The organism is Pseudogemmobacter sp. TB195 (genome assembly GCF_058313095.1).
Genome location: NZ_JBZEGG010000014.1, coordinates 1 through 112,044 on the forward strand (window position 1 = coordinate 1; position 112,044 = coordinate 112,044).

Annotated in this window: 102 protein-coding genes, 3 tRNA genes, 1 other RNA gene and 4 pseudogenes; 64 read left to right on the forward strand and 46 right to left on the reverse strand. The window is 63.7% G+C overall.

Translation table 11 applies throughout. The features are described from left to right. Window positions 1–85: 85 nt before the first annotated feature. The 7 genes and pseudogenes from AC4FS3_RS14965 to gatC form a co-directional block, all read right to left on the reverse strand. Window positions 86–217, reverse strand: a pseudogene (locus AC4FS3_RS14965) (ATPase); the annotation flags it as partial. A gap of 180 nt (window positions 218–397) precedes the next feature. Then, a pseudogene (locus tag AC4FS3_RS14970) lies at window positions 398–991 on the reverse strand (IS21 family transposase); the annotation flags it as partial. Window positions 992–1,321: 330 nt separating this feature from the next. Next, window positions 1,322–1,742, reverse strand: an RNA gene (gene rnpB / locus AC4FS3_RS14975) — RNase P RNA component class A. Between the two features lie 34 nt (window positions 1,743–1,776). Further along, window positions 1,777–2,457: an N-acetylmuramoyl-L-alanine amidase gene (locus AC4FS3_RS14980; protein ID WP_491021234.1), complete on the reverse strand. Its 681-nt coding sequence runs from the start codon at window positions 2,455–2,457 to the stop codon at window positions 1,777–1,779. After that, window positions 2,454–3,227 (reverse strand): hypothetical protein, encoded by a 774-nt coding sequence (locus tag AC4FS3_RS14985; RefSeq protein WP_491021235.1) that lies wholly within the window; start codon window positions 3,225–3,227, stop codon window positions 2,454–2,456. Before AC4FS3_RS14985 ends, AC4FS3_RS14980 begins: the two co-directional genes overlap by 4 nt. 90 nt (window positions 3,228–3,317) lie before the next feature. After that, window positions 3,318–4,802, reverse strand: coding sequence for an Asp-tRNA(Asn)/Glu-tRNA(Gln) amidotransferase subunit GatA (gene gatA, locus AC4FS3_RS14990; protein ID WP_491021350.1), 1,485 nt, complete (start codon window positions 4,800–4,802; stop codon window positions 3,318–3,320). A 2-nt stretch (window positions 4,803–4,804) separates the two neighbouring features. Next, the gene (gene gatC, locus AC4FS3_RS14995) at window positions 4,805–5,092 is read right to left on the reverse strand and encodes an Asp-tRNA(Asn)/Glu-tRNA(Gln) amidotransferase subunit GatC (protein ID WP_092897176.1); all 288 of its coding nucleotides are present in this window, start codon (window positions 5,090–5,092) and stop codon (window positions 4,805–4,807) included. A gap of 263 nt (window positions 5,093–5,355) precedes the next feature. Between gatC and AC4FS3_RS15000 the strand changes: the two genes are divergently transcribed. Further along, window positions 5,356–6,051 carry a metal-dependent hydrolase gene (locus AC4FS3_RS15000; protein ID WP_283177741.1) on the forward strand — a complete coding sequence of 232 codons (696 nt, stop codon included), beginning with the start codon at window positions 5,356–5,358 and terminating at the stop codon, window positions 6,049–6,051. 239 nt (window positions 6,052–6,290) lie between these two features. On the opposite strand, the gene AC4FS3_RS15005 is transcribed toward AC4FS3_RS15000, so the two are convergent. After that, the gene (locus AC4FS3_RS15005) at window positions 6,291–6,752 is read right to left on the reverse strand and encodes a nucleoside deaminase (protein WP_283178787.1); all 462 of its coding nucleotides are present in this window, start codon (window positions 6,750–6,752) and stop codon (window positions 6,291–6,293) included. A gap of 105 nt (window positions 6,753–6,857) precedes the next feature. Here AC4FS3_RS15005 and AC4FS3_RS15010 point away from each other — a divergent pair, with 105 nt between their 5' ends. From AC4FS3_RS15010 to AC4FS3_RS15110, 21 genes are all read left to right on the forward strand, one after another. Continuing rightward, complete coding sequence (locus AC4FS3_RS15010; RefSeq protein ID WP_491021236.1) at window positions 6,858–8,306, forward strand: pseudouridine synthase; 1,449 nt, start codon at window positions 6,858–6,860, stop codon at window positions 8,304–8,306. 525 nt (window positions 8,307–8,831) lie between these two features. Next, on the forward strand, window positions 8,832–9,746 hold the full coding sequence (locus AC4FS3_RS15015; RefSeq protein WP_491021237.1) for a 5-bromo-4-chloroindolyl phosphate hydrolysis family protein: 915 nt from the start codon (window positions 8,832–8,834) through the stop codon (window positions 9,744–9,746). 15 nt (window positions 9,747–9,761) lie between these two features. Next, window positions 9,762–10,943, forward strand: a complete 1,182-nt coding sequence (locus AC4FS3_RS15020; protein ID WP_491021238.1) for a toxic anion resistance protein — start codon at window positions 9,762–9,764, stop codon at window positions 10,941–10,943. Next, window positions 10,940–11,899 (forward strand): DUF2927 domain-containing protein, encoded by a 960-nt coding sequence (locus AC4FS3_RS15025; RefSeq protein WP_491021239.1) that lies wholly within the window; start codon window positions 10,940–10,942, stop codon window positions 11,897–11,899. The genes AC4FS3_RS15020 and AC4FS3_RS15025 overlap by 4 nt, the downstream gene beginning before the upstream one ends. Further along, window positions 11,896–12,621: a DUF4241 domain-containing protein gene (locus tag AC4FS3_RS15030; protein WP_491021240.1), complete on the forward strand. Its 726-nt coding sequence runs from the start codon at window positions 11,896–11,898 to the stop codon at window positions 12,619–12,621. The genes AC4FS3_RS15025 and AC4FS3_RS15030 overlap by 4 nt, the downstream gene beginning before the upstream one ends. Window positions 12,622–12,777: 156 nt before the next feature. Further along, entirely contained in the window at window positions 12,778–13,875 is a 1,098-nt protein-coding gene (locus tag AC4FS3_RS15035) for an SPFH domain-containing protein (protein WP_491021241.1), read from the forward strand. A gap of 3 nt (window positions 13,876–13,878) precedes the next feature. After that, complete coding sequence (locus AC4FS3_RS15040; RefSeq protein WP_283177734.1) at window positions 13,879–15,012, forward strand: TFIIB-type zinc ribbon-containing protein; 1,134 nt, start codon at window positions 13,879–13,881, stop codon at window positions 15,010–15,012. A 212-nt stretch (window positions 15,013–15,224) separates the two neighbouring features. After that, window positions 15,225–16,205: a phosphoribosylaminoimidazolesuccinocarboxamide synthase gene (locus tag AC4FS3_RS15045; RefSeq protein ID WP_491021242.1), complete on the forward strand. Its 981-nt coding sequence runs from the start codon at window positions 15,225–15,227 to the stop codon at window positions 16,203–16,205. A 51-nt stretch (window positions 16,206–16,256) separates the two neighbouring features. Then, the gene (locus AC4FS3_RS15050) at window positions 16,257–17,192 is read left to right on the forward strand and encodes a carbohydrate kinase family protein (RefSeq protein WP_491021243.1); all 936 of its coding nucleotides are present in this window, start codon (window positions 16,257–16,259) and stop codon (window positions 17,190–17,192) included. Beyond that, window positions 17,189–17,632, forward strand: a complete 444-nt coding sequence (gene dtd, locus AC4FS3_RS15055; protein ID WP_283177732.1) for a D-aminoacyl-tRNA deacylase — start codon at window positions 17,189–17,191, stop codon at window positions 17,630–17,632. The genes AC4FS3_RS15050 and dtd overlap by 4 nt, the downstream gene beginning before the upstream one ends. A 493-nt stretch (window positions 17,633–18,125) precedes the next feature. Beyond that, complete coding sequence (locus AC4FS3_RS15060; protein ID WP_491021244.1) at window positions 18,126–18,335, forward strand: hypothetical protein; 210 nt, start codon at window positions 18,126–18,128, stop codon at window positions 18,333–18,335. 172 nt (window positions 18,336–18,507) lie between these two features. Next, entirely contained in the window at window positions 18,508–18,879 is a 372-nt protein-coding gene (locus tag AC4FS3_RS15065) for a hypothetical protein (RefSeq protein WP_491021245.1), read from the forward strand. Between the two features lie 191 nt (window positions 18,880–19,070). Next, the gene (locus AC4FS3_RS15070) at window positions 19,071–19,658 is read left to right on the forward strand and encodes an aminodeoxychorismate/anthranilate synthase component II (protein ID WP_491021246.1); all 588 of its coding nucleotides are present in this window, start codon (window positions 19,071–19,073) and stop codon (window positions 19,656–19,658) included. Next, entirely contained in the window at window positions 19,655–20,668 is a 1,014-nt protein-coding gene (gene trpD, locus AC4FS3_RS15075; RefSeq protein ID WP_491021247.1) for an anthranilate phosphoribosyltransferase, read from the forward strand. The genes AC4FS3_RS15070 and trpD overlap by 4 nt, the downstream gene beginning before the upstream one ends. An 828-nt stretch (window positions 20,669–21,496) precedes the next feature. After that, window positions 21,497–22,162 (forward strand): uracil-DNA glycosylase, encoded by a 666-nt coding sequence (locus AC4FS3_RS15080; protein ID WP_491021248.1) that lies wholly within the window; start codon window positions 21,497–21,499, stop codon window positions 22,160–22,162. Between the two features lie 144 nt (window positions 22,163–22,306). Next, window positions 22,307–23,128, forward strand: a complete 822-nt coding sequence (trpC, locus tag AC4FS3_RS15085; RefSeq protein ID WP_283177726.1) for an indole-3-glycerol phosphate synthase TrpC — start codon at window positions 22,307–22,309, stop codon at window positions 23,126–23,128. Window positions 23,129–23,136: 8 nt separating this feature from the next. Then, window positions 23,137–23,655 carry a cyclic pyranopterin monophosphate synthase MoaC gene (gene moaC / locus AC4FS3_RS15090; RefSeq protein ID WP_283177725.1) on the forward strand — a complete coding sequence of 173 codons (519 nt, stop codon included), beginning with the start codon at window positions 23,137–23,139 and terminating at the stop codon, window positions 23,653–23,655. An 89-nt stretch (window positions 23,656–23,744) separates the two neighbouring features. Beyond that, on the forward strand, window positions 23,745–24,908 hold the full coding sequence (locus tag AC4FS3_RS15095) for a molybdopterin molybdotransferase MoeA (protein ID WP_491021351.1): 1,164 nt from the start codon (window positions 23,745–23,747) through the stop codon (window positions 24,906–24,908). Between the two features lie 171 nt (window positions 24,909–25,079). Next, the gene (gene lexA / locus AC4FS3_RS15100; protein ID WP_283177724.1) at window positions 25,080–25,811 is read left to right on the forward strand and encodes a transcriptional repressor LexA; all 732 of its coding nucleotides are present in this window, start codon (window positions 25,080–25,082) and stop codon (window positions 25,809–25,811) included. Between the two features lie 362 nt (window positions 25,812–26,173). Then, window positions 26,174–26,383 carry a transposase gene (locus tag AC4FS3_RS15105; protein ID WP_491021352.1) on the forward strand — a complete coding sequence of 70 codons (210 nt, stop codon included), beginning with the start codon at window positions 26,174–26,176 and terminating at the stop codon, window positions 26,381–26,383. Continuing rightward, a complete protein-coding gene (locus AC4FS3_RS15110; RefSeq protein WP_491021249.1) occupies window positions 26,332–26,919 on the forward strand; it encodes an IS5 family transposase in 588 nt (195 codons plus the stop codon). The genes AC4FS3_RS15105 and AC4FS3_RS15110 overlap by 52 nt, the downstream gene beginning before the upstream one ends. Here AC4FS3_RS15110 and AC4FS3_RS15115 read toward each other — a convergent pair. The 4 genes from AC4FS3_RS15115 to AC4FS3_RS15130 all read right to left on the reverse strand — a co-directional run bounded on the left by AC4FS3_RS15115 (window position 26,888) and on the right by AC4FS3_RS15130 (window position 30,422). Continuing rightward, window positions 26,888–27,607, reverse strand: a complete 720-nt coding sequence (locus AC4FS3_RS15115; protein ID WP_491021250.1) for a tyrosine-type recombinase/integrase — start codon at window positions 27,605–27,607, stop codon at window positions 26,888–26,890. The genes AC4FS3_RS15110 and AC4FS3_RS15115 overlap by 32 nt on opposite strands. 426 nt (window positions 27,608–28,033) lie before the next feature. Continuing rightward, window positions 28,034–28,117: transfer RNA gene (locus tag AC4FS3_RS15120), tRNA-Leu, on the reverse strand. A gap of 409 nt (window positions 28,118–28,526) precedes the next feature. Then, window positions 28,527–29,273: an RlmE family RNA methyltransferase gene (locus AC4FS3_RS15125; RefSeq protein WP_491021251.1), complete on the reverse strand. Its 747-nt coding sequence runs from the start codon at window positions 29,271–29,273 to the stop codon at window positions 28,527–28,529. Between the two features lie 15 nt (window positions 29,274–29,288). Then, window positions 29,289–30,422: a Ppx/GppA phosphatase family protein gene (locus AC4FS3_RS15130; protein WP_491021252.1), complete on the reverse strand. Its 1,134-nt coding sequence runs from the start codon at window positions 30,420–30,422 to the stop codon at window positions 29,289–29,291. A gap of 249 nt (window positions 30,423–30,671) precedes the next feature. On the opposite strand from AC4FS3_RS15130, the gene AC4FS3_RS15135 reads away from it, so the two are divergent. The 3 genes from AC4FS3_RS15135 to AC4FS3_RS15145 are packed head-to-tail and all read left to right on the forward strand — an operon-like array spanning window position 30,672 to window position 32,944. Then, entirely contained in the window at window positions 30,672–30,986 is a 315-nt protein-coding gene (locus AC4FS3_RS15135; protein WP_092897005.1) for a virulence factor, read from the forward strand. A gap of 34 nt (window positions 30,987–31,020) precedes the next feature. Beyond that, window positions 31,021–31,935: a methylenetetrahydrofolate reductase gene (locus AC4FS3_RS15140; protein ID WP_491021253.1), complete on the forward strand. Its 915-nt coding sequence runs from the start codon at window positions 31,021–31,023 to the stop codon at window positions 31,933–31,935. A 25-nt stretch (window positions 31,936–31,960) separates the two neighbouring features. Continuing rightward, the gene (locus tag AC4FS3_RS15145) at window positions 31,961–32,944 is read left to right on the forward strand and encodes a methyltetrahydrofolate cobalamin methyltransferase (protein WP_491021254.1); all 984 of its coding nucleotides are present in this window, start codon (window positions 31,961–31,963) and stop codon (window positions 32,942–32,944) included. Between the two features lie 15 nt (window positions 32,945–32,959). Here AC4FS3_RS15145 and AC4FS3_RS15150 read toward each other — a convergent pair whose 3' ends face one another. After that, complete coding sequence (locus AC4FS3_RS15150; RefSeq protein WP_491021255.1) at window positions 32,960–33,712, reverse strand: ornithine-acyl-ACP acyltransferase; 753 nt, start codon at window positions 33,710–33,712, stop codon at window positions 32,960–32,962. Between the two features lie 56 nt (window positions 33,713–33,768). On the opposite strand from AC4FS3_RS15150, the gene msrB reads away from it, so the two are divergent. Further along, the gene (gene msrB, locus AC4FS3_RS15155; RefSeq protein WP_283177719.1) at window positions 33,769–34,167 is read left to right on the forward strand and encodes a peptide-methionine (R)-S-oxide reductase MsrB; all 399 of its coding nucleotides are present in this window, start codon (window positions 33,769–33,771) and stop codon (window positions 34,165–34,167) included. 94 nt (window positions 34,168–34,261) lie between these two features. On the opposite strand, the gene AC4FS3_RS15160 is transcribed toward msrB, so the two are convergent. Further along, a complete protein-coding gene (locus AC4FS3_RS15160; protein WP_233093067.1) occupies window positions 34,262–34,720 on the reverse strand; it encodes an outer membrane protein assembly factor BamE in 459 nt (152 codons plus the stop codon). 271 nt (window positions 34,721–34,991) lie between these two features. Between AC4FS3_RS15160 and AC4FS3_RS15165 the strand changes: the two genes are divergently transcribed. The 9 genes from AC4FS3_RS15165 to guaA all read left to right on the forward strand — a co-directional run bounded on the left by AC4FS3_RS15165 (window position 34,992) and on the right by guaA (window position 42,920). Then, window positions 34,992–35,594, forward strand: coding sequence for a YceD family protein (locus tag AC4FS3_RS15165; protein WP_198838793.1), 603 nt, complete (start codon window positions 34,992–34,994; stop codon window positions 35,592–35,594). A 286-nt stretch (window positions 35,595–35,880) separates the two neighbouring features. Continuing rightward, window positions 35,881–36,087: a 50S ribosomal protein L32 gene (gene rpmF / locus AC4FS3_RS15170; protein WP_092896987.1), complete on the forward strand. Its 207-nt coding sequence runs from the start codon at window positions 35,881–35,883 to the stop codon at window positions 36,085–36,087. A gap of 27 nt (window positions 36,088–36,114) precedes the next feature. Continuing rightward, on the forward strand, window positions 36,115–37,281 hold the full coding sequence (gene plsX / locus AC4FS3_RS15175) for a phosphate acyltransferase PlsX (protein ID WP_491021256.1): 1,167 nt from the start codon (window positions 36,115–36,117) through the stop codon (window positions 37,279–37,281). After that, window positions 37,278–38,249: a beta-ketoacyl-ACP synthase III gene (locus AC4FS3_RS15180; RefSeq protein WP_491021257.1), complete on the forward strand. Its 972-nt coding sequence runs from the start codon at window positions 37,278–37,280 to the stop codon at window positions 38,247–38,249. The genes plsX and AC4FS3_RS15180 overlap by 4 nt, the downstream gene beginning before the upstream one ends. Before the next feature lie 119 nt (window positions 38,250–38,368). Then, the gene (ihfA, locus tag AC4FS3_RS15185; RefSeq protein WP_092896980.1) at window positions 38,369–38,671 is read left to right on the forward strand and encodes an integration host factor subunit alpha; all 303 of its coding nucleotides are present in this window, start codon (window positions 38,369–38,371) and stop codon (window positions 38,669–38,671) included. 137 nt (window positions 38,672–38,808) lie between these two features. Beyond that, window positions 38,809–39,918, forward strand: coding sequence for a MerR family transcriptional regulator (locus AC4FS3_RS15190; RefSeq protein WP_491021258.1), 1,110 nt, complete (start codon window positions 38,809–38,811; stop codon window positions 39,916–39,918). Between the two features lie 112 nt (window positions 39,919–40,030). Next, window positions 40,031–40,109 (forward strand) — tRNA-Pro (locus AC4FS3_RS15195). Between the two features lie 115 nt (window positions 40,110–40,224). Beyond that, window positions 40,225–41,301, forward strand: coding sequence for a 2'-deoxycytidine 5'-triphosphate deaminase (locus tag AC4FS3_RS15200; protein WP_491021259.1), 1,077 nt, complete (start codon window positions 40,225–40,227; stop codon window positions 41,299–41,301). Between the two features lie 62 nt (window positions 41,302–41,363). Beyond that, window positions 41,364–42,920 carry a glutamine-hydrolyzing GMP synthase gene (guaA, locus tag AC4FS3_RS15205; RefSeq protein ID WP_491021260.1) on the forward strand — a complete coding sequence of 519 codons (1,557 nt, stop codon included), beginning with the start codon at window positions 41,364–41,366 and terminating at the stop codon, window positions 42,918–42,920. Window positions 42,921–43,520: 600 nt separating this feature from the next. On the opposite strand, the gene AC4FS3_RS15210 is transcribed toward guaA, so the two are convergent. Continuing rightward, the gene (locus AC4FS3_RS15210) at window positions 43,521–44,132 is read right to left on the reverse strand and encodes a hypothetical protein (RefSeq protein ID WP_491021261.1); all 612 of its coding nucleotides are present in this window, start codon (window positions 44,130–44,132) and stop codon (window positions 43,521–43,523) included. A 220-nt stretch (window positions 44,133–44,352) separates the two neighbouring features. On the opposite strand from AC4FS3_RS15210, the gene rsgA reads away from it, so the two are divergent. Then, window positions 44,353–45,459 carry a ribosome small subunit-dependent GTPase A gene (rsgA, locus tag AC4FS3_RS15215; RefSeq protein ID WP_491021262.1) on the forward strand — a complete coding sequence of 369 codons (1,107 nt, stop codon included), beginning with the start codon at window positions 44,353–44,355 and terminating at the stop codon, window positions 45,457–45,459. Window positions 45,460–45,723: 264 nt separating this feature from the next. Here the strand turns inward: rsgA and AC4FS3_RS15220 are convergent. Next, window positions 45,724–46,976, reverse strand: a pseudogene (locus AC4FS3_RS15220) (IS3 family transposase). Window positions 46,977–47,938: 962 nt separating this feature from the next. On the opposite strand from AC4FS3_RS15220, the gene AC4FS3_RS15225 reads away from it, so the two are divergent. After that, window positions 47,939–48,463, forward strand: a complete 525-nt coding sequence (locus tag AC4FS3_RS15225; RefSeq protein ID WP_491021263.1) for a hypothetical protein — start codon at window positions 47,939–47,941, stop codon at window positions 48,461–48,463. 366 nt (window positions 48,464–48,829) lie between these two features. Here AC4FS3_RS15225 and AC4FS3_RS15230 read toward each other — a convergent pair. After that, window positions 48,830–48,904 (reverse strand) — tRNA-Thr (locus tag AC4FS3_RS15230). A gap of 502 nt (window positions 48,905–49,406) precedes the next feature. On the opposite strand from AC4FS3_RS15230, the gene AC4FS3_RS15235 reads away from it, so the two are divergent. From AC4FS3_RS15235 to AC4FS3_RS15245, 3 genes are all read left to right on the forward strand, one after another. After that, window positions 49,407–50,282, forward strand: coding sequence for a hypothetical protein (locus AC4FS3_RS15235; protein ID WP_491021264.1), 876 nt, complete (start codon window positions 49,407–49,409; stop codon window positions 50,280–50,282). A 402-nt stretch (window positions 50,283–50,684) separates the two neighbouring features. Further along, a complete protein-coding gene (locus AC4FS3_RS15240; protein ID WP_491021265.1) occupies window positions 50,685–50,954 on the forward strand; it encodes a hypothetical protein in 270 nt (89 codons plus the stop codon). A gap of 120 nt (window positions 50,955–51,074) precedes the next feature. Further along, entirely contained in the window at window positions 51,075–51,428 is a 354-nt protein-coding gene (locus AC4FS3_RS15245) for a RidA family protein (protein WP_283177698.1), read from the forward strand. A gap of 69 nt (window positions 51,429–51,497) precedes the next feature. Here the strand turns inward: AC4FS3_RS15245 and pgi are convergent, their stop codons facing one another. The 10 genes from pgi to AC4FS3_RS15295 form a co-directional block, all read right to left on the reverse strand. Beyond that, window positions 51,498–53,102: a glucose-6-phosphate isomerase gene (gene pgi, locus AC4FS3_RS15250; protein ID WP_491021266.1), complete on the reverse strand. Its 1,605-nt coding sequence runs from the start codon at window positions 53,100–53,102 to the stop codon at window positions 51,498–51,500. Between the two features lie 24 nt (window positions 53,103–53,126). Continuing rightward, on the reverse strand, window positions 53,127–53,798 hold the full coding sequence (gene pgl, locus AC4FS3_RS15255) for a 6-phosphogluconolactonase (protein ID WP_491021267.1): 672 nt from the start codon (window positions 53,796–53,798) through the stop codon (window positions 53,127–53,129). Further along, window positions 53,795–55,249 carry a glucose-6-phosphate dehydrogenase gene (gene zwf / locus AC4FS3_RS15260; RefSeq protein ID WP_491021268.1) on the reverse strand — a complete coding sequence of 485 codons (1,455 nt, stop codon included), beginning with the start codon at window positions 55,247–55,249 and terminating at the stop codon, window positions 53,795–53,797. Before zwf ends, pgl begins: the two co-directional genes overlap by 4 nt. A gap of 157 nt (window positions 55,250–55,406) precedes the next feature. Continuing rightward, entirely contained in the window at window positions 55,407–56,306 is a 900-nt protein-coding gene (locus AC4FS3_RS15265) for an NAD(P)-dependent oxidoreductase (RefSeq protein ID WP_283177694.1), read from the reverse strand. Window positions 56,307–56,458: 152 nt separating this feature from the next. Next, window positions 56,459–57,895: an aldehyde dehydrogenase family protein gene (locus tag AC4FS3_RS15270; RefSeq protein WP_491021269.1), complete on the reverse strand. Its 1,437-nt coding sequence runs from the start codon at window positions 57,893–57,895 to the stop codon at window positions 56,459–56,461. 12 nt (window positions 57,896–57,907) lie between these two features. Further along, on the reverse strand, window positions 57,908–58,288 hold the full coding sequence (locus tag AC4FS3_RS15275) for a hypothetical protein (protein ID WP_491021270.1): 381 nt from the start codon (window positions 58,286–58,288) through the stop codon (window positions 57,908–57,910). Window positions 58,289–58,436: 148 nt separating this feature from the next. Next, window positions 58,437–58,838 (reverse strand): trimethylamine methyltransferase family protein, encoded by a 402-nt coding sequence (locus AC4FS3_RS15280; protein ID WP_491021271.1) that lies wholly within the window; start codon window positions 58,836–58,838, stop codon window positions 58,437–58,439. A 156-nt stretch (window positions 58,839–58,994) separates the two neighbouring features. Further along, on the reverse strand, window positions 58,995–59,828 hold the full coding sequence (locus AC4FS3_RS15285) for an isocitrate lyase/PEP mutase family protein (RefSeq protein ID WP_491021272.1): 834 nt from the start codon (window positions 59,826–59,828) through the stop codon (window positions 58,995–58,997). 61 nt (window positions 59,829–59,889) lie between these two features. Further along, entirely contained in the window at window positions 59,890–62,349 is a 2,460-nt protein-coding gene (locus tag AC4FS3_RS15290) for a GcvT family protein (protein ID WP_491021273.1), read from the reverse strand. Between the two features lie 108 nt (window positions 62,350–62,457). Then, window positions 62,458–64,899, reverse strand: a complete 2,442-nt coding sequence (locus AC4FS3_RS15295; protein WP_491021274.1) for a GcvT family protein — start codon at window positions 64,897–64,899, stop codon at window positions 62,458–62,460. Between the two features lie 174 nt (window positions 64,900–65,073). Between AC4FS3_RS15295 and AC4FS3_RS15300 the strand changes: the two genes are divergently transcribed. After that, complete coding sequence (locus AC4FS3_RS15300; protein ID WP_491021275.1) at window positions 65,074–65,952, forward strand: LysR family transcriptional regulator; 879 nt, start codon at window positions 65,074–65,076, stop codon at window positions 65,950–65,952. 34 nt (window positions 65,953–65,986) lie between these two features. Here the strand turns inward: AC4FS3_RS15300 and AC4FS3_RS15305 are convergent, their stop codons facing one another. Beyond that, complete coding sequence (locus tag AC4FS3_RS15305; RefSeq protein ID WP_491021276.1) at window positions 65,987–66,925, reverse strand: CehA/McbA family metallohydrolase; 939 nt, start codon at window positions 66,923–66,925, stop codon at window positions 65,987–65,989. 1,175 nt (window positions 66,926–68,100) lie between these two features. On the opposite strand from AC4FS3_RS15305, the gene chrA reads away from it, so the two are divergent. The 4 genes from chrA (at window position 68,101) to AC4FS3_RS15325 (ending at window position 72,203) form a co-directional block, all read left to right on the forward strand. Then, window positions 68,101–69,471: a chromate efflux transporter gene (gene chrA / locus AC4FS3_RS15310; protein ID WP_491021277.1), complete on the forward strand. Its 1,371-nt coding sequence runs from the start codon at window positions 68,101–68,103 to the stop codon at window positions 69,469–69,471. 130 nt (window positions 69,472–69,601) lie between these two features. Then, on the forward strand, window positions 69,602–70,072 hold the full coding sequence (locus AC4FS3_RS15315) for an SspB family protein (protein ID WP_491021278.1): 471 nt from the start codon (window positions 69,602–69,604) through the stop codon (window positions 70,070–70,072). Window positions 70,073–70,397: 325 nt separating this feature from the next. Beyond that, complete coding sequence (locus AC4FS3_RS15320) at window positions 70,398–70,916, forward strand: class I SAM-dependent methyltransferase (RefSeq protein ID WP_491021279.1); 519 nt, start codon at window positions 70,398–70,400, stop codon at window positions 70,914–70,916. A gap of 78 nt (window positions 70,917–70,994) precedes the next feature. After that, the gene (locus tag AC4FS3_RS15325; protein ID WP_491021280.1) at window positions 70,995–72,203 is read left to right on the forward strand and encodes an MFS transporter; all 1,209 of its coding nucleotides are present in this window, start codon (window positions 70,995–70,997) and stop codon (window positions 72,201–72,203) included. Here the strand turns inward: AC4FS3_RS15325 and AC4FS3_RS15330 are convergent. Together AC4FS3_RS15330 and ctaA are read right to left on the reverse strand one after the other, a co-directional pair. Further along, window positions 72,191–73,678 carry a carboxypeptidase M32 gene (locus tag AC4FS3_RS15330; RefSeq protein WP_491021281.1) on the reverse strand — a complete coding sequence of 496 codons (1,488 nt, stop codon included), beginning with the start codon at window positions 73,676–73,678 and terminating at the stop codon, window positions 72,191–72,193. The two genes, AC4FS3_RS15325 and AC4FS3_RS15330, sit on opposite strands and share 13 nt — an antisense overlap. After that, complete coding sequence (gene ctaA, locus AC4FS3_RS15335; protein ID WP_491021282.1) at window positions 73,678–74,862, reverse strand: heme A synthase; 1,185 nt, start codon at window positions 74,860–74,862, stop codon at window positions 73,678–73,680. Before ctaA ends, AC4FS3_RS15330 begins: the two co-directional genes overlap by 1 nt. Before the next feature lie 157 nt (window positions 74,863–75,019). On the opposite strand from ctaA, the gene purD reads away from it, so the two are divergent. The 3 genes from purD (at window position 75,020) to AC4FS3_RS15350 (ending at window position 77,806) form a co-directional block, all read left to right on the forward strand. Beyond that, complete coding sequence (purD, locus tag AC4FS3_RS15340) at window positions 75,020–76,297, forward strand: phosphoribosylamine--glycine ligase (RefSeq protein ID WP_491021283.1); 1,278 nt, start codon at window positions 75,020–75,022, stop codon at window positions 76,295–76,297. Window positions 76,298–76,467: 170 nt separating this feature from the next. Further along, window positions 76,468–76,956 (forward strand): GNAT family N-acetyltransferase, encoded by a 489-nt coding sequence (locus AC4FS3_RS15345; RefSeq protein WP_491021284.1) that lies wholly within the window; start codon window positions 76,468–76,470, stop codon window positions 76,954–76,956. Window positions 76,957–77,032: 76 nt separating this feature from the next. Then, window positions 77,033–77,806: an EcsC family protein gene (locus AC4FS3_RS15350; RefSeq protein ID WP_491021285.1), complete on the forward strand. Its 774-nt coding sequence runs from the start codon at window positions 77,033–77,035 to the stop codon at window positions 77,804–77,806. A gap of 17 nt (window positions 77,807–77,823) precedes the next feature. Here the strand turns inward: AC4FS3_RS15350 and AC4FS3_RS15355 are convergent, their stop codons facing one another. Together AC4FS3_RS15355 and AC4FS3_RS15360 are read right to left on the reverse strand one after the other, a co-directional pair. Next, on the reverse strand, window positions 77,824–79,062 hold the full coding sequence (locus tag AC4FS3_RS15355; RefSeq protein WP_491021286.1) for a lytic murein transglycosylase: 1,239 nt from the start codon (window positions 79,060–79,062) through the stop codon (window positions 77,824–77,826). A gap of 111 nt (window positions 79,063–79,173) precedes the next feature. After that, window positions 79,174–79,944, reverse strand: a complete 771-nt coding sequence (locus tag AC4FS3_RS15360) for an RNA methyltransferase (protein ID WP_491021287.1) — start codon at window positions 79,942–79,944, stop codon at window positions 79,174–79,176. A 197-nt stretch (window positions 79,945–80,141) separates the two neighbouring features. Here AC4FS3_RS15360 and AC4FS3_RS15365 point away from each other — a divergent pair, with 197 nt between their 5' ends. Next, window positions 80,142–80,762: a thiamine phosphate synthase gene (locus AC4FS3_RS15365; RefSeq protein WP_491021288.1), complete on the forward strand. Its 621-nt coding sequence runs from the start codon at window positions 80,142–80,144 to the stop codon at window positions 80,760–80,762. Between the two features lie 61 nt (window positions 80,763–80,823). On the opposite strand, the gene murI is transcribed toward AC4FS3_RS15365, so the two are convergent. After that, window positions 80,824–81,636 carry a glutamate racemase gene (murI, locus tag AC4FS3_RS15370; protein ID WP_283177682.1) on the reverse strand — a complete coding sequence of 271 codons (813 nt, stop codon included), beginning with the start codon at window positions 81,634–81,636 and terminating at the stop codon, window positions 80,824–80,826. A gap of 212 nt (window positions 81,637–81,848) precedes the next feature. Here murI and AC4FS3_RS15375 point away from each other — a divergent pair, with 212 nt between their 5' ends. From AC4FS3_RS15375 to grxD, 6 genes are all read left to right on the forward strand, one after another. Further along, on the forward strand, window positions 81,849–82,742 hold the full coding sequence (locus tag AC4FS3_RS15375) for a LysR family transcriptional regulator (protein WP_092901534.1): 894 nt from the start codon (window positions 81,849–81,851) through the stop codon (window positions 82,740–82,742). A 632-nt stretch (window positions 82,743–83,374) separates the two neighbouring features. Beyond that, the gene (gene purL / locus AC4FS3_RS15380; protein WP_491021289.1) at window positions 83,375–85,549 is read left to right on the forward strand and encodes a phosphoribosylformylglycinamidine synthase subunit PurL; all 2,175 of its coding nucleotides are present in this window, start codon (window positions 83,375–83,377) and stop codon (window positions 85,547–85,549) included. A 32-nt stretch (window positions 85,550–85,581) separates the two neighbouring features. Next, a complete protein-coding gene (locus AC4FS3_RS15385) occupies window positions 85,582–86,004 on the forward strand; it encodes a GNAT family N-acetyltransferase (RefSeq protein ID WP_491021290.1) in 423 nt (140 codons plus the stop codon). 1 nt (window position 86,005) lies between these two features. Then, window positions 86,006–86,506 carry a GNAT family N-acetyltransferase gene (locus tag AC4FS3_RS15390; RefSeq protein ID WP_491021291.1) on the forward strand — a complete coding sequence of 167 codons (501 nt, stop codon included), beginning with the start codon at window positions 86,006–86,008 and terminating at the stop codon, window positions 86,504–86,506. Window positions 86,507–86,617: 111 nt separating this feature from the next. Next, window positions 86,618–86,860 (forward strand): BolA/IbaG family iron-sulfur metabolism protein, encoded by a 243-nt coding sequence (locus AC4FS3_RS15395; RefSeq protein ID WP_491021292.1) that lies wholly within the window; start codon window positions 86,618–86,620, stop codon window positions 86,858–86,860. A 159-nt stretch (window positions 86,861–87,019) separates the two neighbouring features. Beyond that, on the forward strand, window positions 87,020–87,379 hold the full coding sequence (gene grxD / locus AC4FS3_RS15400; RefSeq protein ID WP_092896892.1) for a Grx4 family monothiol glutaredoxin: 360 nt from the start codon (window positions 87,020–87,022) through the stop codon (window positions 87,377–87,379). Between the two features lie 109 nt (window positions 87,380–87,488). Here grxD and AC4FS3_RS15405 read toward each other — a convergent pair whose 3' ends face one another. The 3 genes and pseudogenes from AC4FS3_RS15405 to AC4FS3_RS15415 all read right to left on the reverse strand — a co-directional run bounded on the left by AC4FS3_RS15405 (window position 87,489) and on the right by AC4FS3_RS15415 (window position 89,126). Continuing rightward, window positions 87,489–87,839, reverse strand: coding sequence for an MliC family protein (locus tag AC4FS3_RS15405; RefSeq protein ID WP_491021293.1), 351 nt, complete (start codon window positions 87,837–87,839; stop codon window positions 87,489–87,491). 281 nt (window positions 87,840–88,120) lie between these two features. Then, window positions 88,121–88,492: pseudogene (locus AC4FS3_RS15410) on the reverse strand (cell division protein ZapA); the annotation flags it as partial. Next, window positions 88,485–89,126: a hypothetical protein gene (locus AC4FS3_RS15415; protein WP_491021294.1), complete on the reverse strand. Its 642-nt coding sequence runs from the start codon at window positions 89,124–89,126 to the stop codon at window positions 88,485–88,487. The pseudogene AC4FS3_RS15410 and the gene AC4FS3_RS15415, both read right to left, overlap by 8 nt. 223 nt (window positions 89,127–89,349) lie before the next feature. Here AC4FS3_RS15415 and tkt point away from each other — a divergent pair, with 223 nt between their 5' ends. After that, window positions 89,350–91,365 (forward strand): transketolase, encoded by a 2,016-nt coding sequence (tkt, locus tag AC4FS3_RS15420; protein ID WP_491021295.1) that lies wholly within the window; start codon window positions 89,350–89,352, stop codon window positions 91,363–91,365. A 186-nt stretch (window positions 91,366–91,551) separates the two neighbouring features. On the opposite strand, the gene topA is transcribed toward tkt, so the two are convergent. Continuing rightward, entirely contained in the window at window positions 91,552–94,296 is a 2,745-nt protein-coding gene (topA, locus tag AC4FS3_RS15425) for a type I DNA topoisomerase (RefSeq protein ID WP_491021296.1), read from the reverse strand. A 123-nt stretch (window positions 94,297–94,419) separates the two neighbouring features. Continuing rightward, window positions 94,420–95,622 carry a DNA-processing protein DprA gene (dprA, locus tag AC4FS3_RS15430; protein ID WP_491021297.1) on the reverse strand — a complete coding sequence of 401 codons (1,203 nt, stop codon included), beginning with the start codon at window positions 95,620–95,622 and terminating at the stop codon, window positions 94,420–94,422. A 300-nt stretch (window positions 95,623–95,922) separates the two neighbouring features. Between dprA and AC4FS3_RS15435 the strand changes: the two genes are divergently transcribed. The 3 genes from AC4FS3_RS15435 (at window position 95,923) to AC4FS3_RS15445 (ending at window position 98,633) form a co-directional block, all read left to right on the forward strand. Continuing rightward, window positions 95,923–97,200, forward strand: coding sequence for a 4-aminobutyrate--2-oxoglutarate transaminase (locus AC4FS3_RS15435; protein WP_491021298.1), 1,278 nt, complete (start codon window positions 95,923–95,925; stop codon window positions 97,198–97,200). A gap of 130 nt (window positions 97,201–97,330) precedes the next feature. Beyond that, the gene (locus tag AC4FS3_RS15440; protein WP_092896870.1) at window positions 97,331–97,597 is read left to right on the forward strand and encodes a YMGG-like glycine zipper-containing protein; all 267 of its coding nucleotides are present in this window, start codon (window positions 97,331–97,333) and stop codon (window positions 97,595–97,597) included. An 829-nt stretch (window positions 97,598–98,426) separates the two neighbouring features. After that, the gene (locus AC4FS3_RS15445; protein WP_491021299.1) at window positions 98,427–98,633 is read left to right on the forward strand and encodes a hypothetical protein; all 207 of its coding nucleotides are present in this window, start codon (window positions 98,427–98,429) and stop codon (window positions 98,631–98,633) included. A 75-nt stretch (window positions 98,634–98,708) separates the two neighbouring features. Here the strand turns inward: AC4FS3_RS15445 and aroQ are convergent, their stop codons facing one another. Next, window positions 98,709–99,146, reverse strand: coding sequence for a type II 3-dehydroquinate dehydratase (gene aroQ / locus AC4FS3_RS15450; protein ID WP_491021300.1), 438 nt, complete (start codon window positions 99,144–99,146; stop codon window positions 98,709–98,711). A 200-nt stretch (window positions 99,147–99,346) separates the two neighbouring features. Further along, on the reverse strand, window positions 99,347–100,216 hold the full coding sequence (gene metF / locus AC4FS3_RS15455) for a methylenetetrahydrofolate reductase [NAD(P)H] (RefSeq protein ID WP_491021301.1): 870 nt from the start codon (window positions 100,214–100,216) through the stop codon (window positions 99,347–99,349). A gap of 87 nt (window positions 100,217–100,303) precedes the next feature. Between metF and AC4FS3_RS15460 the strand changes: the two genes are divergently transcribed. Together AC4FS3_RS15460 and AC4FS3_RS15465 are read left to right on the forward strand one after the other, a co-directional pair. Beyond that, complete coding sequence (locus AC4FS3_RS15460) at window positions 100,304–101,209, forward strand: LysR family transcriptional regulator (RefSeq protein WP_491021302.1); 906 nt, start codon at window positions 100,304–100,306, stop codon at window positions 101,207–101,209. Between the two features lie 152 nt (window positions 101,210–101,361). Further along, a complete protein-coding gene (locus AC4FS3_RS15465) occupies window positions 101,362–102,210 on the forward strand; it encodes a L,D-transpeptidase (RefSeq protein ID WP_491021303.1) in 849 nt (282 codons plus the stop codon). A 59-nt stretch (window positions 102,211–102,269) separates the two neighbouring features. Here the strand turns inward: AC4FS3_RS15465 and AC4FS3_RS15470 are convergent, their stop codons facing one another. After that, window positions 102,270–102,755, reverse strand: a complete 486-nt coding sequence (locus tag AC4FS3_RS15470; RefSeq protein ID WP_491021304.1) for a DUF2867 domain-containing protein — start codon at window positions 102,753–102,755, stop codon at window positions 102,270–102,272. Between the two features lie 181 nt (window positions 102,756–102,936). On the opposite strand from AC4FS3_RS15470, the gene AC4FS3_RS15475 reads away from it, so the two are divergent. After that, window positions 102,937–103,725, forward strand: coding sequence for an inositol monophosphatase family protein (locus tag AC4FS3_RS15475; protein WP_283177667.1), 789 nt, complete (start codon window positions 102,937–102,939; stop codon window positions 103,723–103,725). An 86-nt stretch (window positions 103,726–103,811) separates the two neighbouring features. Then, entirely contained in the window at window positions 103,812–104,918 is a 1,107-nt protein-coding gene (locus AC4FS3_RS15480; protein ID WP_491021305.1) for a pyridoxal phosphate-dependent aminotransferase, read from the forward strand. Between the two features lie 9 nt (window positions 104,919–104,927). On the opposite strand, the gene AC4FS3_RS15485 is transcribed toward AC4FS3_RS15480, so the two are convergent. The 3 genes from AC4FS3_RS15485 to gatB all read right to left on the reverse strand — a co-directional run bounded on the left by AC4FS3_RS15485 (window position 104,928) and on the right by gatB (window position 107,563). After that, window positions 104,928–105,374 (reverse strand): DUF4177 domain-containing protein, encoded by a 447-nt coding sequence (locus AC4FS3_RS15485; RefSeq protein ID WP_491021306.1) that lies wholly within the window; start codon window positions 105,372–105,374, stop codon window positions 104,928–104,930. 173 nt (window positions 105,375–105,547) lie between these two features. Continuing rightward, a complete protein-coding gene (locus tag AC4FS3_RS15490) occupies window positions 105,548–105,862 on the reverse strand; it encodes a DMT family transporter (RefSeq protein ID WP_283177664.1) in 315 nt (104 codons plus the stop codon). A gap of 189 nt (window positions 105,863–106,051) precedes the next feature. After that, window positions 106,052–107,563, reverse strand: coding sequence for an Asp-tRNA(Asn)/Glu-tRNA(Gln) amidotransferase subunit GatB (gene gatB / locus AC4FS3_RS15495; protein ID WP_491021307.1), 1,512 nt, complete (start codon window positions 107,561–107,563; stop codon window positions 106,052–106,054). Window positions 107,564–107,947: 384 nt separating this feature from the next. Between gatB and AC4FS3_RS15500 the strand changes: the two genes are divergently transcribed. Beyond that, a complete protein-coding gene (locus AC4FS3_RS15500) occupies window positions 107,948–108,580 on the forward strand; it encodes a transglycosylase SLT domain-containing protein (RefSeq protein WP_283177663.1) in 633 nt (210 codons plus the stop codon). Window positions 108,581–108,658: 78 nt separating this feature from the next. On the opposite strand, the gene pepN is transcribed toward AC4FS3_RS15500, so the two are convergent. Both pepN and AC4FS3_RS15510 read right to left on the reverse strand, forming a co-directional pair. Continuing rightward, on the reverse strand, window positions 108,659–111,295 hold the full coding sequence (pepN, locus tag AC4FS3_RS15505; protein ID WP_491021308.1) for an aminopeptidase N: 2,637 nt from the start codon (window positions 111,293–111,295) through the stop codon (window positions 108,659–108,661). Window positions 111,296–111,396: 101 nt separating this feature from the next. Continuing rightward, window positions 111,397–111,888 carry an NUDIX hydrolase gene (locus tag AC4FS3_RS15510; protein ID WP_491021309.1) on the reverse strand — a complete coding sequence of 164 codons (492 nt, stop codon included), beginning with the start codon at window positions 111,886–111,888 and terminating at the stop codon, window positions 111,397–111,399. Between the last annotated feature and the right edge of the window lie 156 nt (window positions 111,889–112,044).

The following is a 112,044-nucleotide window of genomic DNA, read 5'->3' on the forward strand; positions in this document are numbered from 1 at the left end:
AGCCCTCGGCTGGAAATCACCCGTGGCCTTCGAACAATGGGCCGCCTAACATGAGCATCTCACCGGAACAGAACCGGAGCAGGTCCAGAAGATCTCCGACGATCTGGCGGGGTTCATGCTGGCGGCGCACAGCCACCGCCATGAGTTCATCATAAGCGGCGCGCATCCCGTAGAGCTTCAGCTCGCCCATTGCGGCCATGATGTCAGCACGATCCATCAGCTGGCCCTCCGCGAGCCGGGTCATAACGGACGCAATCCGCCACCGGTTCATGGGTCAGGCGCAAGGCCGGAGAGGTCAGCAGGAGAGGCGGCGGTTCCGGATCGCGCCTGCGAGACAGGAGATTGAGGATCGAAGCCATCGCGGCGCCATTGGTTCGAGCCCGATGGCTGAGGTGCCTCGCGTCTCGCGCGGATAGGACCGCACAAAGAACATCCCGCTGTGACACAGGCGAACATGGGCCACTTTGATCGTGGTCGTCGTCCCATCGATAACGACAACCTCGTGGCTCCGGTCGAACTGACAGGCTTCGCCGGGCGCAAAGCTCAGGGGCACGAAAGCAGAAGAGGCACCTGAGCTCTGATTGCGCGCCCAGTTCGAGGCGTAGCGGCTGCACCGCGTCATACCCGCCTTCATAACCAAGACCGCTCCGTCGGGGCTGCCCTCGAACCGGTGGCGGGCTGCCCCTCCACTTCGTAGATCTGTGTCAGAGACTGTCGTTCCCGGTTAGACCGCGCGGCGTTGACCCCCAGCAACCGGTTGAGCTCCCCCAGCCAGGCACCCAGCTTCGGGCGCGGCTGCACCCTCCGGGTATAGGTGAACTCGGCAATCCCGGTGCGGATCACCTTCCGCACCCCTCAGCGGATCGCTCGAGCCAATGGCGCAAGGCGCTTCGATCATCGACAGCTTCAGGTCACGGCAGATCGTCTTGATCCCCTTGCCCTCGGTAAAATGTAGCCGCCTGATTTTTGCGATTGTCTCCACGATCAGCATCCCGTGCCCGGCCTCCGATCGTCATCGAAGGCACAATGGACCCAACCCCAGGTCGGTGGGGTCCCTTTGGGACGCCGACCACCCCAGAAGCAGGGTCCTTATTGCAAGCCGGTCAACAGGACAGAGCATGAACCAAGTGGATTAGCGGTCGGCGTGCCACGTGCCGGGAGCTTCCGCAGCAACGCGCGTCGGGGGTTTTCTGTTCGGGGAGGCCGGCTGCACGCAACGGGCAGTTCCGGTTTCTCCTGGCACCCGAATCCGCTTTGGGTGGGACCGGTTTCAAAGCCTGCTCAGGCCTGCCAGGACCTGGCGGCGTTTGAAGAGGTAAGTTTGCACGGATGGCCTGTAAGCCGGATTCTGTCCAGGCAGTTGCCTGCCCTGGATGACCATTCCTCTGCCCCCGCCCTTACGGACGGGATCCAGCTGCCAACCCGGGCCTCTCGGGCTGAAGCATCCCTGCGGCGGTATCGGGCGGACCCGACCTGCCCCGCGCGAGGCCCCTATTCGGCATTGCTCCGGGCGGGGCTTGCCATGCCATTCCTGTTGCCAGGACCGCGGTGGGCTCTTACCCCACCGTTTCACCATCACCGCACCGGTCTCCGACCGAGGCCGGCGGCGCGGCTGTCTCTTCTCTGTTGCGCTTTCCCTCGGGTTACCCCGGCCGGGAGTTACCCGGCGCCCTTGCTTCATGGAGTCCGGACTTTCCTCGGCACGACGCTTGCGCGCCCCCCGCGGTCATCCGGCCATCCGTGCGAGGCGGGGCTTAGGCCCCTGCCAGGCTGTCGTCAAGCGCCATCGGCGGAAATCGCGGCCAGAACCCCTTGGGCAAGGCGGATATCCTGCGTCCCGACCGGCCCGCGGCCCCAGGGGCGGAACCGCAGGCGGAAGGCGCGCAAAAGCAGCTCCGGCTCCTGTGCCGGATCATAGCCGATCGCAGCCAGCAGTTGGCTGAAATCAGTGTCGCAATCAGCCCCTGCCCCTGCCCCTGCCCCTGCCTGAGGCCGCAGCGCGAGACCCTGACGCGCAAGGCGCTGCCAGTCGAAATGGGGGCCGGGGTCGATTTTGCGATCCGGCGCGATGTCGGAATGGGCCAGTACTCCCGCCGGGGTAATGTTCCAGCGCGCCATGATCCCGCGCAAAAGATCCTCCAGCGCCGCCATCTGCGGCTCGGGGAAAGGATGCGTGCCACGATTGGCGAGCTCGATACCGATGGAATGGCTGTTCACATCGTCAATGCCGCGCCAGGAGCTGCGCCCGGCATGCCAGGCCCGCTCGGCCTCGGAGACCAGGGCCTCGCTGCGGCCATCCTCACCGATCAGCCAATGGGCCGAGACCTCGTACTCCGGGTCACAAAGCCGCGCGCGGGCGGCCTGAGCGCTCTCCATCGCGGTGTAATGCAGGATGATCAGCGAGGGCTTCACCCCCCCCCGCCGCGCGCCGAAATTCGGCGACGGGAAGGCGGTCACTGCAATGCGGTGCGGAACGGGCGCGGATCCCAGCCACAGGCGAAGCCGTCGCCATCGGGATCAAGGCCCAGCCGATCCTTGTCCGGGCCGCCGCGGGCCAGGAAATCCTGCTGCGCCAGATCCGGCGACGGGTATTTCGCACAGGCAATCATCGGATCTTTCGAGCTGCGACCGCGACTATACATCTGCACACCCGGCGCATGGGTGGTCGCAAGCGCGAATTCAACGATATTCGGCCCGCTTTCGCCAGGGCGCACCGGCAGCGCGCCGGGCTGAACCACGACATATTCGGCGCGGTTTCGGGCGATCCGCTCGGCATCCGACGCGATGGATTCGCGGGCGGCCACGGCGGTGAAGTCATTCTCGTCCGAGATGGTCGGATTGGAATGGACCAGCTCGCCCGATTCCTCTTTGATCCCGGCCGGCGCATTGCCCCGCGGACGCGCGGCACCTGTGCTGGCGGGAGCCACGTAATTCGTATTCGGAATGATTGCGCTGACCGGCGCGGTCGGGGTGCTGCCATCAGCGCGGTCAATCGCCGCTGCCGCCGCGGTCGGATCGAAACCGGTTCTGGCCGGAGCCGCCGCAGCAGGCGCCGCAGTTTGCCCCGTGCCGCTATTGGAGCTGCGGATATAGGAGTTGTAATCCTGAAAGCCGACGCCACTGCCGGAATCGGGAACCGAAGGCGTGCAGGCCGCCAGCACCAGAACGCCCAGAACGGCAGCGCTTTTACCTGAAAACCCCGAAATGATCTGCCGGCGGGTGGTCATGGCGTCCTCATGTAAAACGGCAAAAAGTCACGCCACAGATGTGTTATCCGACCGAAAAACCGGACGGCGCGGGCGCATATCCGGCGGCAATTACCACCATTTTTGCGGCTTGGCTACAAATCCTGCTGCACGTTCCAGCACATAGGCGTGATTGAGAAGCCCGGCCTCATCCCAGGGACGCCCGATCAGTTGCAGCCCAAGCGGCAGACCTTTGGCATCCAGCCCGACCGGAACCGAGATCCCCGGCAGGCCGGCAAGGTTCACCGTCACGGTGAAGACATCGTTGAGATACATCTCGACCGGATCGGCCGAGGCCATCTCGCCCAGACCAAAGGCCGAAGAGGGTGTCGCGGGCGTCAGGATTGCATCGACGCCATCCGCGAAGACGGTCTCGAAATCCTGTTTGATCAGGGCGCGGACGCGGCGGGCGCGGTTGTAATAGGCGTCATAAAAGCCCGCCGACAGCACATAGGTGCCAATCATGATCCGGCGCTGCACCTCGGAGCCGAAGCCCTCGGCGCGGGTCTTTTCATACATCTCGGTGATGCCATCACCCGGGCCCAGTTTGGCGCGATGCCCGTACCGCACCCCGTCATAACGGGCGAGGTTCGACGAGGCCTCGGCGGGCGCGATCACATAATAGGCCGGCAGCGCATATTTCGCATGCGGCAAGGTGACCTCGCGCACTTCGGCGCCGGCATCTCTGAGCATGGCAATGCCCTGCTCCCACAGCGCGTCGATCTCGGCCGGAATGCCGTCAAGACGGTATTCCTTCGGGATGCCGATGACTTTGCCGCGAATATCACCGGTCAGGGCGGCCTCGAAATCGGGGACAGCAATCTCGGAACTGGTCGAATCCTTCGGATCATAGCCCGACATGGATTGCAGAAAGATCGCCGCGTCCCGCACCGATTTCGTCATAGGTCCGGCCTGGTCAAGGCTGGACGCGAAAGCGATCACCCCCCAGCGGGAGACGCGGCCATAGGTCGGCTTGATGCCCACAATACCGGTAAAAGCCGCCGGCTGGCGGATCGAGCCGCCGGTATCGGTGCCGGTCGCCGCCAGACAGAGATCTGCCGCGACAGCCGAGGCCGAACCGCCCGAAGATCCGCCCGGCGTCAGTTTGCGGTCATCGATCTTCCAGGGGTTCACGGCGGGGCCGTAAACCGAGGTCTCATTCGACGAGCCCATGGCGAATTCGTCCATGTTCAGCTTGCCAAGCATCACCGCGCCGTCAGCAAAAAGCTTCGTGGTGACGGTCGATTCGTATTCCGGCTTAAACCCTTCGAGGATCCCCGAAGCGGCCTGAGAATTCACGCCTTTGGTGCAGAAAAGATCCTTGATCCCCAGCGGGATGCCGCACAAAGACGGCGCGTCCCCGGCTTTGAGCCGCGCATCCGCTGCCCGCGCCTGTTCCAGCGCGATCTCGGGGGTTTTATGCACGAAAGCGCCAAGCGCATCGCCCGCGTCAATCGCGGTCAGGCAGGCCATGGTCAGATCGACGGCGGAAATCTCGCCTTTACGCAGCGCATCGCGCGCCTTTTCGATCGTCCAGCTGTTCGACTCGGAGGTCATGCTCATTCCACCACCTTCGGCACGGCAAAGAAGCCTTCACGGGCTTCGGGGGCATTTTTCAGAACCTGGGCCTGGATATTGCCATCGGTCACGACATCCTCGCGCCGGCGCAGCCGCATCGGCGTGACCGAGACCATCGGCTCGATGCCGGTCACATCGACCTCGTTCAGCTGTTCCATGAAAGTGAGAATGCCGGAGAGATCGCGTGCAAGATCGGGAAGCGCTGCTTCCTCAACCCGGATGCGGGCAAGTTTCGCCACTTTCCGTGCGGTATCAATGTCGATGGACATGGATCAGACCCTTTTAAGCTCCGGCCCCGTTTAGCGAGCGCTTGGCGGCTGCGCAAGGCACAGGCTGGGTTGGACAAAGGCCGGGCAAGGCAAAGGCAGCATCCTGTCTCCCTGGCGGGCCTGCGCCTCCGGCGGGACTATATTTGTCAGGGGAAATGACGGCAGCCTCGTCATTTCGAACCGCCCGGTTCGAAAAAGACTGGAAACCTGTCACAATGGGCGGGTAAAGTCTCTTCCGCACAATCATAACAGGAGGTGCTGCTGTGAAAATCACCTGGCTCGGACATTCGGGTTTCCGTATCGAGATCGAACAGGCGGTTCTGCTGGTGGATCCCTGGCTGACCGGCAACCCTGTCTTTCCGGCTGAGGCGCGTGCCGATGCGGTGGCGGGTGCCACGCATATTCTTTTGACCCATGCCCATGGCGATCATGCCGCCGATGCCGCCAGCCTGTCGAAGGAATTGCAGATTCCGGTGGCCTGTATCCATGAGGTCTCGGTCTGGCTGAACGGCCAGGGTGCCTCGACCATCGGCTTTGGCAAGGGCGGCACCATCGACTGCGGCGGCGCCAAAGTGACGATGGTGAATGCCACCCATTCGGCCTCGGTCGATTTCGGCGGCGGCGCGCTTTTGCCGGCCGGATCTGCGGCGGGCTTCATGATCAAAGGCGAAGGCCGCACCATCTATGTGTCGGGAGACACCGATATCATGGCCGATATGGCCTGGATGGGCGAGCTGCATCAGCCCGAGATCGGCATTCTCTCCTGCGGCGGGCATTACACGATGGATATGGCGCGCGCGGCCTGGGCTGCGCGGAAATATTTCAACTTCCGCTGTGTGATTCCCTGCCATTACAAGACCTTCCCGCTGCTGGCGCAGAATGCAGATCCGTTGCGCGCCGGCCTGCCGCCCGGCGTCGAAGTGATTGAGCCCGTGGTGCTGGAGCCGATTTCGTTCTGACCCGACTGGCGGAAGAAAGGCCGCCATGCAGAGCCGCCATCAGGGGCGATGCTCTGCGACAACTCAGCCCTGCGGCCACGATCATCGCGGCGGCCGCAAGGCGTTGTCCCGGCCCCTCTGACCGGGCGTGACGTGCTGCGCAAAGTGGTGCGTCTGGCATTTGCGGCGGGTATCGTCACGGCTGCCAGCGCCCTGCCCCGCGCTGCCCCACAAATTCCAGCTTTAAATTTGCCCAGAGTTCAGCCCTGGCTTTCGCGCCGGGCGGTAAAGAAATCGCGCAGCAGCCGCCCGGCCTCGACCTCGCCGATTCCATCCAGAACTTCGGGCACGTGATGGCATTGCGCATGACTGAAGACACGCGCGCCCACCGTCACGCCGCCGGATTTGGGATCCGCCGCGCCGTAAACCAGCCGCGCGATCCGCGCCGCCGAAATCGCGGCTGCGCACATCGGACAGGGCTCCAGCGTCACATAGAGAAGACAGCCTTCCAGCCGCTCCTGCCCAAGGCGCCGGCACGCCTCGCGGATCACCAGCATCTCTGCATGTGCGGTCGGGTCTTTCAGCTCGCGCGTCCGGTTCCCGGCCCGGGCCACAACCTCGCCCGCGCCAGAGACCAGTACCGCCCCCACCGGCACCTCGCCGCGCAAGGCCGCCGCCCGCGCCTCTTCCAGCGCGAGGCCCATATGGGATCGAAAGACCACGCCGCATTGTTCTTTCATCTGTCCTGAAATATCCTTGGGGGCCACGAGTCAAAAATCCTGGGGCGCCAGCCCCGGCTTCTGCTCTCCCTCAAAAGGTCGCCTCCCATGCCGGAAAACACAAGTCCTCCCGCCCGGGAACCGAATGGGACGCCCGAAGGCGAGCGCATTGCCAAGTTGCTGTCGCGCCGCGGCGTCGCCTCGCGGCGCGAGGCCGAGCGGCTCATCGAGGCAGGCGAAGTCACCGTTAATGGAAAGATCATCAGCAGCCCGGCGCTGAATGTGACCGGAACCGAGCGCATCACCATTTCCGGCAGGCTGCTGCCCGAAGAGGAAGAGGCGCGGCTCTGGCTTTATTATAAACCCGAAGGGCTTGTGACGAGCGCCTCCGATGAAAAGGGCCGCGACACTGTTTTCGATCACCTTCCTGAAGATATGCCGCGGGTGATGTCGGTCGGGCGGCTCGACCTCAATTCCGAGGGTCTTTTGCTGCTGACGAATGATGGCGGGCTCAAACGGCGGCTGGAACTGCCCTCGACCGGCTGGCTGCGGAAATACCGGGTGCGCGTCAATGGTCAGGCCGATGACCTGAAACTGCAGATCCTGCGCGATGGAATCACCATCGAGGGCGAGCGGTTCAAGCCGATGCAGGTCACCATCGACCGTCAGCAGGGTGCCAATGCCTGGCTGACCGTGGGCCTGCGCGAGGGCAAAAACCGCGAGATCCGCCGCGCTATGAACGCCATCGACCTTTACGTGAACCGGCTGATCCGGGTCTCTTACGGTCCCTTCCGGCTGGGAAGTCTGGAACCGGGCCAGGTCGAAGAGGTCAAGGCCCGCGTGCTGCGCGACCAGCTGGGCGAGATCGCGGCGGACGAGGCGGCAGCAGAAGCCCCACGCAAGCGCCCTGCGATGACGCGGGTGCGGGCCGGAAAACCAGTACCGGCAAGACCAGCAGCGGGCAAAACCGACCGCGCCGGGGCCGAACGCGCCTCCCCCACGGCCCGTCCCGTCAGATCCGCCAGTGCGACCAGAACCGCCAGTGCGACCAGGACCGCCAGCGCTGACAGACCGGCCAATGCGACCAGATCGGCCTTCCCGGCCACGGAAAGGGGCGCGCGCACGGCCGCCTCGGCGTCGCGTGCAACAACGGGCGCCACATCCAACGACGCGGCCGGAAAACCAGCCACCGCCAAAAAGAAGTCCGGCCTTACCGCACGCGAATATTTTACCCACCGGGCGGAAGCTGCCGGGCGCAAAGACAGCGAGGGCTCTGGCGGCAGCTCCTATCAGCCAAAACCTCCCGCACGCAGCACGGGCGACGCTGCGCGTCCCGTCCGGGCTCCTGGCATGACAAATCGCCGCCCGGCATCTGCCGGTGCCGACCCGGTCTCTGACCGGTCAGCGCCGCGCAAACCACGCGCCCCGAAACTCGTCAGCACCCGCAATGCGCCGGCGACCACCGGCGCGCGCACCTCGCGCGGTCCCGCCAAAACCGGCGGTCCCACCAGGCCCGGCGGTCCTTCCGGCCGGGGCGGCCCGGGTCGCAAGGGATAGGATCCAAAGGACGCGCGCGTCTTTCGCGCGCGCAGGTTCCCCCTGCTCTGAGCCTCGCCGCACCCCGCGCCTCGCGGGGGCACTGCCGAGGCCCGGCTTACCTGCCCTCTGGCAGGGCAAGCTCGATGCGGCCAGGCATAACAGTTGTTTGCAGGCCTGGGCATGTGGCGCGGTGATGCGAGACCGGCCCAATAAGCGCAAGACATCAAGGGATTGCGCCAATGGGGCGGCCTGATTTCCCGGCCCGGGATGCCGAAATCCCTGCCCTCCATGCCGCATCGCGGCATCAGACATCCGCTTGACCGCGCTCAAAAGAGCGCGGATCAGACAGAACCGGGAATTCGGGCGGAAGATTCCCGCGCATGCGCCCTGTCTCAGACTGGCAAGCTACAGATCCATTCGCTAGGATTGCGGCAACCGACCGTTATTTCCGGAACCCAGAATGTCCGAATCCGGCCTGCGCAACCTCTCGCTGGCGATTCTGATCGCCCTTGTTTTCTATGTCGCCGGTTCGGGAGGAATGTGATGGCCGCTCAGCGCTTTGGCGGGAAGTTCAGCCCTGACGGGGCCCGACCGTCGGGATCGGGCTCCGACCCACAACCGCCAATTACGCGTGCGGCCCCGGGGACGGAAAAGCCGGCCGGTGGCTGGCGCGCCACGTTCCTGTTCCTCTCGGCCTTTGTTTTCCTCTTCCCCGCCTTTGGCGAGGAACCCGGTGCGATGCTTTTAAGCCTGATCGCCGGCGGCGGCCTGATCCTGAGCGCCAGGCTCACCCGTGAAGGTATGCGCGCCCGCGCCGCGTTTAACGCCCGCCGGGTCGCGCGCCGCCCTGCGATCCCGCGTATCCTCTTCGGCGCCCTCGCCACCGGGGCCGCATTGTTCACCGGCGGGCTGATCGGGCATGGCGTCTCGCTTTACCCGATCCTCTTCGGCCTCGCCGGTGCGGCGCTGCATATCGGCACCTTCGGCTTTGATCCCTGGACCGATAAGGGGATGGAGGGCGTCGACCGTTTTCAGACCGACCGCGTGGCCCGTGCCCTGGCCGGGGCCGAGAAGACGCTCGCGCAGATGAAAGACGCGATCCTGCGCGCCCGCGACCGCCAGCTTGAGGCCCGGGTCGATCGTTTCATCGCCCAGACAAGAAGCCTGATGCAAAGGGTCGAGGAAGATCCCGGTGATCTGACCGCAGCGCGCCGCTATCTGACCGTCTACCTGGAAGGCGCCCGCGACGCGACGGTGAAATTCGCCGATCTCTGGGCGATCCGCCCCGACCCGCAGGCCCGCACAGATTATGAACAATTGCTGACTGATCTGGAAACCACCTTTGCCAGCCGCTCGGAACGCCTGCTTGGAAATGACCGCGACAATCTCGATATCGAGATTTCCGTGCTGCGGGACCGGCTGAAATTCGAGACGCCTTCCGGCTCCAACCCTTCCTAAGTGTGAGATTTTGCCATGACCGAGAACACCACCCGCGCCGCCGCCGAGGCCACCCTGGCCGAGGTCGAGAAGGTCACCGCTGTCATCCTGCCGGAACCGGCCGGCGAAATCGTGCCGCTGGAAGCCGCTTCGCCCGACAAGGCTGCGGCGATTGAAAAGCGCATGGGCGAGCTGGATCTGACCAATACGCAGTCGATCATCTCGTTCGGCTCTTCGGCCCAGGCCGAATTGCAGGTGATCTCTCAGGAAATGCTCCAGGATGTGAAGAACAAGGATGTCGGACCGGCCGGCGACAGCCTGCGCAAAATCGTCACCACCATTCGCGGTTTCTCGACCTCAGAGCTGGACCTGCGCCGCGAAAGCTCGTGGTGGGAGCGTCTGCTGGGCCGCGCCGCGCCTTTCGCGGATTTCGTCGCGAAATATGAGGATGTCCAAAGCCAGATCGACAAGGTCACGGGCGAATTGCTCGGCCATGAGACGAAGCTTCTGAAAGACATCAAATCGCTGGATCTTCTTTATGCAAAAACCCTGAATTTCTATGATGAGCTGGGGCTTTACATCGCGGCAGGCGAGGCCAAGCTGAATGAGACCGACAGCGCATCGATCCCCGCGAAAGAGGCCGAGGTCGCGGCCGCGCCCGAGAATGACAAGATGATCAAATCGCAGGAGCTGCGCGATCTGCGCGCCGCCCGCGACGATCTGGAACGCCGGGTGCATGATCTGAAACTGACCCGCCAGGTCACCATGCAGTCGCTGCCCTCGATCCGGCTGGTGCAGGAGAACGACAAGTCTCTGGTGACGAAGATCAACTCGACGCTGGTCAACACCGTACCGCTTTGGGAGACGCAGCTCGCCCAGGCCGTCACCATCCAGCGATCGAAAGAGGCCGCAGAGTCGATCCGCGACGCCAATGATCTGACCAACGAATTGCTGAAATCGAATGCCGAGAACCTTCAGCAGGCCAACCGCACCGTGCGCGAGGAAATGGAGCGCGGCGTCTTCGACATTGAAACGGTGAAACACGCGAATGAGACCCTGATCGCCACCATCAATGAAAGCCTGCAGATCGCCGATGAGGGCAAGGCGCGGCGCGCGGCTGCCGAGGTCGAGCTGCAGAAGATGGAAACCGATCTGCGCAAAACGCTGGCTTCGGCCCGGGCACGGAGCACCGCGCCCGCCGCACAGCCGCAATCATGACGCCAGCCCGGCGCAAGCGACTGCCCCTCTGGCCTGCCACCTTGCTGGTGGCGGGCCTTTCCGCCTGTGTGTCCTCGGGTGGCCAGGCGCCGCAACGGATCGGCCCGCCGCCACCCCGCCCCCCTGTTCCTGTCGTGGTGACGCCCGAGACACCGAAAAGTGCTGCGGCCCGTGCCTATTACGCCCAGGTGCAGAACTCGCTGCTCTCGCAGGGATTGCTGCGTACCGATGGCGGCGGTGTGGATACGCCTTTCGACGCCCGCATTCTCGCTGAAAATTTCATCCGCATTGCGCTTTACGATGAATACAGTCGCGCCGGCGGGGCGTTTGCGCGCGGTGAAACTGCGTCGATCCTGCGCCGCTGGGATGTGCCGATCCGGTTTCAGATCCAGTTCGGCGCCTCTGTGCCCCAGGAGCGCCGCGCCACCGACCGCGCGCGGATCGCCTCTTATATCAAACGCCTTGCCAGCCTGACCGGCCACCCGATCACACTTGTCGATCAGGGCGGCAATTTCACCCTGCATGTCGTCTCGGAAGACGAGCGCGAACAGCTTGGCCCCATCCTGCGCCGCGAGCTTCCCGGCCTCAGCCCCCAGGATGTGGCCGATGTGACCGGCATGGCCCAGACCACCTATTGCCTCGTCTATGCGCTCTCGGACGGGGACAGCGGCAATTACCGCCGCGCGGTGGCCGTGGTCCGGGCCGAACACCCCGATCTTCTGCGGCAATCCTGCTATCATGAGGAAATCGCGCAGGGCCTCGGGCTCGCCAATGACAGCCCACGCGCGCGGCCCTCGATCTTCAATGATGACGAGGAATTCGCGCTCCTGACCAAACAGGACGAGCTGATGCTGAAGATCCTTTATGATCCGGAGATGTGGCCGGGCATGACCGAGTCAGAAGCGGCCCCGGTGGTGAGGCGCATCGCACAACGACTGCTCGGGAGTGGCGCTTGATCCGGTTTTCCTGCCTTCTGACCGTGACCGCGCTGCTGGCCGGCGCGGGCGAAGCGCAGGAAGCAGTGCCAGACGCGCTCCTGGCCGAACAACACCCGCCAGGCGCTGAAATGTCACCGGCAGAGGTGGCGCAGACTGGCAGCCTTGGCTGGTTGCAGGCGCAATCGGATTTCGCACTTGAGTTCCGTGATGCGGGCCGGATCACCCTCGCCCCGGGCGGGGTGATTGCGGTCGATCCGCTGACCTGGTCGGACGCCTGGGATCTGCCCTGGATCGAGGTGCCCGCCGGCGAGGCACGGTTTTTACTGGCGCTTGACCAGGACGAAGGGCGCGTCTCGAAGGCGCTGCTGGTCTTTTCCGATGCCGCCCCGTCCTGTGGCGATGATGTTGCCACAATCCCTGTCGATACCGGGCTTGCGGGCTTTTTCGACAGATCCATGGCGGCGGCCGTGACCCGCTCGGCCGGGATCCTCGGCCCGGAAAAAGATCTCTATAATGGCTGGTTCGACACGATGATCGGTGAAGTCTGGGTGGTCGGCCATATCCTGCCTCTGCCCGACAAAACCTTAATTCCCATCGCATCCTCCGGCTGGGGCGATGGCGGCTATCCGGTCGCGCGATTGCGATCGGCCACTGGTGAGACTGTCGCCCTTTTTGCCGATTTCATGGGCAAAAACGCAGAGGGCGACTGGCTCCTGCCTCCGGATTGCGGCACGTCATGACCGGCGCGCGGGAAGATGCAGACCGGATCGGCGATGAACAAAGCGACATCAGGCCCCGCCGGGCGAAATTTCCCCTTCAATCCGGGCGCATGCGCGCTATTTTGACAAAGGCAGATGCGGCGCCGCCGGCCCGCGCGTGACAGAAAGGCTGAACCCATGGTCTTCGACTTCCTCAGGGGCGAGTTTATCGATGTCATCTCCTGGCTCGATGACACCCGCGACACCATGGTCTGGCGCTTTGAGCGCCGCGGCCAGGCGATCAAATACGGCGCGAAGCTCACGGTGCGCGAGGGCCAGGCGGCGGTCTTCATCCATGAGGGTCAGCTGGCGGATGTCTTCGGCCCCGGTCTCTATCAGCTTGAGACCAACAATATGCCGATCCTGACGACGCTTCAGCATTGGGATCACGGCTTCCAGTCGCCGTTCAAATCCGAGATCTATTTCGTCTCGACCACGCGGTTCAACGACCAGAAATGGGGCACGAAAAACCCGATCATGGCGCGCGATCCGGAATTCGGCCCGGTCCGGCTGCGGGCCTTCGGGACCTATTCGATGCGGGTCGCGGATCCCGGTAAATTCATGACGGAAATCGTCGGCACCGATGGCGAATTCACCGCCGACGAGATCTCGGTACAGATCCGCAATATCATCGTCCAGGCGGCGAGCCAGGTGCTGGCGGGATCGCAGATCCCGGTGCTGGATATGGCCGCGAATACCGAAGACCTTGGCAAGCTGATTGCCGGTGCCATCACCCCCAAAGTCGCGGAATACGGGTTGAGCATTCCGGAATTCTATATCGAAAATATCAGCCTGCCGGAAGAAGTCGAGAAAGCGCTCGACAAGCGCACCTCGATGGGTGTCGTGGGCGATCTGAACAAATATATGCAGTTCAACGCAGCCGAAGCGATGGGCAACCCCAGCTCGGGGGCCGGCTCTGCGATGGCGACCGGGGCAGGCATGGCGATGGGGATGGGCATGGCCCAGAATATGGGCCCCTGGGGGGCGCAGCCCGCCGCTGCCTCGCATGCACCGCCGCCCCCGCCGCCGGTTGGCAAGGAGTGGCATCTTGCCGAGAACGGCGCCACCAAAGGCCCGTTTACCGAAGCGCAGCTTTCCGGGCTTGCCGCCTCGGGCCAGCTTGCACGCGGCACAATGGTCTGGGCGCAGGGGATGGAGGGCTGGAAACCCGCCGCCGAGACCGAACTCGCCCGCCTCTTTTCGCATCTGCCGCCGCCGCCCCCGCCCGCAGGCTGACCCATGCCCGCCAACGGAGAACACCGCTGGCCCTGCAGCCAGTGCGGCGCGCAGCTGCGCTATGCCCCGGGCCAGCGCGATCTGGTCTGCGAACATTGCGGCAATCACCAGCGCCTGCCCGATATCGCCCTTGCCGATCAGGACCGGGCGCTGGTCGAACATGACCTCGCCAAAGGGCTCGCCGACGATCTGTCCTCTTCGGCGATGGAAGTGGTGCGGACCACGCGCTGCACCTCCTGCGGGGCGCTGATCGAGATGATCGGTGCCAGCCACGCCACCGAATGCCCTTTCTGTGCGACGCCTGTGGTAACCTCGACCGGCGAGACGAGGCAGATCAAACCCCAGGCGCTGATCCCCTTCGTGCTTTCCGAACGCGAGGCACGTGAAGCCCTGGTGAAATGGCTCGGCTCGCTCTGGTTCGCGCCGAACCGGTTGCTGGAATATACGAGGCGCGGGCGGGCGATGAACGGCGTCTATGTGCCCTGGTGGACTTTTGATGCCGAAACCCGCTCGCGGTATTCCGGCAGCCGGGGTGATGCCTATTACGTCTCGCGCACGGTCACGGTGAACGGCAAACGCGAGACCCGCCAGGAGCGCAAAATCCGCTGGACCCCGGTCTCTGGCCGCGTCGCCCGCGACTTCGATGATGTCGGAGTGCTGGCGTCGCTGAGCGTGCCGGCGCGCTATGCGAATGAGCTTGATCCCTGGGATCTGAGCAAGCTTGTCCCCTATGCGCCGGATTATCTCGCCGGATTTTCGGCCGAGGGCTATACAGTGCCGCTGGAACCCGCGAGCCTCCAATCAAAGCAGAAAATGGCCCGCGTGATCGAAACCGATGTGCGCCGCGACATCGGCGGCGATGAACAGCGGATCTCCGGCATTGACACCGATTACAGTGGCGAAACCTTCAAACATATAATGCTGCCGATCTGGATGGCGGCTTATAAATACAACGGCAAAAGCTATCAGTTCCTCGTCAATGGCCAGACCGGCGAAGTCCAGGGCCAGCGCCCGTGGTCGGTCTGGAAAATCGCACTCGCAGCTGTGGCGGCGGCCCTGGTTGCGGGCGCCGTGCTCTATCTGATGAAGGACGGCGATATCAGCATTGGCGGCAATGCGCTCGACTGGCTGGACTGAGTCCTGGACTGAGCCCTGGACTGAGCCGGGCTTTGCCAGCCTTCGCCTCCGGCGGGAGTATTTAAGTCAAGAGGAAGCCGGCTTTTTCCTCTTGATCAAAATACTCCGGGGGAGGCCCTGCAAGGGCCCGGGGGCTGTGCCCCTTTCCGGGCGTTGACATGGGCGCGCCCCGCGCTCATAGCAGCCGCGTCACCAGAGGAAGGCAGGCGCATATGTCGATTGATCTCTCCCGCGTGCTGAGCGAGGCGCGCATTCCTGAACTGCCCTCGCCCTATTTCGGGAAGGTGCGCGATTGCTACGATCTGGCTCCGGATGCGGATTTCCCGAACGGCAGGCGGATCCTGATTTCCTCGGACCGGATTTCGGCCTTTGACCGCATTCTGGCCGCGATCCCGTGGAAGGGCCAGGTCCTGACCCAGACCGCGCGCTGGTGGTTCGACCGCACAGCCGATATCTGTCCCAATCATGTCGTGGCCTATCCCGATCCGAATGTCGTGATCGGGCGCCATGTCAGCATTCTGCCCGTCGAAGTGGTCGTGCGCGGCTATCTCGCCGGTACCACCTCCACCTCGGTTCTGACCCAGTATAAGGCTGGCGCGCGAGAGATGTATGGCCACCGCCTTCCGGATGGATTGCGCGATAATGAGGCCCTGCCCGTGGCCATCATCACCCCCACCTCGAAAGCCTTTGACGGCGGCCATGACGAGCCGCTGACAGCAGCCGAGATCGTCGCCCAGGGGCTCCTCACCCAGGCACAATGGGACGAGGTTTCGGACAAGGCGCTGCGCCTCTTCGCCTTTGGCCAGAAAGTCGCGGCAGAGCGCGGGCTGATCCTTGTTGATACGAAATATGAATTCGGCCTGGATGATCAGGGCCGCATCCTGCTTGCCGATGAGATCCATACCCCCGATTCCAGCCGCTACTGGATCGCCGAAGGGTATCAGGAGGCGCTGACCACCGGCGCCCGCCCACCGTCTTTCGACAAGGATGTGATCCGGTCCTGGGTCGCGGCGCGCTGTGATCCCTATAAGGATCCGGTGCCGGATATCCCCTCGGAAATGATCGCTCAGACCGCTGAGGTCTATATCGCCGCCTTTGAGCGGATCACCGGTGAGACCTTCCGCCCCGACAGCTCGGGTGAAACGCCACTGGCGCGCGTGCGTGCCAATCTGGCACCGTATTTCACCGCCTGACAGCGCCGCCATGTTTGCGCTAACAAAGCACAGGGAAACCGGGAGGCTTCGATGATTCTCTGCTGTGGTGAGGCGTTGATCGATATGTTGCCGCGGGTCTCGACCGCGGGGGAGGCCTGTTTCGCGCCCTATGCCGGGGGGGCGGTGTTCAATACTGCCATCGCGCTTGGCCGGCTTGGCACGCCGGTGGGGTTCTTTTCCGGGGTCTCGACCGATATGCTCGGCGAGATCCTGGCGGATACGCTGACGGCATCAAAGGTCGATACCAGCCTGCTTGCGCGTTCAGACCGGCCGACCACCGTGGCTTTTGTCAAACTGACCAATGGCCAGGCGAGCTATGCTTTTTACGACGAGGCCACCGCCGGGCGGATGCTCACGCCCCCGGATCTTCCGGCCCTGCCCGACCGGGTCCAGGCGCTGTTTTTCGGTGGCATATCACTGGTAAATGACCCGGCGGCGACAAGCTACGAGACGCTGCTGGCGCGCGAGGCCGGGCACCGTCTGATCATGATCGACCCGAATATCCGTCCTGGGTTCATCTCAGGTCAGGAAGAGACCTATCGCGCCCGTATCAGCCGGATGATCGCGCAAAGCGATATCGTCAAGCTTTCGGATGAAGACCTCCGCTGGCTGGAAGGTGCGGGCGCCACCGAAGCGCTTGCTGCCCGCTTGCTCGCGCAGGGGCCGGCGCTGGTGCTGATCACCGAAGGCGCCGACGGTGCGCGGGCCTTTTCGGCAGGCGGCAGCCGTCATCGCCCGGCGGGTAAGGTCACGGTGATCGATACGGTCGGCGCGGGCGATACATTCAATGCAGGCTTCCTCGCAGGCCTTGCCCGTGAAGGCGCGCTGAGCCGCACGCGGCTGGCAGGGCTGACGGACGCGCAGATCGATGCCTGTCTCGACCTCGGGATCGGGGCCGCAGGCGTCACCGTCTCGCGCGCGGGTGCCAATCCGCCCTGGGCGCATGAGATCGGGATCGGCGGATGAGAGCCGTTTTGCAACGCATCACCCGCGCCGAAGTGGCGGTGGCGGGCGAGGTGGTCGGGCGCTCCGGTCCCGGGCTGATGATCCTGATCTGCGCCATGCAGGGCGATGACGAGGCGGTGGCGGCAAAACTGGCGGCGAAGATCGCGAAGATGCGGATCTTCAAAGACGACCAGGACAAGATGAACCTCTCGGTCAGGGATATCGGCGGCTCGGCGCTGGTTGTCAGCCAGTTCACCCTGGCCGCCGATCTGCGCGGCAACCGGCCGGGCTTTTCGACCGCCTCGCCGCCCGAAGAGGGCAAACGGCTCTATGAGCATTTCGCGACCAGTCTCGCCCGCGAAGGTGTGCCGAATGAGACCGGCATATTCGGCGCGGATATGGCGGTGAGCCTGACAAATGACGGGCCGGTCACAATCTGGATCGACAGCGCGGCGGGCTGAGCCCTGCCGGCCCTGCATCGAGTGCCCTGCGCTGCATAAGACGCATGACTTTCAGATTTTCGCCTGGTCAGATGGCGCCGGAGTATCGCAGTTCTACCTGCGGCGTGGTGATTTCTGTCCTGCGGGAAAACCGGCGCCGCCACGCGTGCCAGCCTCACGATGCCTTTGCGCCGGCCTGCTCTGACGCCCTCCCCCTCAGCCTTATCCCCCGAGACGCCCCTCCCTTTTCCGGTACGACGACGCGGATGATCAACAGCGGCGCGATCACCGGCGATCTGGTCAAAACGCGGCGTGGCATTTTGAGCGGCCCCCTCACCGGCAGCAACGGGAATGCAGCAACGGGAATAACGTGCGGACCGGCAGCACGGGCCCAGCGACCACAGGCCCGGCGACAGTGACATTCCGCGGAGCGGTCCGGGTGCCGATACGATCGCGGCCGGTGTCGGGACTGAAATGCTCCCTTTCTCGGTGGCGTTTTTTTGGCAGCGGGGTGGTGGCAGGCACCCTGTCTGCTTCGGCCTTCGAGGCTGGCACCACCAGTCTCACGACCATTGCCAATGTGCGGCTCATCCATCGCGGCTCCGACAACACCATCTGGTGTGATGCCGAGGGCAATGGCCTGGCCGCCGCCGTGCTGATCGCCACCATTGCGGTGCCGGTCGCGGGCCGCGCGATTTCCGCCACTGGCTTCCCTATCTTCTGAACCTGCGCCCTAGGCTTTGCGCCGCTGACCGGGGGCCAAGCCCCTGCCAGTCGCCGCCGCGAGGGTTTTCAACCCGTACAAAATGGTCTAAGCTCCGCCCATAACCAACGCCAGATCCAGGGGGATACATGCTTCCCTCAGACAGGATCTGCGATCGGGCAGGAGAAACGCCATGACCAAAATCAGCAAAGCCTTCGGGCTCGGCCTTGCGCTGAGCACCCTTATCGCCGGCGTCGCTCCCGGCACCTCCACCCCCGCGCAAGCCGGTGATGCCGGGCTTGGCATTGGCCTGAGCTGGGTGTTTGGCAGCGGCGGAAACAGTGGCCTCGCCGCTGGCGCAAAAATCTTCACCGACCGCGACAAAGACCACTCGGCCGGTTCGCTTGGGCTGGATTACCATTTCGCTTCCGAGTCTTTGCGCCCCAATCTCGGCATCTCCTATGTCGGCGATGGCGGCTATGTCGATGCGAATTTCGGCTACAATATCGGCACCCGCAATATCGACTTCGGCCTCGGCGGCGGCTTCGTGAATTCCAGAGACTGATCTGACACCAAAGCCGGGTGCGGGGGCAGTTGCTCCCCCCCGGCAGATGCGCGATAAGCGTCTCATGTTCCCCGGGGCCGATACCCGTCCGGACAGGAGACCGCAGCCCAAACCTGGGCCCACGGGCGCCTCCCGGCCGCATCCCGCCGATCCCCGCGATGGAACCGCCAGGGCCTGGAGGGTGAAGACATATGCTGCTCTTGATCGACAATTACGACAGTTTCACCTGGAATCTGGTGCATTATTTCGGCGAGCTTGGCGCCGATGTGGTGGTGAAGCGCAATGATGCGCTTGAGGTGCAGGAAGCGCTGGCGCTGCGCCCCGAGGCCATCGTGCTTTCGCCCGGACCCTGTGATCCGGCCCAGGCCGGGATCTGCCTGCCCCTGACCCGCGCCGCTTATGAGGCCGATGTGCCGCTTCTGGGAGTTTGCCTTGGCCATCAGACCATTGGCGAGGCCTTTGGCGGCAAGGTCGTGCGCTGCCATGAGATCGTGCATGGCAAGATGGGCTCCATGTATCATGCAGGCCAGGGCATGTTCCGGAACCTGCCCTCTCCGTTCGAGGCCACCCGCTACCATTCCCTGATCGTCGAGCGCGAAAGCCTGCCCGACTGCCTTGAGGTCACCGCATGGCTGGAAGACGGCACCATCATGGGGCTCCGGCATCGCGAAAAACTGATCGAGGGCGTGCAGTTCCACCCGGAATCCATCGCCTCGGAACACGGCCACCGGCTGCTCGCGAATTTCCTTGAAGAAGCAGGCGTTAAGGTCACCGCATGAGCGATATTCTCAAACCGCTGATCGGCCTTGCCGCCAGTCGCCCGCTGACCCGCACTGAGGCCGAAGCCGCCTTCAACGCGCTGTTCGAGGGCGCCGCGACACCGGCCCAGATGGGCGGCTTCCTGATGGCGCTCCGCACCCGTGGCGAGACGGTCGATGAATATGCCGCCGCCAGTGCCGTGATGCGCGCCAAAAGCCACCGCGTCCGCGCGCCCGAAGGCGCGATGGATATCGTCGGCACCGGCGGCGATGGCAAAGGGACGCTGAATATCTCGACCGCGACCGCTTTCGTCGTCGCAGGCGCGGGCGTCGCCATCGCCAAACACGGCAACCGCAATCTCAGTTCGAAATCGGGCGCGGCGGATGCGCTGACAGAGCTTGGCCTCAATGTGATGCTCTCACCGGAGCAGGTCGAGACCTGCCTGAGGGAAACTGGCATCGGCTTTATGATGGCCCCGATGCATCACCCGGCGATGCGCCATGTCGGGCCAGTGCGCACCGAGCTTGGTACCCGCACGATCTTCAACATCCTCGGGCCGCTGACCAACCCGGCAGGGGTGACCCGCCAGCTGACCGGCGCTTTTTCCGAAGCGCTGATCCGCCCGATGGCTGAAACGCTCCGCGCCCTTGGCAGCGTCAAGGCCTGGCTGGTGCATGGCGGCGACGGCACCGATGAGATATCGATTGCCGCGCCGACGAAAGTGGCGGCGCTGGAGGGGGGCGAGATCCGCGAATTCACCCTTCATCCGGAAGATGCCGGCCTGCCCTACCACCCGTTTGAGAAGATCATGGGCGGCAATCCTGCGGAAAACGCTGCAGCCTTGCGGGCCTTGCTCGAAGGCGAGGCGGGGGCCTATCGTGACGCGGTCCTCCTGAACGCTGCGGCGGCCCTTGTGGTGGCCGACAAGGCCGCGACCCTGAAAGAGGGCGCAGAGCTTGCCCGCACCGCCATCGACAGCGGCGCGGCAAAGGCAAAACTGGAGGCTCTGGTCAGGGTATCGAATGCCTGAGGGCGCTCCGGCGTGCCTCTGACCGCAGACCACAGGAAGGAGGCGGAGTGCCTCCAGCCCCCTCTTGCACGCACGTCCGGCAAAAGCAGTTGGCCGGACCAGCGCTTTTTGCGGCAGTCCGACGCAGATCATGACCGGGCCCGGCATTCTAGCCATGCGGCAGCCTTTGCGGAAACCGGATCGGGCCGCGGCCTGCCCCCTGTTCCCACGCTGACTTTTCGCGCATTGGACCTGCCCCCGCCCGAAGGACTGCGCGGCGCTTTCCCCGAACGGAGCCCCAACCCCGGGGAAGACCACTCCTGCGGCCCGGCCCGCCCCCCTGCGACTGGTGAGGATCTCCCGACTGTTCCCACCATCGTCTCCTTGCGGGAGGGGCTTCGCACCATTCCTGGCAGCGCCCCCCGCAACGGCAATCCGACAGATTCGGTGCCCGGGGAAAGCCCGCTTCTGAACCATCGGGTGCCAGGTGAGACCGGCCGACCCGGTCTGCATCTGACGTCTTTCAAAAGTGGCCCGGGCTGGCGGCGCCTGCCCGGTGAGTTCCTGATAAAGCTGCCGCCGCGAAAAATGCCGCAGGCAGCGCCTGCCCCTGCCCCCGGGCCTGCCGGGGAGGATGCGAAAGCTCACCTCCGCATCATGGCCGCCCGAAATGCATCACGCCTGACCGGAGTTTCTGACCTGGGTACATCCACCTTTCCGCCAGATAAGCCGGCCCATTCAGGTTCCCCGGCGCCCACCACTTCAGCACATTCAACGCAAGTCCTGGAAAAGAGTCAGCCCGCGCCGACCGACCGGCCGGGCGCCGCCCAGGCATCGAGGTAACCCACCATGATCCCGGCCGAAATCCCCGCCTCCCCCGAAATCCCGGAATCCTGGGCCTCGCTTCCCTTCTTCCGGACCGACTGGCCCGCGCTCTGGACCCGTCTCGCGGCCTCTCCCGGCTGGCAGCCCGAAGCACAGAACATCTTCCGCGCGCTCGCCCTGACCCCGCGCGAGAAGGTCCGTGTCATCATCCTCGGCCAGGACCCCTATCACACGCCAGGCCGCGCCCGGGGTCTCGCCTTCTCCTTCCCCCCCGGCGCGCCCCCGCGCGACTCGCTGAAAAACATCCTGACCGAACTCGCCTCTGACACGGGCCAGATCAAAGCTGACGGAGACCTCAGCGCCTGGGCCGAACAGGGCGTTCTCCTCCTCAACACCACCCTCACCGTGCCGGTGGGCCAGGCTTTTGGCCATAAGACCTGGGGCTGGAGCACCCTCACGGCCCAGATCCTCAGTGCCACCGCACAGGACGGCCCCCGCGCCTTCCTCCTCTGGGGCGGTCCCGCGCAAAAACTCTGCGCCCGCCTCCCCCGGGAAAATCACCTCTTCCTCGAATCCGCACATCCCTCCCCCCTCTCGGCCTATCGCGGCTTCTTTGGCTCACGCCCCTTCAGCCAGACCAATGCCTGGCTGGCCGCCCGGGGTGACCCCATCATCGACTGGTCCGCCTGAAGCCTTTCCTTCAGCCGGTCAGCCGGTTAGAACAGGAAACGAGCGCCTCTTCCTCTTGATGGAAATACTCCACGGGGGTCCGGGGGTGTGAAACCCCGGCGCTGCCGCCGGGGCAAACCGCACTGCCAAGACGGAGGCTGCCCCATGTCCAAGACCGTTCTCGATCGCATCAGGGCCTATAAGCTCGAAGAGATCGCGGCCCGCAAAGCGCTGCGCTCGCAGAGCGAGGTCGAGGACAGCGCCCGCCAGGCTCCGGCCCCGCGTGGCTTTGCGGCGGCGCTGCAATCGGCGGCCAGTGGCGGCTACGGGCTGATTGCCGAAATCAAGAAGGCCAGCCCGTCAAAGGGCCTGATCCGCGCCGATTTCGACCCGCCCGCCCTTGCCCGCGCCTATGAAGAGGGTGGCGCCACCTGCCTTTCCGTGCTGACCGACACGCCGTCTTTCCAGGGCGATGACGACTTCCTCACGCAGGCGCATGATGCAGTGAAACTGCCCTGCCTGCGCAAGGAGTTCATCTATGACCCCTGGCAGATTGCTGAATCCCGTGCACTCAAGGCCGATTGCATCCTGCTGATCATGGCGTCTTTGTCGAATGACCAGGCGATGGAGCTGGAAGCGGCCGCTTTTGAGTGGAAGATGGATGTGCTGATCGAGGTGCATGACGAGGAAGAGCTTGAACGCGCCCAGCATCTGAAATCACCGCTGATCGGCATCAATAACCGCAATCTCCACACGTTCGAGGTCACTCTCGACACCACCCGCCGCCTTGCGCGCCGGGTGCCCGAGGATCGGCTGATCGTTGCGGAATCCGGGCTCCACACGCCCGAAGATCTCGCCGATCTCGCCCGTTACGGTGCGCGCTGCTTCCTGATCGGCGAGAGCCTGATGCGCCAGGACGATGTTGCCGCCGCCACCCGCGAAATTCTTTCCCGCCCGCTGACCGCCCAGGGCGGAATGCCGCTCTGAGAGGCGCCATGACCCCGCGAACGCCCGCTGAAACGCCCACCGCCGCCCCCTCGCCGCTCAGTCATTTCGACGATCAGGGTCATGCCCATATGGTCGATGTCTCCGACAAGCCCGTGACCTCGCGCCTTGCTCTGGCCGAGGGCTGGGTGATGATGGAACCCGCGACGCTGGCCCTGGTGACCGAAGGCCGCGCGGCCAAGGGGGATGTGCTGGGAACGGCGCGGCTTGCCGGGATCATGGGGGCGAAACGCACCGCCGATCTGATCCCGCTCTGCCACCCGCTGCCGGTGACCAAAGTCGCGCTGGAGCTGACCCCGGATAGAGGCCAGGGCGGCGTCCATATCACCGCGACCGTCCGCACCACCGGCCAGACCGGCGTCGAGATGGAGGCACTGACCGCCGTTTCTGTCGCGGCGCTGACGGTCTATGACATGCTCAAGGCGGCGGAAAAGGGAATGCGGATCGAAGGCATCCGGCTTTTGCGCAAAGAAGGCGGCAAATCCGGCAGTTTCGAGGCCGGGTTATGAGCAGCCCCACCAATACTGGCCCCACGGATACTGGCCCCACGGATACCGGGCCCACGGATACTGGCCCCGGCCCGAAAAACCCCGGCCCCCTGATGCCGGTTGATGAGGCTATGGCGCGGCTCTTTGCCCTTGCGCCAGAACTGGAGACTGAAGAGGTGCCGCTCCGCGACGCCGCCGGCCGCTGGCTTGCCGCCCCGGTGATCGCAAGTCGCGACCAGCCACCCTTTGATGCTTCGGCAATGGATGGTTATGCGCTGGCCGGAACTCCCGCCCCCGGCGAGAGCTTTCGCGTGATCGGTGAAGCAGGCGCAGGTCATGCCTTTACCGACGTGATCGGCGAGGGCCAGGCGGTGCGGATCTTCACCGGTGCCCCGGTTCCGGATGGCGCCTCGCGCGTGGTGATCCAGGAGAATACACGCCGCGAGGGCGACCGCATCACCATCACCGATCGCGATTCCGGCGCCAATATCCGCCCGCGCGGCCAGGATTTCCGCATCGGATCCGAGATCGGCCCGCGCCGGCTGCGCGCCGCCGACCTGGCACTGATCGCTTCGATGAATGTCGCCAGCGTCTCGCTGCGCCGCCGCCCGCTCGTCGCGGTGATCTCGACCGGAGACGAGCTGGTCATGCCCGGAGACACCCCCCGCCCCGATCAGATCATCGCCTCAAATTCATTTGCGATCAAAGCGATAGCCGAAGAGGAAGGCGCAGTTGCCCGTTTCCTTCCCATCGCACGCGACACCGAAGCCGATCTGAGCGCGGTCTTCACCCTCGCGCAGGATGCAGATGTGATCGTGACTTCGGGCGGTGCGTCAGTGGGTGATCACGACCTGGTGGCCCCGGTGGCCAAAAGCCTCGGGATGGAGGCGGGGTTCTGGAAGATCGCGCTGCGTCCCGGCAAACCGCTGATGGCGGGGCGGCTGTTCGGCGCGGCGATGCTGGGGCTGCCGGGCAACCCGGTCTCGGCGCTGATCTGCGCCGAACTGTTCCTCCGCCCACTTTTGCGCCATATGCAGGGCGACCCCGCGCCGGGACCGCATTTCCTGACGGCCGAACTCGCTCAGGATCTTCCCGCCAATGGCCCGCGCGCGCATTACATGCGCGCCCGTGTCGAGGACGGCAGGATCACCGCTTTTGACCGTCAGGACAGCGCTCTGCTGACTGTGCTGAGCGCCTCGAACGCGCTTCTACTGCGCCCTGTCGGCGACGGCGCGCGTCATGCAGGCGACCCCGTCCGCTATATCCCGATCTGAGCGGCTGCGATAAAGCCGTCACAATCCACGATTGCAGTGCCGGCTCAAACCGGCACGGGGCTTGACACAAACAGAGAACATCGTCAGAACATTACATCAACGCCTCGTGATATGTGTCGTGACATACGTCGCAGTCATTCAGGGCAACCCGGATCTCTGGCGGAGAAAGATATGCTGACGCGCAAACAGCTCGAGCTTCTGAATTTCATCCGGGACCGGTTGGACCGCGATGGCGTCCCGCCCTCCTTTGACGAGATGAAGGAGGCGCTGGATCTGCGCTCGAAATCGGGGATCCACCGGCTGATCACGGCGCTTGAGGAACGCGGCTTCATCCGCCGGCTCGCGCATCGCGCACGTGCACTGGAGATCATCCGCCTCCCCGAAGCGCTGGAAAAACGTTCTGCCGCATCCGCGCCTGCAGGGGATGTCACCGCCACAGCGCCTGGCTTCTCGCCCCGCGTGATCGACGGCGACCGCGTCGCCCAGCCCGCAAATGCGCTGCCGGTTTCAGCGGTTCATGCGCTGGAACTGCCGGTCATGGGCCGGATCGCTGCCGGTGTGCCGATCGAGGCTATTGCCGAGGTCTCGCATCACATCGCGGTTCCGGGGTCGATGCTTTCGGGGCGCGGCAATCACTATGCGCTTGAAGTCAAAGGCGATTCCATGGTCGAGGCCGGGATCAACGATGGCGATATCGTGGTGATCCGCGAACAGGGAACCGCCGATAATGGCGATATCGTGGTGGCATTGGTCGAGGATCAGGAGGCGACCCTGAAACGCTATCGCCGCCGCGGCAATATGATCGCGCTGGAGGCTGCCAATCCAGCCTATGAAACCCGGGTTATCCCGGATCACCTGGTCCGGGTTCAGGGGCGGCTGGTCGGGCTGATCCGCAGCTACTGAGATCCACTCCCGCGATGCGATTCCTGTTCCCGAATTGGATGTCTTGAGCATCGGAGTAAGGCGCAGAATTTCATGTTGAGCCAGGCATCGGGTTAAATGCGCCGGGGTACGCTCGGCTGCAGTGATCCCGGCCGGAAGCCGGACAATCATGAAAGTTCCGGCCTGGCGTTTTCGTTGAGATCCGGCGGACGAGCGGATCAGTCTGCGAAACGGCAAGTCTCACATGGTGAGTTCGCAGATCTCTGTCGCGCAGAAAACCACCCGCGCTGTCTTAGGCTGTGTTAACAAAAAGGATTTCCCTGCGCGGTCGGCTGTGTTTCAAGATCATCTCTACGAGGGAGATGAGCCTGGCACGTAACCTGATGTGCGATGACGAATGGGCGTTCTTTGAGGGCTTCACCCGAGCCGTCCGGCATCCGAACGGGCGCAGGCCTGCGGACCATCGATTTGTTCTGGATGGCATTTTCTGGGTCGCGCGGACCGGTGCGCCCTGGCGGGACCTGCCAGAGGAGTTTGGCAAGTGGTCATCTGTCTGCCGGCAGTTCCGGCGCTGGACGCTCGCCGGGCTGTAGGAGGACATCCTGGATGCGCTGAACCACGCCAAGCTCGCGCCCGACAAGCTCCAGATGATCGACAGCACCGTGATCAGGGCCCACCACCATGCGGCCGGCGTAAAAGGGGGACTGCTGACAAAAGGTGGGTTCTCGACCAGGATCCATCGTCCTTCGTCAACGGTGCTGGCCTCCCGATGCGGACCGAGATCACGCCCGGGCAGGATTCAGACTACACGGGCTATGATCTGGTGATGGCCGCCAACCTGCCGCAGCCAGCCGTCCTGGTCGCAGACAGGGGCTACAACTGTGATAAAATTCGGGAAGATATCGAGAGCCGCAACGCCCTGCCAATGATCCCGATGCGAAAGAACCGAAAAGTGCGCAAGGCCGTCGAAATGACCATCTACACACTGCGCAATATGGTCGAACGGTGCTTCAATAAACTCAAGAACAGTCGCCGCCTGGCACCCCGCTACGACAAAACCGCAGACAGTTTCCTCGGCTTCATCGACATCGCCTGCATCAGGCGATGGCTTCGCCATTTGTCAACATGACCTGGTCCAGGCGCTTTGCCAACTCCTCCGCCGTTTCGTTGTAATACACTTGGAGCATGCGGAGGTCTTTGTGCCCAACCATTCGGGCCAGCGCCAGGACATCAAGCTTTTTCGAAAGCGCGGTAATTGCGGCATGCCGACTGTCGTGAAAGTTCAGCCCCACAGCCTGCGCCTTGTCGCGGACTTTTCGCCATAAAGCATCAATCTGCGCACTGGTCAGATTGAATGCCTGATCTGTCTTTGGCAACGCCTGCAACAGCCGCACCGCCTCAGAAAAGAGCGGCACCTCACGCGATCGACCGTTTTTCGTCCGATCAAGCCTTGCGACGCGCCGTTGCAGATCAACCCTATCCCAGGTCAAGCCCACAATCTCGCCCGCGCGCATCGCAGTCTGGATCGCGAACCTGAATGCATGAAAAGCTCGGGCGGTCGCAGTGGAGAGATCATCACCGGCCGCATAAGCCATCCGTTCCATCTCGTCCGGTAATGGCAAGCGGTTCCGAGGCTCAGGCTTCTTGGGCTTGCGGACATCCGAGAGCGGGTTGACAGTTAACATACTCCATTCTTTTCGCGCACAATTCAGGACGGCAGACATCAGCTGCATCTCGCGGTTGACCGTGGCTGGCTGCACCTCGGACAGTCTCTTGTCCCGCCATTTAGCAAAGACCTCTGGGGTGAGGTCTGCCATGTTATATGTCGAGATCGGATCGCTCCGAAAATTTCTGATCTTAAGAATCTCCCAACGCTCGCCGCGCCTGGATGGCGACACTTCATTCGCATAGCGCTTGAGAACCTCACCGAAGGTCCCATGATCGACCGGCGCCTCTGAGGACTCGGTGATCCTGAACTCTTGCCGAGCAGCCCATTATTTCGCAGCCTGCTTCGTCGGAAATGACTTAGATGATCGCCTGCCTTTGCAGGAGACCTCTGCCCTGATGGCGCCTGACGGAAGCGTTCGGAATGTTGCCATGAGCACCTTCTACGCACGTGCGTAATTTGTGCATATCATGAAGGAAAAATCTTGCTGGAATGGCAGCCCAAGGGAAGAAATTCACACCTTATCGGTACGAATTTCCCTTATTTCACTAAGTTCCCGGAAGCGCCGGGAAATTAGTGGTACGGATGGTCGGACTCGAACCGACACTCCTTGCGGAAACAGAGTTTGAGTCTGTCGCGTCTACCATTCCGCCACACCCGCAACGCACGGCACCCGCATGGCAGCGGCAGGATCAGGATCCGGCCGGAGGGAACCGTTTCGCGGTCTGTGCTCCGGGCCGTTACACCCGGGGCGCTTCGCCCGCTGCCGCGCTTATGGCGTCAATGCGGGGCGGGCGTCAAGGGTCCTGGAGGCGCAACCCTGGGATCCGGGCTATGTTCGTCCCTCAGGCATGGATGAAAAGCGACGGGGCGGCGTTCGGCGGGCCGCAGCTTTACCGGAGCGGCCGGACCAAAGGGGGCATCACGCGCAGTAATCAGCCGCGAGAGCCGGGGGCAGGTTCCGGCAGTCGGCCCCTGCCCCGCGCGCGCGCTGACTGTCACCTGCCCTCACGGACGCAGCAGTTCCCTACCGGTTTCTGGTCCTCGCTCTTGCACGCCGACCGGACGGGTCATTCCCCGTCAGGGCTCGCCTCGCGGTTCCGTCCGCGAAAGCCCATGGCGATCACGAATTTTTCCGAGGAATCCTTGCGGCTTGAAGGCGGTTTCACATTGGCGACTTTGGTGAAGTTGCGCTTCAGCTCGGCCTGCATCTGATTCTCGGCGCCGCCGGCCAGCACTTTGGCAACGAATGTGCCGCCATCATCCAGCACGTCATAGGCGAAGGCCAGCGCCGCCTCGATCAGCGCGATGATCCGCAGGTGGTCGGTGCCCTTATGACCCGAGGCCGCCGCCGCCATATCCGACATCACCACATCGGCGCGCCCGCCCAGCCAGGCTTTGACCTTGTCATCGGCGCCGTCTTCGAGGAAATCGAGCTGGTGGATCTCGGCCCCCGGGATCGGCTCCACCTCCTGAAGATCGACCCCCAGCACATAGCCCTGCGGTTTTTTCAGGTTCTCGCCCAGCGAATTGACGCGCGGCACTGCGATCTGGCACCAGCCGCCCGGTGCACAGCCAAGGTCAACCACCCGCGCCCCCGGCTTCAGAAACCCGTAGCGGTCATCAAGCTCCATGATCTTATAGGCCGCCCGCCCCCGAAAGCCGTCGCGTTTGGCGCGGACGACATAGGGGTCGTTCAGCTGCCGCTCCAGCCAGAGCGTTGACGAAAGCTTGCGCCCCTTGGCGGTCTTGACCTTGACGCGCAGATCGCGCGCACCACGGCCCGACGTGTTCTTGCCCTCTGGCGGTTTCGACATCCTGCGGCCCTTCTTTTACGGCGCTTCATCCAGTACGCCATCGGCGCTCATCTGGGCATATAGCAGGCCCTCGCGCAGACCGCGATCCGCAACCGACAGCCGTTCAGTGGGCCAGATCCGCATCAGGGCCTGCAAAATCGCCGCCCCCGACATGATCAGCGTATGGCGGTCACGCCCGATCCGCGGGTCAGAGCGCCGCCCCTCGGGGCCAAGCGCCAGATAGTCGCGGATCACGCCATCGATCTGGGTCGAGGTCATCTCGAGCCCGTCAACCTTGGCGCGGTCATAGCGTTTAAGCCCCAGCCAGGAGGCCGCAACCGTGGTCACCGTGCCCGAGGTGCCGATAATCTGAAAACCGTCGCGTTTCGACTGCGCGTGATAGGGGCTGAAGGAGGCGAGGTTTTCCTCGAAAAACCAGGACATCAGCGCGAAACGCGCGGCGTCATCCTCGACATCCTGGAATTGTTCTTTCAGCGTCGCCACACCAAGTTTGACCGAAATCCAGTCCACCACCCGCGCCTGGGGCAGATCGGAGGTCTGGTTGAACCCGGTCCTGAGCCGCATGATCGATTTGGCGCGGTCCTCGGGCGGAACGGCAGAGAGGTCGATCCAGACGAGTTCCGTCGATCCGCCGCCGATATCGACCACCAGCAGCTGTTCGGTCTTTGCACTGACCAAGGGCGCGCAGGAGACGACGGCCAGCCGCGCCTCTTCCTCGGCCGAGATGATCTCGAGGCTCATGCCGGTTTCGCGCCGCACCTGGCGGATGAACTCGCGGGCATTCCTCGCCCGCCTGCAGGCTTCGGTCGCGACCAGACGCATTCTGGTCACGCCATGCTTTTCGATCTTTTTCTGACAGATGCGCAGCGCCTGGATGGTGCGCGCCATCGAGGTCCGGCTGAGCCGTCCCGATGCTTCCAGCCCCGCGCCAAGCTGCACGGTCTTGGAAAAACTGTCCGTCACCGCGAACTGCGCACCCGATGGCTGGGCGATCAGCATGCGGCACGAATTCGTGCCAAGATCCAGCGCAGCGTAAAGCGCTGATCCCCGGCCTTCGCGGGGTGACGAAACACCGGGGAGGGAACCGGATTGCTCTGGCTCGACCCTGACTGGTGCCGCGTCCGCCCCTTGGGGACGCTCGGGCGTCATACCGCCCTCCATATGTGGTTGAGACGAATGTAATAGCGTGGCCCTGGTATGACAAGGTTTCATCACGGGGCACGTCATGGCAGGGTGGCGGCAGCGAGGGTGTGGCGCTGGCGGCGCGCAGAGATCGGCGCGCCGGACAGGCCTGTGCCCGCTGTCGCTGCAAGGCGTCGCCATGTCGAAAACCGACCATGGCGGCTGGTTTGCGACGTCTACACAAAGACGGAGAGGCTTGAGGGGGGAATCGCAGCAATGCCGGAAATCACCATCGTTCGCTGGCGAGACATTCCCGCCCAGGTCATCGTCGGCAAGGGCAGGCGCGGATCAAAAGTGCAGCTGCCCGAGCGGTTTGAACAGGCAATCGACCGCTGCGCGATGAAGATCGGCGCGCGGGACTCTGACGCCTATCTCGCAGAGTGGCGCAAGGCCGTCGAAGGCGAGGCCGAAGGCGATCCCGATGACATCGCCCGCGATGCCGCCGCCCGCCTTGAGGCCGAATACGACACCGACCGGATCAAAGCGCTGATTGCCAATGATGGCTGGGCCACGCCCCCCACCGCGGGCTGAGCTCTGAATGCAACTGACGTTAAAGGAGCGACTGATGGCCCTGTTTTCCTTCCGCAAACCCGCCGCTCCCGCGACATCCGGCGGCGCTCTGGAAAGCTTTCTGAAAGGCTATTCCATCGAGGTCATGCCGCGCACCGCCGAGAAGATCCCGGATTTCCGCGCGCTGCTCCCCGAGGGCACCCGGGTCTATATCGCCCATATCGAGGGCACGCCGATCGAAGAAATGGTCGCCACCGCAAAACGGATCGGCGAGGAAGGCTATACGGTGATGCCGCATTTCCCGGCCCGCATCATCAAGGATAAGGCGGTGCTGGTCGACTGGATCTCGCGCTACAAAGATGTCGGCGTGCGCCAGGGGCTGATGCTCGCGGGCGGGGTCGCAAAACCCTATGGCGATTTCCACTCCTCGATGCAGTTGCTGGAATCAGGCGCCTTTGACGGGTTCGAGCGTCTCCACGTCGCGGGCCATCCGGAGGGCAATAAGGATATCGACGCCGATGGCTCGGATCGTGCGGTGATGGAGGCGGCGCGCTGTAAATCGGCCTTTGCCGAGCGGACGGATGCGAAAATGGCGATGGCGACACAGTTCTGTTTCGACGCGGAACCGGTGATTGCCTGGGTCAACCGGCTGCAGCAGGAGGGCGTGTCCCTGCCCGTCCATATCGGCATCGCAGGGCCGGCAAAGCTGCAGACCCTGATCAAATTCGCCATTGCCTGTGGCGTTGGCCCGTCTTTGAAAGTGCTGCAAAAACGCGCGCTGGATGTGACCAAGCTGCTGCTGCCCTATGAGCCGACCGATGTGCTTGCCGCGCTTGCCGCCCATAAGGCCGCCAATCCCGGTTTCGCAATCGAGCAGGTGCATTTCTTCCCGCTCGGCGGCATCAAGACCAATGCGGAATGGGTCACCGCCAATGGCGGCCTCGCCGGAAAACCCGCACGCGCTGCCTGAACATACTTAATCAACAGGATCAGGAATGACCCGTACCATCATTGAATCTAAAACGAAAACCGTGATCATCGGTTTCGACGAGCCCTTTTGTGTCATCGGCGAGCGGATCAACCCGACGGGGCGTAAAAAGCTCGCAGCCGAGCTTGAGGCGGGGAATTTCGACACCGTCATCCGGGATGCTCTGGAACAGGTCGCCTGTGGTGCAACCGTGCTCGATATCAATTCGGGCGCCGTCTTCACCAATATGATGGCGAAAGACCCGCGCTACGCCGACAATAACTTTGTCGAGCCGCCCCTGATGAAACAGCTGATCGAGATCGTACAGCAAACCGTCGACGTGCCTTTGTGCATCGACAGCTCGGTCCCGGGCGCGCTTGAGGCCGGGCTTATGGCCTGCGAGGGCCGCCCGCTCCTGAACTCGGTCACCGGGGAAGAGGAACGGCTGGAACTCGTGCTGCCGCTGGTCAAGAAATACAATGTGCCGGTGGTGGCGATTTCGAATGACGATACCGGCATCTCGCCCGATCCCGATGTGCGTTTTGCCGTCGCGAAGAAGATCGTGGAACGTGCCGCCGATTTCGGCATTCCGGCGCATGATATCGTGGTTGACCCGCTGGTGATGCCGGTTGGCGCCATGGGTTCGGCCGGGCAGCAGGTGTTCACGCTGGTGCGCCGGTTGCGCGACGAGCTGGGCGTCAACACCACCTGCGGCGCCTCGAATATCTCCTTCGGCCTGCCGCATCGCCATGGAATCAACGGCGCCTTCCTGCCGATGGCGATCTGCGCCGGCATGACCAGCGCGATCATGAACCCGGTCCGCCAGCAGGAGATGGAGGCAATCCGCGCTGCCAATTTCCTGATGAACCATGATGCGAATGGCGGCGAATGGATCCGCTTCTCGAAGGTGATCGAGGCGGTTGAGGGCGGCCAGACCTTTTCGGAAGCCTCGGCTGCGGCTGCGACAAGTGCGGCCGGTGGCCGTCGTGGCGGGCGCCGCGCACGCGGCTGATCAGGTCAAACTTCGTTAATCCATCGCAAGGGCGCGCAGAGACTCTCTGCGCGCCTTTGGTATTCTGTCGGTCTCGACGCAGGTAAAGACATGCAGCGTGTCGAGCTGGCGGTCCACCACCGCATGATCCGACACATGGCCGCCAAGCGAGAGATAAAAGCGCAGCAGGGGCGGCATCCCCGCCAGCGCAGCCTTCTGATCGCTGACCACACCGGCCAGGGCCGGATAGGCCACCCGCTCTGGCGCGCGCGGCCCCGGGCGCAGGGCGCCGGGCGAAACAGGCTGCGCGGCCAGCAGCGCCAGCGCCTCGCGGTGATGCTGCCAGTCTGCGCCCGGAAACGAGGCGCAGCCGAAGAGCCCCCGCACCCCCGCCTCCAGCGCGATCCGCGCCAGTGCCGCCCAGCACAGCCGCAGCGCCTCCCAGCCGGCACCTGGGGCTGCGGCAAAGCGGCCCGGCTCCAGCCAGAGCCCCCCTTCCGCTGCCAGTGGCGCAAGATCATAGAACCGCGCCGAATAGCTGGCCGCCAGCGCCAGGGCCGGTACCAGCCCCACCCGCAATGTCGCAAGAAGCCGCCCGTCCCTGCCCTCGATCATCAGCTGCCCCGCGACCGCATCCAGTGGATCGGCGCCATCCGAAGGCCAGGCCTGGTGCCGCAGCGCCATCACCGCGTCGGTATCACCGGCACCGTCTGCCAGCCGCGCCCGCATCCCGCCGCGCGTGATGCCGGCCATTTGTGGCGCAATGATCGTAGCCCCGCCCCTCGACATTCCCATCCCACGCCCTAGATTCGTCCTCAGACACCCATCATCTCAGGGAGAGCGATATGAGCAAGATCGTCAAATCAGATCAGGACTGGCGCGCACAGCTCTCGGATCTCGCATATGAGGTCACCCGCCGCCATGCAACAGAGCGCGCCTTTACCCATGACGAGACACCGGAAGGCGACGGCGTCTATACTTGCATCTGTTGCGGCGCGCCGCTGTTCACCTCAGAGGAGCGCTACGAGTCGGGCTGCGGCTGGCCCGCCTTTACCGCACCGGTTGCCGATGAAAGCATCGAGGGCTCGCGCGACACCACACATGGCATGGTCCGTACCGAGGTCCATTGCGCGCGCTGCGATGCGCATCTGGGGCATGTTTTCCCCGATGGCCCGCCAGACAGGGGGGGATTGCGCTATTGCATCAATGGTGTGGCGCTGGAATTCGACCGCCAGGACGACTGACCGGACAGCTGTCTGGGCGGCGGTCTGGACGACCGACAGGCAAAAGAAAAACGGCGCCGGGAAGACCGGCGCCGTTTTTCTTTAATGCATCAGATCAGTTCCGGACGAGGTCGCCGGCCTGAATACGGCCCACATTGCCCAGAAGCTGGCCGATCAGGCTTACGCCCTTGATATTCGTTTCCGTCACACGGCGCGACAGCTCGATAACGCGGCCATCTTCAAGCCCGTAGCGGCCGATATTCTGCACCGTTCCGTTTTCCGAGAAATTGATCGCGACGACCTGGCGTTCGATCTCTGTCGGCTCTTTCGGGCCGTAATGTTCAAACCGGCTCTGGACATAGAACCAGCCCAGGTCATTCAGCAGACCCTGGGCCGAGGGGCGGCCGATTTTTGTTGCCACCGTGTCGCGGGTATCGACGCCGACCTCGACCTTTGCCAGTTCGGTATCATCGGGAACATAGCCGTGATTGCGATAGACTTTCGCACAGGCCGCGACCATGAGCAGAAGCCCCAGGGCCGCCATACGCAGCGCCATTCCAGTCCTGCCTGCCATTCCTGCCCCGTTGCTCTGCCCGAATTCTCTGCGATAAGGTCGATAACCGCCCGTCCCGGCCGGCAATACCCTCTTGCGCCCTGAGATAGCAGAAGGATCGCCCTTTGTTCAAGGCAGCACTCTCCGACCTCAGCAGGACCGGGCCCGGGACTGCCGGTTCGGGGTATCGGCCCGCGATCTGTTCCGCGACGAGGCACGGGAAGATCTGATCCGAAGACCGCGCCCTGAGGAAGGGCATAAGACCGCAGCAAATTCAGGCAAAGTGACACTCATGGCAGCCAAGACCCCCAATCCGCCCGCCCCCGCAGCCGCCGAAGGCCGCGACAGCGCCGCGCCGATTCTGCGCGCGGCCACGCTTTCGCATCGCAAGCCCACGCGCTTTCGCTGGCGCCCGGATGCGGCGGGGCGGGCCGAACTCGCCCGGAGCCTCGATCTGCCGCGAATCGACCGCTTTACCTTTGTCGGCGAGATTCTGCCGGAAGGCCGCGCTGATTTCCGTCTGGTCGCCAGGATGGAGGCCGATGTGACCCAGTCCTGTGTCGTCACCCTTGCCCCCGTCCCCGCCCGGATCGACGAAGAGGTCAGGCGCAGCTTCCTGTCGGACTGGACGCCGCCTGAGGCCGAGGAATTCGAGATCCCCGAAGGCGACAGCGAAGAGCCGCTTCCCGAAATGCTCGACATTGCCGATGTCGCCCGCGAGGCGCTGGCGCTGGCGCTGCCGCCCTGGCCGCGCGCCGAAGGCGCAGAGCTCGGCGAGACGGTCATTGCGCCCCCTGGAGAGACGCCGCTGACGCAGGAGGCGCTGAAACCTTTTGCCGGGCTTGCGGGTCTCCTGAAAAAAGGCGACAAGCCCGATGGTGCACCGGAATCGTGATCGCAGGTCGATACAGACCATCGTGACCGGCTCCAGGGCGCACATATCGGGCTAAGGTCAGGATCGCAGCGGAATAGGGGTTGAACCTCCGCCGAAAGCGAGTATTTTCCGCGCCTCATTCAAGCTGTGAAACAGCAATGGTTTTCTATTGTCCAAATGGTCCTTGTGACCCTGAGGGCATGGTCCGGCCAGCGTTGTATCACAAGGAAAAGCAGGCCCGCTGGCAACAGAAGGCCCTATAGAAATCAGGGGCTTGTCCCCGCTAGCCAAGCCCCGAGGTTGTGACATGGCCGTCCCTCAGAACCGAGTTACCAAATCCCGCCGCAACATGCGCCGCGCTCATGACGCGCTGGTTGCCGCGAATCCGAACGAATGCAACAACTGCGGCGAACTGAAGCGCCCGCACCATGTCTGCCCGTCCTGCGGCCATTACGATTCGAAAGAAGTCGTGGCTGTGGCGCGCGAAGTCGATATCGACGAAGACGCAGCATAAGCCTGCCCAGGGCAGCGGCACCCCAGCATGAAGAGCGTGAAAGACACCTCGCCTGCCGGCACTGCTGCCCGCGTCATCATATCTGCGGATGCTATGGGCGGTGACCAGGGCCCGGCGGTTTTTGTCGCCGGCCTTGCTGATTCCATCGCCCGGCATCCCGATCTCTTCGTCATCCTTCATGGCGACGAGGCGCAGCTGTCTGCCCTGGTTGCAAAGACCCCGGTCCTCACAGGCCGGGTTGAACTGCGTCACGCGACCGAAGTCGTGACGATGGAGGACAAGCCCGCCCAGGTGATGCGCCATGGCCAGAACACCTCGATGTGGGCGGCGATTGACTGTGTCAGAAATGGCGAGGCGGGCGCTGCGGTCTCCTGCGGCAATACCGGCGCGCTGATGGCGGTGTCGATGATCCGGCTGCGCAAGCTGCCGGGGATCAACCGCCCTGCGATTGCCTGCCTCTGGCCCTCGCGCAATCCCGGCGGCTTTAATGTGATGCTGGATGTCGGCGCCGATGTGAAGGCAGAGCCCTCGGATCTTTTGCAATATGCGGTGATGGGGTCGGCCTATGCCTCGCTTGGTCTCTCGATCCAGCGCCCGCGTGTCGGTCTGCTGAATGTCGGCACCGAGGACCACAAGGGCCGGGCCGAGCTGAAAGAAGCCAATGAGATCCTTGCCGCCCATGCGGCTTCGGGCGGCTTTACCCATGTCGGCTTTGTCGAAGGCAATGAGATCCCCGGCGCCCGCGCTGACGTGATCGTGACCGATGGCTTTACCGGTAATGTCGCACTGAAAACCGGCGAAGGCACCGCGAAACTGGTGGTCGAGCGCCTGCGCGAAGCCTTTACCGCCGGGTTCTTTGCCAAAATCGCGGCACTGCTGGCGATGCGCTCGCTGAAGAGGTTCCAGAAGAATATTGACCCGCGCCGCGTCAATGGCGGGGTTTTCCTCGGGCTGAAAGGCACCGTGGTCAAATCGCATGGCGGATCCGATGCGACCGGCATTTCGGCGGCCATCGGGCTGGCGCGGCGTCTCGCGCTCAGCGGGCTGACCGAACGGATCGCGGCCCGGCTTGCATCTATCGAAACGGCGCGTCAGGATGGCGCGTCTGAGGAAACGGGGCCAGAGGGGTCCATGGAGGGACCTGCCGGTACAACCGGAACCGGTCCCGCGAAAGAGGGCGGTTCATCCGTATGACTTTGCGTGCAGTCGTCAGGGGCGTAGGGCATTACCTGCCCGAGCGGGTAGTTCCGAATTCCGAATTCGAAAAACTGGTCGAGACCTCTGACGAATGGATTCGCTCGCGCTCGGGGATCGAGCGCCGCCATTTCGCAGCCGAAGGTCAGATGACCTCGGATCTGGCCTGCAAAGCGGCCGAGGCCGCTTTGGCCCAGGCCGGAATGACCGCCGATGATATTGACGCGATTATCGTCGCCACCTCGACCCCTGACCTGACCTTCCCCTCGGTTGCGACCATGGTGCAGGGCCGGCTCGGCATGACAAAGGGATTCGCCTTTGACGTGCAGGCGGTCTGCGCCGGTTTTGTTTTCGCGCTCTCGAATGCCAATGCGCTGATCGTGTCGGGCCAGGCGAAACGCGCGCTGGTGATCGGGGCCGAGACCTTCTCGCGATTGATGGACTGGACCGATCGCGGCACCTGTGTGCTGTTCGGCGACGGTGCCGGCGCGCTGGTGCTGGAGGCGGTTGAAGGCCAGGGTGACAACGCGGATCGCGGCATTCTCGCCACCGATCTGAATTCCGACGGGCGCTTCCGCGATCTGCTTTACGTCGATGGCGGCACCTCGACCGGCACCACCGGGCATCTGCGGATGGAAGGCAAGGAAGTCTTCCGCCATGCTGTCGAGAAACTGGCCGAGACCGCGCATGCCTCGCTCGAAAAGCTGGGGCTGACGGGCGACGATGTCGACTGGATCGTGCCGCATCAGGCCAATATCCGCATCATCGAATCGACCGCGAAACGGATGAAGGTTCCGATGGAGCGGGTGGTCGTCACCGTGCAGGATCACGGCAATACCTCGGCCGCATCGATTCCCCTCGCCATGTCGGTCGGCCATGCACTTGGCCAGATCAAACAGGGTGACCTGCTGGTCGCCGAGGCAATCGGTGGCGGTCTCGCCTGGGGTTCGGTCGTTCTGCGCTGGTAATTCCAGCCGGTTTTCGCCGGAAACGCGGCCTGAAGCCTGCCGCACAAGTCTTTGATATTGACAAAGCAATTCCGGACTCGCCATCCTTGCGAGGTCAATCCCGGGGGGGACCTTGAGACATGAGTGAGAAAACGCTTACACGGATGGATCTGACCGAAGCGGTGTTCCGCGAAGTCGGGCTGAGCCGCAACGAATCTGCCGACCTGGTTGAAACCGTGCTGCAGCATGTCTCTGACGCGCTGGTTGCCGGCGAGACCGTCAAGATTTCGTCTTTCGGCACCTTCTCGGTGCGGGCGAAAACGGCGCGGGTCGGGCGTAACCCGAAGACCGGCGACGAGGTTCCGATCTCGCCCCGCCGGGTGCTGACCTTCCGTCCCTCGCATCTGATGAAAGACCGCGTGGCGGCTGGATCCGGCAGCTGAAGGCCCGCTGGCCGGTGCTGCACTGTGACGCGCAGCCCGGCTGACGCCTGCCGCAGTCCCGGCCGGCAAACGCACAGAATATGCAAAGCGGCCGGAGCGGTTCAGACGCTGCGGCCATGATGAGGCAGGAGCGTCCGATGGACAAATCTCCCGACGCCTTCCGGACCATCTCGGAAGTCGCCGAGGTGCTGGAGACCCCGGCCCATGTGCTGCGCTTCTGGGAAACGCGGTTCCCGCAGATTCGCCCGGTGAAACGGGCGGGCGGGCGGCGTTATTACCGCCCTTCGGATCTGGCGCTTCTGGCCGGGATCCGGCGGCTTTTGCATGAAGAGGGAATGACGATCCGCGGCGTGCAGAAGATCCTGCGCGAACAGGGAGTACGCCATGTCGCCGGCCTGACCGATGACACCAGCGCCGAGGAAGAGGCGCTGATCTCGGCGATGTCGGTCAAAACCACGCGGCGCGGCGCCGAGGTGACCAGACTGACACCGCGCGAGGCCAATGAGGCCAGTATCGAAGCGCTTGAGAGCGAAGTGCATGACGCACAGGCGCGCAATGACAGGCCTGATTCTGACGCAGGTGATTTCTCCGCAGGCGAGACCACCGGAACCGTCATTGCCTTCCCCGGCGAGCCGTCCCGGGAATCCGCCCCGGAAACCATACCGCAAGCCACAGAACCGCCCGAGAAAGAGCCTCCCTTGTCTGCCTTCGATCCGCGTCAGTCGATGTTCCCGGGCTTTGAACCGGCCCATGATCCGGGCGAAAACCTGGTGATGACCGCTGCGGAAGAGGCAGAAGAGGAAGAGGCGCAGGATCACAATTCCGATCGTCTGTCTGCGCAGCCCGGAGATCATTTTCCTGTCGTGGCCGGGGCGGATGCGGATCTGGCCGATCATGAAGAGGCGCCTTTCGCCTTTGATATCGGCCCCGAAGATGACCTCGCCGCAGAAACGGCAAGCATCACTGCCTTCCCGCTTCCCGAGACGGACCGCGTGACCGTTGCCGAGACGGATCATGTGGCAGAACAGAGCGCGGATGCAGCGTATGACACGGATGCCCCCGGCGCAGCCGAGCCAGAGCCTGCGGCAGCCAGCGAAGCCCCCTTCCGTCCGCAGACACTCGCCGCAAGGCTTCGGGCGCTGCCACCGGGCAGCCTGTCTGCGCGCAATGATTCCCTGCGCGCCCTTTCACGGCGGATCGCCGCGCTCCGCCAGAGGCTTTCCGAAGCGCAAAAGCACGGCGGCTGAGCCCTGCCCTCTGCGGCGCCCGCGCTCGCGAAAGGGCCCGGAAGAAAATGACGAGGACGGCGCTGCTTTGTGCTTGAACCTGCGTGGGAAATCGTTATTCAGGCGCCAGTGTCGGGCCGTAGCGCAGCCTGGTTTAGCGCGTCCGTCTGGGGGGCGGGAGGTCGTGAGTTCGAATCTCACCGGCCCGACCATCGAAAAACCGCCCGCCTGCTTTCGCAGCGCGGGCGGTTTTCATTTGCGGCATCCCGGAGCGAGAGTTTCGGATAAAAACCGGACGGCAACGGATCGGACGAAAGGAAGCACAGCATGGCAAAGAGCGGCGTCCTGCCCGATCACGCAATTCGCAGCCTGATAGAATCGCGCGCCATCCTGGCAACCAGCCCGATCCTTGATGCCCAGGTGCAACCCGCGAGCCTTGACCTGCGCCTCGGGCGGTATGCCTGGCGGGTGCGGGCCTCGTTCCTCGCCGGCCGCGACCGCCGCGTCAGTGCGCGGCTTGAAGAATTTGCAATGCATCGCATCGACCTCAGCGAAGGCGCGGTGCTGGAGAAGGGCTGCGTCTATCTGATCGAACTGGCCGAGAGCCTCGCTTTGCCCAAAGGCATCACCGCGGTCGCCAATGCCAAAAGCTCGACCGGGCGGCTGGATCTGCTGACCCGCACCATCACCGATGGCGGCACCGAATTTGACCGGATCCCCGAAGCTTACCGCGGCCCGCTTTATGCCGAGGTCTGCCCGCGCTCTTTCTCGGTCCTTGTGCGCGAGGGCCAGCGCCTGAACCAGATCCGGTTTCGTGCGGGCGAAGCCCGCCTCTCGGATGCCGATCTTGTGAAGCTACACCAGGAGGTGCCGCTGGTCGATGGCACCCCGGTGATTTCCGAAGGCCTCGGCTTTTCCGTCGATCTGCGCCCGACCGAAGGCACCCTGGCCGGCTACCGTGCCAAACCCCATACCGGGGTGATCGACCTTGACCGCATCGCCCATTACCCGGCACGCGATTTCTGGGAAGAGGTCCATAGCGAAGACGGCAGTATCATCCTCGACCCTGACGCGTTTTATATCCTCGTCTCGCGCGAGGCCGTGACGATCCCGCCCGATCATGCCGCCGAAATGGCGCCCTACCTGGCGATGGTGGGCGAGTTCCGCGTGCATTATGCGGGCTTTTTCGACCCTGGCTTCGGTCATGATGCGGGGGGGGGCCATGGCTCGCGTGGCGTGCTGGAAGTGCGCTGCCACGAGGCCCCCTTTGTTCTGGAACATGGCCAGGTGGTGGGGCGTCTGGTCTATGAACGGATGTCGTCGCCGCCCGGCCGGATCTACGGCGCCGATCTGAAATCAAACTACCAGGGTCAGGGCCTGAAACTGGCGAAACAGTTCCGGTAGCAAGACCACCCTGCCCCCATTCCCCGCTTGCGATTCTCCAGCCCCGGACCTATGGCAAAACCATGACCCAGCCCCAACGCCTCCTCATCATTGATTTCGGTTCGCAAGTCACCCAGTTGATCGCGCGGCGCCTGCGCGAGCTGAATGTCTATTGCGAAATCCACCCCTATCAGCGCGTCTCAGACGCTTTTCTGGCAGAATTCGCGCCCCAGGCCGTGATCCTGTCGGGCGGGCCGGATTCGGTCACCCGTGAGGGCAGCCCCCGCGCGCCGGAAAGCCTGTGGACCGCCGGCGTGCCGGTTCTTGGCATCTGCTACGGCCAGCAAACCATGATGCAGCAGCTGGGCGGGCTGGTGGAATCGGGTCATGGCACCGCCGAATTCGGCCGTGCCTTTGTGACCCGCAAAGGCGCCGATCTCGAGATCCTCGACGGCTGGTTCCAGGCCGGTGACGAGCAGGTCTGGATGAGCCATGGCGACCATGTGTCACAGATCGCGCCGGGCTTTGAGGTCTATGGCACCTCGCCCAATGCGCCTTTTGCGATCACCGCCGACCCCTCGCGCCGTTTCTTTGCCGTGCAGTTCCACCCCGAGGTGCATCACACCCCCAAGGGCGCCAAGCTTTACGAGAATTTCGTGCGGCTTGCGGGCTTTACCGGCGACTGGACCATGGCCGGCTACCGCGAGGAAGCCATCGCGAAGATCCGCGAACAGGTCGGCGACAAACAGGTCATCTGCGGGTTGTCGGGCGGCGTTGACAGCTCTGTCGCAGCGATCCTGATCCATGAGGCGATCGGCGACCAGCTGACCTGCGTCTTTGTCGATCACGGGCTCCTGCGGAAAAACGAGGCGGCAGAAGTCGTCAAAATGTTCCGCGACAATTACAAGATCAAGCTGATCGCGGCGGATGAATCCGACCTTTTCCTCGGCGAGCTTGAAGGCGTTTCCGACCCGGAGACCAAGCGCAAGATTATCGGCAAGCTCTTCATCGACGTGTTCCAGAAATACGCGAACCAGATCGAAGGCGCCGAATTCCTCGCACAGGGCACGCTTTACCCCGATGTGATTGAATCTGTCTCCTTCAGCGGCGGGCCTTCGGTCACGATCAAATCGCACCATAATGTCGGTGGCCTGCCGGAAAAGATGGGCCTGAAACTGGTGGAGCCGCTGCGCGAGCTCTTCAAGGACGAGGTCCGTGCCCTTGGCCGCGAGCTTGGCCTGCCAGCGTCGTTCATCGGGCGTCACCCCTTCCCCGGGCCGGGCCTTGCGATCCGCTGCCCCGGCGAGATCACCCGTGAGAAACTCGCCATCCTGCGCGAGGCAGATGCGGTCTATATCGACCAGATCCGCAAACACGGCCTCTATGACGAGATCTGGCAGGCTTTCGCGGCGATCCTGCCGATGAAAACCGTCGGCGTGATGGGCGACGGGCGCACCTATGATTTCGCGGTCTCGATCCGCGCCGTGACCTCGGTCGACGGCATGACCGCCGACACGTACCCCTTCACCCATGAATTCCTCGGCGAAACCATGACGCGGATCATCAATGAGGTGAAAGGCGTGAACCGGGTGTTCTACGACCTGACCTCGAAACCGCCGGGCACCATCGAGCTGGAATGATTCGGGCCTGTCCAAACACCGCCGATGACCGCCGATACCCCATATTAAGACGCTGAAAAAAAACGTTCCGGCACCTTTCGCCGTCAATCGCTGGGCAAGCCTCGCGATTGACGGCGGAGATGACAGTATGGGGCGCCTTCTGACATCGCAGAATTGCATATACCGTCATGGCTCAGAGAGCTCGTGACGGGTACCTGCAGCTCCAGTCCGAGCGTCAATCTTGCGCGAGATCAGGACGACAGGCTCCGCCGAAGGTATCAGGCACAGAAAGCTCAGGACAGCTCTGACGAGGCAGAGCGCGCCGCAAGGGAAATGGGAGAGGTCGTCGCCCCATCCTGGCAGGAGACAGGGCACAAGCCTGTCTCAGAGGTCTGAAATGACGATGTTCTCGCAGAAGATCCCTTTAGACCTTTCTGAATTTCTGAAAGTGCCGGCATCTCAGCAAACACGGCAACATATAAAGCTGGTTAAGAGCCGGCACGAGGCCACGGCGCGGCTCCCTGACGACGGTGCTGTGATCTCAGGCAGGAAGCCGGCCCTGCGAAAACGATGATTGCGCCTGAGGCATTTCCGGATGTCGTTTGATTGTGACGCCCCGGATCAACCAGGGGATGCGGTTTTATCAGCGAGACCAGGCCCGGCATCGCCCTGGCGCTGTCCCGCATGATCGAACCACCAGCACATCATGTCGGACGGGGCGCGGTGCGGGCCGTCACCGGGCCCGGCAGACATACGTTCCGCCCGCTCACAGGTCAGCCCGGCGATCAGCATGGCACCGGTCGCACCATGCCCAAGATGCGCCGAGATGACCCGGTCGATCAGCCAGGAGGTCAGCTCGCTTTCATCCGCGCAATCCGGATTGGCGATGATCTCGGCCAGCCGATCGCGTTTTGCATCCTCACTGGCGATGATCCGTGCAACTTCGCTGCGAAAGGCGGCCTCGGTCGCAATATAGGCGTCCAGCGCCGGAAGCGATTTCTGCGCAGGTTTCTTCAGCCTGAGATGGCCACCGGTATAAAGCGCCTTCAGGACTTTTGCCCCGACGGGCGAAGTCATCGCAACATGGGCATCAAGAAAGGCCAGCTCTTTGTCATCCGCAGAGAGACGCGTTGACAGGGGCCGCCCGTCTAGCACCGCCCGGCGCAGCATCGCCAGTGCCGGTGTGCGATGGATATTCGGGATCAGGTCGATCACCGAAAGGGCAGGTTTCATAAGTGCCCGGATATCCCAAAGCATGATCTGTACCCCCATGTCATCGCGAGACGCCTGTGTAGCTCGTTCAGGCGGTCCGCGTCCACCCGGACCGGGGTTTGCCGGCATGTGGGCGCGTTTGATCAGGCGATGTGCTGCAAATACATGGCAGAGCCGGGTCGGGTGGAAAAAACATGCCGGCGCTGCAACGCCAGGCTTGCATTGGTCCCGGGTGACAGACATGCAGGCAAGTGTGAAACATGTCTCCGATCAGATCCCGCCCGCCCAAATCGGCTCAGCCCAAATCGGCCCAGCCCTGAGCGGCCCTGCCCTCAGCGATCCGGCACTGGCCGCTCTTGGCTGGTCTGCCTTCTTTGCTGATCAGCTCGGCGAGGAAGAGGCAGGGCTGGTGCCGATGCGGGTTGCGAGCGTCCACCGCGCCAGGATGACGGCGCAATCTGTCGCAGGCCCGGTTCGGCTTACTCTGCCGCCGCGCGCCAATACCGCAGATTATGCGGTGGGCGACTGGATCCTGACAGAGGCCGCAACCACGATGCTGGTGCGCAGGCTTGACCGGCAGACCCTGCTGCAACGGCGCAGCGATGGCGGCGGGGCGCCACAGCTGATCGCCGCGAATGTCGATACCCTGTTCATCGTCACCTCCTGCAATGATGATTTCAGCCCGGCGCGTCTGGAACGCTATCTTGCCGTCGCGAATGAGGCCGGAACCACGCCGGTTATCGTGCTGTCCAAGGCCGATCAGATCGCGGATCCGGGCGCCTTTCGCGATCAGGCTGTCGCATTGCAGCGCGGATTGCAGGCGGTCTGGCTGGATGCCACATCGCCTGATGCGGCCCAGGTGCTGGCGCCATGGCTGGGTGCCGGTCAGACGGTGGCCCTGGTCGGTTCGTCAGGGGTGGGAAAGTCGTCCTTGCTGAACACGCTTGCGGAAAAGACCGGCGAGGATGCGCAGCTGACCGGCAGCATCCGCGAGGATGACGCAAAGGGGCGCCACACCACGACCTCGCGCTCGCTGCATGCGATTGCCGGCGGGGCGATGGTGATCGATACTCCCGGCATCCGATCGCTCTATGTCAGCGATCTGTCCATCGGGCTGGATCAGCTGTTTGCCGAAATCGCAGAACTCACCCCCGAATGCCGCTTTCGCGACTGCACCCACGGCCATGAGCCGGGCTGTGCGGTGCTGGCCGCCGTCAAGGCCGGAACGCTCGACCCTGCCCGCCTCGATCGCTGGCGCAAGCTGCATGAAGAGAACCTCTCGAACACCCCGGTTCTGACCGGCCCGCGCGGCAACAAAACCGCGCGTCCAGGTGGTAAGCGCCGCTGAAACCCCCGCCGGCCAGCGCAGATCCCCTTCGCCTTCATTGCAGCCCCAATGTGAAACAGTCTTCTTAATCGGGAGCCTTGCCGGGGGTATCAGCACGTCCAAAGCTTTTGCAGGCCAAGGGCTTTGGACGGGCCACCGGGAGCATCGCGGCTTTGTTGCTCGGACCTCCAGACAGAAGTCATACCGGGAATTCAGGCTAGCAGCCGGGACCTGGCTCTGGAGGAAGGCATTGCCCGGCATCGCCTCAGACCTGCCACGGGGCTTTCATCCAGCTGCGACCGGAGCCGGTTTTTGATTTATGCCGTTTGGCGTGGATTGAGCAATCGCCCGTCGCGCGGAACTCTCATCGCGTGCAGCGGGACGGGCGATTGCGGTGGTCAGGTGCAGGTCGAAGCCTGCAGGGGTCTGGTAGCCGAGGGCCGAATGGGGCCGCGCGGTGTTGTAGTCGGTGACCCAGGCTGCGATCAGATCACGGGCATGGGCGAGGTTGCGTAACAGCGTCTCGTTCAAGAACTTGTCCCGCATCCTGCCGTTGAAGCTTTCGACGAAACCGTTTTGCATCGGCTTGCCAGGCGCGATGTAGTGCCATTTGATCTTGTGCTCGGCGCACCACTTCAGGATCGCGTTCGAGGTCAGTTCGGTCCCCCTCCTCAGGAAAACGATCCCCCGGATCGTTTTCTGATCTTCGTCGATCCGACACGATCATGCCGGGCTTGCCGCGGCGTTCGATCAGCGCCGTCAGTTCCCGCGCCACACGGCGGCCTGAGATGGAAGTGTCAGGGATCGCAGCCAAGCATTCGCGCGTGACGTCATCGACCACGTTCAGCACCCGGAAGCGCCGTCCGCAAGCGAACTGGTCATGGACGAACCGAAGGTCCGCGAAGCGAAATCCAGCGACCAGCGCGCATTGGCCCGCGCCTCGATCAGGATCGGGGCCCTTGTGCCGATGGCCTTGCGGCGCGCTTTGCGTTTACGCACCGTTAACCCTTCTTCTCGGTAAAGCCGGTAGATGCGACTGATCCCCGACGCCTCGCCCTCCCGCCTGAGCAGGACGAAGAGCCGCCGGTAGCCAAACCTGCGTCGCTCATTGGCCAGATCCCGCAGCCGACCGCGCAGGGCCGTGTCAGGCGCACGCTGAGACTGGTAGCGAACCATCTTGCGATCCGCCCCAGCAATCTCGCACGCCCGCCGTTCCGACAGCCCGACATGGGCCTTCAGATGCGCGACAGCCTCGCGCTTCACGGCGGGCGTCACCATTTTTTTGCCAGCAGTTCCTTCATCGCCGCCATGTCGAGCATTTGCTCGGCCAGCAGCCTCTTGAGCTTGGCGTTCTCGTCCTCCAGCACCTTCAGCCGCTTGGCCTCAGACACCGTCATCCCGGAATACTTCGCCTTCCATGCATAGAACGTGCCTTCCGACATCCCGTGCTTGCGACACAGGTCAGCGCACTTCGCCCCAGCCTCGTGTTCCTGCAGGAGGCCGATAATCTGCTCTTCCGTCAGTCGTGCCTTCTTCATCGTCCGTCCTTTCAATGGGCCGGACTCTAGTCGCAGATGGAGGAAAAATCCCGTGGCAGGTCAGTCCTTTCCCTGTCGCGCGAGAGCTCCGGTCTCGAGCCGTTTCCGCCCGGTCGCCTCGCCAAGCTGCGTTTCCCGGGATTGAATTCATGATCTGGTCAGATCGTTTCATAGGCATTCCCTTCGAGGATCTCGGCCGTAGGCGCGCCGGCTGCGATTGCTGGGGGCTTGCCTTGCATGTCTAGCGCGAGGAACCCGGCGTCTCGCTGCCGGATTATCTGGGTGACTATGCCTCGGCCGAGGAACAGGGCGAGATCGCGGCGCTGATCGGCGGCGCGGGGGTTTCGCCCCTCTGGGCGCCGGTTTCCGGCCCGGAGCAGGCCTTCGATATCGCGGTGATCCGGCGCCGGCGGCTGTCCTCGCATCTCGGGTTGCGTCTTAGGGATGGCCTCAAGATCCACATGGAAGGCGAGGACTGCGCCAGGCTGGAGGATTACAGGTCCGGGCGCTGGTCGCACCTTCTGACCGGGATCTTCCGGCATGTTTCAAAGGCCATTGAACGGCCCATAAAATGCGTTACCGATTTACCGGTATGAGACCTGTGACCCCGACCGTAACTCCTTACTTGCAGCGCCTGCCATTGACCCCGGCGCCGCCCGGATCGCGCTGACACTGCCGGTCAGGATGACGGTCGGGGATATTGTCGCGGCGGCTTTTCCGGGGCGGGAACCTGCCATGAGGGCGCGCCCGGGTGGTTTTGGGCAGCGCGCAAAGATCCGCATTGCGCATCCAGAACGCTGGCATAGCGTCAAGCCACGCGAGGGGGGCCGGATGCTGATCCGGCTGGTCCCCGGAAAGAACGCCCTTCGCGCAGCCCTGTCGATTATGCTGGCGGTCGCGGCCGCCATTGGTTCCCGGGCGGCGGGTGCTATGTTTTTGTAGCTGGCGAGGTTGGTTGCGCGGTGACATCAGCCCTGGTGGGGATGGGCATCAGTCTGCTTTGGTCGTTGCTAATCAATGCGCTGATCCCGCCGGTCGAGCCCGAGGAAACAAAGCCTAACTATGCCCTGTCAGGCTGGCGCGACCGGCTGGATTCTGACGATTCTGTGCCGGTCGTGCTGCGGCAGACCCGCTATGCGCCGCCCTTTGCGGCCAGATCTTACACCGAGATCGTCGGGTATCGTCAGTATGTCCGTGCGCTTTTCGTCTTCGGTGGCGGACCGCTGTGGTTGTCAGATTTCCCCATCGGTGCGGCCAGCATCGCCGTTTACGACGAGGCCGAGATCGAGATGCACGAGGCGCTGCCTGATGAAGAGCCGGCAACGCTCGATCCGTGCCAGGTGCTGGAAGCGCATATGGGCGTTGATCTGATCAAGTCCTTACAGCGAGATGATCAGGGAAATGTATCCGGGGAAAGGTCGGTCAGCGGACCAACAAGGAACGTCTTAGCCGGGATGAATGGGAATGGGTTACCGTTGATATCATAGGTGAGCCGCCGCCCCCCCCGGGGAGCACCGATGCCGATTTTGATATTCCACCCTTCCGAACCTCTCAAAGGTCACCGAACCCGTCAGAACCATTACGGGACGGGCTGTCCTGCCGGGTCTTCTCCCAATACTGGCGCCGGAAATGGTGGTAGTAGAAAAGGGGAACCCAGAGGTGGGCGAAGCCATTGGCATGGCCCGTCCGCAAGGCCGCAAGCTGGGAGGGCGCGGTATGGCACCGGCCTGTCGGTCAGGTACCCGCAAATGCAGAGAGGTAAGCGCCTTTGCGTAAGGCGGGACCTGCCAAGATCCGGAACGCTTACCTTCGGTTCGGGGTTTTACACCACGCCTTGGAAAGGGATTGTGAAATGGTGCCCCCAGAGAGATTTGAACTCCCGACCTTCGGTTTACAAAACCGCTGCACTACCGCTGTGCTATAGGGGCCACGGAGAGATGATGTAGCAACTCCCGCCCGCAGGTGCAAGCCGGAGCGCTGTCTGCGAACCGGTGGTTTAAGCCGGATCTGGCTGGCGTTTTGTGGTTTTAGGCAGGCGCGGCAACCCCGATTGGGTGCAATGACCGGCACGAGAAAGGCGGGGATGTGGCATGGGTCAGAATCAGTCCGGGCAGGCAGCTTTGCGGCGACGTCCTGGCAGCGCAAATACCGGCTGGAAGCTGTTCAGCTCCCCTGTTCCGGCCGACCCTGTTGCGGCCCCCTGTAGTGCTGCCCCCGGTTCCGGCCGCCCGGGCCGGGTTGCGGGCTTTGGATGGCGGTGCATGTGGTGATGGATCGGCAGGCCCGCCCCGGACCTCATTCGTGCAACTTCTCACAAACGCCTTAAGACAAACGCATTTGCCACAGGCTATCGTGCTCTATATGGGAAGAAAGCAGGCTGTCCGACTGGCGCGGGCGGCGAGGATGGCAGCGGGAGCCCCGATCCGAATCATGCGCATTGTCTACCACCTGGGTGCCCATTGCACCGATGAGGAGCGGCTTATCCGTTGCCTGCTGAAGAATCGTTCGGTTCTGGCAGAACAGGGGATCCATGTGCCGGCTCCGACCCGCTACCGGCGGCTCCTGCGCGATACGGCGGTCCAGCTGCGCGGCGCGCCGGCCAGTGTCGATACCCAGGCGCTGGTGATCGAACAGATCATGGATGATGACACGGCCGGGCGGCTGATCCTCAGCTGGGACAGTTTCCTTGCCTTTCCGCAATGGGCGCTGCGGGGCCGGCTTTACGGTTTTGCCGGGGAACGCATTCGGGCCTTTACCCAGATCTTCCCTCATATCGAGGCCGAGTTCTTTCTCGCGATCCGCAATCCCGCCACCTGGCTTCCGGCGCTTTACGAGAAGCAAAGGAACAGCCGCAGCTATGAGGAATTCATCGAGGGCACCGATATCAGCCAGCTGCGCTGGTCGGATGTGGTCAGCCAGATTATTGCCGAAAACCCCGGGGCGCCTCTGACGATCTGGTGCGACGAAGACACGCCGCTGATCTGGCCGGAGGCGTTGCAGGCGGTGGGCGGCTACAGCGATGACACCCGGCTGGAGGAGACTGACGAGCTTTTGTCGCTGATCATGGCAGGGGACGGTCTGACGCGGCTGCGCAATTACCTTGCAAGCCACCCGCCGGCTTCGGTCAGCCAGCGCCGCCGGGTGGTTTCGGCTTTTCTCGACAAATTCGCGGTGGCGGAACGGATCACCATGGACTTCGCCCTGCCCGGCTGGACGCAGGAAACGGTCGACCGGCTGACCCGGACCTATCTCGAAGATATCGAAGTGATCCGCAACATGCCCGGCGTCACACTGATCAGCCCCTGAGCTCAGCCTCTGAGCGGACCCGCCCGGCCAGGCCAGGCAATCTCTTGCCCGGTCAAAGCGAGCGATCGGCAATCGGGTGCCGTTTACATGGTGCGAGCCTGCCGCAGGCTTGACCGGGGCGGCACCTGCAGCGCCAGATCTGAGACAATGCTCTCCCTTTACTCCGGGGGAGCGCCTGACATACATTTGCAACCCCTGACAGAGGGAAAGTGGAGCGCGATGAGGCAAGTGGGGCAATCCAGGGTCAGATCCGGGGGCCGGGCGGCGAGCCGCCTCCAGGGCTTCAGCTCTGGTATTCCAGATCCGGGCTTCGATGGTGCATCTCACTACCGCAATCCTTCCGCCCACCGCTCTGGCGTCCCGGGCCGTTCAGTCGGGGCGGCCCTCTTCTGGGTACTCGCAGTGATCGCGGCCGGACCATCGGTTGCCGCCGCGCCCTGGCCTTTCGAAGGGGTCTGGGATTGCGAGGTCGGGACTTTCACCTTTACCGGCAGCGATTATGACAGCGGTGAAGCGCCGATGCCCATCGTCGATATCGCCCCCGAAGGCGATACATTCACCCTGACTTTCGAGGATAATTACCAGCTCTCGCTGGCGATGAACCCCGATGGCACCATGACCTGGTTTTCCCCGGTCAGCGGCGACAGCTTTCTGTGCCGCCGCACGCCTTAGCCGCCCCTCCCGGATCGGGCGGCACAAAGGCGCCGCGCCGCATTCGCCTGAGGAGCGCTTTTCTTCCCCGCGCGGCACCGCTATTCCTTGCAGGGAACCGACCAAAGCAGGGAGTGCAAGATGAGTTCGGAAATCAAACGCTATGGCGTGGGCGCGCGTATGTCCGAGGGCGTGTCTTACAATGGCATCATCTGGCTCGCGGGTCAGGTCGGGAACCCCGGCGACTCGGTTGCCGATCAGACCCGCACCTGCCTTGCCGAAGTGGACCGGATCCTCGCGGCAGCCGGCACCGACAAGACCCGCATCCTGTCGACCCAGATCTGGCTCGCCGATATGGCGGATTTCGCCGAGATGAATGCGGTCTGGGATGCCTGGGTGCCGCAGGGCAATACCCCGGCGCGTGCCACCGGCGAGGCCAAGCTCGCGACGCCGGATTACCGCGTCGAGGTCATCGTGACCGCTGCGCTGAAGTGAGTGAAAGAAGAAGGGGGGCTGTCTGCCCCCCTTCACCCCCCGAGGATATTTGGGGACAGATGAATTGGCTCAGGTTTTCAGGAAGGCCACGAGGCTGGCGGTGGAGCCGTCCTTGCCGTCTGTGCCTTCTTTGCCTTCGAGCACCGGTTGCAGCGCGAGGGCGAGTTCCTTGCCAAGCTCGACCCCCCATTGATCATAGGAATTGATCCCGAGGATCACGCCTTCGACAAAGACGCGATGTTCATAGAGCGCGATGATCTGGCCCAGGACGAAAGGCGTGAGCCTGTCATAGGCGAGCGTTGTCGTCGGGCGGTTGCCGGGGAAGACACGGTGGCGGGCCTGGCGTTCCAGCTCCTCTCCGCTCAGGCCTTTCTTTGCCATGATGGTGCGGGCCTCATCGAGGGAGCGGCCGCGCAGCAGCGCCTCGGATTGCGCGAGGCAATTGGCGACGAGCAGCAGGTGCTGATGCGCGAGGTCCGGCTCATGGCCGTGGCGACCGACGAGGAATTCGCAGGGTATGACCCGGGTGCCCTGGTGGATCAGCTGGTAAAAGGCGTGCTGGCCATTGGTGCCGGGCTCGCCCCAGACCACCGGGCCGGAGTTGATGCTCAGCGAAGAACCATCCAGCGCCACCGATTTTCCATTTGATTCCATCTCGAGTTGCTGGAGATAGGCGGGCAGCCGCGAGAGGCGTTGTTCATAGGGCAGCACGGCGCGGGTGGCATAGTCGCAGAGCTGGTTGTGCCAGATGCCCACCAGCGCCAGCAGCACCGGAATGTTGTCGGCGAAGGGGGTTTCGAGGAAGTGAGCGTCCATCGCGCGGCCGCCGGCGAGGAACTGATCGAAATCCTCGGGCCCGATTGCCAGCATCAATGCGAGGCCAATCGGCCCCCACATCGAATAGCGCCCGCCGACCCAGTCCTCGAAACCGAACACGCGTTCAGCTGCGATGCCATAAGCGGCGGTTTTGTCACCAGCGGTCGAGACGGCGGCAAATTGCGCGGCCGGGTCTTTGACCGATTTCGCCATCCAGGCCCTTGCGGTATCCGCATTGGTCATGGTCTCAATGGTGGTAAAGGTCTTCGAGGCGACGATCACCAGAGTCGTTTCCGGGTTCAGCCCGGACAGGGTGTCATGGATATGGGCGCCGTCCACATTCGAGACGAAATGCGCGCGAGGCCCGTCGGCATAAGGCACCAGCGCCAGCGCGGCCATGGCCGGCCCAAGATCCGAGCCGCCAATACCGATATTGACCACATCGGTGATCTTGCCGCCCTGGCCCTGATACGCGCCCGAACGCACCTGATCGGCAAACGCCGCCATGCGCCTGCGGGTCGCGGTGATGTCAGGGATTACATCCTGGCCATCGACCAGAATGCGGTGCTCTTCGCCCGCGCGCAAAGCGATATGCAGCACCGCCCTGCCTTCGGTCTCATTGATCTTCTTGCCGGAAAACATCGCGGCGCGCTTGTCGGCGACGCCCGACGCCGTGGCCAACGCCAGCAGAAGATCGCGACCCTCAATGTCGATATTGGTTTTTGACCAGTCGAACAAAAGCCCGTCGGCTTCTGCAGAAAAGCCCGCCGCCCGTGCCGGATCCGCATTGAACAACGAGAGGATCCGGCGCTCTGCCACTTTCGCGTGATGCGCTTTCAGCGCCTGCCACTTATCCATTTTCTGCCCTTCCGGTCTTTTGCGTCATTCGGCCCAATGCACTTCGGCGTGATCCAGGACGGCGCGGATCGGCGCCTCGGTTGCGGGCAGTCCTGCCGCCTTTTCAATCGCGTCCCGCTTTGCCGCGCCGGTGATCAGCACATGGATATGCATGGCTGCGCGCAGGACCGGCGCGGTCAGGGTCACGCGGGGTTCTACCGCCGCATCCGAGCGCATCGGCATCAGCAAGGGCGCATCCGGGGCCAGAGCCTCTGCCAGACGGTCGGCACCGGGGAAGAGAGATGCGGTATGCATATCGCCCCCCATGCCCAGAAGCAGCACCGAGATCGGCAATGCCGGCGCGAGGCCGGCCTCCAGCGCGGGGATACCCTCTTCCGGCGTGTCGGTCGCGGTGTAAAGCGGGATCAGTTTCGCCCTGGCGGCGCGGCCCTGCAGCAGGCGCTCGCGCAGGAGCCTTGTATTCGAGCGGTCGGAATGCTCCGGCACCCAGCGTTCGTCATTCAGCACGACCGAGATCAGCCCCCAGTCGAGATCGACGCCCGAGAGGATGTCAAAGACCGGCCCCGGTGTGGTGCCGCCCGGCACCGAAAAGGTCGCGCGGCCGTCGCGCCGGATGAATTCCCCCAGCTGCGAGGCAATGCGGTCCGCGAGTTGCAGATGCAGGAAATCGCGGTCGGGGTAGGTGTTGAAATTCATGCCCCCATCCCCCGCCAGCGCCGCCCGTCCCGATGCATCAGCATCAGCGCATCCTCCGGACCAGAGGTGCCGGGATCATAGGTCTGGGGCCGGTCACCGCGCGCCTCCCAGTCCTGGATGATCGGGTCGGTCCAGGCCCAGGCTGCCTCGACCTCATCGCCGCGCATGAAGAGGGTCTGATTGCCGCGGATCACATCCATGATCAGCCGTTCATAGGCGTCAGGCACGTCTTCCAGGCTGTCTTTCAGCGCCTCGGCGAAAGACATGTCTAACGGCACCTGGGTCAGGCGCATACCACCCGGCCCCGGCTCTTTGATCATCACCTTGAGGTTCATTCCCTCATCGGGCTGCAGCCGGATCACCAGCACATTGTCGCGCCAGCCGGCGTGATCGTCGAAGATCGAATGCGGCGGCTCTTTGAAGGTGATGGCAATCTCACTTTCGCGCGCCCGCAGGCGCTTGCCGGTGCGCAGGTAAAAGGGCGTGCCCTTCCAGCGCCAGTTCGAGATATTCACCTTAAGCGCGATATAGCTTTCGGTGCGGCTTGCCGGGTTTTCCGCATGTTCCAGATAGCCCGCCTCGCCGCCACCGGCGAGATACTGGCCGCGCACGATATCTTCGGGCAGCACGGGATCAAGCGCCCGGATCACCTTGAGCTTTTCATCGCGGACAGCATCGGGGTCGAAATGATAAGGCGGCTCCATCGCGATCAGGCACAGAAGCTGCATGATATGGTTTTGCACCATATCGCGCATCGCGCCGGATGTGTCGTAATAGGCGCCGCGCCCGTCCACGCTGACGGTTTCCGCCACCGTGATCTGCACATGGTCGACATATTCCGACTTCCACAGGGGTTCGAACAGGATATTGGCAAAGCGCACCGCCATCAGATTCTGCACGGTTTCCTTGCCGAGGTAATGATCGATCCGGTAGATCTGGCGTTCCTCGAAATGCCGGGCCAGCGCGGCGTTCAGCGCTTTGGCCGAGGCGAGATCACGGCCAAAGGGTTTTTCCACCACGATCCGCGCATCGGGGCCGGCAATATCGTTGCTGGTCAGACGTTCGGCAATCGCGCCAAAGAGCGAGGGCGCCACCGAGAAATAGAAGGCCTGAACCACATCGGGGCGGATCAGCGCCTTGAGATCCTTCCAGCCGCGTTCGCCCGTCGCATCGATCGCGACATAGCCAAGCCGGTCCAGAAACCCCCTGATCGCCGCCTCGTCGCGTTTCGCCTCTGGGACGAATTCGGCAATGGCACCTGCTACGAAATCTCGAAACTCTGCCTCGGTCAGATCGGCGCGCGCGGCACCGATCACGCGGGCCTCGGGCAGGATCTGCCCCGCCAGCCAGCGCAGGTAAAGGCCAGGAAGGATCTTCCTGCGGGCAAGGTCACCCGTACCACCGAAGATCACAAGATCGAAAATCTCGACCGGAATGACGCGCGAAGCCATGGAATCCCTGTCTTTATTGATCACGGTCCGGTGCGGTTGCCATCACGGCTTCGCAGGACCGTTAGCGCTAACGTTACGATGCCAGCCTTCTATCGGCCCGACAATGCCATGTCTAGCACCGGATTGGGCTCTGGCAAATGCCGGCTTTGCCGCCCGCTCATTCCAGCCGGTCCGGAAAACCTTCGGCGCGCAAATCCGTGGCAAGCAGTTCCTCGAGCAGTTTCACGATCTGGGTCGATTGCGCCTGCCCGCCAAAGGCCGCGCGCCCGCGCAGGAAGGTCTGGTTGACCTGCGAGGCCAGGTCCAGCGGCACCCCGAATTCGCGGCCAAATCCGATGGCGAAACCCAGATCCTTCAGCGCCAGATCCATCGAGAAACCGACATCGTAACTGCCATTCAGGATCAGCTGGCCCTCGGTCTCATGCACGAAAGAGCTGCCCGATGAGGCCGCAATCGCCTCCCAGGCGGTTTTCAGGTCAAGCCCGCCGCGTTTCGCGAGCATCAATGCCTCGCCATCGGCGACGAGATGGATGAAGGCCAGCATATTGGTGATCACCTTGATCACCGCCGCAGTGCCAAGCGGCCCCATATGGAAAATCTTGCCGCCGATCACCTCAAGCGCCGGGAAATGCAGATCGTAAAGATCACGGTCCCCCCCGGCGAGGACGGTGATCTCGCCTTTCGCCGCCAGATGGACACCACCGGTCACCGGCGCCTCCATCATCCGAACGCCCGCACTGCGCGCAAGCCCCGCAAGCCGCAGCACATCATCGCGCCCGAGCGTCGAATTCTCGATCCAGCTCGATCCGGGTTTCATGAAAGGCAGCATCTGCGCCAGCACGGTTTCCGAAGCCTGGGGCGAGGGCAGACAGGTGAAAACATGGTCAACCTGTTGTGCGAGGTCCTCCAGCGAGCCGACACGGTCGCCGCCTTTGCCGCAAAGCCGGTCAACGGCTGCCGGATCGCGGTCCCAGACCGTGACATCGAACCCAGCCCTGAGCAGGCTTGCCGCCAGGTGACCGCCGAGATTGCCCAGACCAACATAGCCATAGCGCATGGCCGCTCCTCCGGATGTTGAAAAGGCGGGGGAAACGCCCCCCGCCAGTCCACAGTCAACGCCTCTGCCCCGGGACATTCAAGGGCTCTCCGCTGCACATCTGCTATGCGCCCCCGGAAGAGTTGCGTCCGGGGGCAGGCGCGACGCCTCGTTCAGGCGCCCCAGCCGACCACGCCCTTGATTTCACAGAAATCATGGATGCCCCAATCGGCATATTCGCGCCCGTTGCCGGATTGCTTATAGCCCCCAAAGGGCGCGAAGGTGTCCCAGTCCGGGTAGTTGAGGTTCACCGTCCCGGCCCGCAACCGCCGGGCAATCGGTTTGGCCTCTTCAACGGGGCCGGCGATATAGGCGGCAAGGCCATAGGGCGTGTCATTCGCCATCCGGACCGCATCGTCGATGCTGTCATAGGGCAGGATCGCCAGCACCGGCCCGAAGATTTCCTCGCGCGAGATGGTCATCTCATTGGTGACATCGCCGAAGATGGTCGGCTGTACATACCAGCCGCGATTGACGCCCTGGGGCCGGCCGGTGCCTCCGCTGATCAGCGTCGCGCCCTCGTCAATGCCGGCCTGGATCATGCCCTGAACCTTGTCAAATTGCAGTTTCGAGATCAGCGGCCCCATCGTGGTCGCGGCATCGGTCGTCGCCCCGATCACCACTTCATCAGCGGCCTCTTTCGCGGCGGCATAGGCAGCTGCTGTCGCGGCGCGCGGCACGAACATCCGCGTCGGTGCATCGCAGCTTTGCCCGGTATTGGCGAAACAGCCCGCCACACCCGCCTTCACCGCCTCATGAATATCGGCCGAAGGCAGGATGATATTCGGACTTTTGCCGCCCAGTTCCTGTGCGACACGTTTGACCGTCGGCGCGGCAGCGGCGGCAATCGCGGTGCCCGCCCGGGTCGATCCGGTGAAGCTCACCATATCCACCTCGGGATGCGACGACATCCGCGCGCCCACGACCGGCCCCACGCCATTCACCAGGTTGAAGACCCCCGCCGGTACCCCGGCCTCATGGCAGACCTCCGCGAACAAAAGCCCCGAAAGCGGCGCGATTTCCGAGGGTTTCAGCACCATGGTGCAGCCTGCGATCAGCGCCGGTGCCACCTTGCAGGCAATCTGGTTCATCGGCCAGTTCCAGGGCGTGATCAGGGCGCAGACGCCGATCCCCTCCATCACGATGCGGGTATCGCCGCGCATATATTCCCAGACCATCTCTTCGGCGGCTTTGATGGTCGATTCGATATGAACCTGCCCCGCCCAGGCCTGCGCGCCGCGCGCCCATTCGATCGGCGCGCCCATCTCGGTCGACATCGCCTGGGCAAAGTCCTCATAGCGGGAATTATAGACCTCGAGGATTTTCTTCACGAGCGCGATGCGCTCTTCCACCGGCACCACAGTCCAGTCGTCAAAAGCCGCCCGCGCCGCCAGAATCGCCCGATCCGCATCCGCCTCGGTGCCAAGCGCGATATCCCCGACGATTTCCTCGGTCGCCGGGTTTTCGACCCCGGCTTTCGTGCCCCCGGGCAGCGGATCGACCCAGCCGCCACTGATGTAGAATTGCCCCAGATGCTTTGAGATCGCCATATCATCCTCCTGTCATTGCAACGGCGGTGCCCTGGCAGCGCCGCCTTTTGGCGCAGATTGCGGTGGATTACCCCAACGCGCAAGCTCAGCGGCACACCAATTTGACCCGCGCCCCCAGGGGGTGTCGCTCTGCGGATCTATCCGGCAACCGGCTTTGGCAAGAATGTCGTTCGTGCTCGCCATCCCCCGGTCGAGCAGCACCGGCCTGCCAAGCTCGGTCCATTCCTTCACGCATATCCGGTTGCCGGTTTTCGGACAGACATTTTCGGCCTGTATCAGCCGCAATGTCTGAGCGGGGCCCAGATAATGCCATGGCCCGCCCATCCAGACCTCTTTCATCACCTTAATCGAGTTGCTGTCCGGAGTCATATCAATGCTGTTCTCAAGCCGCATGACCCGCTCCGGAGTGTCATCGCCCGACACCAGGTTTAGGAGACAAATGCCCAGAGGGAAGGCCTGCATCCCCACCGTTTCATCATACATGTTCAGCCCGGAAAGCTCGGCCAGGATATTGTCGATGTTCCCCTTCGGCCGCGCCGCATCAGAAAGGTAGGTGTGCGGTGGAATCGGGGTAATCCGGCGTCACAGAAGCGACGACATCCACCGCAGCAGCAGCCGTACCGAAGTACACATTGCTCCCCGAGAGCAGCAGGTCATGTTTCGCATCGCGTGCCAGAAGAGTGAAGTTGCGCGCCGCCCCTGCCAGCGTAGCGCCGAACAGCGCGCGCGAGAAACGGATGCGCCAGTCACTACCCGGGATCACCCCGGCCCCGGTCAGGATTTCGGCGCGCGACTCCGGCGCATCTGACAGGCCGATAACCTCAGGCGCGGACTGGTGGACCATCTCCAGCCCGGCATCCGTCAGAGGCCTGTTTTGCCCCCGGTTCATCCCAGGCCTGATCGGGCGCATATCCTCTGCCACATGCGCTGCCCGTGCCGACACGCGTTCCGCCGGTATACCCGCCTGCCTCAGACGGCGACCGGCATCCGAGCCAATCGCCCCCCCCCTTCATGATCCATGCTTCTGAGCCCACTGCGTGAACTGATATAGGTGCAGCAACAGGCCTGCCCCGAGCCATCGGTCGGCGCGGCTCCAATCTCACGCCTGCGCAGCTCCCTGCAACAACAGGCCATCGATCTCATCCGCCGAGGCGGTAGCGCTGAGCGGCGCAAAGCTTCCCTCACCCAGCATCGCGGCCATTGCGTCGCGGATCGCGGCATGGGTCAGCCGCGCGATCTGGCTGCCGGTCGAGATCCGCCGAACCCCCATGGCGGCAAGCTCTGCCACTGTCATCGCCTTCAACGGTCCCGCCGCCAGCGCATTGACCGGCGCAGTCACCGCAGCCAGAACCTGCGCAAGTTCTGCCCGCCCCGGTGGCACCGGCAGATATAAAAGATCCGCGCCGGCCATCTCAAAGGCCTGCAAACGGCGGATCCCCTCTGCCAGATCATAGGCCCCGTTCATCACCCCGTCGGCGCGCGCGCAGAACACGAAAGGCCGGCCAAGGGCGCGGGTTGCGGCAACCCCTGCCCTCACCCGCTCCACTGCAAGCCCGAACTCATAAGCCGGGCTGCCCGCAACCATCCGGGTATCCTCAACCGAAATCCCCGAAAGCCCGACCTCTGCGGCCAGCCGCACGGTCCTGGCCACCTCCTCCGGCGCATCGCCGAAACCGTTCTCGAAATCGCCCGAAACCGGCAGATCGGTGGCAGAGATCAGATCCGCCGCATGGGCCAGCGCCTCATCCCGGCTGACGCCCCCCATATCCGGCCGCCCGAGCGTGAAGGCATGCGCCGCCGACGACGTCGCCAGCGCCTGTGCGCCCAAAGCCGCCATCATCCGCGCCGATCCCCGGTCCCAGGGATTGGGAATCACAAAACAGCCCGAATGGTGAAGATCCGCAAAAACCTGATGCCGCGCCGCCAGCTTCATTCATCTGTCCTTAAATATCCTCGGGGGGTTCGGGGGGCAGAAAGCCCCCCGTCCCGGCCCGTCACATACGAATACGCTCCGATTTCGGGTCATACATCGGCGCAAGGCTCGCGACGGCCTTATGCCGCACCCCCGCCACCTCGATCTCATAGGCCGAGCCCAGCACATCCGCCTCGCTCTGCCCCTTGCAGGGCACATAGCCCATGCCGATCGCACCGCCCAAAGCATGACCGTAATTTGCCGATGTCACCGGGCCGACAATCTCGCCGTCGCGCACGATCGCCTCATTATGGAACAGGGACACCATCGGATCCTCCAGCCTGAACTGCACCATCCGCCGCGCCACGCCTTCGGCTTCGACCCGCAGCACCGCGTCACGCCCGATGAACTCCGGCTTTTTGGTGCGCACGGCAAAGCCAAGCCCGGCCTCCAGCACGTGATCCTCATCGGTGATGTCATGGCCCCAGTGGCGGTAGCCCTTTTCGATCCGACAGGAATCCAGCGCATGCAGCCCGCAAAGCTTAAGCCCCAGATCCGCCCCCGCGGCCTCAAGCGCCTCAAAGACATGCGCGGTCTGGTCGCTTGACACATAAAGCTCCCAGCCGAGCTCGCCGACATAGGTCACCCGATGCGCCCGGGCGAGCCCGTAGCCGACCTCGATCTCGCGCATGGTCGCGAAAGGATGCGCCGCGTTCGAGAAATCATTCGGACTGATTTTTTGCATCAGGTCACGCGATTTTGGCCCCATCAAGCAGAGCACCGATTCCGCTGCGGTCACATCGGTGATCACCACGAATTCATCGCCGAGATGGCGGCGCAGCCAGGCCAGATCCCGCTGCAAAGTGGCCCCCGGCACCACCAGCATGAATGCGCGCTCCGACAGCCGCGTCACGGTCAGATCGCTCTCGATGCCGCCCTTCTGGTTCAGCATCTGGGTATAGACGATACGACCCGCCGCCACATCCATCTGCCCCGCACAAACGCGGTTCAGGAAGGTCACCGCATCGCGCCCCTCGACCCGGATCTTGCCGAAAGACGACATATCGAACAGGCCGACATTCTCGCGCACCGCCATATGCTCGGCCTTCTGGTTCTCAAACCAGTTCTGCCGCCCCCAGGCGTAGCGGTATTCCCGTTCCTGACCCTCCTTCGCGAACCAGTTCGCCCGCTCCCAGCCCGCAACTTCGCCAAAGACCGCACCGCGCGCCTTCAGATGCTCATGCAAAGGCGTGCGCCGCACGCCCCGCGCGGTGACCACCTGGCGGTAGGGATAGTGATCGGCATAAAGCAGCCCCAGGGTCTCGGTCACCCGATCCTTCAGATAGCGGCGGTTCTTCTGGAACGGCTGTGCCCGGCGAATATCCACATCCCAGAGATCGAACGGAGCCTCTCCGGTCGTGATCCATTCCGCCAGCGCCATGCCTGCGCCGCCCGAAGACACGATCCCCACCGAATTATAGCCTGCCGCCACCCAATAGCCGCCCAGCTCCGGCGCAGGGCCAAGGTAATAGCGATCATCGGGGGTAAAGCTTTCAGGACCATTAAAGAAAGTGTGGATGCCGGCGGTCTGGAACATCGGCATCCGGTTCGCCGCATCCTCCAGAATGGGCGCGAAATGATCCCAGTCTTCGGGGAGCGTATCAAACTCGAAGTCTTCGCGGATCCCCGCCATTCCCCAGGGTTTCGCCACCGGCTCGAAGGCGCCGACCATCATCTTGCCGGCATCGGTCTTGTAATAGGCGCATTCATCCGGCACCCGCAGAACCGGCATATCGGTGAGGCCCGCCACCGGCTCGGTCAGCAGATAGAAATGCTCGCAGGCATGCAGCGGCAGCGTGACCCCCGACTGCGCCGCAAGGTCACGCCCCCACATGCCGCCGCAATTGATCACCACATCTGCCGCGATATGGCCCGGGCCCTCCGGCCCCTCATAATCGACGCCCGTGACCTGGCGCTTGCCGCCCGCAGCCGGCCCCTCTGTCACACCAGTGACCTTGACGCCCTCGACAATCTTCGCGCCGCGCATCCGCGCGCCTTTGGCCAGTGCCATCGCGATATTGGCCGGATCACATTGGCCATCGCCCGGCAGATGCACGCCGCCGATCACGCCACCGGTATTAAGATGCGGATACATCGCCTTGATTTCAGATGGAGAAATCTCGGTCACATCCACACCGAAGATCCGCGCCACCGTCGCCTGGCGCAAGATCTCCTGCAGCCGGTCTTCGGTCAGCGCTACGGTCATCGAGCCGACCCGTTTCAGGCCCGTCGCAACGCCGGTCTCTTCTTCGAGCCTGGCGTAAAGATCCGCCGAATATTTCGCGAGGCGCGTCATATTCTGATTGGCGCGCAGTTGCCCGATCAGGCCCGCCGCGTGCCAGGTGGTGCCCGAGGTCAGCTTGCGACGCTCCAGCAACACCACATCCGTCCAGCCCGCTTTCGCGAGGTGATAGGCCACCGAACAGCCAGAAATGCCGCCCCCGATCACCACTGCCCGCGCCGTTTTCGGAACATCGACCACGATGTTACCCTTTCATCTGTCTGTAAATATCCCGGGCATGCCCCGGATCAGCGCCACCGGTTCAAGCGATCCGGTGGCATGGGGCAGCGCCCCGGTCCCGCATTCAGGTCAGGCGCGGATCCGCGCGTTCTTCGCATCCCAGAGCGGCTCATCCGCCTGCACCACCGCAGCAAAGCGCTCGCCGAAGATCTCAACCTCCAGCGCCTCACCCGGCACATTCAGATCAGCCCGCAACATCCCGAGACCAATGCATTTTCCAACCCGATGCCCGAAATAGCCCGAGGTCAGCTCGCCCACGACCTGATCGCCTTTCCAGATCGTTGACATATAGGGCGGATCGAAGGCACCTGCCTCGATCACCAGGGTCGCAAAGCGCTTCGCAACACCGGCCTGCTTTTCGGCCTCCAGGGCTGCGCGACCGCGGAAATCGGTTTTGCCCCAATCGACAAATCGCTCAAGACCGCCCTGCAAGACACTGTAATCAGTCGAAAGATCGCCCTTCCAGCCACGATAGCCTTTCTCGATCCGCAGCGAATTCAGCGCAAACATCCCGAAGGGTTTCAGCCCCAAAGGCGCGCCTGCCGCCAGGATCGCATCCCAGATCACGGGCGTATCGGCCAGGCGGGAATGGATCTCCCAGCCAAGCTCACCGGCAAAACTCACCCGCGCCAGCCAGACCTCGCGCCCGGCAATCCGCCCGGTCTGATGCGAGAGCCAGCCCTTCGCAAGATCGGCTTCCGCCCCCGCCGCCTCCAGCACCGCCCGCGCCTGCGGCCCGGTCAGGATCTGGCAGGACCAGTCATTGGTGACCTCGGTCAGCGTCAGCCCTTGCGCAAGATGCCGTTCCAGCCAGGCCCGGTCATGCGACTGCGCCGTTGCCGCGGTGATCAGCAGGATCTCATCTTCCGCAAAGCGGGCGACCGACATTTCTGTGACGATCCGGCCCTTGTCATCGGCGAAATAGGCCAGGCCCAGCCGCCCGACCGATGGCAACTTGCCGGTGGTCTGCGCCAGCAACCAGGCCGCCGCCCCCTCACCCGACAGCCAGTAACGTGAGAAGCCCGGCAGATCGAGGATACCGCAGGCGTCGCGCACCGCATCACATTCGGCCTTCACCGCCCCGAACCACGGCCCTTCGCGTTTCCAGGTGCGCTGCGCCGCCTCAGAGACGTCATCGCCGGGCCGCGCATACCAGAGCGCGCGCTCCCAGCCATTAAAGGGCCCGAATTGCGCGCCGAGTGCGGCCACCCGGTCATGCACCGGCGACAGCTTTTTGCCGCGCCCCTCTCCCCAGGCATGATGCGGGAAATGCATTGCATATTCGTTGCCATAGACTTCCTTGCCCTTGGCGACGCAATAATCGTGATCCTCAAACCCGGTAAACCGGCGCGGATCGCAGGACCACATATCCCATTCGGTCGCGCCCTCGGTGATCCATTCGGCCAGCACCTTGCCGGCCCCGCCACCCTGGCAGATGCCAAAGGTGAAGACACAGGCTTCAAAGGCATTCGGCACACCAGGCATCGGCCCGATCAGCGGATTGCCATCCGGCGTGTAGGGGATCGGCCCGTTGATGACCTTTTGCAGCGCCGCCTTCTCCAGCAGCGGCACCCGGGCCATCGCGTCAGCAATATGCCATTCCAGCCGCTCCAGATCATCGGGGAAGAGCTGAAAGCTGAAATCCTCTGGCATCGGGTCATCGGGTGTCGCCCAATGCGCACGGCAGGGATTCTCATAAGGGCCGAGGTTGAAGCCCATCTTCTCCTGACGCAGGTAATAGCTCGAATCGACATCGCGCAGAAGCGGCAGCTTGGCGCCGCTTTCTTTCGACCAGGCCTCCAGCTCCGGGATGGTGTCGAACAAGAGATACTGATGGCTCATCACCATCATCGGCACCCGGCGATTGAAGAGCCTGCCGACCTCGGCCGCATAGTAGCCTGCGGCATTGACGACATATTCCGCCCGCACCTCGCCCTTCGGCGTCGAAAGCACCCATTCAGAGCCGGTCCATTTCGCCGCTGTCACGGGGCAGAACCGCTCGATGCGCGCCCCCATCTGGCGCGCCCCTGTGGCCAGCGCCTGGGTCATCTGCGCCGGATCAATATCGCCGTCATAGGGATCATAAAGCGCCCCGGTCAGATCATGGGTCTCAAGGAAAGGATAGCGCCCCCGGATCTCATCCGGCCCCAGCACTTCCAGATCCATACCCTGGTAGCGCCCCATGCCGGCGACACGCTTAAATTCCAGCAGCCGCTCCTCGCTGTGCCCCAGCCGGACAGATCCGGTGACATGGTAATTCATCGGATAGCCGACCTCATCGCCAAGCCCGCGATAAAGCCCCGCCGAATAGCGCTGCATATTCATGATCGACCAGGAGGCGGAAAATGTCGGCACATTCCCCGCCGCATGCCATGTCGAGCCGGCGGTCAGCTCGTTTTTCTCCAGCAGGATCACATCTTTCCAGCCTGCTTTCGCAAGGTGGTAAAGGGCCGAGACGCCCACCACGCCCCCCCCGATGATCGCGACCCGCGCGCTGGCCAGTTCCGTCATTTTATTCTCCCTGATTGCCGCCAATATCCGCCAGCTTCCCGCCCCTTTCAATTCGGCGCAGAGGTGGCTATTGATCGGCCTATCCGATCAGAACCGCTCACCTGGCCATCCTCATAGCGGCAATAGTCCGGGGGTCCGGGGCCTGCCCCCGGCGGCTTCAGAAAGAACGCAGCCATGCAAATCGAACTTATCGAGACCTTCCTCGATCTTGCCGAAAGCCGCAGCTTCCACCGCACGGCCGAGCGTCTCGGTGTCACGCAATCCACCATTTCGGCCCGCCTCCAGGTGCTGGAAACTGCGCTCGGCGCGCGGCTCTTTGACCGTTCCCGCGCCGGCACCATGCTGACAACCGAAGGCAAACGGTTTGAGCCCCATGCCCGGATGCTGCGCCATGAATGGAACGAGGCGCGCCGCCATATCCAGGTGCCGACCGGCGCCGGGCATCTTCTGCGGCTCGGGATCCAGAATGACCTCTCGGCGATTTATCTGGGTGAATGGGTTGTCGGGATCCGGCGGCAATTCCCCGATATCGCGCTTCATATCGAGCCCGATTATTCCAATCAGATGTGCGCGGATCTGCTCACAGGGATCCTTGATTTCGCGGTGATGTTTTCACCAAAACCCCACCCCGATCTGCATTTCGAAAGCCTTGGCGATGCTGGCTATCACATGGTCTCGACCGAAGTGACTGCGCTTTCCGGGGTGCGACCGGAGCGCTTCATCTTTTCGCATTTCTCGCCCGCCTTTCAGGAAATGCACCGCCAGGTCACGCCTGACCTGGTGAATTCACCGATCTCTGTCGGGCAAAGCGGCTCGGTCACTTCGCTTCTGATGGGAATGGGCGGCACCGGCTATGTGCTGGAGGCAACCGCCCGGGAGATGATCGCCGCTGGCAAGGTCATGGCGGTGACCGATGCGCCGGTTCTGCGCCAGCCGGTCTATGCGGCGATGCATATCAGGCACCGGATCACGCCACTGCACCGAAAGCTCAGCCGGATCGTCAGCCGCAAGCTTGGCGGGCATGGTGCGTTTCAGACGCAGCCGGAGGCATGACGGCTGTCGACTGCCTCCGGCGGGAATGTTTAAATCAGGCGGGAATGTGGTCACGCCGGATCGGGTTGGTCCAGGCCCGCCGGCCGGCGGCGTCGATCACCACAACCCGGATCCAGGGCGTGTTGCCCTGCCAGTTCAGCGGCACTTCGGCGCGGGTCATGGAGGATCCGTGTGTGACGTTCGAGCTTGACCCATGGCCGATGGCGATCACCCATTCCACGGCGCTCGATTCGACGATGACCCGGTCGCCCTCGACGCGGAAATCATGGATTTCGGGGCCCTGGCTGGAATAGAAATCGCCGCGCTTCAGGGCTTCCAGCAGGGCTTCGGGGGTGTTTTCCTCAGCCTTCACCATGGTCCAGCCGCCAAAGGCGTCGGGAACCGCCAGATGGGAATCGTCGGTCGCGATGAGGGTAATGTCGCGCCCTTCCGAGATCAGCAGATCGGCAATCGTGCCGCCATCGCCGCGATCCGCGCCGACAGCCGAGCCGTGATTATAGATCTCGACCGCATGGGCGGCGGTGATCGAACGCGCATCGTCAAGGGTCATCCCCGACCAGTGCGGATGCGCGATGGTCACGAAAGCACCGGCGGCGGCGGCACGAGCCGCGATCTCGGGGCCGGTTTCCTGGCCCGGATGGGCATGGAAATCAGCGCTGCCCACTTTCGGAAAGTCCAGCGGCAGGCCAACGGCAAGGATATGCCAGAGCTCGCCGTTTTCCATCGCGCCGGAATGCAGCTCTGCCCCCAGAATGGTCGTGAATCCTTCGGCCCGGAACGGACGGGTATCAACCAGCGGATAGTCGTAATGCCCGACATAGTGATCGGTCAGGGCAAGAAAATCATAGCCTTCCGCCTGATAACGGCGGCAAACTTCCTGAGGCGGCAGCGCGCCGTCGGAGCGGTCCGAATGGCTGTGGAGATTTCCGCGCCAGAAGCGGCCAGGGGCGGTGAAGGCGGATTGGCGGACCATGTCTGCTCCGGTTGAATTGCATGTTGAACAACCCTGGCCGCCGGCGAGGGCGGCAAGGGTGGCGGGGCCAGGGACCATATCGCCGGCTCCGGTAACGCTGATGCGACAGGGTCGGCGCGGCCAACTCTGCCGCGCTACAGAGGCGACGGCAAGTGCCCACCTTGATTCGGCGCATGGCCGGCATGTGGTTTCAGCGGCAGCAACAGGCAACGCTCATCCCGATGCGCAAACCCCGCTCACTGAGGCCACGCTGTCCAGCCGTGTTCCGACCGGCCCCGCAGGGCCAGACCTTGCAGGATCGGCGTGATCCCCGGCGCGATATGCAACCTGTTCCGCGCGATACGGCAACGCCCACGCCCGGCACCGCAATAGCAGCGGGCGGCCTTTCCTGTCGCGTGACCCCAGCTGCGCCCATTGCTCCGGCTAATCCGGTCCGACCGGTCACAGCTTCTGGCCTTAGGACCCAATGCTGATCATCATCGACTGCGAAATCTCATCACGCCAGCCTCCCTTCTGCGGGGCAGTGCACAGCTGCGGATCGTCGCTTTGATCTCATCAGCTATCGCGAAATCCCGGCATCGCCCGCCCTTTCAGCCTGGTCAGCACTCGCCCCGGCGAATGCGTCAGTGCCGTCAGAAAAGACATCGCGCAGTATCCGCTGTCTGGGCCGGAACTCACCGGCAACACCATTTTCCCGAACCTGCTCCCTCAGACGATCAGTATGGCTCACCGGGCTTTGGCGTTCATGAAATCCCTCCGGATCCGAACATATCCCCCCGGGATCTGTGCAAAGCCATCGCCTGATGCCGCTGGCGGGCGGAACGCGTGATCAGGCTTCAGGCCCCGCCATGCCCGATAGCCGGAATAGCGGTCAATCCCATTGCGGGACGGATCTGGCGGGCCGCTTTACCTGCACCTGCGTCCGGGCCGAGCGGCCTCGTGTGTACCCCGTGATGGCGGGGCTGAGCCATTTGTCACCCGCCAGCTGGTCACGGCGCAATGCGGGGCCGCGGGATGGGGTCAGATCGTGATGTCTGCGCAAGGGAGGCGGGAGCCGTGCCCTCTCCCGGGCAACGGGAGCCGCCAGACTGCGGCCTGAGAGGCGTAATCGGTCCAGGGCGCATTCAGGGCACGTCTTCCCCCCGTCACAAAACCCCGCTAGCGTCCAGGCAGTCATGACCTCAGCCAGCCCGACAAAAGCCAGCCCCCCCTCAGACAGCCGCGAGGCGCCCTTTCCCGCGCGCGCCCCGGCCCCGTCGCTGGCCGAATTGTCGGCCGCGTTCTGGCGGATCGGCCTTTGGTCCTTTGGCGGCCCGGCGGCGCAGATCGCTTTGCTGCACCGTGTGACGCTGGAGGAAAAATCCTGGATCAGCGAGGAGGATTATGCGCGCGCGCTGTCCTTTTGCATGCTGCTTCCCGGCCCGGAAGCGATGCAGCTTGCAACCTGGATCGGCTGGCGGCTGCGCGGCATTAAGGGCGGGCTGATTGCGGGCGGGCTTTTTGTGGCTCCGGGCGCGGTGCTGATCACAGTCCTCGCCGCACTCTATACCGGTTTTGGCACTATCCCCCTGATTCCGGTGCTGTTTACCGGCATCCAGGCGGCGGTGCTGGCGATTGTCGCGGCGGCCCTGATCCGGCTTGGGCAAAGGGCGCTGCAAACGCGGGAGGCGCGGATCATCGCGCTTTTGTCCTTTCTCGGGCTGTTTGTCTTTGCCCTGCCCTTCCCGCTGATCCTGCTGGCGGCTGCGCTTTGGGGCGGGATGCAGGCGCTCCGATCTGCATCGCGGCCAGCGTTGCGCGCGGCCAGCCCCTCGGCCACGGAACTGCCCCCGCCCGCCCGGGCTGCCGGCGACATCTGGCGCGAGGCCGTCTGGCAAGGGGCGCTCTGGCTGGGCCTCTGGCTTGTGCCGCTGGCCGTGCTGACGATCTTCGGGCCGGAACGGCTGGCAGAGATCGGGGTCTTTTTCGCAAAACTGGCGGCGCTGGCCTTTGGCGGCGCTTACGCGCTGATGGCCTGGATGGCGCAGGAAATGGTCGATCTGCGCGGCTGGCTGACGACCGGGCAGATGATCGACGGGCTGGCACTGGCGGAATCGACGCCGGGGCCGCTGATCCTTGTCACCGCTTTCACCGGCTGGATCGCGGGGTTTCAGGACGGCGGCCCCCTTATGGCGCTCGGTGGCGCGGGCGTCGCACTCTGGATGACCTTCCTGCCGTCATTTCTGTTCATCTTCACCGCGAGCCCTTTTATCGACAGGCTGCTGGCGGTGCCGGTGCTTGCCGGAGCCATGGCGCGGATCACGCCTGCTGTCGTCGGGGTGATTGCCAATCTCTCGCTCTGGTTCGCCCTGCATGTGCTCTTCACCGGCCATCGCGAGATCGGCTCGGGACCGGTGCAGATGCTGCTGCCTGACCTCGCGACGCTGAAGCCCTTCTCGCTTGCCATTGCTTTGGCGAGCGGCGTCGCGCTCTGGCACCTGCGCCTTCCGATGCCGCTTGTCCTGGCGCTGGCGGCTGGCGCCGCCCTGCTGCTCTCGCATTTGTGACTGCCTCAAATCGGGTCAGTTTCACTGGTGCCCGGTCCGCAGGCCGCGAGTTTTAGGCCAGAGGCGCGCGCTCGCCCCTTTCCTTGACGGCCAGATGTTTTATGGTGGCGCGAAATGGCAGGGGAACCGGATGACGCGCAGTATCGACTATGGAAACCTGATGCATCAGGCTATGCGCGGCCTGATCCGCTCGGTGCTGGACGACGTGGCGGCACATGGCCTGCCCGGAGCGCATCACTTCTTTATCACCTTTGACACCACTCATCCCGATGTTGCCATCGCCGATTGGCTGAAAGAGCGCTACCCGACCGAGATGACGGTGGTGCTGCAGCACTGGTTCTCGGGGCTTGAGGTCACGGATGAGGGCTTCACCGTAACGCTTAACTTCGGCAATTCGCCCGAGCCGCTGGTGATCCCCTTTGATTCCGTGCTGACCTTTGTCGATCCCTCGGTCGAATTCGGGCTTCGCTTTGAAAGCCAGCATGATGATGACGATGAGGAAGACGAGGCGGATGAGCGCGAGGAAGAGGCAGAGGATGCCGCCCCCCCGCCGCGCCAGGAGGCTGAAGTGGTCAGCCTTGATCAGTTCCGCAAGACCTGAGCCCAAGGCCCTGATCCGGAGACCCGAGCCGGATATCTCCCCCCGCGCGTGTCATCCGTCTGTAGGCATGACCCGCCAGGCTGCGACGGGAACGGCTTGGGCTTTTGCGGCCCGGGTCAGCGTCAGAAGCGGCATCTGTGGCCATCCTTCCGGTCGGCGGCGCGCTGAGCGCGGCATGATCGTGTCGGAAACGATGGTGCCGCAAGAGATGCTGCGAAACACCGGCTCATCCGGCGGATGGGCCTGGGACATGACCCGGGAGCAATCCCGCATGAAGACAGGATAAGCGATGGAAAGTGATCTCGCATTGTTCCGGAGGCGCCTTATGCGCAATCCCCGGCAGATCTCGGCCATCGCGCCTTCGTCGCGGGTGCTGGCCCGTGCGATGACCGCGACGATCGGCCCCAACAGCGGCAAAGTGGTGGAATTCGGCCCCGGCACCGGAAGGTTTACCGAAGCAATTCTTGCGCGCGGCCTGCCGCCCGAGAACCTGACGCTTTTCGAGCTGGATGATGAATTTGTCGATTTCCTGCGGCGGAAATTTCCGCGCGTCGCCGTGCATAAGACTGGCGCGCAAGAGGTGGGGGCAATTGTCGGCAGCGGCGTGTCGACGGTGATCTCGGGCCTGCCGCTTCTGTCGATGCCCGACCCTGTGCGCCGCGCGATTGTCGGCGCCGCCTTCGATGTGCTGAAACCCGATGGAGAATACGTGCAATTCACCTATGGCCCGCGCCCGCCGGTGCCGCCCGAGATCATCAGCGATCTGGGGCTGGCGGTGGACAGGGGCCACAAAGTCTGGGCCAATCTGCCGCCGGCACGGGTCTACCGCTTTCGCCGCTTGTGAGGATGGCGGCGGGGCCTGTCAGCCGCCGCCGGGGCTGTGCATCAGGCCGAGGACTATCTGTGTCGTGAGAAACTCTGAATGACAGTTCTGCCGATTCCGCGCATGGTCTGGATGCTGGGACTTGTCAGCCTGCTGATGGATATCTCCTCCGAAATGGTGAACACGCTTTTGCCGGTGTTTCTGGCAAGTGGGCTCGGGGCATCAGCGCTGGTTATCGGCTTTATCGAGGGGCTGGCGGTGGCGGTGGCCACGGTGACCAAAGCGCTTTCCGGGGTTCTGGCAGACTGGTCCGGGCGGGCAAAACCACTGGCCGTGCTGGGTTACGGGCTTGGCGCGCTGTCGCGGCTGATCTTTCCGCTGGCGATGAGCCTGGATCAGATCGTGCTGGCCAAGGCAATGGACCGGGTTGGCAAGGGGATCCGGTCTGCGCCTCGCGATGCGATGATTGCCGCCGCCACGCCGGCCGCGATACGGGGCGCGGCCTTTGGCCTCAGGAAATCGCTCGACAGTCTGGGCGGCTTTCTCGGGCCGCTCCTCGCGATTGCCGCCATGCTGGTCTTTGCCGGGGATATCCGGATCGTGTTCTGGCTTGCGGCGCTGCCGGCGGCTTTCGCGATTTTTCTGCTGATCTTTCGGGTCAAAGAGCCGGTGCCGGCACAGGCTGGCAAGGGCTCCGGCTTCCGCTTTCGCGATGCGCTGCGGCTGACCGCTCCGATCAGGGGTGTCATCGCGCTGGCGGGGCTGATCATGCTGGCGCGGTTTTCCGAGGCATTCCTGCTGTTGAAAGCACTTGAGGCCGGGTTCTCGCCGGTCTGGGTGCCGCTGATCATCGTGGCGCTGCATGCGGCTTATGCCCTGGCGGCCTGGCCGGTGGGGATCTTCTCGGACCGGCTGGCAGCATCGGGGCGCGATCCGGTGAGGGTGCCGCTGCTGATCGGGCTCGGGCTTCTGGCGGGCGCGCATCTGGTGCTGGGTTCTGCGCAAAGCGCACCGGTCTTTCTGGCCGGTGTGGCGCTTTGGGGGCTGCATATGGGGTTCAGCCAGGGGCTTTTGGGCGCGATGATTGCGGCAACCGCGCCGCCCGCGCTCCGGGGCAGCGCCTTCGGGGCCTTTAACCTTGCAAGCGGTCTGGTGATGCTGATCGGCAATACCGCCGCCGGCTGGGCCTGGGTCAGCTGGGGATCCTCCGCGCCGTTTCTGATCGGCGCGGGCATCTCGGTTCTGGCGATGGGTCTCGTGGCGCTGCGGCCCCGGACTGCGCCTCAGAACCCGCCTCAGAACCCGTAGATCGCGCCGAATTTCGCTTCGAGATAATCCAGCAGCGGGCCGGCGGATGGCTCTTCGCCACAGGCGCGGGCAATGGTCTCGCGCGGGCTGTAAAGGGCGCCGTGACGGCGGAGGTTTTCCCTGAGCCAGTCATTTGCTGCACCGATCTCGCCTGCGGCCAGATCCTGATCGAGCCCCGGCAGATCGGCGCGCAAAGCCTTGAAAAGGCAGCCGGCATAGAGATTGCCAAGCGTGTAGGTCGGGAAATAGCCGAAAAGGCCGATCGACCAGTGCACGTCCTGGAGCATCCCGTTCGAAGGCCTGTCGACCGCCACGCCGAAATCGTTCAGGAAGCGGTCATTCCAGGCAGATTCCAGATCCGCGACCGTCAGATCCCCCCCCATCAGCGCGCGTTCCAGATCGAAACGCAGCATGACATGGAGATTGTAATGCACCTCATCCGATTCCGTGCGGATATAGCCCGGCGCAACACGGTTGACGGTGGCGAAGAACTCTTCGGGATCGGTGATGCCAAATTCGCCGAAACGGTCGCGCATCTCACCGAACAACCATTCGGTAAAGGGGCGCGAGCGGCCAAGCTGGTTCTCGCAGATCCGGCTCTGGCTTTCATGGACCCCCATCGAGACGCCGCCACCAATCGGCGTCAGCAGGAAATCGGAATCGACCCCCTGCTCGTAAGCGGCATGGCCGGTCTCGTGGATGGTGGAATAGAGGCAGTTGAAGGGATCGCCTTCTGCGACGCGGGTGGTGATGCGCACATCATCGCCCGAACCCGAACAGAACGGATGCACGGCGGTGTCGATGCGGCCCCGTTGCATGTCATAACCGAAGACCATCGCAAGGCGGCGCGACAGGCGGATCTGGGCATCGGCCCCGAAACTGCCGGTCAGCGCGGCAGGTTTGCGCGGTGAGGCAAGGATCTTTTCGCGCAAAGCCACCAGGCGCGGACGCAGCGCGTCGAACATCGCGGCGCATTCAGCGCCGGTCATCCCGGGCTCGTAATCATCGAGCATCGCGTCATAGCTGTCGCCGCCCGCCTTTCCCCCGGAGGCCAGCGCCTGACCCTCTTCACGCTTCAGGGCGACGACCTGTTCCAGCGTCGGCAGGAAAGACGTAACCGCCTCATTCGCCCGCGCCTCGGCCCAGATGCCCTGGGAAAGCGAGGTCACCCGCGCAATCTCCTGCGCGAGGCGTGCCGGCACTTTCAGCGCGCGCTCGTAAGAGCGGCGGATCTTTGCGACCTGGGCTTTCGCGACCAGCTCGACCGGATCAACCTTTGACAGCCAGTCACCGACACGCGGGTCAGAGCGGCGGGCATGCAAGACACCCTCCATCGCTGCCATTTCCTCGCCGCGCTGTTCGGCGGCGTCGCGCGGCATCATCGTCTCCTGATCCCAGGACAGCCGCCCCGCAACCTGTTCCAGCGCCGCGGTCTCGCGGGCATGGGCCATCAGCGCGTCATAGACATCAGCCATCAGGCGGTTCCTTTCCGGATCGAGCCCGCAACCGGGTATTGCGACAGGTAACGCGCGCGCAGGATCAGCACCCAGAGGATCACCGCACCGATCTGATGGGTGATCGCCACATGCAGATGCGCCGAAGTGAGAACCGCCATGATGCCAAGCCCGGCCTGGGCCACCAGCATCAGCATAACCATGTTAAACGCAAACCTGGTATCACGATGCGCGGATTTGCGGCCGCGAAGCCAGACGACCGCGCCGAAGATGAACAGAAGATAACCCGCCATCCGGTGCATGAACTGCACCAGGCCCGGGTTTTCAAAGAAGGCATGCCAGACCGGCAGGACATTGCCCTCCATATCGGTCGCGTAAAACGCATCCGCCGGGAAGAAGCTGTCGCCCATCAGGGGCCAGGTCGGAAAAGCACGCCCGGCGTCAATCCCCGCGACCAGCGCCCCGAGAAGGATCTGCAGGAAGGCGAAATGCATCAGGCCGGTGGACATCGAGAAGAGCTTGGCCTCCCTGCCCCGCCTGGCCGTCATAAGGGCGGATTCGCTGCGCGACAGCAGGAAGACATACCAGCCGATGAAACCAAGGATGACAAAGGCCAGCCCCAGATGCACCGCCAGCCGGTAAGACGCGACACGGATCATGCTGCCCGACAGGCCCGAAGACACCATCCACCAGCCAATCGCGCCCTGCAGCCCGCCAAGCGCCCCGATCAGCAAAAGCCGCTTTGACCAGCGCGGCGGGATGGATTTCGTGACAAGAAAGCCAAGGAAACCAACGGCCCAGATCAGGCCGACCAGGCGGCCAAGCTGGCGATGCGCCCATTCCCACCAATAGATCGTCTTGAACTGATCCAGCGTCATGCCGGCATTCGCCAGCTCGTATTGCGGTGTCTGACGGTACTTATCGAATTCCGCCGTCCAGGAGACAAGATCCATCGGCGGGATCGCTCCGGTGACCGGGCGCCATTCGGTGATCGAGAGCCCCGAGCCGGTAAGGCGCGTCAGCCCTCCGACCACGATCATCGCGACGACCAGCAGGAAAAGCACGATCAGCCAGACCCGGATCGCGCCGCGCGCGCCCCTGTGGCCCTGATCGATCATCCCGCCTGTAACGCCGGACTTCCCCGGTTGTTTCGGGTTATTCGAGGTCTCGCCGACCTCTTCGAAAATGCTGCGTTTTCCGGCCATGGTGCCTTCCTTCGTGACGGGCGCGAGACTAGGCCGGGCGCCCCCCGGCTTCAAGGTGGCAAAGCATCCGGTCAGGGGCGTTTCGGGCGCTTGCCACCAGCGGCTGCGGCGACTATCAGGCGCCAGAACCATCAGACCGGAACGGGGCGCGCAGCAGATGAATATCCTGATCCTTGGCGGCGGCGGGCGTGAACATGCGCTGGCCTGGGCGGTAAAGCAGAACCCGAAATGCGACCGGCTGATCGTGGCGCCCGGCAATGCAGGCATCGCGCAGATCGCAGAATGTGCCAGCCTTGATATTCTTGACCAGGCGCGCGTGGTGGCGTTTTGCGAAGAGAACGCCATTGATTTCGTGATCGTCGGCCCCGAGGCCCCGCTTGCCGCAGGTGTGGCGGATGCGACCCGCGCCGCCGGGATCCTGACCTTCGGCCCGAGCCGCGAGGCGGCTCAGCTTGAAGCGTCAAAGCGCTTTACCAAAGAGGTTTGCGACGCCTGTGCCGCGCCGACGGCGGCCTGGGCGCGCTTTACCGAAGCGCAACCTGCGAAGGACTACATCCGTGCCCAGGGCGCGCCGATTGTGGTCAAGGCCGATGGGCTGGCGGCCGGCAAAGGTGTGATTGTCGCAATGACCGAGGCCGAGGCCCTGGCCGGGATCGACGATATGTTCGGCGGCGAATTCGGCGAGGCCGGCGCCGAGGTGGTGATCGAGGAATTCATGCAGGGCGAAGAGGCGAGCTTCTTCATCCTGACCGATGGCGTGACCGCGATCCCCTATGGCACCGCCCAGGACCATAAGCGGGTCGGCGATGGCGATACCGGCCCGAATACCGGCGGCATGGGCGCCTATTCCCCGGCGCCGGTGCTGACCGAGGCGCTCCAGACCCAGGCGATGGAACAGATCGTGCTGCCGACCATCCGCGAGATGGCGCGGCGCGGCACGCCCTATCAGGGGGTGCTTTATGCCGGGCTGATGATCGATGACGGCCCTGACGGCGAACGCCGCGCGCGGCTGGTGGAATATAACTGCCGCTTTGGCGACCCGGAAGCCCAGGTCCTGATGATGCGGCTGGGCGCCCAGGTGCTGGATCATCTGATTGCAACCGCAGATCAGCGGCTTTCGCAGGCCAAAGTGAACTGGGCCGATGACCATGCGCTGACCGTGGTGATGGCGGCTGCGGGCTATCCGGGCGCCTATGTGAAGGGGAGCCGGATCCAGGGCCTGGACGCGCTGCCCGAAGACAGCGGCCATATGGTGTTCCATGCCGGCACCGTGGCGCGTGATGGCGATGTGCTGGCCAGTGGCGGGCGGGTGCTGAATGTGACGGGCCGCGCGGATACGCTGAAAGCCGCGCGCGATGCCGCCTATCGAATGGTTGATGGCATCGACTGGGCCGAAGGTTTTTGCCGACGCGATATCGGCTGGCGCGCGCTCTGACCCGCTGAGCGCAGCTCTGGCCAGAGGGATTGCCTCCAGCAGGAGTATTTTTCTCAAGAGGAAGATGCGGCCCTTCGGCGCGCGCGGCATTGTCATAATCACACTCCTATTGGCATGGCAGGCAAGGCGCTGCCACGCCCGGACGCGGCACAGGGAAGAGGACGGGCGCTGTGGTCTACAGGCTTGAAGAAGAGAGCGAGGCAGACTGGTGGGAGGTCGAGGCGCTTTACGACCTCTGTTTTGCGCCGGGGCGGACGGCGTTGTCGTCCTATAGGCTGCGGGACGGCGTCCCGACCATAGCGCCTTTGTGCCTTTGTCTGCGGGATGGCGACGGAATTCTCGCCGGGGCGATCCGCTACTGGCCGGCAAAGATCGGCACGGTGGATCTTCTGCTTCTCGGCCCGGTCGCGGTCCACCCGACGCGTCAGGGTGAGGGGCTGGGCGGGCTGCTGATCTCCGAAAGCCTCGCCGAGGCGCGCAAGCTCGGCTGGGAGCGGGTGCTTCTGGTGGGCGACGCGCCCTATTACAGCCGCTTTGGCTTTGAAAAACTTGCAGATGTCGTGATGCCACCCCCGACCAACCCCGACCGGGTGCTGGGGCTGGAGCTGAAAGCGGGCGCCTGGACAGGCGTTGCCGGCGTGGTTTCGCGCGCCACCTGATGCCGCCTCGCCACGCGGTCTCGCTTCCTGCGGGGCATGGTCTTGTGCGGCGCCGCGCCCTCCCCATATGCGGGATATGAGCCATGAAGACATAACTCTGCCCCATCTGCCGCTGCCCGCCGAATGCCGGGCCGGCGTCGATGCCCTCGCGCTGCGCTGGAAGAAGGCCAATGGGCCGGTGATGGCGCTTCTGACCCGGTTTGGCGGCAGGCTGGAAGACCAGATGTCGATCCTTCCCGCAGGCTTTCGCGAGCGGGCCGAAGGGGTGACTGCGGCCGCGCTGGAGCGGGCCTGGATGGTGGCCCGCCAGGGCGGCAGGCTTCCCGGCACCGGGGATCGCGGCACGCTTGCTGCTGCGATTGGGGCAGGGATTGCCGGCGGGGCCGGTGGGATCATGGGCGCGCTTGCCGAACTTCCGTTCACAATCACCGTGCTTTTGCATGCGATCCGGCGGGAAGCTGAAAAGCTGGGTTACGACCCCGACGATCCCTGGATCATGTCCGAGGCGCTGCGCACCTTTGGCTCGGGCAGCCCGATTGCGGCGGATGACGGGATCAATACGGCGTTTTTCTCGGCCCGCGCGGCCCTGACCGGGCCGGCGCTGAACCAGCTGATCGCCACCATCGCGCCGAAACTTGCCGCGACCCTTGGCCAGAAGCTCATGGCCCAGGCGGTGCCAGTCATGGGGGCGGTTTCGGGCGCTGCGATCAATGCCGCTTTCCTGCGCTATTACCGCGAGATGGCCGCGATCCGCTTCGGGCTGTTGCGCTTGGCCGAGGAGCACGGCGCAGGGCCGGTGCTGAAGCAGTTCGCCACCGCAACCGCCCGCCCCCGCATCACCAAAGACTGATCACCAAACTCCGCGCTTCAGCGCAAAGACGCGAGCAGTGCGGCTGAAGGCTCACCCGTCACCGCCATACCATTGCGGGACTGCCAGGCCGAGATTGCCTCGCGCGATTTCGGACCGATCACGCCATCGCTGCCGCCGGTGTCAAAGCCGCGTGCGGTCAGGCGCCGTTGCAGATCCTGACGGTCGGCTTTTGTCAGACCTGTGCGGTCCGGCCCGAAATCCGCCCTGACCGGGCCGCCGCCTTTGATCCGGTCGGCCAGATGCCCGACGCCGATCGCGTAATTCTCGGCATTGTTATAGCGCAGGATCACGTTGAAATTCTGCGTCAGCAGGAAGGCCGGCGTCCCTGCCCCGCCCGGCTGGATGATCGAGCCCCCGGAAAGCCCGCCGCCGCCCGTGCGCGAGACGCCAAGCGCCTCCCATTCCGCAGCCGATTTCCCCTTGCCGCGCCCCAGAAGGCCCGCGTTGAAGCCCGGGGGCAGCGAGACCTCCATCCCCCAGGGCAATCCGCGCTGCCAGCCGGTGCGCGCCACGTAATTCGCGGTCGAGGCCAGCGCGTCGGTCGGATCATCCGACCAGATATCGCGCCGCCCGTCGCCGGTGAAATCAACGGCATATTGCAGATAAGAGGTCGGGATGAACTGGGTGTGACCCATCGCCCCGGCCCAGCTCCCGACCATCCGGTCAGCCGGAACATCCCCGGCCTGAAGAATTCTCAGCGCGCCATCAAGCTGGCTCTCGAAAAACGCCGCGCGCCGCCCCTCATAGGCCAGCGTCGACAGCGCCGAGACCACCGGCACATTGCCGCGCCTTGTGCCGAAAAAGCTCTCAAGTCCCCAGAAGGCCGCGACGACATTGCCCTCGACCCCGTAGCGCTGTTCGATGGCGGCCAGCGTCGATCCATAGCGCGCATACATCTCACGCCCGAGCGAGACCCGCTCATCCGAGGCCGCGATTGACAGGTAATCCTCAAGCGAGCGCTTGAACTCGGTCTGGTTGCGGTCTCTTTCGATCACCTCGGGCAGGAACCCCGCATGGCGGAACCCGGCATCGAGCGTATTGGCCGAGATCCCCCGCCCCGCGGCGCGGTTGCGGTAATTCGCGACCCAGCTGTCCCAGCCGCTGTCCGGCACCGCACGCGGCGCCGGCGTCTCGCGGCTGCCAGGAGCCGCGCTGCCCATACGAGAGGCGCCCCCGACACAGCCAGAAAGCAACGCAAAACCAGCGGTCGCGGTGAAAAATCTGCGGGTAATCATAACGCCTGCCTGCCTTTGTTTTAGATTTGGCGCAAGTTTACCCGATCCATCCCGCCAGGCAAAGACCGGGCCGGGGCCCTCTCACGGCCACCGGCAGGGGTTCGCCGGAAATTACCCGCGCGGCTCATCCTGGCCAGTCTCCTGGCCCTTGCGAAACAGGATCTGACGCAGCATCCCGTGCAAAGTCTGCACCTCAGCGCGGGTCAGCGCGAGCCGCCCCCACATATTCCTCAGATTCAGCCGCATGCCGGCCGCCTTGGTCGGCGGAAAGAAGAACCCGGCCTCTTCGAGCCGCGTCTCGTAATGATCACCCAGCCGCTCCACCTCTTCGCGGCTCGCGAGTTCGGTGCGCGCAAAGCCCATGGCCGAGGCCGGAACCTCACTGCCCTGGCGTCCCCATTCATAGGCCAGAAGCAGAACCGACTGGCCAAGGTTCAGCGAGAAGAACTCGGGATTGACCGGGACGGTCACAATCGCATTGGCATGGATGATATCGCCATTCTCCAGGCCTGCCCGCTCCGGCCCGAACAGGATCCCGACCTTCTTACCGGCCGCCCCCATCTCGCGCGCCATCGCCATGGCGCGCTCAGGCGTGACGACCTCTTTCACCAGCTCGCGCGACCGCGCGGTGGTGGCAAAGACGAAATCGCAATCCGCAACCGCGCGCGCCACATCCGGGAATACCCCGGCCTGGTCCAGCACCCGCCCCGCCCCGCTCGCCATCGCATTGGCCTTCGGGTTCGGCCAGCCATCGCGCGGAGCGACAATCCGCATCCGGTCGAGCCCGAAATTCAGCATCGCCCGCGCCGCCGCGCCGATATTCTCGCCCATTTGCGGCCGCACCAGCACGATCACCGGATCCACCATATCAGCCTGTGCCATCTGCGCGCCCCCATGTGAAAACCGCCCGCCAGATAGCCTCTCAGCGGGGCGCAAACAAGCAAAGCCCATTCATCTGTCCAAAAATATCCCGGGGGAGGCTGCGCAAAGCGCAGACGGGGGCGGCGCCCCCTTCCGCCCATAGCCAAAGCCCGCAAACGCTGCTAAATCCCCCCGACACAGTTACGGAGCCTTTGATTATGGCCGCAGAAGATCGCCCGCAGATCAATCTGATCACCCCCCCGAGCTTCCAGACCGATCTGTTTCCGGATCAGCTGGCACGGGTGCTGGATGCGGTGGAAATCGCCTGTCTGCGCATCTCGCTGGCCACGAAAAACATCGATGACCAGGGTCTGGCCGCCGATATCTGCCGCGATATCGCGCATCAGCGCGACGTGGCGGTGGTGATCGACAACCACCTGCTGCTGGTCGAGCGTCATGGGCTGGACGGCGTGCATCTCACCGATGGCGCGCGTTCGGTCAGAAAGGCCCGCAAGGATCTCGGACCGGATGCGATCATCGGCGCCCATTGCGGCATCACCCGCCATGAGGGGATGAATGCCGCCGAAGCCGGTGCCGATTACGTGGCCTTTGGCCCGGTCGGTGAAACCGGTCTCGGCGATGGCAGCCAGGTCGACTGGGAGCTGTTCGAGTGGTGGTCGGAAGTGATCGAAGTGCCGGTGATCGCCGAAGGCGCTCTGACGCCCGCGCTGATCACCCGCTTCGCCCCGGTCACCGATCATTTCGCGATTGGCGAAGAGATCTGGCGCGCAGAAGACCCGGTCGCCGCGCTGAAAGCGCTGATCGCGCCGCTGGGCTGACCCTCTCTGATCGCGCGCGGCGGCCGCTGCCGCCGTCGCTGCCAGGGAATTCCGGACCGTTTCAGGCTTTTTCGAATTTGATCCCGCGACGCAGGAATTGCGTCGCATGGGCCGAGACCGAGACCGGATCGCCGGTGGTGAGGAATTTGGACACTGTGCCGGAGCCGAGCATCTCCGGCCGCCGCTCCAGATAGTCGCTCAGGCTTTCGGCCACCAGCTTCGCCTGGCTGTAAACCCTGACCCCCTCGCCCAGAGCCTCCTGAAAGGTCTTTTCCATCAAAGGGTAATGCGTGCAGCCAAGGATCGCGGCCTCGGGCTGCGGCATCCGGCGCTTCAGCGCCTCGACATGGCTGCGCACCAGCGCCTCGGCAAGGATCTCATCGCCCTGCTCGATCGCATCGACCACACCGCCGCAGGGCTGGGCCTCGACATCGACCCCGATCGCGCGAAACGCCAATTCGCGCTGGAAGGCGCGCGAGGACACCGTTGCCGGCGTCGCAAACAGCGCCACATGTTTCACCGCCACCTCGCGCGGCGGCGAATTGTCGCCCCATTGCCGTTCGGTCAGCGCCTCGATCAGCGGCACAAATACCCCCAGCACCCGCTTGTCAGCCGGCAGCCAGCTTTCCTGCATCCGCCGCAAAGCCGCAGCTGACGCCGTGTTACAGGCAAGGATCACCAGGTCACAGCCCTCGGCCCAGAGCCGTTCCACCGCCGCACAGGTCAGGTTGTAAATATCATCGGCGGTGCGCACGCCATAAGGCGCATGGGCATTGTCGCCGAAATAGACAAAGGGCACTTCCGGCAGGCGGCGCGAGACCGCATCCAGCACCGTCAGCCCGCCCAGACCCGAATCAAAAACGCCAACTGCCATCTGCCTGCCCTCTCATCGGGTGGAAAACCTGACGGGTTCACCGCCTTATGCTGCAATCATAGGCGCAACAGATACACCGTGAAAGGGCCTGCCGTCAGGGCATCCGTGACTTTCCTGCCAAATCCCTGTCGTCACAGCAAAAATGCGTGATCGGGTTTTCCCCCGGCGCATAGCTTGTGCTACTGTCCCACCCGAAGGAACAGGGCAGACAGATGGACTGGGATAAGCTGAGGATTTTTCACGCGGTGGCCGACAAGGGCAGCCTCACCCATGCGGGCGAGGTGCTGCATCTGTCGCAATCCGCCGTCAGCCGGCAGATCCGCGCGCTTGAGGAAAGCCTCGATGTGACGCTGTTCCACCGTCATGCGCGCGGTCTTATCCTGACCGAACAGGGCGAACTGCTGTTCGAGGCCACCCAGGCCATGGCAAAACGGCTCGATGCCGCCGCAGCCCGCATCCGCGACAGCGAGGATGAGGTCTTTGGCGAGTTGCGCGTCACCACAACGATGGGCTTCGGCACGCTCTGGCTCGCGCCACGTCTTGCGCGGCTTTACGACAAATTCCCGGCGCTGAAGATCGACCTCATGCTCGAAGAGCGTGTGCTTGACCTGCCGATGCGCGAGGCCGATGTCGCGATCCGCATGAAAGAACCGAGCCAGGCTGATCTGATCCGTCGCCGGCTGATGAATATCCGCATGCGCCTTTATGCGACGCCAGACTATCTCGCCCGCAACGGCACGCCGAAAACCATGGCCGATCTCAGCCAGCACCGCCTGATCTGCCAGCATCCCGGCACCCCCCAGGTGGCGGCAGGAGCGCGGCTGGTGCAGGAAATCATGGCGTATGACATCCCCTCGACGCTGCATGTGAACAACTATTTCGGCGTGCAGCAGGGCGTGATCAACCATCTCGGGATCGGCGTGCTGCCCGATTACACGACCGAAGAAAACCCGCATCTGGTACGGGTGCTGGAAGACATCGAATCGGGCGAAGTGCCGGTCTTCCTCGCTTATCCCGAAGAACTGCGGCACTCGAAACGCGTGGCCGCCTTCCGCGATTTCGTGACGGAAGAGATCTCCACCTTCCGCCGCAGTCACGGCAGCTGAGACGCCCGTCTGAGGCCCTGACCGCTTTTGCACCGCGGCGGCACCCTTTCCCTCTGCCATATCATTTGCAGCACAGCCCTCATTCCTGAGGGGCTGCTGGCTGACCTGCGACGGCCATACAGGACAGGGCGGGTCGGTCACTGCCCGTCCCTCCCGGCCTCCGGATGAGCGCGAAAATTGCGTTGCGGCGTTATCGCAAACACGGCCAAGAAGAAGCCATGCGGAGAGCGCATGGCAGCATTGCCCGGACTGCGACATTGCTGCACTTGCATAATTCGCAAACAGCCCATAAATCAGGCTACGAGGCGCGGATCGGGGCAACCTGATCGGCCTCATACCTCCCTGTTGGACTTGGGCCGAGCTTTGCTCGGCCTTTTTTTTTGCTTTGTGCCAGCGGGCTGCTGCATGCGCAGAATCGCCGGGAATCACAGCAGCAGCAGCAAGGCTGCGCGCAGCGGAGGCGCCTCTGTCGCATCTGCGCATTATCCCGACGCCTATTCCTGCCGCAAACCGGGCAGAGCCCTTCCCCAGGCGCGCGTCATGCAATAAGACGCGCGCAGATTTCCTGCATTGCCGCAGAAGTGCCGCAGCAGGCCCGACCAGACCAGAGCTGCAGACCCGGAGGCCCGATCATGTCAGACGCCGCACGCGACCCCGCAATCACCCCGGAGCTCATCGCCTCGCATGGGATCAAACCCGACGAATATGAGCGCCTGCTGGAGATCCTCGGCCGTGCGCCCTCTTTCACCGAGCTCGGCATCTTCTCGGCGATGTGGAACGAGCATTGTTCCTATAAATCGTCGAAAGTCTGGCTGCGCACCCTGCCCACGACCGGCCCGCAGGTGATCTGCGGCCCGGGCGAAAACGCCGGTGTGGTCGATATCGGCGATGGTCAGGCGGTCATCTTCAAGATGGAAAGCCACAACCACCCTTCCTATATCGAGCCGCATCAGGGCGCCGCGACCGGCGTCGGCGGTATTTTGCGCGACGTTTTCACCATGGGCGCGCGCCCGATTGCTGCGATGAATGCGCTCTCCTTCGGTCTGCCCTCGCATCACAAAACCGCGCATCTGGTCAAAGGTGTGGTCGAAGGTGTCGGCTCCTACGGCAATGCCTTCGGCGTGCCGACCGTGGGCGGCGAAGTGCGCTTCCACAAATCCTATAACGGCAACTGCCTTGTGAATGCTTTCGCGGCGGGCCTGGCTGACACCGACAAGATCTTCTACTCGGCAGCCTCGGGCGTCGGCATGCCGGTGGTCTATCTGGGCGCAAAAACCGGCCGCGACGGCGTTGGCGGCGCGACTATGGCCTCGGCCGAATTCGACGACACGATCGAGGAAAAACGCCCCACCGTTCAGGTCGGCGACCCCTTTACCGAAAAGCGCCTGCTGGAAGCCTGCCTTGAACTGATGCAGACCGGTGCGGTGATCTCGATCCAGGATATGGGGGCCGCGGGTCTGACCTGTTCGGCGGTCGAAATGGGCGACAAGGGCGGTCTGGGGATCAAACTGCAGCTTGATCAGGTGCCGCAGCGCGAAACCAATATGACCGCCTATGAGATGATGCTCTCGGAGAGCCAGGAGCGGATGCTCATGGTGCTCAATCCCGAGCTGGAAGATGTCGCCCGCGCGATCTTCGTGAAATGGGATCTCGATTTCGCTATCGTGGGCGAGACCATCCCGGAAGACCGCTTCCTGATCCTGCACGGCAATGAGATCAAGGCCGATATCCAGCTGTCAAAGCTGTCGTCTAGCGCGCCGGAATATAACCGCCCCTGGGTCGAAACGCCGAAAGCCGAACCGCTGGGCGCAGTGCCGCAGATCGGGGCGATCCAGGGCCTGAAAGTGCTGCTGTCGAGCCCGAACTACGCCCATAAGGGCTGGGTGTTCGAACAATATGACAGCCAGGTCGGCGCCGATACCGTCGTCACCCCGGGCCTGCCCGCAGGCGTCGTACGCGTGCATGGCTCGACCAAGGCTCTGGCCTTCACCTCGGATGTGACACCGCGCTACGTCAAGGCGAACCCGTTCGAGGGCGGCAAACAGGCAGTGGCGGAAGCCTATCGCAACCTGACCGCCATGGGCGCACTGCCGCTGGCGACGACCGACAACATGAACTTCGGCAACCCGGAAAAGCCTGAAATCATGGGCCAGTTCGTCGGCGCGATCAAAGGCATCGGCGAAGCGGTCTCGGCGCTCGACATGCCGATCGTGTCCGGCAACGTGTCTTTGTATAACGAGACCGATGGCTCCGGCATCCTGCCGACACCGACGATTGGCGCGGTGGGGATCCTCGCCTCGCTTGATGATCTGATCAACGGCAGGCCCCAGGCCGGCGACGTGGCGCTGCTCATCGGCGAAAGCTTTGGCCATCTCGGCCAGTCCGCCCTGATCGCGGAAGCCTTTGGCGATGAGCGCGGCGATGCACCGCCGGTCGATCTGGCCGCAGAAAAGAGAAATGGCGATTTCGTCCGCGCGCATCGGAAATCGATCACCGCAGCCTCTGATCTCAGCGATGGCGGCCTGGCGCTGGCGGCTTTTGAAATGGCAGAAGCGGCCGGCACCGGCATCAGCCTGATCCCGGGCGAGACTTCGGCGCTCTTTGGCGAAGACCAGGCGCGCTATCTGCTCGCAGTCCGCGAAAGCGCTGCAGCTGAGATCGAGGCGGCAGCCATCACCGCAGGTGTCGCAGTCACCCGGATCGGCGCCTTCGGCGGCGACAAGGTGACGTTCGGCCAGGACAGCGCCTCCCTTGCCGAGCTTTCGGCGCTGTATCGCAGTGCCTTTGCCAGTGCCGTGGGTCTGTGATCCGGCGCGCGACAGCCGATGATCTTGCCCGGGTGGACCTGCTGATCAAGGCCCACCCTTCTGCCCTGATGGATAAGGGCATCGACCAGCTGCACGAGATGCTGGCGGCCGAAGATTGCGAGATCCTGATCCGCGAGGACCAAGGTTTCGCGGGCTTTGCGACATTGCATATGTTTTATGATCAGGTCTGGTATCTCGACAATCTCGCGGTCGACGGTCCGGGCCAGGGGCAAAAACTGATCCGCGATATGCTTGCGGTGGTGTTTGACGAGCTGGGCGCGCATCGTCTGATGTGTGATGTGGTGTTCGACAATCATGCCGGCATGACCGCGATGCGGCGTGCGGGCTTCACTTTCGAGGGCAATATGCGGCAATGCTGGAAGCGGGGCGGCATCTGGGTCGATTGCCATGCGTTTTCGATGCTGGCGCCGGAATGGCAGAAGATAAGGGGCTGAGATGGATCTGCATCCAATCGATCTGAGACTGGCCACCGCCAGCGATTTCGCCTTTATCCGCGCCCTCGCGCAGCGCCCCGAAAACCGCGCTTTCATCACCGACGAGGACGAGGCCGCTTTGGCCACCTATATCACTGCACCCGATTCCCGTCTGCTGATCGCCGAGGAAAATGGCACCGCGATCGGCTATGCTCTCTTTTGCGAGATCGGCGACCCGTCAGGAAGGACAGAACTGCGCCGCCTCGCATTGGCTGTGACAGATGGCGGGCGCGGCCGCGCCTTTGTCGGCCAGCTGATCCGCTATGGGTTCGACAGGTTGCAGGCGCGGCGGCTCTGGCTCGATGCCTCGGGCGAAAACCCGCGCGCGATGGCGCTTTATGAAAAGCTCGGATTCCGGCGCGAAGGGGTGCAGCGCGAACACTGGTATCGCCCGGATATCGGGCGCGCGGTCGATCTGCATCTTTTCGGCCTGATGCGCAGTGACTGGCAGGAGGCGGGCTGAGCCATCTCCCCCGGAACCATCTCCCCGGAACCATCTCCCCCGGAACCATGTCCCTTGCAGCCCCTGCAACCAGAGCTTACATCTTTCAGGGAATGAGCAAGGAGCAGCCCGATGCCAATGGAAGGCAAGGATATTGAGACCCTGATCCGGGAGACCTTCCCCGAGGCGAAGATCACCATCACCGACCTCGCCGGCGACGGCAATCACTGGGCAGCGGAAGTGATCGACGAGAGCTTCCGCTCCATGAACCGGGTTCAGCAGCAGCGCGCCGTCTATGCCAGCCTGAAGGGCAAGATGGACGGAGCAAATGGCGAGCTGCATGCCCTGGCGCTGACCACCAAGGCACCGGAATGAGCATATATGCCGGAGCGTTTCTGCAGGGTCTGGCGGCGATGTCCGCTCTGCTGGCCCTTGCCGGATGGTGCGGCAATTGCAGGGCTTTCTGAAACATGGCGGCAGCTACTGGCCGCGTAAACGCCAGGCCGAGCGCTGGCGAGCCGAGAGGAAACTGAAATGAGTGCGCAGGATCAGATCCGCGAAACCGTTGAGAAAAACGCTGTGGTGCTGTTCATGAAGGGCACCAAGACCATGCCGCAATGCGGGTTTTCGAGCCGCGTCGCGGGGGTGCTGAATTACATGGGCGTCGACTTTGCCGATGTGAATGTGCTGGCCGATGCGGAAATCCGTCAGGGGATCAAGGATTTTTCCGACTGGCCGACCATCCCGCAGCTTTACGTCAAAGGCGAATTCGTCGGCGGCTGCGATATCGTGACCGAGATGACGCTTTCGGGCGAGTTGGATGCGCTCTTCGAGAAGAACGGCGTCAGCTTTAACAAGGAAGCCGCAGACAAGATCCGCGAAGCCAACGGCTGAAGGCGCGCGTTTTCCACCGGCGCCGGTTCCTTTCAAAGGAACCGTGCCGAAATCTTTGAAGATTTCGGCTTTTGGCAACCGCCCGGAGCAGCAGCCCGGGCGATTTGCTTTATTGCTGCTGACATCCGTCGAGGATGGTCTTTTCCTCACCGCCTTCCGACCACATCAGGAAAGCGGTCTCGCCCTTTGTCCACCAGATGTAATGCGCCCCGTCCGAGGGCCAGCCATAGCGGGCGCCGGAGGCAGAGGTTTCGATCTCCAGCGTAATCTGCGTCCCTTCGACATTCAGCACAGCCAGCGACAGATCCGGCGCATTCACATAGGTGACCGGCACTTCCACGCCGCGCTCACAGAGGTAGCGGGTGGTCTGGAAACTGCTGTCCTGCGCCTCGGCCCGAGCCATACCGACAGTGAGGATCGTGGCAAAAACAGCCGCAGCTGCGACAGATCCGTTTTTCATTCTTCCGTCCTCCGGGGCGTGCCATAGGGGGTGTCATCTGACGGCCCTGACAGGTCGCCGGGCGCAAACTCATGCGGATCGGCTTCCGGCTGGGCAATGTCTTCCGGAAGGTGGCCTTCCGGGTCATAGTCCGGCACAGACGCCATGTCGGCACCCTCGCCCCCGGCACTGACCGGATCGCCTTCGGGCAGCGCGTCATCTGCGAGCAGCACTGCGCCCGCTTTGGCCGTCACCTTTTTCAGCGCGCTCTGCCCGCTCTCGGTCCCGGCGCCGCGCTGCAGCTCTGTGGCTTTCTCACCGATCCGCTCGGCCAGGGCTTCGGCCCGGGCCGCAAGCTCGGCGAAAGTCAGCGGTACCTGTGGGGGGATCACCGGCACCTCGATTCGTCTGGCCTCCGGCTCCGGCCGGTCCTCCAGCATCGAAAGCTTCGCCCGCAGCTCGCGCATTTCCTCTTCCTGCGCCGCCGTCCGGTCAGCGAGCATCAGCCCCGCCATCAGCAACATCTTGGTCTCCGGCAACCGCCCCATAGACGCCACCAGCGGCTGTGCCTCCACATCCAGCTGCGCCGCAGCCGAGCGCAGGAAATGTTCCTCTCCCGGCTGGCAGGACACCATAAAACCGCGCCCGCCGATCATCACCTCGATATCAGGCATGTTCCGCCTCCCCGATCTGCATGCTCAATGCGGTGGCGATCCCGTCAAGTTCGGCCATCTCGGCCAGCCGGCTCGCCCGCAGCGCATCAAGCTCCGCCAGCATCGCCCGGTTCACCGCCGCCGCATCCACCAGCCCCGCTGCCGAGGCTTCGGTGATCCGGCGCAGCTCCTCGCGCAGCGTCGCCGCGCTGCGCGTCATTCGCGCCAGCTCCAAGCCCTGGGCATCAATCTGTTCGGTAAGCGCGGCCAGTTGCTCTTCATAAGCGGCCCTGAGCGCGGCCTCGCGTTCACGCGCCTCGGCGAGGCGCTCGCGCATCCTGACAAGGGTGGGCTCCTCGCGCCCGCCCTGGGCCTCGAATTCAGCCCGTGCCTCGGCTCTGGCGGCGCGAATCTCATCCGCGGCCTGATGCCGGGCGCGTTCCGCGGCCTCGACCGCCCCGGCGGCCCGCGCCGTCTGGGCGTCGCGCGCCGCTTCCGCGCGGAGCCGCGCTGCTTCGGCCTCTCTGATCCGTTCTTCGGCCAGCGCCAGCTGTTCCGCTCCGTTTGCCCGCACGGCGTCGATGGCGGAAAACCCGGCCTCTATCCGCCGCAAGGCCGACGAAATACGACGCTCGAACTCGACAATTTCCTGCATACCCGCCCTCATCGGCTTTTGGTCTTGCCCTAAGGATAGCCTGCACGAATCGCAGGCGAAACCCCTTCGCTTCAGTTTAGCGCGTTTTGGGCGTTGCATCGCCGCGCTTATTTCCCCTTTCCGGTCAGCGGCTTGCCATCAGAGCTGCCTCGCCGCTTGATCTTGGGCCTGGGCGGGACTATGCCGCTTCCTGTTTCCGCTATCATCGCAGAGGATCACCCAAGTGGACATCGCAGCCCTTCGCGCCCGTCACCCCGATCACTGGATGCGCGCCGCCGCCATCCGCACGCTGACGCTCGACGCGGTGGCAGCCGCCAATTCAGGCCATTCCGGCATGCCGATCGGCATGGCCGATGTCGCAACCGTGCTCTTCTCAAAGCATCTGAAATTCGATCCGACCGCGCCCCGCTGGGCCGACCGCGACCGCTTTATCCTGTCCGCCGGTCACGGCTCGATGCTGATCTATTCGCTGCTTTACCTCACCGGCTATGCCGATGTGACGCTGGATCAGATCAAAAACTTCCGCCAATGGGGCGCCATCACCGCCGGTCACCCGGAATATGGTCATGTCTCAGGCGTCGAAACCACCACCGGCCCGCTGGGTCAGGGCATCGCGAACTCGGTCGGCTTCGCCATGGCCGAGGAGCACCTGCGTGCCAAATACGGCGCGAAAATCCAGGACCATTTCACCTATGTCATCGCCGGTGACGGCTGCCTGATGGAGGGTGTCAGCCAGGAGGCCATCGGCATTGCCGGCCGCCAGAAACTGTCGCGCCTGATCGTGCTCTGGGACAATAACGACATCACCATCGACGGCAAAGTGTCGCTCTCGGATGTGACCGACCAGCGCGCGCGCTTTGCCGCAAGCGGCTGGGATGTGTTCCATTGCGACGGCCATGACCCGGAAGATATCGACCGCGCGATTACCGCAGCCAAAGCCAGCCCACGCCCGGCGCTGATCGACTGCAAAACGCATATCGCGCTTGGCCATGCCGCACAGGACACTTCGAAAGGTCATGGTGCGCTGACCGATAAGGCGCAGCTGGAGGCCGCAAAAGCCGGTTACGGCTGGACCGCTGCCCCCTTCACCATCCCCGCCGAGATCAAATCCTGGTGGGAATCGCTGGGCAAGCCGGGTGCGAGCGCCCGCGCAGAATGGGAAACCCGTCTCGCGGCCCTTCCCACCGGCAAAAAAGCCGAATTCGAGCGCAGCTTCGCGCTGGACGCGCCGGCGAAACTCGCAGGCGCCATCCGTGCGCTGAAGAAACAGGCCGCAGAGACCCAGCCGAAGCTTGCGACCCGTTCGGCGTCGGAGCAGGTTCTGAACGTCATCAACCCGATCCTGACCGAGACCTTCGGCGGTTCGGCTGACCTGACCGGTTCGAACAATACCAAAACCGCCGATCTGGGCGTCTTTGACATCGACAGCCGCAAGGGCCGTTACATGTATTGGGGCATCCGCGAGCACGGCATGTCCTCGGCGATGAACGGCATGGCGCTGCATGGCGGCGTCCGGCCCTATTCGGGCACCTTCATGGCCTTTACCGACTATGCCCGCCCCGCGATGCGCCTGTCGGCGCTGATGGGTCTGCCGGTCGTCTATGTCATGACCCATGATTCGATCGGTCTTGGCGAAGACGGCCCCACCCACCAGCCGGTCGAACATCTGGCGATCTCGCGCTCGACCCCGAACACGCTGGTGTTCCGCCCGGCCGATCTGACCGAAGTGGCCGAAGCCTGGGAAATCGCCTTCACCCAGAAAACCACGCCTTCGGTCATGGCGCTGTCGCGGCAGAACCTGATTGCCGTGCGCAAGACCCATACCAACCAGAACATGACCGCCAAGGGCGGCTATATTCTGGCCGAAGCCGAGGGCAAGCGTCAGGCGATCCTGATCGCCACCGGCTCGGAGGTCGAGATCGCGATGAAGGCCCGCGACCTGTTGCAGACCGAAGGCATCGGCACCCGCGTGGTCTCTATGCCCTCGATGGAGCTTTTCGCGCAGCAGGACGAAGCCTGGCGCAAAAAGGTGCTGCCGGCAGGTCCGGTGCGCGTGGCCATCGAGGCGGGCGTGCGCCAGGGCTGGGATCGCTGGCTGCTGGGCGAGCGCGGCAAGGAAACCAAAGCCGATTTCGTCGGCATGTCCTCCTTCGGCGCCTCGGCCCCCTATGACCGTCTTTACAAAGAATTCGGCATCACCGCCGAAGCCACTGTGGCAAAGGTCAAAGCGCTGCTCTGAGCGGCCAGAACCGACTGGCAAAGCAAATCAGAATGACAAAAGGGCGGCCTTGCGGGCCGCCCTTTTCCTTTTTGCCTCCGGTTTCCGCCCAACCTCCTGCCGCCTGATCCCCCAAAGAAAAAGGCGGGGGAAATCCCCCGCCCTCTTTGATCGGCCTGTCGGACCGGGATCCGCACGCGAAGCGGGTCAGACCTCTGACGCAGCCGCCTTCTTCACCGCTGGCTTTTTCGCCGCGGCTTTCTTAACCGCAGGTGCCGCCACTCCCTCAGCCGCAGCTTTCTTTGCCGGAGCCTTTTTCGCGGGCGCTTTCTTTGCCGCAGGTTTGGCCGCCGCCGGTTTTGCCGGGGCCTTTTTCGCCTTCTTCGCCGGAGATTTCCCGGCCTTTTCCGCGACCAGAGCCAGCGCCTCTTCCAGCGTCACCGCCTCGGGCGCAATGTCTTTCGGCAGGGTCGCATTGACCTTTTCCCATTTGATATAAGGCCCGTAGCGCCCCGGCATCACCTGGATCTCGCCGCCATCAGGATGCTGACCCAGCGATTTCAGCGGCTGCGCCGCAGCCCCCCGCGCGCCCGGCCCGCGCAGTTTTTTCTGCGCCAGCAGCTCCACCGCGCGGTTCATGCCAAGGCTGAACACCTCTTCCGCATCGGCGAGATTTGCATAGGTCTTGCCGTGTTTCACATAGGGTCCGAACCGGCCGAGATTGGTTTCCACCGCCTCGCCATCTTCCGGATGTGCCCCGATCTGGCGCGGCAGCGACAGAAGCTGCAACGCGCGTTCCAGCGTCAGGCTGTCCGGGGTCCAGCCCTTTGGCAGGCTGGAGCGGTCGGGTTTCGGCTGCGCCTCGGTCGCCTCACCGCGCTGGACATAGGGGCCAAAGCGCCCTGCCCGCAGGGAAATCTCATTGCCCAGATCGTCCTGGCCGAGGATCCGCCCATCCGAGGCCGCCGATTCCGCATCACCCGCGATGGGCCGCGTGTAACGGCATTCCGGATAATTGCCGCAGCCAATAAACGCCCCGCCCGAACGCGCGGTTTTCAGATGCAGTCGGCCAGTGCCGCAGGTCGGGCAGATACGCGGATCAGATCCGTCTGCGCGCGGCGGGTAGAGATGCGGTGCAAGGAATTCATCAAGCTTATCCAGAACCTCGCCGATCCGAAGATCAGCCGTTTCCGCCACCGCCGCCGAGAAATCGCGCCAGAACCGCGCCAGCACATCCTTGTAATCACGCTCGCCCGCCGAGACATCATCAAGTTCGCCTTCCAGCGCGGCGGTGAAATCATATTCGACATAGCGGTGGAAGAAATTCGACAGGAAGGCCGTGACCAGCCGCCCCTTGTCTTCGGGGATCAGCCGGTTCTTGTCCTTGCGGACATATTCGCGGTCCACAATCGTCGTCAGGATCGAGGCATAGGTCGAGGGGCGCCCGATCCCGAGCTCCTCCATCCGCTTGACCAGCGTCGCCTCGGTATAACGCGCGGGTGGCTGGGTGAAGCTTTGCGAGGCCAGAACCGCGCCGCCCTCGCCCAGAACCGCCGAGGCGATGCGCTCTTCCTGGTCGCCCGCCGACCGCGCGGCAGCTTTGGAGAACGCCTCTTTCAGCGCGCCGGGCGCCGGTTTGACCGCCTCGCCCTGCATGATCTGCGGCAGGCGGCCCTCGTCATCTTCTTCCTCGTCACGTCCCTGGTCATAGACCTTGAGAAAGCCGTCGAACAACACGACCTGACCATTGGCGCGCAGGCCCACCTGGCCATCGGGCGAGGTGATCTCGACCACGGTCCGCTCCATCCTTGCGGCTTCCATCTGGCTGGCGATGGTGCGCTTCCAGATCAGGTCATAAAGGCGGCGCTGGTCTTCCTCGACACGCAGCTTTGATGGATCCGCCGACATATCGGTCGGGCGGATACATTCATGCGCCTCCTGGGCGTTTTTCGCCTTGTTCTTATACATGCGCGGGCTTTTCGGGACATAAGCGTCACCAAACCGCCGGCCGATCTCGGCGCGCGTGGCCATCACCGCCTCGGGCGCCATATCGATGCCATCGGTCCGCATATAGGTGATATACCCCGCCTCATAGAGGCGCTGCGCCGCATTCATACACTGTTTCGCGCCCATGCCGAATTTGCGGCTGGCCTCTTGCTGCAGGGTCGAGGTCATGAAGGGCGGCCAGGGATTGCGGCTCGCGGGTTTGCTCTCGACACCCGCCACAGTGAACTGGCGCGAGGTGACGGCATGCACCGCCATTTCGGCGGCGGCCAACGTAGGGATGTCGAATTTTTGCAGTTTTGCCCCGCCGAGCGTGACAAGATTTGCCTCGAATTCCTGGCCGCGCGGCGTGGTCAGGATCGCCTTGACCGACCAGTATTCGCGCGCCTTGAAGGCTTCGATCTCCATCTCGCGCTCGACGATGAGGCGCAGACAGACCGATTGCACACGGCCCGCCGATTTCGCGCCCGGAAGCTTGCGCCACAGTACCGGCGAGAGGGTGAAGCCAACCAGATAATCCAGCGCGCGCCGCGCCAGATAGGCATGGACCAGCGGCTCATCGACCTCGCGCGGCTCCTTCATCGCCTTGGTCACCGCATCCTTGGTGATGGCGTTAAAGGTCACGCGGCTGACGGTCTTGCCCTTTTTCAGCGAAGAGGCGAGCGCCTCTTTCAGATGCCAGGAAATCGCCTCCCCCTCACGATCAGGGTCGGTGGCGAGAATCAGTGCATCATCGGTTTTCAGCGCCTCGGCTATGGCGCGGACATGCTTCTTGCTCTCGGGCGCCACCTCCCATTTCATCGCGAAATCGTGTTCGGTATCGACCGAACCATCCTTGGGCGGCAGGTCGCGAACATGGCCATATGAGGCAAGAACGATATAGTCCGGCCCAAGATATTTGTTGATTGTCTTGGCCTTGGCAGGAGATTCTACTACGACGACAGGCATGAATCCCTTTCCGGAACGTATTCTACACAGGCAATATGGGCGGTCCCAGATGTGGTGTAACAGGGGCAATTGTCAACCGTGACGCTGACAATCGTCTGACGGGTACCGGACTGTTGCATCGGTTCAGCGCCGCGACAAAAGCCCGCCGGGTTGCCGCTGGATCCGCCCCTCAAGCTCGAGTGTCAACAATTCCGGCACCAGCGCCGCGCTGGACAGCGAAAGATCGCGCATGAGCTGATCCTCGGCCAGTGGGCTGGGTCCGAGCCGGTCGAGGATCATGCCATGCAGCCGCACAGTCTCGCTCAGAGCAGGGGCGCGTGCCGGTTTTGCGGGCGTGGGCGCCCCGGTCTGCGGGGCGCACACGGCTGGCCTGGTTGCAGGCATCCGGGCCAGAGGTTCTGCAGGTTTACGGATCTGGTCCAGCCTGTCGCGGCCGGTCCCAAGCGCCTCAAACACATCCCCCGCGTCCCGCAGCAAAGCCGCACCATCCCGGATCAGATGATTGCAGCCGGAGGAGCGCGCATCAAACGGGTGGCCGGGCACCGCCAGAACCTCGCGCCCGAGATCAAGCGCCATCCGGGCCGTGATCAGCGAGCCGGACCGCGCCGCCGCCTCGACCACCAGCACCGCCCGGGCCATCCCTGCCACGATGCGGTTTCGGAGCGGGAAATGCCGGGCATGCGGCGGCAGACCCGGCGGCTGTTCCGAGATCCGCAGCCCCTGGCGGGCGATATCCGCCGCGAGACCGGCATTTTCCTGGGGGTAGATGACATCGACACCGCCGGCCTGCACCGCGATGGTGCCTGTCGCAAGCGTTGCGAGATGCGCCTCGGCATCAATGCCGCGCGCAAGGCCCGAGACAGTGCAGAACCCCGCCTCGCCAAGATCCCTGGCCAGCCTGCGCGCCATGCGAACGCCCAGAGATGACGCATTGCGCGCGCCGATGATGGCCACCAGCGGCCGCCGCAACAGGGTGGAATCGCCCTGCAACCACAGGACGGGCGGCGCGTCTTCGGTCGCGGCCAGCATATCGGGGTAATCCGGATCGCCATGGAAAAGCAGTCTCGCCCCGATCCTGCGTCCGGCCGCGAGTTCCGCCCTGGCAACGCTTTCGGGACAGCATTCATAGTCCTGGACCCCGGCGGCACGGGCAATCGCCGGCAAAGCGGCCAGGGCAGCGGCAGCAGAGCCATGTTCCAGGATCAGCCGGTGAAAGGTGACCGCGCCGACCCTGCGGGAACGAATGAGACGAAGAACATTGAGACGTTCCTCCTCCGTACGGGGTGGGGTGGGGTGTGTGGGGTTCGAAAGCTGACCGTCCGCCATGTCACCTCGCCTCATTCGCAGATCCGACATTGGCGGCACCTGGTTAACGAAAGCTGAAGATTTACCCCCGCCGGCGCGAATTTCCGGCGTTTTCGCAGAGAACCCGTAAAATGCGCTGCACCCCTGGGCGGCCTCCCCGATCTGGTCATACTGGCGCGAAGGAATGCGCCGATCTGGCCTCATGGCTTTCATTGATCCGCGCCCGGCGATCTGGTCGAATGCGCGCAAGAAAGCGGCGGGCGTATAGCCGCCGCTGCCATTGCCGCGCGCGCGCCGCCCGGTGCCCCAGAGGAGCCTGCCATGAAAAACGCCGAAGTCGCCAAACGCCGCGAAGATGCCATTTCCAGAGGCGTCGGCATGTCGACGCAGATCTATGCCGACCGCGCCGAAAACGCCGAGGTCTGGGATATCGAGGGCAACCGCTATATCGACTTTGCCGCCGGGATCGCGGTCGTCAATACCGGGCACCGCCACCCGAAAGTGATCGAGGCCGTCAAGGCGCAGCTCGACCGTTTCACCCATACCTGCCACCAGGTCCTGCCCTATGAGAATTACATCCGTCTGGCCGAGCGTCTGAACGAGGCCGTTCCGGGTGATTTCAAGAAGAAAACCATCTTCGTCACCACCGGCGCCGAAGCCGTTGAAAACGCAATCAAGATTGCGCGCCGTGCCACCGGCCGTAATGCGGTGATCGCCCTTGGTGGCGCCTTCCATGGCCGGACCTTCATGGGCATGACCCTGACCGGTAAGGTCGAGCCCTATAAGAAGGGCTTCGGCGCGATGATGCCCGATGTCTTCCATGTTCCCTGCCCGCAGGAGATCCATGGCATCACCACCAAAGACACGCTGGACGGCATCACCAAGCTCTTCAAGAACGATGTCGACCCCGAGCGCGTCGCCGCCATCATCTTTGAACCGGTGCAGGGTGAAGGCGGCTTCTACCCGCTGCCGACCGATCTGATCAAAGCCCTGCGTGCCCTTTGCGACCAGCATGGCATCGTGCTGATCGCCGATGAGGTGCAGACCGGCATCGGCCGCACCGGCGCGCTGTTTGCGATGGAGGCACATGGCGTGGCGGCAGACCTGACCACCATGGCAAAGGGCCTTGGCGGCGGTTTCCCGATCTCGGCTGTGACGGGACGTGCCGATCTGATGGATGCAAGCCAGCCCGGCGGCCTTGGCGGCACCTATGCCGGCAACCCGCTTTCGGTGGCAGCGGCCAATGCAGTTCTTGATGTGGTTGAGGAAGAGGGCCTGAATGCCCGCGCAACCGAGCTCGGCTCGCGCCTGAAACAGAAGCTGGAAGAGATCCGCGCCACCACGCCCGAGATCATCGACATCCGCGGCCCGGGGTTCATGATCGCGGCCGAATTCGGCAAGCCCGGCACCACCGACCCCGATGGCGAGATCGTGAAGCGCGTCATCGCCGAGGCGCTGAAACGCGGGCTGATCCTGCTCAGCTGTGGCGTCTATGGCAATGTGGTGCGTTTCCTTGCGCCGCTGACCATCGCCGAGGCGCATTTCACCGAAGCGCTCGGGATTCTCGAAGCCTCGGTAGCGGCAGCCCGCCAGGGTTGATCCCTGTCAGGAAGCGATAATTGACTGAGGCTTTGCAGTCAGGGAACCTTATGGCATCGGGCCGCGTTTACCACGCGGCCCAAAACCAAAGCTCTCCAAAGCTCTGCGGAGCGAACCATATGAGGTTGTCATGAAAGCGATCGTCCTTGCTCTCTCGCTCTCCGGCCTGGCGCTTTCCGCCTGTGTCGAGACCACGCCTACCCAGAACACAGTGCTCGGCGGTGTCGCCGGCGCAGCGGCAGGGGCCGCTCTGTCCTCGGGCGACGACATGGGCAAAGGCGCGCTGATCGGCGCGGCTCTTGGCGCAGCCGCAGGCACCTATCTCGGCCAGACCTCGACCAAGGGTCAGTGCTATTACCGCAACTCGGCCGGCCAGCGCTACGTCGCAGCCTGCTGACCCTGAGGCCTGCTGACCACAAAGCGCATTTGCCGGTTTCGATGCCGCATTCGCCCGTCGGATGCGGTTCGGTAAGCCGGACACCGTATTTCCGCACCGCCCCGGAGCCACCTGGCCCCGGGGCGTTTCTGTCTGAACAGCACGCATCGACACGCCGCAGAGGCCGCGCAGAGGCTGCGCGGGCGTGACAGTGGGACCCGGCAGCTGAGGGCCCGCCGCCCAGACCGGCCACAAAAGCGCGGCCGTCCCTGCACGCTCGGATTGCCCGAATCGGCGGCAACGGATCGGGCAAGACCAGCTTCATGCGGCTTTTCTCGGTCTGATCGCGGCAGAAGCGGTTCGGTCAGCGTCAGCGGCGAGGAAATGTTTAAGAACCGCCGCGCCGCACTTTCGGCGATCGGCATACTTTTCTGAACCCGGGCCATCGGATCCTCTTCCCAATCGTCGCCGAAGAGCTGGCCTTCGCGCGTCCCCGGCAAGGGATCAATCGCCGCGAGGCCTGCATGTGGATGGAGGCGCTGACCGCGCCTTTTTACACGCCCTCGCACCGGCAGCCGGCGCGTGCGAAACACGCGGCTTTGCTGGTGTCCGGATGGTGGCTGCGGCGGCCCGGCCATGGCCCGCTGATCGCTTTGCCGATTGACCCGGGTGGCGGCGGCCAATCTGGTAGACGATGACCACGCGGTTTTCCGAAATGCTTGCGGTGTTTGAGCAGCTCACGCGCCCGCTTGCACAGATCCTGCCCTGCAACACGGTCCTCGCGCATGCAATGGCTTACTTGCGGTGCTGCCTTATCCGATGCTGGGACTTGCAGGATTGCTGGTTTTCCTTGGGCGACCCAGTTGATCGGGGTATCTGGGTGCTTTACCTGTGCGCTATTCAGGTCATGGCCTGGATGCCGCATATCTCGCTGACGCAGGCGGTTTTGTATTGCGTCGTGTTCCCGCCGGGAGACCGCGTCGAAGCGGGGCTTGCGGGCCTGATCATGGCCTCACTGGCCAAAGCGCGCCACGCGTCACTGCCGTCACGCACCTGACCAGAGGCAGACGATTTCTTGCAAGAAATCGGCGCGTTTCCTTGGAAAGGAAACGCGGCGCCGGACGGCGCGGCTTCAGCCGATCAGCGTCGCAATACGGCGCAGTGCGAAAGCATAGCCTTCGGTGCCGCAGCCGGCGATGACTCCATCGGCGCGCGACGAAACATAGGAATGATGGCGGAAGGCCTCGCGTTTGTGGATATTCGAGATATGCACCTCGATCACCACCCCCTCGAAGGCGTTCAGCGCATCAAGGATGGCCACCGATGTATGCGAATAGGCGCCGGGATTGATGATAATCGCAGCCGAGCTGCCCCGCGCCTCATGGATATGATCCACCAGCATGCCCTCATGGTTCGACTGATGCGCCACCAGCCCGAACCCGAACTCCTCCGCCAGCCGGGCCACCATCGCCTCGATATCGGCGAGCGTCTCATGCCCGTAGATATCCGGCTGGCGCTTGCCCAGCAGGTTCAGGTTCGGCCCATTCAGAAGCATGACCTGTTTTGACATCTTATTTCCCCGTCATCGGCCCTTCAGGCCCCGCTCACCGCATGAGGATAGTCGAGCCCGGGCAGCCGGGGCACCCCCCTCGCTACAATAAAAATGCGGCCCCGCCCTCCTCGCCGCAGCGAAAGAACGGGACCGCCAGGGAGATGGCTCACAGGCTGCAAGCGGCCTGAGACCGCGTGCTGCTGTACATCCGGTCGCCCTCAGGCGACGTTTTCCAAAGTCAGCTGAGGCTGGATGCCAAGCGCGCGCACCACTTCGCGCGTCAGCTCCGGGCGGTTCAGCGTGTAGAAATGCAGATCCTCAACCCCGCCTTCGATCAGCCGGTCGCAGAGCTGGGTGCATTGCGCCAGCGCGTACAGCTCTTCACGCCCGTCGCGTGCGGCGCGGGTAAACGCCTCATCGAGCCTGGCCGGCACATCCGTTCCGCAGCGTTTCGCGAATTTCTTCGCCCCGTCCCAGGAAATGACCGGCAGGATCCCCGGAATGACCGGCGCGGTGATCCCCGCCTTCACACAGGCATCGCGGAAGCGGAAAAACGTATCCGCCTCAAAGAAGAACTGGGTCATGGCCGAGGTCGCGCCGGCATCGATCTTGCGCTTGAGGAAATCGACATCTGCCTGCGTCGAGGCGCTGTCGGGATGCGGCTCCGGATAGGCGCCGACCCGCACTTTGAACTTGCCCATCTTTGCAATCGCCTCGACCAGCTCGACCGAAGACGCAAAACCCTCAGGATGCTTTTCCCAAGCGGCCGCGCCTTTCGGTGCATCACCGCGCAGCGCCACGATCTCGCGCACCCCGGCCTCGTAATAGCTCTCGACGATCTCCATCGTCTCAGCTTTCGACGCATCGACACAGGTCAGATGCGCGGCGACATTCAGCCCGTAATTGCGATGGATGATCCCCACCGCCTCATGGGTCAGCTTGCGCGTGGTGCCGCCCGCCCCATAGGTAACCGAGACGAATTCCGGCTGCATCGGCGCCAGGGCCTGCACCGTATCCCAAAGCCGGAACGAGGCATCAAGCCCCTGCGGCGGGAAAAACTCGAACGAGATGCGCGGCGTTTTCGTCATGATCGGTCTCCGTGAACAAGCCCCTTGTCGCAGATTCGACAATGTGAGACAAATTCATAATCCTCAGCATCTTTATGAAAACGCCACATGTATATCGAGATCCGCCATCTGCGCACCATCCGCGCGATCCACACCGCCGGTGGCCTCGCCCGCGCCGCCGAGATGATGAATATGACCCAGTCGGCGCTGTCGCATCAGGTGGCGGGGCTGGAGGATCAGGCGGGGATGGAGCTCTTTGTCCGACGCTCGAAACCGATGCGGCTTTCGGCGGCAGGGTTCCGGATGCTGAAGCTCGCCGAAAGGATCCTGCCCGAGATCGACGCGCTGGAAGAAGAATTCATTGCCCTGAGATCGGGGAAATCGGGACGGCTGCATATCACGCTGGAATGCCATGCCTGTTATGACTGGCTGTTTCCGGTGCTGGAAATGTTCCGCCGCGCCTGGCCCGAGGTGGATGTTGATATCCGCGCGGGCCTCGCCTTTGATGCCATGCCGGCGCTTAATCGCGAAGAGATCGATCTGGTGATCACCTCCGATCCGGGCAGCCAGAACGGTGTCACCTTCAACCCTCTCTTCGACTATCATCCGACCTTTGTGGCCTCGTCACAAAACCCGCTTGCGGCGAAAGAGTTCATCCAGGCCGAGGATTTCCGCGACCAGGTGGTGATCACCTATCCGGTCAGCCGCGACCGGCTGGATCTCTTCACCGAAGTGCTTACCCCCGCCAAGGTGGAACCCCGTGGCCATCGCACGGCCGAGCTGACGGCGGTGATCCTGATGCTGGTCGGATCGAACCGGGGTGTGGCGGTGCTGCCCGACTGGGTGATGCGCGAAGTGCGGAGTTCCAGCGATTACGTCACCCGCCCGCTCGGGCCGGATCCGGTCCTGAAACGCATGTATGCGGCCACGCGCGAAGAAGACAGTACTCGCCCCTATATGGCGCATTTCCTGCGGCTTGCGCGGATCGAGGCGGTGCGGCTGCAGCGTGGCTGACGTGCAACTTTGCTGTTCTAAGCGGCTTTTCGCTGCAAAAGGCGGGTTTTCATAACCTGGCATTGACCGAATCGTCGTTGACTATTTTCCGGCCCCGCCAAAAGCTGAGCCACGACCACCTGTTTGCCGATTTGACGATGACGGAGAGTAGTATGCGCGCAGTTTTTTTGCCCGCTCTGGCGCTTATGCTGGCCCTGGCTGCGGCTCCGCTGCGCGCGGAAACCCAGACTGGCACGCCGGCCGCCGCCAGCGCCGCCACGGCACCCGGCGCCAAATTCATAAAGCCCGAAATCATCACTCCGGATCCGGGCGCTGAGGAACCGGTGAAACAGGCGGGCACCCTCGCAGAAGAAATTCTTTCCGCCGCGACGCTCGATACCGGCGATGACGCAACCCCGGTTTTGGAGCCCCCCGAAAGCACCACACGTCAGAACCTGCCCCCAACGCCCGGCGCTCTCGCGCCAGAAGCCGGAACAGCTGCGACCGGCACGACCTGGACCGGGACCCTTGAGCCCCTGGTGTCAGAGCCGTTTGCGACGACCTCCCTGCCGCAAGACCCCGCCATACCGGTGGAAATCGTGCTGGAGGCGGCGACCTCCGGCGTGACCCGGGCGGTGGCAATTGTCGAAGAGCTCAGGCGCGAGACCATTGAGGTTCGCGTCTCGATCTCACGACAGATGATGGAGGTTCGGTATAACGGCGAGATCCTTCATGAATGGCCGGTCTCGACCGCGCGGAAGGGCAAGGTGACGCCCAAGGGCAGTTTCAAGCCGCAATGGCTGTCGAAGAACCATAAATCCTCGCTCTATAACAACGCGCCGATGCCCTATTCGATTTTCTACAGCGGCAATTATGCGATCCATGGCACCGATCAGGAATCAAAGCTTGGCCGCCCGGCCTCGGCGGGCTGCGTACGCCTCAGCCGCGCCAATGCAAAGATTCTCTTCGCGATGGTGCAACAAGAGGGCAAGTCGAAGATGAAAGTCGAGATCCTCGACTGATCACAGGCGCAGCGTCCACGCAATGTCCCCGCCGCGCCCTCGCGGGACGGTCGGCGGGCTCAGCGCCGCATCAGCCGGCGCCGCAACCGCCGCAACCGCCGCAGCATATTGCGCACGATAAGCCGATGGGCAATGCCGACCGGCAGCATATAGATCCGGCCATACGGATTATGGGTGATCACCGATGAGGTGATCGCCACCTCCTTCCCCGCGGTCGAAATGCAGGTCATCACATCGAGATGGCGGTCGCGTTCGGTCAGGACCAGCAGATGCGGCCCGGCACGCTCCACCAGGAAGAAATCCAGCCGATCCCCGACCTCGACCCTCTCGTGGCGGGTGCCGGAAAAACCGCCGATCCGCCGCACACCGAACCGCGCGGAAATCGCATCGCGGATCCGGAACGCCAGCTGCATCAGCGGCTGCGGCTCAGACATGATCAGGTTCCAGGCCTCCAGCGCCCCCAGAGCCACCGGCAGTTCTGCCCGCGCGCAATCGTAAAACCAAAGCCTGTCCCGCCCGGCAAGTGTCACGATTTCTGGCTGCATCTTTTCCCCTGCCGTCAGGCGCTGACCCATTCTGGGGCCAACAGAGCCACATCGCCATGGCCCAAAAGGTCGCAATTCCCGGCCCCACCCGCAGTTTCACGCTGCTTCCGGCCCTTTCCTTCCCGCGTCTTTCCCTGTAAGGCCCATCCGTTCCAGCCAATGCCTGACCCGGAGTCCGCCCATGCAGGGAAGCGCCAACCTGAACCTTATGATCAAGGCCGCCCGCAAGGCTGCGCGCTCGCTGGTCAAGGACTTCCGCGAGGTCGAGAACCTCCAGGTTTCCGCCAAAGGTCCGGGAGATTTCGTCTCGAAGGCCGATCGCGAGGCCGAACGGATCATCAAGGAAGATCTGATGGGCGCGCGCCCGTCTTATGGATGGCTGGGCGAGGAAACCGGCGGCACCGAAGGCCAGGACCCGACGCGGCGCTGGATCGTCGATCCGCTGGACGGGACCAATAACTTCCTGCACGGGATCCCTCACTGGTCGATCTCTATCGCGCTGGAATATAAGGGCGAAATCGTCTCGGCGGTGGTCTATGACGCGCCGAAGGACGAGATGTTCTATGCAGAAAAAGGCTCGGGCTGCTGGCTGAATGACAATCGCCGCCTGCGGGTCTCGGGGCGGCGCAGCCTGCATGAATCGCTGTTTGTCACCGGCATCCCGCATGGCGCGCAAAAAACACTGCCCGCGACGATGAAAGACCTCTCGCTGGTCAGCCCCGGCACCGCAGGCGTACGCTCGTCCGGGTCCTCGGCGCTTGATCTCGCCTGGGTCGCCGCCGGGCGTTATGAGGGCTGTTTCCAGCGCGAACTGAAGGCATGGGATATGGCGGCGGGCCTTTTGCTGGTCAAAGAGGCCGGCGGTTTGGTGGAAGGCATCCGCGAAAACCAGGATCCGCTCGACAGCGGGTCGGTCATCGCGGCCAATGACCAGATCTTTAACCAGCTCGCAGGCCTGCTGCGCGGCTGAGACGCGCGACCCGGGCCATATACCCCCCGCAGAGGCGCATCCCGCCTCTTGCCGGGGCGTGGTGAAGCGGCCATTGTCGCGCCATCATGAGCCGCTTCCTTACGCCCCGCATCGCCGCCCTTCCCGCCACCGTGCCCTTTACCGGCCCCGAGACGCTGGAGCGCCGCAACGGCCGCCCCTTCCGCGCCCGGCTGGGCGCCAATGAAAGCGGCTTTGGCCCCTCGCCCCGCGCGCTGGCCGCGATGCAGGAAGCGACATCCGAGGCATGGATGTATGCCGACCCCGAGAATTACGATCTGAAACAGGCACTTGCAGCCCGCCACGGTTGCACGCCCGGCCATATCGCTGTTGCGGCGGGGGTGGATACGCTCTTGGGTCTTTTGTGCCGGATGGTGTTGCAACCCAGCGAGACGGTGGTGACAAGCCTTGGTGCCTATCCGACCTTCAATTTCCACGTCGCGGGCGCCGGCGCCGATCTGATCCGGGTGCCCTATCTTGGCGCGCATGAAGACCCCGAGGCGCTGCTTGCAGCGGCAAAGACCCATCGCGCAAGGCTCCTCTATCTCGCCAATCCCGACAATCCGATGGGCAGCCATCATCCCGGCGCCACGATCCGCGCGCTTGCCGATGCGCTGCCGCCGGAAACGCTCCTCGTGCTGGACGAGGCCTATGCAGAGCTCGCCCCGGATGAAGCCATCCCAGATATCCCCGCCGACCATCCGCAGGTGATCCGGTTGCGCAGTTTCTCGAAAGCCTGGGGGCTGGCGGGGGCGCGGGTCGGCTATGCGATTGCCGCGCCCGATCTTGCCGGAAGTTTCGACCGGATCCGCGACCATTTCGGCATGGGGCGGATCAGCCTCGCGGGCGCGCTGGCCTCGCTGCAGGACCCGGACTGGATCCCGACCATCCGCGCCCGCATCAGCGCGGCCCGCGACCGGATGGGCGCAATCGCCCGCGAAAACGGGCTGGAGCCCCTGCCCTCGGCCACCAATTTCGTCACGATGGATTGCGGTCGCGATGGCGATTATTCGCGCCGTGTTCTGGCGGAATGCGAGGCACGCGGATTGTTCATCCGCATGCCTGGTGTAGCACCTCTGGATCGCTGTATCCGCATCAGCCTCGGGCCAGAGCCGATGATGGATCTGGTCGCCGAAGTCCTGCCCGAAGCCCTGCGCGCCGCGCAGGGGGCATAACCTGAGGGCCTATTCCGCGGCCACTTCCGGCCGTGCCGGGCCAAGCGAAGGCGCAGAATTCACCTCACGGGGCTGGGCATGCAGGACCGGAGCCACGATGGCTGCAGCCTCGGGTGCTGCAACGGGCGCGGCGGCCACAGGCATGGCGGGCGCAGGCTCTGCCGGCGATGCCGCAGGCGCCACCGCAGCCCGCGTGAACACCGGAGCGCGCGGCGCCTCGGCAAGAATTTCACGCCGGAAGACCAGCATGTTCTGAAAGCTGGTTTTCGTGCCGGTCAGACCCGAACGCTCATCACAAGGCAGGCTGTCTGCGCGCACATAATCCCAGCCCTCGGCGCCCAGTTCATTCATCACCGTGCTCAGGGCCAGCGCGAAACGCTCCTCCGTGGATTTGACGCCACGCGCCTTCTCACCCCTGCGGGGCGCCGGAACCACCTTATATTCGAACCGTTGCATCCTGCTCTCCGGCTTTGGTTTCTTGCAGGCAGTTTAGTGAATTTTCCATGGTAAGTCCAAATCACAAAACGTTTTTTCCGCAACCCACCCCATTACCGCATCAGGCAGCCTATGTTGTGGGGCGCCCATCGGCGCCCCCCAGGTGATGGTAGGATGCCAGCTCGTTCCCGGGGTCAGGAGGACAGCTTCATCAGGACCAGCCCCCCAACGATCATACAGGCGGCAAGAATGCGCAGCGCCGTCGCCGGCTCGTGCAGGAATATGATCCCGACCACAAAAGCCCCGACCGCACCGATCCCGGTCCAGATCGTATAGGCGGTGCCCAGTGGCAGCACCCGCATCGCCAACGACAAAAGCCCGAAGCTGAACACCATCGCCACCAGCGTGATGACGCTGGGCCAAAGCTTCGTAAACCCATCCGAGAGCTTCATGCTATAGGCCCACAGAACCTCGAGCACCCCCGCAACAATCAGAAAAATCCATGCCATTACGGCCATGCCTCCAGAAGAGCCGGGCCGTCCCGGGCAGAACCTGAGGCGAAGGGGTCGTCCCCCTGCCATCGGGGCGACGGTTTCACGCCCCTGGGCCGAAAATTAACACAGGCCCCGGGGCGGTCAAGCCATGCCGGAGCCTGTGAATATTCTGTTGCCCGAAGGCAACCACCCATTGGCCGCGCTTCAGAGGCCGAGTTTTTTCATCACCAGATCATTGACCGCACCGGGGGCCGCCTTGCCGCCGGTCGCCTTCATCACCTGGCCTACGAACCAGCCCGCAAGTTTCGGGTTCTGTTTCGCTTTTTCAACCTGGGCGGGGTTTTCAGCGATGATCTGATCGACCGCTGCCTCGATGGCGCCGGTATCCGTCACCTGCTTCATACCGCGTTCCTCGACCAGAACCGCCGGGTCGCCGCCCTCGGTCCAGACGATCTCGAACAGATCCTTGGCGATCTTTCCCGAAATCACATTCGCAGAAATCAGATCGACAATGCCGCCAAGCTGCGCCGCCGAGACCGGGCTTTCGCCGATCTCCTGGCCTTCCTTTTTCAGCCTGCCAAACAGCTCGTTGATCACCCAATTGGCCGAAAGCTTGCCATCCCTGCCCTTCGCGACCGTGTCGAAATAGCTGGCATTTTCCAGTTCCGCCGTCAGGACGCTCGCGTCGTAATCGGTCAGCCCGTAATCAGACATGAACCGCGCCTTTTTGGCATCGGGCAGTTCCGGCATCGATTCCGCGATCCCGTCGACCCAGGCCTGTTCGATTTCCAGCGGCAGGAGATCGGGGCATGGGAAATAGCGGTAATCATGCGCCTCTTCTTTCGAGCGCATCGAGCGGGTCTCGTTTTTGTCCGGATCGTAAAGGCGGGTTTCCTGCACCACTTCGCCGCCATCCTCGAGAATGGCGATCTGGCGGCGGGCCTCGAAATCAATCGCAGCCTGAATGAAGCGCATGGAGTTCATGTTCTTCAGCTCGCAGCGCGTGCCGAGATGGCTGAAATCCTGGCTCGCCTGGTATTTCTCATACTGGCCGGGGCGGCAGACCGAGACGTTGACATCGGCCCGCAGATTGCCGTTTTGCATATTGCCGTCGCAGGTGCCGAGATAGCGCAGGATCTGGCGCATCTTTGCGACATAGGCTGCGGCTTCCTCCGGCCCGCGGATATCCGGGCGCGAGACGATCTCCATCAGCGCGACACCGGTGCGGTTGAAATCGACAAAGCTCAGGTTCGGGTCGATGTCATGGATCGACTTGCCGGCATCCTGTTCAAGATGGATGCGTTCAATCCGCACCAGGCGGGCCACGCCCGGGCCCATTTCGACCAGAACTTCGCCCTCGCCCACGATCGGATGATAGAGCTGGCTGATCTGATAGCCCTGCGGCAGGTCGGGGTAGAAGTAGTTCTTGCGGTCAAAGGCCGAGCGCAGGTTGATTTCGGCCTTGAGGCCCAGCCCGGTGCGGACCGCCTGTTCGACGCAGAATTCATTGATCACCGGCAGCATGCCCGGCATCGCGCAGTCAACAAAGCTGACATTGGTGTTCGGCTCGGCACCGAAAGTGGTTGAGGCGCCCGAGAACAGCTTGGAATTCGAGGCGACCTGGGCATGGATCTCCATCCCGATCACCAGTTCCCAGTCATGTTTCGCACCGGCGATGACTTTCGGAACGGGGGGCGTATAGGTCAGATCGAGCATAGTCCACCTCTGCGGCAGGTCGGGATCGGGTCAGTTGACAGAATCACGCGCTGCGGGAGGCCGGAAAAGCACCCCGTTGAGCGGTCCCGATGGTGTTTAGGGCGCGCGCGGGCCGGGGGCAAGACCCGGCTGGCCCCGAGCGGATCGGCTCTCGCGCAGCAAAGCCAGGCTGAGATCGCGGGCCAAATGAGGGGAAAAAGGGCAGCAGAACGCGGCTTCGGGCGGGATCCCGCCAGGCGGAGTGGCGGGATCCCGCCGGTTTTTCGCACAGAACTTTGCGTTTCCAAGCTTAGCCGCTTATTGCCGCACCGTCGATTCCTGCGGTTTGCCTGTTATCCGGCTCGCCCTTTCGGCATTGTCCCGAGGCCATAAAAGGCAAGAAGTATGAAAATCTCCAGGCTGGGTCTGCGTGCCCTTGCGGCAGTAACGGTTGCCCTGTCTCTGAGCGCCTGCGTTCAGGCCGGTGGCAGAACCAAAGCAGTTCCCTCCGAGAGTTTCATCGCCACCTCGCAAATGGGCTGGGAGCGCTATTCCGGATCAAAGGAATGGACCTATGAGGCCCTGGCGGCCGTGTCCCAGAAGGATTCCGAGCTTTCGGCGCGCGTGCCCTCTGATATCGCAACCTGGTGCCCGGCCTATAAATCGGCATCGGTCGAACAACGCCGCGCCTTCTGGGTCGGGCTGATGCATGCGGTTGCGAAACATGAAAGCACCTGGAACCCGAAAGCTTCGGGCGGTGGCGGGCGCTATATCGGGCTGATGCAGATCTCGCCGCGCACGGCCGCCTCGCATGGCTGTGACGCGCAATCGGTTTCGGCGCTTAAAGATGGTGGCGAGAACCTGAGCTGTGCGGTCGAGATCTTCTCGAAAGCCGTGGCGCGGGACGGGGTTGTTGCCGGTGCAGGCAATCAGGGCATTGGCCGCGACTGGGGCCCGTTCCGCAAATCCGAAAAACGCGCCGAGATGGCTGCCTGGACCTCGGCTCAGCCCTGGTGCTCGGGGTCGGCGAAACTCTGACCCGGGCCGTGCTGGCGCGGAAATGAAAGCGGCCCCTTGCGGGGCCGTTTTGCGTATCAGCACTCTGAACGCCAGCCCTTACCCGGCAGCAAGCATCCGACCGGCCATTTCCGACAGATCGCGGCTGAGGCCGGGCGTGGCGAGGATGCGGCTCAGCGCAGCGCGGATCAGGCCCTGGCGCGTCGCGTCATAGCGCGGCCAGGTCTCGAAAGCGGTCGACATGCGGGCCGCCGTCTGCGGGTTCAGCGGGTCCAGCTGCAAAAGCCAGTCCGCCAGTAGCCGGTAGCCCGCGCCATCGGCGCGGTGGAAGCCCGCGTGATTGGCCGCAAAGGCGCCGAACACCGCGCGGAAGCGATTGGGGTTCTTCAGGTCGAAATCCGGTCGCTGTGTCAGCTCATCAACCAGCGCCGCCACCCGCTCCGGTGCGGCGCAGCTGATCTGCAGCGAGAACCATTTGTCCATGACATTGCGGTCGTCGGACCAGCGGGTCGCGAAGGCCGCCAGTTCCGCCTGGCCCGCGCCAATGTCCAGAAGCGCCGCCAGCGCGCCGATGCTTGCGGTCATATTGCTGGCGGCGGCAAAGGCCGACCTCGCGGCCGCTCCGTCCTCTATACGCGACAAAAACGCAAGCAACGCATTGGTCAGCGCCCGCCGCCCCGCGCCGGCGGCGTCGGGGATGAAGGGGCCGGTATCGGCGAGCCCCCGGATCAGCCCGGGCAGGTCAGCTTTGAGGGCCACGGCCAGCGCCTTCACGGCGTCGCGGCGGGCGGCCCGGATCGCGTCGGGATCGGGGTCGATACCCTGATCATGCAGCGCCTGGGCCAGATCATCCTCGCCCGGCAGGCGCAGCAAAAGCGCGCGGAAGGCAGGATCCAGCCCCTGATCGCGGATCAGCGGCACCAGAGCCTGGATCCAGCCGGCCAGCAGATCATCTTTGCCGCGCACCATATCAGTCAGCATCTCGCGTGCGAGCGAGCGGCCCGCCTCGTAGCGGTTGAAGAGGTCACTGTCATGCGCGAGCAGGAAGGCGCGCTCGGACGCAGTGGTCTCGCGCTCCAGAACCACGGGCGCCGAGAACCCGCGCAACACAGAGGCCACCGGGCGCGCCGCAAGCCCGTCGAATGTGAAGGATTGCCCGGCATCTGTCATCTCGAGCACCCGGGTCGGCACCACCTCGGACCCGTCCGGCGCGAGGAGCCCGACCGCAATCGGGATCACCTTTGACGTCTTCTGTGCCTGGCCGGGCGTCGCCGGAGTTTGCTGGCGGAAGGTCAGCGTATAGCGCCCGTTCTCAAAGCTTTCGCAGAGGTTCAGGCGTGGCGTGCCCGCCTCGTGATACCAGCGGGCGAACTGGCTCAGATCGCGGCCGGTCACATCCTCAAAAACCTTCAGCCAATCCTCGATCGTCGCGGCATCGCCGTCATGGCGGGTGAAATAAAGATCAAGCGCCTGATCCCAGGCGGCATCGCCGACCAGGGTTTTCAGCATTCCGATCAGCTCGGCGCCTTTTTCATAGACGGTGGCAGTGTAGAAATTGTTGATCTCGACAAAGCTTTCGGGCCGCACCGGATGCGCCAGCGGCCCCTGATCCTCGCGGAACTGCCGGGCGCGGAGCAGCGCCACATCCTCGATCCGTTTCACCGCATGAGACCGCATATCACCCGAGAATTGCTGATCGCGGAAAACCGTCAGCCCCTCTTTCAGGCAAAGCTGGAACCAGTCGCGGCAGGTGATACGATTGCCGGTCCAGTTGTGGAAATATTCATGCGCAATGATCGCCTCGATCCGGGCGAAATCGTCATCGGTGGCGGTCTCGGGGCTGGCCAGCACGAATTTGGAGTTGAAGATGTTCAGCCCCTTATTTTCCATCGCGCCCATGTTGAAATCATCGACGGCAACGATGTTGAAAACGTCGAGATCATATTCGCGCCGGTAAACCTCTTCGTCCCATTTCATCGACCGGATCAGGCTGTCCATCGCCCAGGCACAGCGATTTTCATCGCCCGGACGGACCCAGATCTCCAGATCGATGGCGCGGCCTGACCGCGTTGTGAAGCTGTCGTGATGCGCCACGAGATCACCGGCCACCAGCGCAAAAAGATAGGCGGGTTTGGGCCAGGGGTCATCCCACTCCGCCCAGGACCCGCCGCGCCCCGCCGGATTGCCGTTGGACAAAAGCACCGGCAGATCGCTTTCGATGCGGACATGGAACCGCGCCATCACATCGGGACGGTCGGGGTAGAAGGTGATCTTGCGAAAGCCCTGGGCCTCGCATTGCGTGCAATACATGCCGTTCGACATGTAAAGCCCCTCAAGCGCGGTATTCGAGGCCGGATCGATCTCGACCAGCGTTTCCAGCGTGAAGGGGCCATCGGGCAGAAGGTCGGCGGGAATGGTCAGCCCGGTCTCATCCGGGGTCAGATCCAGCAGCGCGCCGTCAAGGCGCAGCGAGATCAGCCGCAGATCCTCGCCGTCAAGCCGCAGCACATGGCGGCCCTTTGCCTCGGGATTGGGGCGCAGATGCATCTTTGCCGCGACTTTCGTGGATTTCGGCGCAAGCTGGAAGGTCAGCGCGACCCGGTCGATCAGATGGCTGAAGGGGCGGTAATCGGCCAGCCAGACGGTGCGCGGGTCATGGGCCCTGCCCGAAACGGCATCTGCGGGGGAGGTCCCGGCGACGGAGGCTTCGTCGGGGCTGGAATGATCGGCGGTCATGGCGATTTCCCTTTCCTTATAGATGAATACCTGGACCCGCGCCCCGGAGGTTACAAGGGGGCGGCGCGGGGTTCAGGCCCGGGTTCCGCTCTGGCAGCGGCTCACGGGGCGACGATCTCTGCCTTGTGAAGCGCCGCCCGCAGAACCGCATCGACATCAGCGCTCATCGCAAGGGCGCGGGCGAGCACCGCGTCACAGGAAAACCAGGCAGCCTCTTCGGCATCATCCGCCGCCAGAACCTCGCCCGAGAGGTAGCGGCAGATCACCGGCACGAGGAAATAATGCCAGGCGGCCTCCTCTGCCGCCTCTGCGCGCGCGCGCACCGGCGCCTCTGCGCCCGCGCGGACCGGCCCGATGATATCAAGCCCGGGCAGCTGGCGGATGACAGCCGCGATGATCCCGGTTTCCTCAGCCAGCTCGCGCAGGGCCGCGTCGCAGACGCGCTCGCCGAACTCCACCTTGCCGCCGGGATAGCCCCAGAGCCCCTGGTCAGGCGGGTTCCGGCGCCGCACCAGCAGCACCCTGCCCTCATGCACCACCACGGCCAGCGCGGCCAGGCGCGGGGTTGAAGCGGGAGGCGGGATCCGGGTCATGGTGAAACGCTCCTTCAGCTGCACCCCTGCCAGACGCTGCCCGGCCTGGCAGAATGGCGGCAGAATCAGGGGGGAAGTCCATGGCAGAGCCGCGCGAAAACCGCGATACCGCGATCTTCTGACGCGGGCCGTTGTAACGAACCTTATGTTGGCAGC

What these genes read in the sequence shown, in the direction of transcription:
- AC4FS3_RS14985 (WP_491021235.1), bottom strand. Translation starts at nt 3,227, where the DNA reads ATGACCACCCGCCGGCAGATCATTTCGGGGTTTTCAGGTAAAAGCGCT.
- gatA (WP_491021350.1), bottom strand. Translation starts at nt 4,802, where the DNA reads ATGACCTCCGAGTCGAACAGCTGGACGATCGAAAAGGCGCGCGATGCG.
- gatC (WP_092897176.1), bottom strand. Translation starts at nt 5,092, where the DNA reads ATGTCCATCGACATTGATACCGCACGGAAAGTGGCGAAACTTGCCCGC.
- AC4FS3_RS15010 (WP_491021236.1), top strand. Translation starts at nt 6,858, where the DNA reads ATGCCGGAAAACACAAGTCCTCCCGCCCGGGAACCGAATGGGACGCCC.
- AC4FS3_RS15015 (WP_491021237.1), top strand. Translation starts at nt 8,832, where the DNA reads ATGGCCGCTCAGCGCTTTGGCGGGAAGTTCAGCCCTGACGGGGCCCGA.
- AC4FS3_RS15020 (WP_491021238.1), top strand. Translation starts at nt 9,762, where the DNA reads ATGACCGAGAACACCACCCGCGCCGCCGCCGAGGCCACCCTGGCCGAG.
- AC4FS3_RS15025 (WP_491021239.1), top strand. Translation starts at nt 10,940, where the DNA reads ATGACGCCAGCCCGGCGCAAGCGACTGCCCCTCTGGCCTGCCACCTTG.
- AC4FS3_RS15035 (WP_491021241.1), top strand. Translation starts at nt 12,778, where the DNA reads ATGGTCTTCGACTTCCTCAGGGGCGAGTTTATCGATGTCATCTCCTGG.
- AC4FS3_RS15040 (WP_283177734.1), top strand. Translation starts at nt 13,879, where the DNA reads ATGCCCGCCAACGGAGAACACCGCTGGCCCTGCAGCCAGTGCGGCGCG.
- AC4FS3_RS15045 (WP_491021242.1), top strand. Translation starts at nt 15,225, where the DNA reads ATGTCGATTGATCTCTCCCGCGTGCTGAGCGAGGCGCGCATTCCTGAA.
- AC4FS3_RS15050 (WP_491021243.1), top strand. Translation starts at nt 16,257, where the DNA reads ATGATTCTCTGCTGTGGTGAGGCGTTGATCGATATGTTGCCGCGGGTC.
- dtd (WP_283177732.1), top strand. Translation starts at nt 17,189, where the DNA reads ATGAGAGCCGTTTTGCAACGCATCACCCGCGCCGAAGTGGCGGTGGCG.
- AC4FS3_RS15065 (WP_491021245.1), top strand. Translation starts at nt 18,508, where the DNA reads ATGACCAAAATCAGCAAAGCCTTCGGGCTCGGCCTTGCGCTGAGCACC.
- AC4FS3_RS15070 (WP_491021246.1), top strand. Translation starts at nt 19,071, where the DNA reads ATGCTGCTCTTGATCGACAATTACGACAGTTTCACCTGGAATCTGGTG.
- trpD (WP_491021247.1), top strand. Translation starts at nt 19,655, where the DNA reads ATGAGCGATATTCTCAAACCGCTGATCGGCCTTGCCGCCAGTCGCCCG.
- AC4FS3_RS15080 (WP_491021248.1), top strand. Translation starts at nt 21,497, where the DNA reads ATGATCCCGGCCGAAATCCCCGCCTCCCCCGAAATCCCGGAATCCTGG.
- trpC (WP_283177726.1), top strand. Translation starts at nt 22,307, where the DNA reads ATGTCCAAGACCGTTCTCGATCGCATCAGGGCCTATAAGCTCGAAGAG.
- moaC (WP_283177725.1), top strand. Translation starts at nt 23,137, where the DNA reads ATGACCCCGCGAACGCCCGCTGAAACGCCCACCGCCGCCCCCTCGCCG.
- lexA (WP_283177724.1), top strand. Translation starts at nt 25,080, where the DNA reads ATGCTGACGCGCAAACAGCTCGAGCTTCTGAATTTCATCCGGGACCGG.
- AC4FS3_RS15105 (WP_491021352.1), top strand. Translation starts at nt 26,174, where the DNA reads ATGTGCGATGACGAATGGGCGTTCTTTGAGGGCTTCACCCGAGCCGTC.
- AC4FS3_RS15115 (WP_491021250.1), bottom strand. Translation starts at nt 27,607, where the DNA reads ATGGCAGACCTCACCCCAGAGGTCTTTGCTAAATGGCGGGACAAGAGA.
- AC4FS3_RS15125 (WP_491021251.1), bottom strand. Translation starts at nt 29,273, where the DNA reads ATGTCGAAACCGCCAGAGGGCAAGAACACGTCGGGCCGTGGTGCGCGC.
- AC4FS3_RS15130 (WP_491021252.1), bottom strand. Translation starts at nt 30,422, where the DNA reads ATGACGCCCGAGCGTCCCCAAGGGGCGGACGCGGCACCAGTCAGGGTC.
- AC4FS3_RS15135 (WP_092897005.1), top strand. Translation starts at nt 30,672, where the DNA reads ATGCCGGAAATCACCATCGTTCGCTGGCGAGACATTCCCGCCCAGGTC.
- AC4FS3_RS15140 (WP_491021253.1), top strand. Translation starts at nt 31,021, where the DNA reads ATGGCCCTGTTTTCCTTCCGCAAACCCGCCGCTCCCGCGACATCCGGC.
- AC4FS3_RS15145 (WP_491021254.1), top strand. Translation starts at nt 31,961, where the DNA reads ATGACCCGTACCATCATTGAATCTAAAACGAAAACCGTGATCATCGGT.
- AC4FS3_RS15150 (WP_491021255.1), bottom strand. Translation starts at nt 33,712, where the DNA reads ATGTCGAGGGGCGGGGCTACGATCATTGCGCCACAAATGGCCGGCATC.
- msrB (WP_283177719.1), top strand. Translation starts at nt 33,769, where the DNA reads ATGAGCAAGATCGTCAAATCAGATCAGGACTGGCGCGCACAGCTCTCG.
- AC4FS3_RS15160 (WP_233093067.1), bottom strand. Translation starts at nt 34,720, where the DNA reads ATGGCAGGCAGGACTGGAATGGCGCTGCGTATGGCGGCCCTGGGGCTT.
- AC4FS3_RS15165 (WP_198838793.1), top strand. Translation starts at nt 34,992, where the DNA reads ATGGCAGCCAAGACCCCCAATCCGCCCGCCCCCGCAGCCGCCGAAGGC.
- rpmF (WP_092896987.1), top strand. Translation starts at nt 35,881, where the DNA reads ATGGCCGTCCCTCAGAACCGAGTTACCAAATCCCGCCGCAACATGCGC.
- plsX (WP_491021256.1), top strand. Translation starts at nt 36,115, where the DNA reads ATGAAGAGCGTGAAAGACACCTCGCCTGCCGGCACTGCTGCCCGCGTC.
- AC4FS3_RS15180 (WP_491021257.1), top strand. Translation starts at nt 37,278, where the DNA reads ATGACTTTGCGTGCAGTCGTCAGGGGCGTAGGGCATTACCTGCCCGAG.
- ihfA (WP_092896980.1), top strand. Translation starts at nt 38,369, where the DNA reads ATGAGTGAGAAAACGCTTACACGGATGGATCTGACCGAAGCGGTGTTC.
- AC4FS3_RS15190 (WP_491021258.1), top strand. Translation starts at nt 38,809, where the DNA reads ATGGACAAATCTCCCGACGCCTTCCGGACCATCTCGGAAGTCGCCGAG.
- AC4FS3_RS15200 (WP_491021259.1), top strand. Translation starts at nt 40,225, where the DNA reads ATGGCAAAGAGCGGCGTCCTGCCCGATCACGCAATTCGCAGCCTGATA.
- guaA (WP_491021260.1), top strand. Translation starts at nt 41,364, where the DNA reads ATGACCCAGCCCCAACGCCTCCTCATCATTGATTTCGGTTCGCAAGTC.
- AC4FS3_RS15210 (WP_491021261.1), bottom strand. Translation starts at nt 44,132, where the DNA reads ATGAAACCTGCCCTTTCGGTGATCGACCTGATCCCGAATATCCATCGC.
- rsgA (WP_491021262.1), top strand. Translation starts at nt 44,353, where the DNA reads ATGCAGGCAAGTGTGAAACATGTCTCCGATCAGATCCCGCCCGCCCAA.
- AC4FS3_RS15235 (WP_491021264.1), top strand. Translation starts at nt 49,407, where the DNA reads ATGCGCATTGTCTACCACCTGGGTGCCCATTGCACCGATGAGGAGCGG.
- AC4FS3_RS15245 (WP_283177698.1), top strand. Translation starts at nt 51,075, where the DNA reads ATGAGTTCGGAAATCAAACGCTATGGCGTGGGCGCGCGTATGTCCGAG.
- pgi (WP_491021266.1), bottom strand. Translation starts at nt 53,102, where the DNA reads ATGGATAAGTGGCAGGCGCTGAAAGCGCATCACGCGAAAGTGGCAGAG.
- pgl (WP_491021267.1), bottom strand. Translation starts at nt 53,798, where the DNA reads ATGAATTTCAACACCTACCCCGACCGCGATTTCCTGCATCTGCAACTC.
- zwf (WP_491021268.1), bottom strand. Translation starts at nt 55,249, where the DNA reads ATGGCTTCGCGCGTCATTCCGGTCGAGATTTTCGATCTTGTGATCTTC.
- AC4FS3_RS15265 (WP_283177694.1), bottom strand. Translation starts at nt 56,306, where the DNA reads ATGCGCTATGGCTATGTTGGTCTGGGCAATCTCGGCGGTCACCTGGCG.
- AC4FS3_RS15270 (WP_491021269.1), bottom strand. Translation starts at nt 57,895, where the DNA reads ATGGCGATCTCAAAGCATCTGGGGCAATTCTACATCAGTGGCGGCTGG.
- AC4FS3_RS15275 (WP_491021270.1), bottom strand. Translation starts at nt 58,288, where the DNA reads ATGCGGCTTGAGAACAGCATTGATATGACTCCGGACAGCAACTCGATT.
- AC4FS3_RS15285 (WP_491021272.1), bottom strand. Translation starts at nt 59,828, where the DNA reads ATGAAGCTGGCGGCGCGGCATCAGGTTTTTGCGGATCTTCACCATTCG.
- AC4FS3_RS15295 (WP_491021274.1), bottom strand. Translation starts at nt 64,899, where the DNA reads ATGACGGAACTGGCCAGCGCGCGGGTCGCGATCATCGGGGGGGGCGTG.
- AC4FS3_RS15300 (WP_491021275.1), top strand. Translation starts at nt 65,074, where the DNA reads ATGCAAATCGAACTTATCGAGACCTTCCTCGATCTTGCCGAAAGCCGC.
- AC4FS3_RS15305 (WP_491021276.1), bottom strand. Translation starts at nt 66,925, where the DNA reads ATGGTCCGCCAATCCGCCTTCACCGCCCCTGGCCGCTTCTGGCGCGGA.
- chrA (WP_491021277.1), top strand. Translation starts at nt 68,101, where the DNA reads ATGACCTCAGCCAGCCCGACAAAAGCCAGCCCCCCCTCAGACAGCCGC.
- AC4FS3_RS15315 (WP_491021278.1), top strand. Translation starts at nt 69,602, where the DNA reads ATGACGCGCAGTATCGACTATGGAAACCTGATGCATCAGGCTATGCGC.
- AC4FS3_RS15320 (WP_491021279.1), top strand. Translation starts at nt 70,398, where the DNA reads ATGCGCAATCCCCGGCAGATCTCGGCCATCGCGCCTTCGTCGCGGGTG.
- AC4FS3_RS15325 (WP_491021280.1), top strand. Translation starts at nt 70,995, where the DNA reads ATGACAGTTCTGCCGATTCCGCGCATGGTCTGGATGCTGGGACTTGTC.
- AC4FS3_RS15330 (WP_491021281.1), bottom strand. Translation starts at nt 73,678, where the DNA reads ATGGCTGATGTCTATGACGCGCTGATGGCCCATGCCCGCGAGACCGCG.
- ctaA (WP_491021282.1), bottom strand. Translation starts at nt 74,862, where the DNA reads ATGGCCGGAAAACGCAGCATTTTCGAAGAGGTCGGCGAGACCTCGAAT.
- purD (WP_491021283.1), top strand. Translation starts at nt 75,020, where the DNA reads ATGAATATCCTGATCCTTGGCGGCGGCGGGCGTGAACATGCGCTGGCC.
- AC4FS3_RS15350 (WP_491021285.1), top strand. Translation starts at nt 77,033, where the DNA reads ATGAGCCATGAAGACATAACTCTGCCCCATCTGCCGCTGCCCGCCGAA.
- AC4FS3_RS15355 (WP_491021286.1), bottom strand. Translation starts at nt 79,062, where the DNA reads ATGATTACCCGCAGATTTTTCACCGCGACCGCTGGTTTTGCGTTGCTT.
- AC4FS3_RS15360 (WP_491021287.1), bottom strand. Translation starts at nt 79,944, where the DNA reads ATGGCACAGGCTGATATGGTGGATCCGGTGATCGTGCTGGTGCGGCCG.
- AC4FS3_RS15365 (WP_491021288.1), top strand. Translation starts at nt 80,142, where the DNA reads ATGGCCGCAGAAGATCGCCCGCAGATCAATCTGATCACCCCCCCGAGC.
- murI (WP_283177682.1), bottom strand. Translation starts at nt 81,636, where the DNA reads ATGGCAGTTGGCGTTTTTGATTCGGGTCTGGGCGGGCTGACGGTGCTG.
- AC4FS3_RS15375 (WP_092901534.1), top strand. Translation starts at nt 81,849, where the DNA reads ATGGACTGGGATAAGCTGAGGATTTTTCACGCGGTGGCCGACAAGGGC.
- purL (WP_491021289.1), top strand. Translation starts at nt 83,375, where the DNA reads ATGTCAGACGCCGCACGCGACCCCGCAATCACCCCGGAGCTCATCGCC.
- AC4FS3_RS15390 (WP_491021291.1), top strand. Translation starts at nt 86,006, where the DNA reads ATGGATCTGCATCCAATCGATCTGAGACTGGCCACCGCCAGCGATTTC.
- AC4FS3_RS15395 (WP_491021292.1), top strand. Translation starts at nt 86,618, where the DNA reads ATGCCAATGGAAGGCAAGGATATTGAGACCCTGATCCGGGAGACCTTC.
- grxD (WP_092896892.1), top strand. Translation starts at nt 87,020, where the DNA reads ATGAGTGCGCAGGATCAGATCCGCGAAACCGTTGAGAAAAACGCTGTG.
- AC4FS3_RS15405 (WP_491021293.1), bottom strand. Translation starts at nt 87,839, where the DNA reads ATGAAAAACGGATCTGTCGCAGCTGCGGCTGTTTTTGCCACGATCCTC.
- AC4FS3_RS15415 (WP_491021294.1), bottom strand. Translation starts at nt 89,126, where the DNA reads ATGCAGGAAATTGTCGAGTTCGAGCGTCGTATTTCGTCGGCCTTGCGG.
- topA (WP_491021296.1), bottom strand. Translation starts at nt 94,296, where the DNA reads ATGCCTGTCGTCGTAGTAGAATCTCCTGCCAAGGCCAAGACAATCAAC.
- dprA (WP_491021297.1), bottom strand. Translation starts at nt 95,622, where the DNA reads ATGGCGGACGGTCAGCTTTCGAACCCCACACACCCCACCCCACCCCGT.
- AC4FS3_RS15435 (WP_491021298.1), top strand. Translation starts at nt 95,923, where the DNA reads ATGAAAAACGCCGAAGTCGCCAAACGCCGCGAAGATGCCATTTCCAGA.
- AC4FS3_RS15440 (WP_092896870.1), top strand. Translation starts at nt 97,331, where the DNA reads ATGAAAGCGATCGTCCTTGCTCTCTCGCTCTCCGGCCTGGCGCTTTCC.
- aroQ (WP_491021300.1), bottom strand. Translation starts at nt 99,146, where the DNA reads ATGTCAAAACAGGTCATGCTTCTGAATGGGCCGAACCTGAACCTGCTG.
- metF (WP_491021301.1), bottom strand. Translation starts at nt 100,216, where the DNA reads ATGACGAAAACGCCGCGCATCTCGTTCGAGTTTTTCCCGCCGCAGGGG.
- AC4FS3_RS15460 (WP_491021302.1), top strand. Translation starts at nt 100,304, where the DNA reads ATGTATATCGAGATCCGCCATCTGCGCACCATCCGCGCGATCCACACC.
- AC4FS3_RS15465 (WP_491021303.1), top strand. Translation starts at nt 101,362, where the DNA reads ATGCGCGCAGTTTTTTTGCCCGCTCTGGCGCTTATGCTGGCCCTGGCT.
- AC4FS3_RS15470 (WP_491021304.1), bottom strand. Translation starts at nt 102,755, where the DNA reads ATGCAGCCAGAAATCGTGACACTTGCCGGGCGGGACAGGCTTTGGTTT.
- AC4FS3_RS15475 (WP_283177667.1), top strand. Translation starts at nt 102,937, where the DNA reads ATGCAGGGAAGCGCCAACCTGAACCTTATGATCAAGGCCGCCCGCAAG.
- AC4FS3_RS15480 (WP_491021305.1), top strand. Translation starts at nt 103,812, where the DNA reads ATGAGCCGCTTCCTTACGCCCCGCATCGCCGCCCTTCCCGCCACCGTG.
- AC4FS3_RS15485 (WP_491021306.1), bottom strand. Translation starts at nt 105,374, where the DNA reads ATGCAACGGTTCGAATATAAGGTGGTTCCGGCGCCCCGCAGGGGTGAG.
- AC4FS3_RS15490 (WP_283177664.1), bottom strand. Translation starts at nt 105,862, where the DNA reads ATGGCATGGATTTTTCTGATTGTTGCGGGGGTGCTCGAGGTTCTGTGG.
- gatB (WP_491021307.1), bottom strand. Translation starts at nt 107,563, where the DNA reads ATGCTCGATCTGACCTATACGCCCCCCGTTCCGAAAGTCATCGCCGGT.
- AC4FS3_RS15500 (WP_283177663.1), top strand. Translation starts at nt 107,948, where the DNA reads ATGAAAATCTCCAGGCTGGGTCTGCGTGCCCTTGCGGCAGTAACGGTT.
- pepN (WP_491021308.1), bottom strand. Translation starts at nt 111,295, where the DNA reads ATGACCGCCGATCATTCCAGCCCCGACGAAGCCTCCGTCGCCGGGACC.
- AC4FS3_RS15510 (WP_491021309.1), bottom strand. Translation starts at nt 111,888, where the DNA reads ATGACCCGGATCCCGCCTCCCGCTTCAACCCCGCGCCTGGCCGCGCTG.